103 protein-coding genes and 2 pseudogenes (2 of these 105 only partly in view) are annotated in these 113,666 nt (G+C 62.8%); 45 read left to right on the top strand and 60 right to left on the bottom strand.

The features are described from left to right. From AB5Y80_RS01375 to AB5Y80_RS01305, 15 genes are all read right to left on the bottom strand, one after another. A protein-coding gene (locus AB5Y80_RS01375; protein WP_042015020.1) for an amino acid ABC transporter substrate-binding protein crosses the window boundary here: on the bottom strand, positions 1-424 show its 5' end (the start). The gene continues 596 nt to the left of window position 1, outside the view; the window shows 424 of its 1,020 coding nt (coding positions 1-424); it begins with the start codon at positions 422-424; its stop codon lies off the left edge, out of view. A gap of 460 nt (positions 425-884) precedes the next feature. After that, positions 885-1,196 (bottom strand): DUF2845 domain-containing protein, encoded by a 312-nt coding sequence (locus AB5Y80_RS01370; RefSeq protein WP_182935988.1) that lies wholly within the window; start codon positions 1,194-1,196, stop codon positions 885-887. Continuing rightward, a complete protein-coding gene (locus AB5Y80_RS01365; RefSeq protein ID WP_104451726.1) occupies positions 1,181-2,194 on the bottom strand; it encodes an ABC transporter permease in 1,014 nt (337 codons plus the stop codon). The genes AB5Y80_RS01370 and AB5Y80_RS01365 overlap by 16 nt, the downstream gene beginning before the upstream one ends. Positions 2,195-2,273: 79 nt before the next feature. After that, positions 2,274-3,155, bottom strand: a complete 882-nt coding sequence (locus tag AB5Y80_RS01360; protein ID WP_045523520.1) for an ABC transporter ATP-binding protein — start codon at positions 3,153-3,155, stop codon at positions 2,274-2,276. A gap of 137 nt (positions 3,156-3,292) precedes the next feature. Continuing rightward, a complete protein-coding gene (locus AB5Y80_RS01355) occupies positions 3,293-3,904 on the bottom strand; it encodes an FKBP-type peptidyl-prolyl cis-trans isomerase (RefSeq protein WP_010673478.1) in 612 nt (203 codons plus the stop codon). A 191-nt stretch (positions 3,905-4,095) separates the two neighbouring features. Next, the gene (locus AB5Y80_RS01350; RefSeq protein WP_049636301.1) at positions 4,096-4,821 is read right to left on the bottom strand and encodes a copper homeostasis protein CutC; all 726 of its coding nucleotides are present in this window, start codon (positions 4,819-4,821) and stop codon (positions 4,096-4,098) included. Positions 4,822-4,862: 41 nt separating this feature from the next. Continuing rightward, the gene (locus AB5Y80_RS01345) at positions 4,863-5,765 is read right to left on the bottom strand and encodes an ROK family protein (RefSeq protein ID WP_045523530.1); all 903 of its coding nucleotides are present in this window, start codon (positions 5,763-5,765) and stop codon (positions 4,863-4,865) included. A gap of 109 nt (positions 5,766-5,874) precedes the next feature. Further along, positions 5,875-6,381: a GNAT family N-acetyltransferase gene (locus AB5Y80_RS01340; RefSeq protein ID WP_201894446.1), complete on the bottom strand. Its 507-nt coding sequence runs from the start codon at positions 6,379-6,381 to the stop codon at positions 5,875-5,877. Beyond that, positions 6,369-7,184, bottom strand: a complete 816-nt coding sequence (locus tag AB5Y80_RS01335; RefSeq protein WP_010673474.1) for a M48 family metallopeptidase — start codon at positions 7,182-7,184, stop codon at positions 6,369-6,371. The genes AB5Y80_RS01340 and AB5Y80_RS01335 overlap by 13 nt, the downstream gene beginning before the upstream one ends. Before the next feature lie 152 nt (positions 7,185-7,336). Further along, entirely contained in the window at positions 7,337-8,311 is a 975-nt protein-coding gene (locus AB5Y80_RS01330; protein ID WP_039039286.1) for a PstS family phosphate ABC transporter substrate-binding protein, read from the bottom strand. A 273-nt stretch (positions 8,312-8,584) separates the two neighbouring features. Beyond that, positions 8,585-9,880 carry a phosphate regulon sensor histidine kinase PhoR gene (phoR, locus tag AB5Y80_RS01325; RefSeq protein WP_368172433.1) on the bottom strand — a complete coding sequence of 432 codons (1,296 nt, stop codon included), beginning with the start codon at positions 9,878-9,880 and terminating at the stop codon, positions 8,585-8,587. Positions 9,881-9,952: 72 nt separating this feature from the next. Then, positions 9,953-10,642 (bottom strand): phosphate regulon transcriptional regulator PhoB, encoded by a 690-nt coding sequence (phoB, locus tag AB5Y80_RS01320; protein ID WP_010673471.1) that lies wholly within the window; start codon positions 10,640-10,642, stop codon positions 9,953-9,955. A 102-nt stretch (positions 10,643-10,744) separates the two neighbouring features. Then, positions 10,745-11,155, bottom strand: a complete 411-nt coding sequence (locus AB5Y80_RS01315) for a VOC family protein (protein WP_010673470.1) — start codon at positions 11,153-11,155, stop codon at positions 10,745-10,747. Positions 11,156-11,223: 68 nt separating this feature from the next. After that, complete coding sequence (locus tag AB5Y80_RS01310) at positions 11,224-12,510, bottom strand: diguanylate cyclase (RefSeq protein ID WP_368172432.1); 1,287 nt, start codon at positions 12,508-12,510, stop codon at positions 11,224-11,226. Positions 12,511-12,793: 283 nt separating this feature from the next. Then, positions 12,794-14,470, bottom strand: a complete 1,677-nt coding sequence (locus tag AB5Y80_RS01305) for a sigma-54-dependent Fis family transcriptional regulator (RefSeq protein ID WP_368172431.1) — start codon at positions 14,468-14,470, stop codon at positions 12,794-12,796. A gap of 290 nt (positions 14,471-14,760) precedes the next feature. On the opposite strand from AB5Y80_RS01305, the gene AB5Y80_RS01300 reads away from it, so the two are divergent. Then, positions 14,761-16,278: an aldehyde dehydrogenase family protein gene (locus AB5Y80_RS01300; RefSeq protein ID WP_368172430.1), complete on the top strand. Its 1,518-nt coding sequence runs from the start codon at positions 14,761-14,763 to the stop codon at positions 16,276-16,278. A gap of 51 nt (positions 16,279-16,329) precedes the next feature. Here AB5Y80_RS01300 and AB5Y80_RS01295 read toward each other — a convergent pair whose 3' ends face one another. Next, positions 16,330-17,124 (bottom strand): helix-turn-helix transcriptional regulator, encoded by a 795-nt coding sequence (locus AB5Y80_RS01295; protein WP_010673466.1) that lies wholly within the window; start codon positions 17,122-17,124, stop codon positions 16,330-16,332. 96 nt (positions 17,125-17,220) lie between these two features. Here AB5Y80_RS01295 and AB5Y80_RS01290 point away from each other — a divergent pair, with 96 nt between their 5' ends. Beyond that, a complete protein-coding gene (locus AB5Y80_RS01290; RefSeq protein ID WP_010673465.1) occupies positions 17,221-18,108 on the top strand; it encodes a DMT family transporter in 888 nt (295 codons plus the stop codon). A gap of 114 nt (positions 18,109-18,222) precedes the next feature. Here AB5Y80_RS01290 and AB5Y80_RS01285 read toward each other — a convergent pair whose 3' ends face one another. Next, positions 18,223-19,206 (bottom strand): aldo/keto reductase, encoded by a 984-nt coding sequence (locus tag AB5Y80_RS01285; protein WP_323880570.1) that lies wholly within the window; start codon positions 19,204-19,206, stop codon positions 18,223-18,225. A 99-nt stretch (positions 19,207-19,305) separates the two neighbouring features. Here AB5Y80_RS01285 and AB5Y80_RS01280 point away from each other — a divergent pair, with 99 nt between their 5' ends. After that, complete coding sequence (locus tag AB5Y80_RS01280; protein ID WP_041214711.1) at positions 19,306-20,214, top strand: LysR family transcriptional regulator; 909 nt, start codon at positions 19,306-19,308, stop codon at positions 20,212-20,214. 114 nt (positions 20,215-20,328) lie between these two features. On the opposite strand, the gene AB5Y80_RS01275 is transcribed toward AB5Y80_RS01280, so the two are convergent. Beyond that, positions 20,329-21,021 (bottom strand): response regulator, encoded by a 693-nt coding sequence (locus AB5Y80_RS01275; RefSeq protein ID WP_039039279.1) that lies wholly within the window; start codon positions 21,019-21,021, stop codon positions 20,329-20,331. A gap of 3 nt (positions 21,022-21,024) precedes the next feature. After that, complete coding sequence (locus tag AB5Y80_RS01270; RefSeq protein ID WP_010673460.1) at positions 21,025-22,590, bottom strand: sensor histidine kinase; 1,566 nt, start codon at positions 22,588-22,590, stop codon at positions 21,025-21,027. A gap of 258 nt (positions 22,591-22,848) precedes the next feature. On the opposite strand from AB5Y80_RS01270, the gene slyA reads away from it, so the two are divergent. The 4 genes from slyA to AB5Y80_RS01250 all read left to right on the top strand — a co-directional run bounded on the left by slyA (position 22,849) and on the right by AB5Y80_RS01250 (position 25,961). Next, positions 22,849-23,322, top strand: coding sequence for a transcriptional regulator SlyA (slyA, locus tag AB5Y80_RS01265; RefSeq protein WP_010673459.1), 474 nt, complete (start codon positions 22,849-22,851; stop codon positions 23,320-23,322). A gap of 1 nt (position 23,323) precedes the next feature. Continuing rightward, complete coding sequence (locus tag AB5Y80_RS01260; RefSeq protein WP_103260631.1) at positions 23,324-24,379, top strand: HlyD family secretion protein; 1,056 nt, start codon at positions 23,324-23,326, stop codon at positions 24,377-24,379. A 10-nt stretch (positions 24,380-24,389) separates the two neighbouring features. Further along, positions 24,390-25,418, top strand: a complete 1,029-nt coding sequence (locus tag AB5Y80_RS01255) for a DUF2955 domain-containing protein (RefSeq protein ID WP_010673457.1) — start codon at positions 24,390-24,392, stop codon at positions 25,416-25,418. Between the two features lie 183 nt (positions 25,419-25,601). After that, positions 25,602-25,961, top strand: coding sequence for an MliC family protein (locus AB5Y80_RS01250; protein WP_368172429.1), 360 nt, complete (start codon positions 25,602-25,604; stop codon positions 25,959-25,961). Between the two features lie 58 nt (positions 25,962-26,019). Here the strand turns inward: AB5Y80_RS01250 and AB5Y80_RS01245 are convergent, their stop codons facing one another. From AB5Y80_RS01245 to nrdD, 4 genes are all read right to left on the bottom strand, one after another. Next, positions 26,020-26,409, bottom strand: a complete 390-nt coding sequence (locus AB5Y80_RS01245) for an energy transducer TonB (RefSeq protein WP_202608052.1) — start codon at positions 26,407-26,409, stop codon at positions 26,020-26,022. 132 nt (positions 26,410-26,541) lie between these two features. After that, positions 26,542-26,712, bottom strand: a complete 171-nt coding sequence (locus AB5Y80_RS01240) for a YqaE/Pmp3 family membrane protein (protein ID WP_010673454.1) — start codon at positions 26,710-26,712, stop codon at positions 26,542-26,544. A 57-nt stretch (positions 26,713-26,769) separates the two neighbouring features. Beyond that, entirely contained in the window at positions 26,770-27,279 is a 510-nt protein-coding gene (gene nrdG / locus AB5Y80_RS01235; protein WP_368172428.1) for an anaerobic ribonucleoside-triphosphate reductase-activating protein, read from the bottom strand. A gap of 109 nt (positions 27,280-27,388) precedes the next feature. Beyond that, positions 27,389-29,506, bottom strand: a complete 2,118-nt coding sequence (gene nrdD / locus AB5Y80_RS01230) for an anaerobic ribonucleoside-triphosphate reductase (protein WP_042864245.1) — start codon at positions 29,504-29,506, stop codon at positions 27,389-27,391. A gap of 439 nt (positions 29,507-29,945) precedes the next feature. Between nrdD and AB5Y80_RS01225 the strand changes: the two genes are divergently transcribed. Continuing rightward, entirely contained in the window at positions 29,946-30,914 is a 969-nt protein-coding gene (locus AB5Y80_RS01225; protein WP_368172427.1) for an ABC transporter substrate-binding protein, read from the top strand. Between the two features lie 57 nt (positions 30,915-30,971). On the opposite strand, the gene ligA is transcribed toward AB5Y80_RS01225, so the two are convergent. The 3 genes from ligA to AB5Y80_RS01210 form a co-directional block, all read right to left on the bottom strand. Then, the gene (gene ligA / locus AB5Y80_RS01220; protein ID WP_368172426.1) at positions 30,972-32,978 is read right to left on the bottom strand and encodes an NAD-dependent DNA ligase LigA; all 2,007 of its coding nucleotides are present in this window, start codon (positions 32,976-32,978) and stop codon (positions 30,972-30,974) included. A gap of 99 nt (positions 32,979-33,077) precedes the next feature. After that, on the bottom strand, positions 33,078-34,208 hold the full coding sequence (gene zipA / locus AB5Y80_RS01215; RefSeq protein WP_039039273.1) for a cell division protein ZipA: 1,131 nt from the start codon (positions 34,206-34,208) through the stop codon (positions 33,078-33,080). Between the two features lie 15 nt (positions 34,209-34,223). Then, the gene (locus tag AB5Y80_RS01210) at positions 34,224-37,598 is read right to left on the bottom strand and encodes an AAA family ATPase (protein ID WP_368172425.1); all 3,375 of its coding nucleotides are present in this window, start codon (positions 37,596-37,598) and stop codon (positions 34,224-34,226) included. A 110-nt stretch (positions 37,599-37,708) separates the two neighbouring features. Between AB5Y80_RS01210 and cysZ the strand changes: the two genes are divergently transcribed. Both cysZ and AB5Y80_RS01200 read left to right on the top strand, forming a co-directional pair. Next, on the top strand, positions 37,709-38,473 hold the full coding sequence (gene cysZ, locus AB5Y80_RS01205) for a sulfate transporter CysZ (protein ID WP_010673447.1): 765 nt from the start codon (positions 37,709-37,711) through the stop codon (positions 38,471-38,473). A 134-nt stretch (positions 38,474-38,607) separates the two neighbouring features. After that, on the top strand, positions 38,608-39,222 hold the full coding sequence (locus AB5Y80_RS01200) for a trimeric intracellular cation channel family protein (RefSeq protein ID WP_010673446.1): 615 nt from the start codon (positions 38,608-38,610) through the stop codon (positions 39,220-39,222). Positions 39,223-39,316: 94 nt separating this feature from the next. Here the strand turns inward: AB5Y80_RS01200 and AB5Y80_RS01195 are convergent, their stop codons facing one another. The 4 genes from AB5Y80_RS01195 to AB5Y80_RS01180 form a co-directional block, all read right to left on the bottom strand. After that, positions 39,317-39,568, bottom strand: coding sequence for a hypothetical protein (locus tag AB5Y80_RS01195; RefSeq protein ID WP_010673445.1), 252 nt, complete (start codon positions 39,566-39,568; stop codon positions 39,317-39,319). Positions 39,569-39,671: 103 nt separating this feature from the next. Beyond that, positions 39,672-40,217: a DUF882 domain-containing protein gene (locus AB5Y80_RS01190; RefSeq protein ID WP_039039271.1), complete on the bottom strand. Its 546-nt coding sequence runs from the start codon at positions 40,215-40,217 to the stop codon at positions 39,672-39,674. A 148-nt stretch (positions 40,218-40,365) separates the two neighbouring features. Next, positions 40,366-41,847: a murein L,D-transpeptidase gene (locus AB5Y80_RS01185; RefSeq protein WP_045523555.1), complete on the bottom strand. Its 1,482-nt coding sequence runs from the start codon at positions 41,845-41,847 to the stop codon at positions 40,366-40,368. A 91-nt stretch (positions 41,848-41,938) separates the two neighbouring features. Beyond that, on the bottom strand, positions 41,939-42,706 hold the full coding sequence (locus AB5Y80_RS01180) for a transporter substrate-binding domain-containing protein (protein ID WP_319907350.1): 768 nt from the start codon (positions 42,704-42,706) through the stop codon (positions 41,939-41,941). Between the two features lie 309 nt (positions 42,707-43,015). Between AB5Y80_RS01180 and AB5Y80_RS01175 the strand changes: the two genes are divergently transcribed. From AB5Y80_RS01175 to AB5Y80_RS01155, 5 genes are all read left to right on the top strand, one after another. Next, positions 43,016-43,561 carry a hypothetical protein gene (locus AB5Y80_RS01175; protein WP_010673441.1) on the top strand — a complete coding sequence of 182 codons (546 nt, stop codon included), beginning with the start codon at positions 43,016-43,018 and terminating at the stop codon, positions 43,559-43,561. Positions 43,562-43,618: 57 nt separating this feature from the next. After that, positions 43,619-44,677 carry a glycosyltransferase family 2 protein gene (locus AB5Y80_RS01170; RefSeq protein ID WP_182935972.1) on the top strand — a complete coding sequence of 353 codons (1,059 nt, stop codon included), beginning with the start codon at positions 43,619-43,621 and terminating at the stop codon, positions 44,675-44,677. After that, on the top strand, positions 44,674-45,045 hold the full coding sequence (locus AB5Y80_RS01165; protein WP_010673439.1) for a GtrA family protein: 372 nt from the start codon (positions 44,674-44,676) through the stop codon (positions 45,043-45,045). The genes AB5Y80_RS01170 and AB5Y80_RS01165 overlap by 4 nt, the downstream gene beginning before the upstream one ends. Continuing rightward, complete coding sequence (locus AB5Y80_RS01160; protein WP_029313951.1) at positions 45,045-46,211, top strand: membrane protein; 1,167 nt, start codon at positions 45,045-45,047, stop codon at positions 46,209-46,211. The genes AB5Y80_RS01165 and AB5Y80_RS01160 overlap by 1 nt, the downstream gene beginning before the upstream one ends. 207 nt (positions 46,212-46,418) lie before the next feature. Further along, a complete protein-coding gene (locus tag AB5Y80_RS01155; protein WP_368172424.1) occupies positions 46,419-48,542 on the top strand; it encodes an alpha-amylase in 2,124 nt (707 codons plus the stop codon). 63 nt (positions 48,543-48,605) lie between these two features. Here the strand turns inward: AB5Y80_RS01155 and AB5Y80_RS01150 are convergent, their stop codons facing one another. Next, on the bottom strand, positions 48,606-49,232 hold the full coding sequence (locus AB5Y80_RS01150) for a glutathione S-transferase (protein WP_151028455.1): 627 nt from the start codon (positions 49,230-49,232) through the stop codon (positions 48,606-48,608). A 158-nt stretch (positions 49,233-49,390) separates the two neighbouring features. Here AB5Y80_RS01150 and AB5Y80_RS01145 point away from each other — a divergent pair, with 158 nt between their 5' ends. From AB5Y80_RS01145 to AB5Y80_RS01120, 6 genes and pseudogenes are all read left to right on the top strand, one after another. Next, a complete protein-coding gene (locus AB5Y80_RS01145) occupies positions 49,391-50,035 on the top strand; it encodes a response regulator transcription factor (RefSeq protein WP_010673435.1) in 645 nt (214 codons plus the stop codon). A gap of 30 nt (positions 50,036-50,065) precedes the next feature. Continuing rightward, positions 50,066-50,146, top strand: a pseudogene (locus AB5Y80_RS01140) (DNA-binding response regulator); the annotation flags it as partial. A 30-nt stretch (positions 50,147-50,176) separates the two neighbouring features. Beyond that, a pseudogene (locus AB5Y80_RS01135) lies at positions 50,177-50,257 on the top strand (DNA-binding response regulator); the annotation flags it as partial. A gap of 159 nt (positions 50,258-50,416) precedes the next feature. Continuing rightward, complete coding sequence (locus tag AB5Y80_RS01130; RefSeq protein ID WP_309563406.1) at positions 50,417-50,998, top strand: helix-turn-helix domain-containing protein; 582 nt, start codon at positions 50,417-50,419, stop codon at positions 50,996-50,998. Positions 50,999-51,070: 72 nt separating this feature from the next. After that, positions 51,071-51,928 carry an alpha/beta hydrolase gene (locus AB5Y80_RS01125; RefSeq protein ID WP_368172423.1) on the top strand — a complete coding sequence of 286 codons (858 nt, stop codon included), beginning with the start codon at positions 51,071-51,073 and terminating at the stop codon, positions 51,926-51,928. Positions 51,929-52,045: 117 nt separating this feature from the next. Continuing rightward, positions 52,046-53,206 (top strand): patatin-like phospholipase family protein, encoded by a 1,161-nt coding sequence (locus AB5Y80_RS01120; RefSeq protein ID WP_368172422.1) that lies wholly within the window; start codon positions 52,046-52,048, stop codon positions 53,204-53,206. Positions 53,207-53,233: 27 nt separating this feature from the next. Here AB5Y80_RS01120 and AB5Y80_RS01115 read toward each other — a convergent pair whose 3' ends face one another. Further along, positions 53,234-55,186, bottom strand: coding sequence for a cation:proton antiporter (locus AB5Y80_RS01115; RefSeq protein WP_368172421.1), 1,953 nt, complete (start codon positions 55,184-55,186; stop codon positions 53,234-53,236). A gap of 187 nt (positions 55,187-55,373) precedes the next feature. Between AB5Y80_RS01115 and AB5Y80_RS01110 the strand changes: the two genes are divergently transcribed. Next, complete coding sequence (locus AB5Y80_RS01110; protein WP_041214696.1) at positions 55,374-56,300, top strand: GGDEF domain-containing protein; 927 nt, start codon at positions 55,374-55,376, stop codon at positions 56,298-56,300. Between the two features lie 43 nt (positions 56,301-56,343). On the opposite strand, the gene tilS is transcribed toward AB5Y80_RS01110, so the two are convergent. After that, positions 56,344-57,678 carry a tRNA lysidine(34) synthetase TilS gene (gene tilS / locus AB5Y80_RS01105; RefSeq protein WP_223930364.1) on the bottom strand — a complete coding sequence of 445 codons (1,335 nt, stop codon included), beginning with the start codon at positions 57,676-57,678 and terminating at the stop codon, positions 56,344-56,346. 129 nt (positions 57,679-57,807) lie between these two features. Here tilS and AB5Y80_RS01100 point away from each other — a divergent pair, with 129 nt between their 5' ends. From AB5Y80_RS01100 to AB5Y80_RS01085, 4 genes are all read left to right on the top strand, one after another. Beyond that, positions 57,808-59,838 carry a M13 family metallopeptidase gene (locus tag AB5Y80_RS01100; RefSeq protein WP_368172420.1) on the top strand — a complete coding sequence of 677 codons (2,031 nt, stop codon included), beginning with the start codon at positions 57,808-57,810 and terminating at the stop codon, positions 59,836-59,838. Positions 59,839-59,950: 112 nt separating this feature from the next. Further along, entirely contained in the window at positions 59,951-60,388 is a 438-nt protein-coding gene (locus tag AB5Y80_RS01095; protein WP_010673427.1) for a PliI family lysozyme inhibitor of I-type lysozyme, read from the top strand. Between the two features lie 347 nt (positions 60,389-60,735). Beyond that, the gene (locus AB5Y80_RS01090) at positions 60,736-62,463 is read left to right on the top strand and encodes an ABC-F family ATP-binding cassette domain-containing protein (RefSeq protein WP_368172419.1); all 1,728 of its coding nucleotides are present in this window, start codon (positions 60,736-60,738) and stop codon (positions 62,461-62,463) included. 72 nt (positions 62,464-62,535) lie between these two features. Beyond that, positions 62,536-63,072: a GNAT family N-acetyltransferase gene (locus AB5Y80_RS01085; protein WP_323880175.1), complete on the top strand. Its 537-nt coding sequence runs from the start codon at positions 62,536-62,538 to the stop codon at positions 63,070-63,072. Positions 63,073-63,115: 43 nt separating this feature from the next. Here AB5Y80_RS01085 and yjeH read toward each other — a convergent pair whose 3' ends face one another. Together yjeH and AB5Y80_RS01075 are read right to left on the bottom strand one after the other, a co-directional pair. Further along, positions 63,116-64,396 (bottom strand): L-methionine/branched-chain amino acid transporter, encoded by a 1,281-nt coding sequence (yjeH, locus tag AB5Y80_RS01080; RefSeq protein WP_042015548.1) that lies wholly within the window; start codon positions 64,394-64,396, stop codon positions 63,116-63,118. Positions 64,397-64,521: 125 nt separating this feature from the next. Further along, complete coding sequence (locus tag AB5Y80_RS01075) at positions 64,522-65,814, bottom strand: HAAAP family serine/threonine permease (RefSeq protein ID WP_039039437.1); 1,293 nt, start codon at positions 65,812-65,814, stop codon at positions 64,522-64,524. Positions 65,815-66,309: 495 nt separating this feature from the next. On the opposite strand from AB5Y80_RS01075, the gene AB5Y80_RS01070 reads away from it, so the two are divergent. Then, on the top strand, positions 66,310-67,215 hold the full coding sequence (locus AB5Y80_RS01070) for a LysR family transcriptional regulator (protein ID WP_039039436.1): 906 nt from the start codon (positions 66,310-66,312) through the stop codon (positions 67,213-67,215). A gap of 106 nt (positions 67,216-67,321) precedes the next feature. Beyond that, positions 67,322-68,713, top strand: coding sequence for an MATE family efflux transporter (locus tag AB5Y80_RS01065; RefSeq protein ID WP_324051545.1), 1,392 nt, complete (start codon positions 67,322-67,324; stop codon positions 68,711-68,713). Positions 68,714-68,795: 82 nt separating this feature from the next. On the opposite strand, the gene accA is transcribed toward AB5Y80_RS01065, so the two are convergent. The 17 genes from accA to rpsB all read right to left on the bottom strand — a co-directional run bounded on the left by accA (position 68,796) and on the right by rpsB (position 88,118). After that, positions 68,796-69,746, bottom strand: coding sequence for an acetyl-CoA carboxylase carboxyl transferase subunit alpha (gene accA / locus AB5Y80_RS01060; RefSeq protein ID WP_041211295.1), 951 nt, complete (start codon positions 69,744-69,746; stop codon positions 68,796-68,798). Positions 69,747-69,762: 16 nt separating this feature from the next. Next, positions 69,763-73,242: a DNA polymerase III subunit alpha gene (gene dnaE / locus AB5Y80_RS01055; protein WP_042015569.1), complete on the bottom strand. Its 3,480-nt coding sequence runs from the start codon at positions 73,240-73,242 to the stop codon at positions 69,763-69,765. Positions 73,243-73,295: 53 nt separating this feature from the next. After that, on the bottom strand, positions 73,296-73,886 hold the full coding sequence (gene rnhB, locus AB5Y80_RS01050) for a ribonuclease HII (RefSeq protein ID WP_368172418.1): 591 nt from the start codon (positions 73,884-73,886) through the stop codon (positions 73,296-73,298). Positions 73,887-73,964: 78 nt separating this feature from the next. Next, positions 73,965-75,104, bottom strand: coding sequence for a lipid-A-disaccharide synthase (gene lpxB, locus AB5Y80_RS01045; protein ID WP_279988935.1), 1,140 nt, complete (start codon positions 75,102-75,104; stop codon positions 73,965-73,967). Next, on the bottom strand, positions 75,097-75,888 hold the full coding sequence (gene lpxA / locus AB5Y80_RS01040; protein ID WP_010673415.1) for an acyl-ACP--UDP-N-acetylglucosamine O-acyltransferase: 792 nt from the start codon (positions 75,886-75,888) through the stop codon (positions 75,097-75,099). The genes lpxB and lpxA overlap by 8 nt, the downstream gene beginning before the upstream one ends. Positions 75,889-75,890: 2 nt before the next feature. Beyond that, positions 75,891-76,352 (bottom strand): 3-hydroxyacyl-ACP dehydratase FabZ, encoded by a 462-nt coding sequence (fabZ, locus tag AB5Y80_RS01035; protein ID WP_010673414.1) that lies wholly within the window; start codon positions 76,350-76,352, stop codon positions 75,891-75,893. Positions 76,353-76,376: 24 nt separating this feature from the next. Next, a complete protein-coding gene (lpxD, locus tag AB5Y80_RS01030) occupies positions 76,377-77,396 on the bottom strand; it encodes a UDP-3-O-(3-hydroxymyristoyl)glucosamine N-acyltransferase (RefSeq protein WP_039039449.1) in 1,020 nt (339 codons plus the stop codon). 3 nt (positions 77,397-77,399) lie between these two features. Beyond that, positions 77,400-77,912 carry an OmpH family outer membrane protein gene (locus tag AB5Y80_RS01025; RefSeq protein ID WP_029313943.1) on the bottom strand — a complete coding sequence of 171 codons (513 nt, stop codon included), beginning with the start codon at positions 77,910-77,912 and terminating at the stop codon, positions 77,400-77,402. A 147-nt stretch (positions 77,913-78,059) separates the two neighbouring features. Further along, positions 78,060-80,483, bottom strand: coding sequence for an outer membrane protein assembly factor BamA (gene bamA, locus AB5Y80_RS01020; RefSeq protein WP_041214690.1), 2,424 nt, complete (start codon positions 80,481-80,483; stop codon positions 78,060-78,062). Positions 80,484-80,517: 34 nt separating this feature from the next. Next, on the bottom strand, positions 80,518-81,870 hold the full coding sequence (rseP, locus tag AB5Y80_RS01015; protein ID WP_039039430.1) for a sigma E protease regulator RseP: 1,353 nt from the start codon (positions 81,868-81,870) through the stop codon (positions 80,518-80,520). A gap of 76 nt (positions 81,871-81,946) precedes the next feature. Continuing rightward, positions 81,947-83,143: a 1-deoxy-D-xylulose-5-phosphate reductoisomerase gene (gene ispC, locus AB5Y80_RS01010; protein WP_042864260.1), complete on the bottom strand. Its 1,197-nt coding sequence runs from the start codon at positions 83,141-83,143 to the stop codon at positions 81,947-81,949. 67 nt (positions 83,144-83,210) lie between these two features. Then, positions 83,211-84,068, bottom strand: coding sequence for a phosphatidate cytidylyltransferase (locus AB5Y80_RS01005; protein WP_039039428.1), 858 nt, complete (start codon positions 84,066-84,068; stop codon positions 83,211-83,213). 27 nt (positions 84,069-84,095) lie between these two features. After that, positions 84,096-84,872, bottom strand: coding sequence for a polyprenyl diphosphate synthase (gene uppS, locus AB5Y80_RS01000; RefSeq protein WP_039039427.1), 777 nt, complete (start codon positions 84,870-84,872; stop codon positions 84,096-84,098). Positions 84,873-84,944: 72 nt separating this feature from the next. Further along, positions 84,945-85,502 carry a ribosome recycling factor gene (gene frr, locus AB5Y80_RS00995; RefSeq protein WP_010673406.1) on the bottom strand — a complete coding sequence of 186 codons (558 nt, stop codon included), beginning with the start codon at positions 85,500-85,502 and terminating at the stop codon, positions 84,945-84,947. A gap of 95 nt (positions 85,503-85,597) precedes the next feature. Further along, positions 85,598-86,332 carry a UMP kinase gene (gene pyrH / locus AB5Y80_RS00990; RefSeq protein ID WP_010673405.1) on the bottom strand — a complete coding sequence of 245 codons (735 nt, stop codon included), beginning with the start codon at positions 86,330-86,332 and terminating at the stop codon, positions 85,598-85,600. A gap of 71 nt (positions 86,333-86,403) precedes the next feature. Then, positions 86,404-87,285 carry a translation elongation factor Ts gene (gene tsf / locus AB5Y80_RS00985; protein WP_010673404.1) on the bottom strand — a complete coding sequence of 294 codons (882 nt, stop codon included), beginning with the start codon at positions 87,283-87,285 and terminating at the stop codon, positions 86,404-86,406. A 104-nt stretch (positions 87,286-87,389) separates the two neighbouring features. Continuing rightward, complete coding sequence (gene rpsB / locus AB5Y80_RS00980; RefSeq protein WP_010673403.1) at positions 87,390-88,118, bottom strand: 30S ribosomal protein S2; 729 nt, start codon at positions 88,116-88,118, stop codon at positions 87,390-87,392. Positions 88,119-88,476: 358 nt separating this feature from the next. Here rpsB and map point away from each other — a divergent pair, with 358 nt between their 5' ends. The 4 genes from map to AB5Y80_RS00960 all read left to right on the top strand — a co-directional run bounded on the left by map (position 88,477) and on the right by AB5Y80_RS00960 (position 93,638). Continuing rightward, positions 88,477-89,265, top strand: a complete 789-nt coding sequence (map, locus tag AB5Y80_RS00975) for a type I methionyl aminopeptidase (RefSeq protein ID WP_010673402.1) — start codon at positions 88,477-88,479, stop codon at positions 89,263-89,265. A 64-nt stretch (positions 89,266-89,329) separates the two neighbouring features. Next, positions 89,330-91,972, top strand: a complete 2,643-nt coding sequence (gene glnD / locus AB5Y80_RS00970; RefSeq protein WP_042015535.1) for a bifunctional uridylyltransferase/uridylyl-removing protein GlnD — start codon at positions 89,330-89,332, stop codon at positions 91,970-91,972. A 178-nt stretch (positions 91,973-92,150) separates the two neighbouring features. Then, a complete protein-coding gene (gene dapD / locus AB5Y80_RS00965; RefSeq protein WP_010673400.1) occupies positions 92,151-92,978 on the top strand; it encodes a 2,3,4,5-tetrahydropyridine-2,6-dicarboxylate N-succinyltransferase in 828 nt (275 codons plus the stop codon). Between the two features lie 276 nt (positions 92,979-93,254). Next, positions 93,255-93,638, top strand: coding sequence for a DUF3461 family protein (locus tag AB5Y80_RS00960; RefSeq protein WP_039039426.1), 384 nt, complete (start codon positions 93,255-93,257; stop codon positions 93,636-93,638). Positions 93,639-93,801: 163 nt separating this feature from the next. Here the strand turns inward: AB5Y80_RS00960 and ptsG are convergent, their stop codons facing one another. The 3 genes from ptsG to AB5Y80_RS00945 form a co-directional block, all read right to left on the bottom strand. Continuing rightward, entirely contained in the window at positions 93,802-95,235 is a 1,434-nt protein-coding gene (gene ptsG / locus AB5Y80_RS00955; RefSeq protein ID WP_010673398.1) for a PTS glucose transporter subunit IIBC, read from the bottom strand. Positions 95,236-95,664: 429 nt separating this feature from the next. Beyond that, positions 95,665-96,639, bottom strand: a complete 975-nt coding sequence (locus AB5Y80_RS00950) for a MalM family protein (RefSeq protein WP_042015533.1) — start codon at positions 96,637-96,639, stop codon at positions 95,665-95,667. A gap of 90 nt (positions 96,640-96,729) precedes the next feature. After that, on the bottom strand, positions 96,730-98,052 hold the full coding sequence (locus AB5Y80_RS00945; protein WP_041214686.1) for a maltoporin: 1,323 nt from the start codon (positions 98,050-98,052) through the stop codon (positions 96,730-96,732). Between the two features lie 315 nt (positions 98,053-98,367). Here AB5Y80_RS00945 and AB5Y80_RS00940 point away from each other — a divergent pair, with 315 nt between their 5' ends. Continuing rightward, entirely contained in the window at positions 98,368-98,508 is a 141-nt protein-coding gene (locus AB5Y80_RS00940; protein ID WP_010673395.1) for a hypothetical protein, read from the top strand. A gap of 71 nt (positions 98,509-98,579) precedes the next feature. On the opposite strand, the gene AB5Y80_RS00935 is transcribed toward AB5Y80_RS00940, so the two are convergent. The 3 genes from AB5Y80_RS00935 to AB5Y80_RS00925 form a co-directional block, all read right to left on the bottom strand. Continuing rightward, a complete protein-coding gene (locus AB5Y80_RS00935; protein WP_039039423.1) occupies positions 98,580-99,020 on the bottom strand; it encodes a flavodoxin in 441 nt (146 codons plus the stop codon). Between the two features lie 184 nt (positions 99,021-99,204). Then, positions 99,205-99,984, bottom strand: coding sequence for a tRNA pseudouridine(65) synthase TruC (truC, locus tag AB5Y80_RS00930; RefSeq protein ID WP_010673393.1), 780 nt, complete (start codon positions 99,982-99,984; stop codon positions 99,205-99,207). After that, positions 99,981-100,316: a YqcC family protein gene (locus AB5Y80_RS00925; RefSeq protein WP_010673392.1), complete on the bottom strand. Its 336-nt coding sequence runs from the start codon at positions 100,314-100,316 to the stop codon at positions 99,981-99,983. Before AB5Y80_RS00925 ends, truC begins: the two co-directional genes overlap by 4 nt. A 197-nt stretch (positions 100,317-100,513) precedes the next feature. Here AB5Y80_RS00925 and AB5Y80_RS00920 point away from each other — a divergent pair, with 197 nt between their 5' ends. The 5 genes from AB5Y80_RS00920 (at position 100,514) to AB5Y80_RS00900 (ending at position 103,462) form a co-directional block, all read left to right on the top strand. Further along, the gene (locus tag AB5Y80_RS00920) at positions 100,514-101,542 is read left to right on the top strand and encodes a DUF3549 family protein (RefSeq protein ID WP_368172417.1); all 1,029 of its coding nucleotides are present in this window, start codon (positions 100,514-100,516) and stop codon (positions 101,540-101,542) included. A gap of 68 nt (positions 101,543-101,610) precedes the next feature. Then, positions 101,611-101,907 (top strand): DUF3301 domain-containing protein, encoded by a 297-nt coding sequence (locus AB5Y80_RS00915; protein WP_039039421.1) that lies wholly within the window; start codon positions 101,611-101,613, stop codon positions 101,905-101,907. A gap of 59 nt (positions 101,908-101,966) precedes the next feature. Then, a complete protein-coding gene (locus tag AB5Y80_RS00910) occupies positions 101,967-102,203 on the top strand; it encodes a DUF2789 domain-containing protein (RefSeq protein ID WP_039039420.1) in 237 nt (78 codons plus the stop codon). 158 nt (positions 102,204-102,361) lie between these two features. Next, a complete protein-coding gene (locus AB5Y80_RS00905; protein WP_069785579.1) occupies positions 102,362-102,667 on the top strand; it encodes a DNA-binding protein in 306 nt (101 codons plus the stop codon). A gap of 9 nt (positions 102,668-102,676) precedes the next feature. Continuing rightward, positions 102,677-103,462, top strand: coding sequence for a Zn-ribbon-containing protein (locus AB5Y80_RS00900; protein ID WP_042864266.1), 786 nt, complete (start codon positions 102,677-102,679; stop codon positions 103,460-103,462). A gap of 73 nt (positions 103,463-103,535) precedes the next feature. Here the strand turns inward: AB5Y80_RS00900 and syd are convergent, their stop codons facing one another. Further along, the gene (syd, locus tag AB5Y80_RS00895; protein ID WP_010673386.1) at positions 103,536-104,084 is read right to left on the bottom strand and encodes a SecY-interacting protein; all 549 of its coding nucleotides are present in this window, start codon (positions 104,082-104,084) and stop codon (positions 103,536-103,538) included. Positions 104,085-104,189: 105 nt separating this feature from the next. Here syd and queF point away from each other — a divergent pair, with 105 nt between their 5' ends. The 7 genes from queF (at position 104,190) to AB5Y80_RS00860 (ending at position 113,265) form a co-directional block, all read left to right on the top strand. After that, entirely contained in the window at positions 104,190-105,038 is an 849-nt protein-coding gene (gene queF / locus AB5Y80_RS00890; RefSeq protein ID WP_368172416.1) for an NADPH-dependent 7-cyano-7-deazaguanine reductase QueF, read from the top strand. Positions 105,039-105,154: 116 nt separating this feature from the next. Further along, positions 105,155-107,425, top strand: a complete 2,271-nt coding sequence (locus tag AB5Y80_RS00885) for a hypothetical protein (protein WP_368172415.1) — start codon at positions 105,155-105,157, stop codon at positions 107,423-107,425. Between the two features lie 85 nt (positions 107,426-107,510). Next, positions 107,511-109,112 carry a diguanylate cyclase gene (locus AB5Y80_RS00880; RefSeq protein WP_039040701.1) on the top strand — a complete coding sequence of 534 codons (1,602 nt, stop codon included), beginning with the start codon at positions 107,511-107,513 and terminating at the stop codon, positions 109,110-109,112. Positions 109,113-109,270: 158 nt separating this feature from the next. Then, positions 109,271-110,626, top strand: a complete 1,356-nt coding sequence (gene ppnN / locus AB5Y80_RS00875) for a nucleotide 5'-monophosphate nucleosidase PpnN (RefSeq protein WP_010673382.1) — start codon at positions 109,271-109,273, stop codon at positions 110,624-110,626. 127 nt (positions 110,627-110,753) lie between these two features. Further along, entirely contained in the window at positions 110,754-111,551 is a 798-nt protein-coding gene (gene xni / locus AB5Y80_RS00870; RefSeq protein WP_368172414.1) for a flap endonuclease Xni, read from the top strand. A 142-nt stretch (positions 111,552-111,693) separates the two neighbouring features. Next, entirely contained in the window at positions 111,694-112,701 is a 1,008-nt protein-coding gene (locus AB5Y80_RS00865) for an isocitrate dehydrogenase (RefSeq protein WP_010673380.1), read from the top strand. A gap of 120 nt (positions 112,702-112,821) precedes the next feature. Then, entirely contained in the window at positions 112,822-113,265 is a 444-nt protein-coding gene (locus AB5Y80_RS00860; RefSeq protein ID WP_103260657.1) for a hypothetical protein, read from the top strand. A gap of 66 nt (positions 113,266-113,331) precedes the next feature. Here AB5Y80_RS00860 and rlmM read toward each other — a convergent pair whose 3' ends face one another. Continuing rightward, positions 113,332-113,666: the final stretch of a 23S rRNA (cytidine(2498)-2'-O)-methyltransferase RlmM gene (gene rlmM / locus AB5Y80_RS00855; protein ID WP_041211280.1), read on the bottom strand. 760 nt of this gene lie beyond the right edge of the window; only the last 335 of its 1,095 coding nucleotides appear in the window; the start codon falls outside the window, past its right edge; it ends in the stop codon at positions 113,332-113,334.

Here is a 113,666-nt window from a genome sequence, read left to right as displayed (position 1 = left end):
GCTCCTTGGCGCTCTTTACCCCGAGGGACTGCTTGACCAGGAACCCCTGCCCGTCGTAGTAGTTCACCCCGGCGAACGTGAGGCCCAGCGACCCATCCCGGGTCAGGGTCCAGGTGGTGTTGCGCGAGAGCAGATCCACCTCCCCGGACTGCAGGGCGGTAAAGCGCTCCTTGGCGGTGAGGGAGACATACTTGACCTTGCCGGCATCCCCCAGCACGGCGGCGGCCACGGCGCGGCACACGTCCACGTCGAGCCCGGTCCAGGTTCCCTTGGCATCCGGGTTGGAGAACCCGGGCAGGCCGTCACCGACCCCGCACTGCACGAATCCCTTCTTCTTGACGGCATCCAGCGTACCGTCCGCCCACGCATTGGCTGCCATCAGCGACAGCGCCATCACCATACCTGCCTTGTGTATCTGCTTCATGTCACTCTTCCCTGTGGTTTGATTCAAACAGGCATCAAAATCTAGCGAGATGCCATCGTTTCCCTGCTTTTTGGCAGCTTATCCAGCCGCAGAAAAACCTGTCAATCGGTGCAATCCGGCCCAACCATGGTGCAACAGAACAAAATATCTGAACGGGGGAATATGCACTCTCAGAATCAAAAGTAGACCCTTATTTGCAAAATAGCCTGCTGCTTAAAACCCTTCTTGGCATGAGGATTATTTTTCGAAAATAAATCGGCTGCACCGCATTGGGGCAGCCATTTCTGCTGACAACTGACTCATCAGATTCGGTTTTATACCAAAAGCACCAGAGTGAGGCAGCATGACCCCATATGGAAAAATGGCAATAACAGGCAGGGAAAAGCAAATAAACAGGAGATAAAAGGCGGGGAAATGGCGACCTCATCTCCCGCACACGGGGCTTCAGAAAACCAGGAGGTCATCCTCCCCGTGGACCATCCGCAATGTCGGTGATGACGCCGTTTTCGACGGTGACAAACTGCATGAATTCCCGCTTGCCGAAGTTGTAGGTCCAGCGCTCGGCATATTTGACCGTCACTCTCGCCCCGAAGCCGTTCTCCTCGAAGCGGGTGAGATCTTCCTTGAGCATCGGCTGGCCACAGCGAACCAGCAGCTCTGCCGTGGTGTCTCCCTCGGTCAGCAAGGCGTTCTTGCAACGCAGGGTACCTGCCTGCACAGGCAAGACCGCCACCAGCAACAACCACAGAACAGGTTTCATTTTGCACTCCATTTGAACAGCATGGCGCCCAGCGAGATGCACACCAGGGCGAACACCATGACCTGACCCAGAGGGCCTGCCACCTCCTGCCATCCCGCCCCTTCCAGCATCACGGCGCGGGCTGCTTCGATGATCTGGCTGAGGGGCAGCCTGGCCGCAAGCTGCTGCAGCCAGGCGGGCGCGCCTTCCAGCGAGAACCAGACACCGGATAAAAACATCATGGGCAAGCTGATGAGATTGAGCAAACCGCTCGCCAGCTCCTCGTTCTGCAGGCGAGCCGCGATGAGCAGGCCAAGGGAGGCCATGGCCGTTCCTCCCGCCAGGGCGATCACCAGCAGCAGCCACCCCGACCCGATGAGGGGCACATCCAGCAGCCAGTAGGCCGCGCAGAAGACCAGCAGGCTCACCACCAGGGTGATCAGCACCCGTGACAGCAACTGGGCGAAGAGAAACTCCAGCGCGCCGAGCGGCGTGGCTCGCAGCCGTTTCAGCACCCCGTTCTTGCGATAACGCACGATGACAAACCCGACCCCGAACAGGCCGGAGAACATCAGGTTCATGCCGATCACCCCGGGCAGCAGCCAGTCGCCGTAGCGGATGGCGCGCCCGCTCAGGGTCTCTCTTTGCAAGGGCACCTGCACCGCCTGGCGCAGCAGATACTCGGCCATGGCCCCCTGAGGAGCGTCCGGGTTTATCCAGTAACGCCCCCCGGCGGGTGAGAGCAGCAGGTCCAGCTGATGGTGACGGACCTTGAGCTGACCTCTCGACGCCTCGTCATAGGGGATGATCTTGAGCAGCGGCACGGCGCGCAGCGGGGCATAGGTTGCGGGCAGTTCCCCCACCACCCCGATCTGTACCAGCGGTTTTGGCGGGCCGGAGAAGATGAGGGAGAAGCCGATGACCAGCAGGAGCGGGAAAAGCAGGTTCCACACCAGGGCCGCGCGATCGCGCACGAACTCGAGGGTGCGGGCATAGAAGAGCGCCCCGATGCGCTTGAGGGATCCCTTCATCGTCCACTCCCGGGATTGGATGTCGGCAAGGCGTACCGCAGCCCGGAGGCCACGGTCAGACAGAACTCGGTCATCCCTCTCATGCGCCGCTCCGCAGGCTGTGGCCGGTCAGGTTCAGGAAGAGATCTTCCAGATTGGGGGAGCGCACCTGCATGCCGGTGAGCGGCACACCAAGATCCAGCAAGGCTGGCAGCAGGGTCGCCACGTCGGGGCAACAGAGCTCCACCTGATCGCCTACCGGACGCAGGGGATAGCCGAGCCCAGCCAGGGCCGGGTGCCCCCCAAGGCGCACCAGCACGCCGTCGAAGTGTTGCGCCAGCAAGGCCGCCGGCGTATCCAGACTGAGCAGGTGGCCGTGATCGACGATGGCAATCAAATCGCACAGTTGCTGCGCTTCGTCCATGTAGTGGGTGGTGAGCACCACCGTCTTGCCCTGGGCCTTGATCGCCTCTATTCGCTGCCAGAAGTGGTGGCGCGCCTGGGGATCCAGTCCTGTAGTGGGCTCATCCAGAAACAGCAGTTCGGGATCCCCGAGCAGGGCCAGAGCCAGCAGCAGGCGCTGACGCTGGCCCCCCGAGAGCTTGCGACTGTCCCTGTCGATGAACTCGCCCAAGGCGCACAGATCGATGAGCAGCTCCCGTGGCAAGGGATTGGGGTAGAGGCTGGCGAACAGGCGCAGGGTATCGCGCACCGTCAGGAAATCCTGTAGCGCCGTGTGCTGGAACTGGATGCCGATGCGGGAGCGATAATCCGGGCCGCGCGGGGCGCCGTGAAACAGGATCCGGCCGCTGTCCGGAGTGAGGATCCCCTCCAGCAGCTCGATGGTCGTGGTCTTGCCCGCCCCGTTCGGGCCGAGCAGGCCGAAACAACTGCCGGCGGGAATGGCAAAGCTGAGCCCGTCCACCGCCTTGACACCGGGGAAGTGCTTGACGAGATCGACGACCTCGATGATGGCTGCCATGGCGTGTCTCCCTCACATGGCCGGAATGGACGACGCTCTGACTATATCCAAATCCCCGCCGAAGGCACATGGCCCGTTTGGGCGGTCCAAAAACAAACGGCGACCTCAGGGTCGCCGTTTGCATCACGCCAGCCGGATCACAGGATGTCCAGCAGCTCCACTTCGAATACCAGAGCGGAGTACGGCGGGATGGAGCCGGCGCCACGGGCACCGTAGGCCAGATCCTGCGGAATGTAGAGCTTCCACTTGGAGCCAACCGGCATCATCTGCAGCGCTTCCACCCAACCGGCGATCACGCCGGTCACCGGGAACTCGGCCGGTTGGCCGCGCGCAACTGAGCTGTCGAACACGCCACCGTGGGTGAAGGTACCGTGGTAGTGCACGCGCACGGACTGACCGGCAACCGGCACGGCGCCATTGCCTTCGACCATGACTTCATATTGCAGACCGGAGTCGGTGGTCTTCACTTCGGCGCGCTTGGCGTTGTCGGCCAGGAAGGCTTCGCCTTCGGCGGCAGCGGCCTTGGCGGCAGCTTCCTGCTCTTCCTGCATGCGGGCGGTGATCACCTGGAAGGCATCGTTGATATCGTCACGGCTGACCGCGAACTCCAGGCCGTTCAGGGCATCTGCCAGACCTTGTTGCAGGGCCGGGATATCCAGACCGGCGAAGGCTTGCTGAGCCAGTTGGTCGCCCATGTTGCGGCCGATGCCGTAGCTGGCCTTCTGTTCGATAGAGTCGTATTGGGACATTGAGAGGTTGCTCCGGGTCCTGATGGTAAAAGAGACGGGATGATAACAGACTTTTTTGCACCGTGCTGCCAAGACGCCCCTCAATTGACCGCCGGTGGGAGAAGCCTCACATCGGCCCCCTCATCCCCGCCCCTTCTCCCGCAAGGGGAGAAGGGAGCAAAACAGAGCACCATGGCGCCGCACGGTCTGCATCAGGCCTTGTCCAGCAGTGCCCGCACCGCCGCGACCTTGGCGCCGTCGGTGATGTTGACCCGGCCATCGTCCGAGGTGCCCATGTTCACACCATGGGGCACCATGCCGCCGCGCCAACCCATGCCGGACATGTGCACTTCATTGACGCCGGTGAATTCGATGATGGTGCGCACGTTGTCGGCGTTGACCCCGGCCCCCGGCATCAGGCTGGCCCGTCCCGCCAGCGCCTGGTGCATGGCTTGCAAGGTTTCGAGCCCCGCCAGCGCGGTCGGCGCATGGCCGGAGCTCAGAATGCGCTCGCAACCCGCCGCGACGATCGTCTCGAGATCCAGCCGCCAGTCGGAGGAGAGATCGATGGCCCGGTGGAAGGTGACGCCGAGCGGCCCCGCCGCCTCGACCAGTTGCCGGAGCTTGCCTTCGGGTACCCGTCCATCTTCATCCAGCAGACCGACCACCACCCCTTGCAGGCCGGCGGCACGAGCGGCCGCGATATCCAAGAGCATCATCTCGAACTCGCCGTCGTTGAAGCAAAAATCTCCGGCGCGTGGACGGATCATGGCGTACACCGGCACAGTGGCGTGGCGGGCAGCCAGCTGCATAAAGCCATAGGAGGGAGTGAGGCCACCCAGCCCCAGCGCAGAGCAGAGCTCGATGCGATCGGCGCCGGCCGCCTGGGCGGTGAACAGGGATTCGAGGTTGTCGATACAGATTTCAAGACGGGTCATGATGACTCCTTGTTCGGGGAGATCAGACCCTCTGTCCGATCTCACAGATTGAGCAGGGCTGCACCGCGCACACCGCCGGCTCCACCGAAGCGGGCCTCGCGGATCGCCGGCAGGGCGACACCGGGCAGCAGGTGGCCGGGCAGACGTTTGGGCAACTCCTCATAGAGGGCTGGCAGGGCGCTCAGGCCGCCCCCCAGCACCACCACATCGGGATCAATCACCGAGATGGCGGTGGCGAGGCCGGCGGCGATGATCTCGAGCCAGCAGTCGATGGTCGAGAGGGCCGCCGCCTCACGGGCATCGGCACGGGCGACGATCTGGTGGCCGCTCACCCGTTCCCCATGAACATGGTGGTATAGCCGCTCCAGGCCCGTACCCGACGCATAGGTTTCGAAACAGACCAGGCGCCCGCAGCCACAGCGAGGACGGGGCAAATCCGGGTATTTCATCAGGATGGTGGCGGGCAGCGGGTAGTGACCTATCTCCCCCGCCAGCCAGTTGCGCCCCTGGATGAGCTTGCCCGCCAGATAGACGGCGCCGCCGATGCCGGTGCCTATGGTGACGCCGAGGGCGCTGCCAGCACCGTCTGCGGCCCCCTGATGCACTTCCGACCAGAGGAAACAGTTGGCGTCATTGTCGACCTTGACCGGTCGGCCCAGCAGCTCGGCCAGATCCGCCCCCAGATGGCGGCCATGGATGGCGGGCAGGTTGGCCGCCACTATGCTCCCGTCGAGGCGATTGAGGATCCCCGGAAACCCGATGCCGACGGCCCCTTTCACCCCGAAGCGCGCATCCGCCGCCTCGACCCGCTCGCGGATCAGCTGCTGCAACCCTTCGTAATCATTGCCGGGAGTGCTCATGCGCTCCTCGTGACAGAGATTCAAGGCGCCGTCATACACAGCGAACGCTATCTTGGTGCCGCCAATGTCAAATCCGTAGTACATGCCACACTCCCTTGTGGTGGACCCGGCCACCTCAGTCTGTCCAGATGGGGCACATTGTATTAATTCGCAAAAAAAATAAAGTGACCGAGGGCGAAAAACGGGAGCCAGCTCAAAGCAAACGGAACATTTGTCGCTGTTGGCAAGGTTGTCCGAGGCTCATCAGGGTGCGCTCCTGACCGTCGAACATGAAGCCGCGGCGCAGGTAGAATCCCTCGCCGATGTGATTGCCATCCAGCAGCCAGAGCCTGACGCACTCGCAACCGGCCCGGCGCATCTGCACCGCCACCGCCTGCCACAGCCGTTTGCCATGACCCTGACGCCAGTGATCGGGATGAAGGTAGAGCGCCCGGATCCGCGCCGTCATCAAGCCTTCCTCCAAAGAGGGCTGCCAGTAGAGCAGGCCGATGACCACGTCGTCCTGGCAGACCAGCATGGGAACGGGGCCGGGCTCGGCGAGGCGGTGTCGCCAGATCTGCAGGTGGTCGGTCACCGCCAGCTGGGTCAGCATGTCGGCCCCCAGCACCTCCCCGTAGGCTGCCAGCCAGCTCGCCCGCTGCATCACCGTCATGGCGGCGGCATCGGCGGGACGCGCCAGGCGCAGGCTTACGCCTTGCACTGGGGTACCAGCCCTGATGCTTTCGCCTGCTGGTACAGGGGCTGCACTTCGGCCTGCTGGGCCTGCAGGTTGGCGATCCGGCTCTGGTCGCTGGGGTGGGTGGAGAGCAGCTGGGGCGGTGCCTTGCCACCGGAGGCGGCGCTCATGTTCTGCCACAGGGTGACGGCTTCGGCAGGGTTGAACCCGGCGCGGGCCATCAGCTCGAGACCGAGCCGGTCCGCCTCGCTCTCCTGGGTTCTGCCATAAGGCAGGGCTATCCCCACCTGGACCCCGAGGCCCAGAGCGGCCATGGTGGCAGCGCCCCCGAGGCTGTCGCTGCTGCCGATGGCGGCGTCCGCCACCGCCAGCCCGATACCGGTCAGCTGATCCCGGGAGAGGCGCTCGTTGGAGTGCTGGGCCAGCACGTGGGTCAGCTCGTGACCGATGACGGTGGCGAGCTGGTCCTGATTCTTGGCGACTTTCAGCAGGCCGCTGTACACGCCTATCTTGCCGCCGGGCAGGGCGAAGGCGTTGATCTCCTTGGAGTCGAACACCACCACCTCCCAGCTGGTGATGCCATAGCTGGCAGGCACCTGGGCGGTCACCGCCTTGGCCACGCAGCCCACATAGGCATTCATCCTGGCATCCGTGCTCACCTTCTCCTGCTGCTTCATCTGGGTGAAGGAGTCGGCCCCCAGCTGGTTCATCTGCTGGGGGGAGAAGAGCAGCATCTGGTTGCGACCGGTCGGCGACTGGGCGCAGCCGGCCAGCAGGGCGCTGCACAAGGCCGTCAGGGCCAGTCTGGAGAGGGAAGATGCGCGCATGAGAGGGTCCTTTGCCGTGAAGTTGCCCTATTCTCGGAAATGCCGCCGCCCGGCGCAAGCCGGGCGCTGCGCCCTGCGACCAAAAAGATCCTGAAGCGCACCAATGAAAACGAGCCCGCATGGGGCTCGTTTTTCTGCAAGGGCATGTTCTGTTACATGATGCCCAGCTTCTTCAGGTCGGCCTGAACCACCTTGGCCGGGACCGGCACATAGCCGTCCTTGGCAACGATGGTCTGGCCCGCCTTGGAGAGCATCATCTTCACAAACTCCTGCTCCATCGGGGAGAGCGGCTTGTTCGGATGCTTGTTCACGTAGACGTACAGGAAGCGCGACAGCGGGTACTTGCCGGTGATGGCGTTGTCGGAGCTCGCCTCGATGAAGGTCTTGCCATCCTTGGAGAGCGGAACGGCGCGCACCCCGGAGGTGACGTAGCCGATACCGGAGTAGCCGATGCCGTTCAGGGAGGAGGAGACGGACTGTACCACGGAGGCGGAGCCCGGCTGCTCGTTCACGCCGCTCTTGAAGTCACCGTTGCACAGGGCGTGTTCCTTGAAGTAACCGTAGGTACCGGACACGGAGTTGCGACCGAACAGTTGCAGATCCTTGCCGGACCAGCTGCCGTCCAGACCCAGATCAGACCACTTGGTGGCCGCCTTGGCTTCGCCGCACTTGAGGGTGCTGGAGAAGATGGCGTCGATCTGCGACATGGTCAGCCCCTTGATGGGGTTGTCCTTGTTGACGAACACGGCCAGGGCATCGACGGCGACGCGGATGGCGGTCGGCTTGTAGCCGTAGCGCTTCTCGAATGCCTCCTCTTCACCGGCCTTCATGGCGCGGCTCATGGGGCCAAACTGGGCGACGCCCTCGGTCAGGGCAGTCGGTGCGGTGGAAGAACCGGCGGCCTGGATCTGCACGTTGACGTTGGGATACATGCGCTTAAATTCTTCGGCCCACAGGGTCATCATGTTGGCCAGGGTGTCCGAGCCGACAGAGGACAGGTTGCCCGAGATGCCGCTGGTCGGTGTGTATTCCGGCAGGTCTTTATCCACACCGGCAGCCAGAGCGCTGACAGAAAACAGGGTTGCTGCGGTGAATCCGATGACACCAGCCAGTTTGTTGAGTTTCATCCAATCTCTCCAAGTCCAAGGTTGCAGAAGGCAATCGTCAGGTTGACGTCTAAACGTGGTTGACACCCGATCGCAATGATCCGTGGGCCAGCACCACTCCTTCTCCAGTGTTACAGAAGGTCCGTTCTTTAAGACGGCGCCAGTATCTGGCCTGGCAGTGACAAATTTATGGAATTTATATGACACTTTGATGACATGGGCCGAGAGTGGCCCGGATGAAATAAGGGCTGCGATGCAGCCCTTCTATCGTTGCTAACACATTGACACAAAATATTATTTCACCAGCACCATACGGGCGGGAATGAGAAAGCTGAAGCGGCTGCCCGCACCGACCCGGCTCTCGATATCGAGATGGGCATCGTGATGACTCAGGGCATGCTTGACGATGGCAAGGCCGAGCCCGGACCCTCCGGTGTGGCGCGAGCGGGCCTTGTCGACCCGATAGAACCGCTCGGTGAGCCGCGCCAGATGCTCGGGAGGGATCCCCTCCCCCTCATCCTGCACCGCAAACAGCGCCATGCTCCCCTGCTTGCGCCACTCCACAGTGATCTTGCGCCCCGCCGGGGTGTAGTGGATGGCGTTGTAGACCAGGTTGGAGACGGCGCTGCGCAGTTGATCCTGATCCCCGCGCACCAGCAGATTGGGCTGAACCATGAAGACGATCTCGTGGGCCCGCTCGCCGGAGAGCGCCCGCGCTTCCTGCTCCAGCAGCCCCAACATGGCGGGCATGTCCACCAGATGGGAGAGATCCACGGTGGGCGCCGCCTCGATGCGCGACAGGGTGAGCAGCTGGTTGACCAGATTGTCCATGCGGATCGTCTGCTCCATCATCACCTTGTGCGCCTTGGCCCACATGGCGGGGGGCGGCGGCTCCTCGGTCATCTCCAGATAGCCCTTGAGCACGGTGAGGGGGGTGCGCAGCTCGTGAGAGACGTTGGAGACGAAGTGCTTGCGCGTCTTCTCCAGGCTGCGCAGCCGGGTGACGTCCCGCACCACCAGCATGGCCTGGTCCTCCGCATAGGGCATGATGCGAAATTCGAGGAACTTCTCCTCGTTGATGGGGGAGTGCATCTCGAACGGCTCGTCATACTGCCCCTTGCCCAGATAGGCGACGAAGGCGGGGTGACGGATCAGGTTGCCGATGTGCTGGCCGGCATCCTCGGGCCAGCGAAAGCCGAGCAGTTGCTCCGCCAGCCGGTTGCACCAGAGGATGCTGCCGTCGGTGCGAAACACCACGGCCGCATCGGGCAGCGCCTCCGCCCCTTCCCGAAAGCGGCGGATGAGGCCCGCCAGCTCCCGGCGCCGGGCCCGGTGACGCTGCTGCAACTTGTAGATGCCGTTGAAGATGTGCTCCCAACTGCCGCTGCCGTGGGGCGGCACCAGGCTGCGATCGTGCCACAGCCAGTCCGACAGCCGCTTCTGGAAGCGGTAGTGCCAGACCAGGTGCACCAGAGTGGCCACCAGCAGGCAGAGAACGAGATGATCGATTAACCAACCTACCAAGACGAAGGGGCTGTAGAAGAACGCCATTCGCCACAACTGTCGCCGCCAGGCGTAAGGTTGCAACATTAAGATCTCCTAGAGACAGCAAAGAGCCGGGTCCAATGCCCGCCGGCAGGGGCTGGCGGCACTGGCCCTGACCTAGAGACGGGTCGAGAAGCGGTAGCCGGCCCCGCGCACCGTCTGGATCAATCTGTCGTGCCCCGTCTCTTCGATGGCCTTGCGCAGGCGGCGAATGTGCACGTCCACGGTTCTGTCCTCGACATACACGTTGGTACCCCAGACGTTGTTGAGCAACTGCTCGCGGCTGTAGACCCGCTCGGGGTGGGTCATGAAGAAGTGCAGCAGCTTGAATTCGGTCGGCCCCATGTCGAGGGCCTTCTCCTCGGCACTGACCCGGTGGGAAACAGGATCCAGCTTGAGCCCCTGCACCTCGATCACCTCGTCCACCGAGGTGGGAGAGACGCGGCGCATCACGGCGTGCAGGCGGGCGGTGAGCTCCTTGGGGGAGAAGGGTTTGGTGATGTAGTCGTCGGCACCGGCCTCGAGCCCGCGCACCTTGTCCTCTTCCTCGCCCCGGGCGGTCAGCATCACCACCGGGATCTGGCGAGTCATCTCATCCTGCTTGAGCTGCTTGAGGAACTGGATACCGCTGCCACCTGGCATCATCCAGTCCAGCACGATGAGTTCGGGGTAGGGTTCGCGCACCTTTGCCAGTCCATCGGCGTAATCTTCTGCTTCTACTGTTTCATATCCCTTCTGCTCAAGCACGAAGCAGAGCATTTCGCGGATCGGTGCCTCGTCCTCGACCACCAGAATTCGCTTAGCCATATCCCTTCTCTCTCCTCTGTGAAGATGGGTGCGCCAATTATTAGAACTTTCTGTGACACTTTTATGACTTTATGACGGGCGGGATGATAAACGTTTTCAGATTCAGTTGGCAGCAGCGAGTTGCAGCAGGTCCCAGCGATTGCCACTGATGTCCTCGAACACCACCACGGTACCGTAAGGTTCGAGGCGCGGCTGTTCACAAAAATGAACGCCATAGGCCTGCATCCGCTCGTAATCGCCCCAGAAGTCGTCTGTCTCGAGGAACAGGAAAACCCGACCGCCCCCCTGGCGACCGATGGCGGCGCGCTGCTCCTCGTTGGCCGCGCGAGCCAGCAGCAGGGCGGAGCCGGGAGCCCCCTTGGGAGCGACCCGCACCCAGCGTTTGCCCGGTTTGCCGGGCTCGTCGAGGGGGGTGTCTTCCAATAGCTCGAAGCCCATTCCCCGGGTGAAGAAGGCGATGGCCTCGTCGTAATCCGCCACCAGCAGCGTCAGGGCGCCAATGTGTTGTGCCATGGCATCTCTCCTCGGATAAATGATGGGGCGCATGATAGCCCCGCCCGGCCATGGGCTCCAGCGCCGGATCAGTCGGGCGCCACCTCCACCCGGTTGCGACCATTCTGCTTGGCCTGATAGAGCGCCTCGTCGGCCCGCTTGAGGGCCTGCTCCAGGCTATCCTTGCGCCGCTCGGCCACCCCGAAGGAGGCGGTGATCCTGAGCCCCAGCGGCCAGTGCCTGTACCCCTCCAGCGCCCCTCTCAGCCGCTCCGCCAGGGCGGCGGCCCGTCCCTCGTCGTAATGGAGGCAGACCAGCACGAACTCCTCCCCGCCCCAGCGCACCAGTCGGCACAGGCTGTCGCAATGGCGCAGCAGCTCGCTCACCATGTGCTTGAGCACCTCGTCCCCCACCGGGTGGCCGTGACCGTCGTTGACCCCCTTGAAGTGATCGATGTCGATATAGATGAAGGAGAGCGGCATCTCGCCGAGCTCCCCGAGCAGCTTTTCGCCGCCGAGCCGATTGAGGGCCCCGGTCAGGGGATCGTAACGGGCCTCCTCCTCGGTACGCCGGTTCTGCTCGCACAGGCTCGCACTCAGGGCTTCAGCCGCGAGGCGCGCCTCCCTGGCCTTGCGCAGCCGATCACCGAACATCAGATTCTGGACCAGGAAGAGCAGCACGCCGTAGACAAGCCACCCCAGCAGCAGATAGCGATAGAAGTCCCCCGGCTTGCACCAGCGGCCATAGAACTCCAGCCGCTCGAGCCGCAACCGGTACTCCCCCGGCAACATCTTGTCATCGGAGGCGATCTCGATGGCGTAGACATGGTGCAGATCCGGCCCCTGCTGGACCAGCGGAATGTCGTACTGCTGCACCCACCAGGAGCTGGGGGCGAAGACGTTCAGGGGGACATCCTGCTCACGACCAAAATCCCTGGCGGTGAAGAGCACTTCGTTGAACTTGTGGGAACTCTCGTCTTCCCGCGTCGAGTAGACGGGATCGTAGTTGCGCAGATAAAGGCGCCAGGCCTGTACCCCCTGCCCTTCTACATCCAGCCTCACCCGCACCCCGGTGAAGCCGGAGAGATCCAGCCCCCGCTCGGGGTCGGTAAGGGTCAAAACCAGCTCGCAGAAAGGATAGGCATATTGGCTTCGCAGGGCGCACTGGATGGCGGGTCTGTCGCCCCCCTGACTCAGGGTGGCGACGGAGGAGCCCTTGTGGGCCCTGTCATCCTGGGCACGCACGGACAAACCGGCCTGGCTCAGGATGTCGAGCCGCCGCTCGGGTCCGAATTCGAATAACACCATGGCCAGCAGGCTCGCCGCCAGCAGGCACCAGAACAACAGCGTCGTCATGCGGGAATAGGAAGGGATCATCGGCATCACACCTGAAAAAGGGCTTTTACCCTACACCTTGAAGCGCCGGACCGCGCTGATCCAGATCCAAGGTTATTACACGCGCCGCACCGGGCGCAGACGGGTGCCGACTAGCCGGCACGGGCCCCATGGGGCGCAAGCGGCATCGGCCAGCAGCCGGGAGAGAGGCGGGGAGCCTCGTCGGTCGTAAGATGGATCATTGCGCACTCCCTGCGATGGAAACATAACGAAAAAACGTCCTTGCCACCGCAGTCTACACAAGCGCTGGACGGCGCGACACCCGTTACCCCTCCTCCCGCAGCGCCCGATAGAGGGTGGTGCGACTGATGCCAAGACGGCGCGCCGCCTCGCTCACGTTGCCGCCGCACTCCGTCAGGGTCTGCTGCACCCGCTGCCGGCTCTGCTCGCGCAGGGTATTCCCTCCCAAAGGTGAGCTCGCTCCCCCCGCCACGGCGGGCAGATGCAGATGGGCAGGTTCAATCCAGCCCTGCCCCTCTGCCAGTACACAGGCCACCTCCAGCGCCTGTTTGAGCTGGCGCACGTTGCCGGGCAGAGGGTGGGCCAGCAACCGCTGCTCCGCCTCCCGGCTCAGTTGCAGTGCCGGGTCCATCTGGGCGAGCAGGTTCAGGATCAGCCCCTGACGCTCGGGCACCGACCAGGCCCGCAGGGGTGCCAGTTGCTGGCGCCAGCCGCAGATGCGGTAGTAGAGATCTTCGCGAAAGGTGCCGGCCGCCACCATGGCCGCCAGATCCCGATGGCTGGCGCTGACCAGCCAGAAGTCCACCGCCTCGGGTCTGTGGCTGCCTACCGGGGTGACAACGCGCTCCTGCAACACCCGCAGCAGCCGGGTCTGGGCCTGGAGCGGCAGCTCGCCAATTTCATCCAGCATCAGGATGCCGCCGTGGGCGGCGCGCAGATAGCCTTGGCTGCCCTGGCTGCGGGCACCGCTGAAGGCCCCCCCCACATAGCCGAACAGCTCGGCCTCCACCAGCTCCGCCGGCAAGGCGCCGCAGTTGACGCACACCAGAGGCCGCTCCCGACGGCTCGATCTGGCGTGCAGGGTGCGCACCAGGTGCTCCTTGCCGCTGCCGGTCTCCCCCTCGATGAGCAATGAGATGCCCCGCTCCAGCATCTTGAGTGGCACCTGCTGCGCCTGCGATCCCCCCTCCTCAACCGCGCTCGGCAGGGGGAGCCTGGCGGCGCGCTCCCCCGCCTCCGGCACCAGCCGCAGGCCGCGGCGCTCGCGCAGCAACTGCTGACCGTCGAAGGGGTGCTGGCCGAGCCAGAGCCGACCGGCCCGGTTGGCCCCGAGCAGCTCGCCCCCCTCCCCCAGCAGCAGGCGGGCAGACCAGAGGCTCTGGGGATCGAGATCCACCAGCCAGCCCGGCTGGCGGGCCAGCAGGGCGTTTTCCAGGGTCATGGCCAGGAGACGCACCGTGCCCAGCATGTCGCCGCTGTGGTGGGCCGCATCGGTGGAGATGTCGAGCACGCCGAGCAGTTGCCCGTCCGGCCCGAGCAGGGGACAGGCGCTGCAACTGAGAAAGCTGTGCTGGGCGAAGAAGTGCTGCGCCCCCAGCACCTGCACCTCGCTCTGCTCGGCCAGCGCGGTGCCGATGGCGTTGGTGCCCTTGCTCGCCTCCCCCCAGCGGGCGCCGCTGCGCAAAAAAATGCGCTCGGCATGGCGGGCAAACCGGTCGTCTCCGCTCACCGCGAGGATGGCCCCCTCGCCGTCACACAACAGCAGACGACAGGGTCTGCCCGCCAGCAACTGGCCAAAGAGCGGCAGCACGAAGCGCTGGAAGCAGGCGATGAGCGTCCTGTGCTGCTCCTGGCGAGCCGACAGCTCCCCCTGGGGCAGCAAATCCAGCTCGGCGCTCTGCTGGCGGCTCAGCCCCTGATGCAGGCAGCGCTCCCAGGAGCGCTGGATTGGGCTGGCACCGGATTGAGGCAACTCGCTCATCACACCTCCTTCTACACACTCGCGAATAGGGCCGCCTTGGGGGAGCGCCTTCATCACGTCTCCTGTTCACAAACGGCACAGTGTCACACCCGATGTTCAGAAACGGCACAGTTCGGGGGCCGTCCTGGGGGGCACTGGTTAACCAAGATACCCCTTGGCACCCCGTTTGATAACGTTTTTGCAACCTTTTTGTGTAGAGCGCCACCCGCTGGCACGCCCCTTGCGATGACAGGAAGCAACCGGACTGCCCGCCAGGCCGGTCAGGACCACACACACATAAGGATGATGAGATGATTTATACCGCTCCCGGTCAGGCAGGTGCCCTGGTCAGCTTCAAATCCCGTTATGACAACTTCATCGGTGGCGATTGGGTGGCGCCGCGCGCCGGCCGCTATTTCGAGAACATCTCGCCGGTGGATGGCCGGGTGTTCTGCGAGGTGGCCCGCTCCGACGCCGCCGACATCGAGCTCGCCCTGGACGCGGCCCACAAGGCGTTCGCCAGCTGGAGCAAGACCAGCGTCACCGAGCGCAGCAATCTGCTGCTGCGCATCGCCGATCGCATCGAACAGAACATCGAGCGGCTTGCCGTCGCCGAGACCTGGGAGAACGGCAAGGCGGTGCGCGAGACCCTGGCCGCCGACCTGCCCCTGGTGGTGGATCACTTCCGCTACTTCGCCGGCTGCATCCGCGCCCAGGAGGGCTCCGCCGCCGAGCTGGACCAGAATACCGTCAGCTACCACTTCAAGGAGCCCATCGGGGTGGTCGGCCAGATCATCCCGTGGAACTTCCCCCTGCTGATGGCCGCCTGGAAGCTGGCCCCGGTACTGGCGGCCGGCTGTTGCAGCGTGCTCAAGCCCGCCGAGCAGACCCCGGTCACCATCATGCTGATGATGGATCTCATCAAGGACATCCTGCCCCCTGGCGTAGTCAACGTGGTCAACGGCTTCGGCGCCGAGGCGGGCCAGGCGCTCGCCACCAGCAACCGGATCCAGAAGCTCGCCTTCACCGGTTCAACTGAAGTGGGCGCCCATATCCTGCGCTGCGCCGCCGACAAGCTGATCCCCTCCACCGTGGAGCTCGGTGGCAAGTCCCCCAACATCTACTTCGCCGACGTGATGCAGCACGAGAGCAGCTACATCGACAAGGCGGTGGAAGGGATGCTGATGACCTTCTTCAACCAGGGCGAGGTGTGCACCTGCCCCTCCCGCGCCCTGGTGCAGGCCAACATCTATGACGACTTCATGGACCGGGTGCTGGCCCGCGCCCGCACCATAGTGCAGGGCAACCCCCTCGACACCACGACCCAGGTGGGGGCCCAGGCGTCCCGCGAGCAGTTCGACAAGATCCTGAGCTACATGGAGATCGGCCGCGGCGAAGGGGCCAAGATGCTGCTGGGCGGCGGCCCGGCCAAGGTGAGCGGGCTGGAGGGGGGCTTCTACATCCAGCCCACCATCTTCTCGGGCCAGAACAAGATGCGGGTGTTCCAGGAGGAGATCTTCGGGCCGGCGCTCGGGGTCACCACCTTCAAGGACGAGGCGGATGCGCTGGCCATTGCCAACGACACCCAGTACGGGCTGGGGGCCGGCCTGTGGACCCGGGACAGCAACCTGGCCTGGCGCATGGGGCGCGGCATCCAGGCCGGCCGGGTCTGGGTCAACTGCTACCACGCCTACCCGGCCCATGCGGCCTTTGGCGGCTACAAGAAGTCGGGGATCGGTCGCGAGACCCACAAGATGATGCTGGACCACTACCAGAACACCAAGAACCTGCTGGTGAGCCACGACATCAACCCCCTCGGCTTCTTCTAAGCCCATCCCCTGATCCACAAGGGCGCCTGCGGGCGCCCTTTTTCATGCGGTTCAGGCCACGGGTTGGCCCAGTTGCTGGCGATAGCGCTGGGGGGCGCAGCCCTGTTCCCGCTGGAACATGGCGATGAAGGCCGAGGTGGAGGCGTAACCGAGGCGCCAGGCGATCTCCTGCACCGGCATCTCGCCCCGCAGCCAGTCCAGCGCCTTCACCAGCCGCAGCCGGGTGCGCCACTGGCCCAGGCTCATGCCAAGCTCCTTCTGGCAGCGCCGCGCCAGGGTGCGCTCCGTGGTGTGCAGCGCCCTGGCCCACTCCACCAGCGTGCGGTTGTCCTCCGGCGCCGCCTGCAATGCCGCCAGCAAGGGTGCCAGCAGGCGATCCCGGCTCTGGGGCAGGTAGCTCGGCTGGCAACGGGTGCGGGCCAGCTTCTCGATGAAGAGCTCACCCTGACGGGCATCCCACTCATCCTCCATGTGGCCGACCCGGCGCTGGGTGAAGTCCTCCAGCAGGGCCCGCAGCAAGGGGGTGAGCGCCAGCAGCTGGGGTTCCCGTGGCAGGCGCGGTGCCAGGGCGTGGCTCACGTAGATGGAGGTGTAATCCAGGGTCTGCTCGTTGAAGGCGGTGTGGGGCAGGTCCGCCGGCACCCAGATGAGGTAGTCCGGAGGCGCCACCAGCCGCTCTCCCCCCACCTCCACCACCATGACCCCCAGGCTGATGAGGCTGAGCTGACCCCAGGGGTGGGCGTGCTCGGCGCAGGCGTTGCCCCCCTGGATCTGGCTGTAGCGAAAGTAGAGGGGGTTGGGGTCGGCCAGCAGGCGATCCTGCTCGGCCAGGGTGAGGGTGCCCATGCAGATTGTCCCAAAGCGGTTATGACATGTCTTATTTACGCTACTTACCTCGTTCAAGACAAGGCTAGACTCTCCCCATCGTACCAAGGAGTGCCTATGCCTTTTCTCTTCCCCCTGCTCGCCATCCTGATCTGGGCCGCCAATACCGTGGTCTCCAAGGCCGCCGCCGGCGTGCTGGATCCCGCCGCCATCTCCTTCTATCGCTGGGTGATCGCCGCCCTCGCGCTCTCCCCCTTCTGTCTGCCGCAGCTCTGGCGCCGCCGGGCCGACATCCGCCCCTGGCTCGGCAAGCTGCTGGTGCTCTCCCTGCTCGGCATGGTGCTCTACCAGTGCCTCGCCTACTACGCCGCCCACAGCACCTCGGCCACCAACATGGGGGTCATCGGCTCCCTGCTGCCCCTGCTCACCCTGCTCATCGGGGCCTGCTGCTTTGGCCAGAAGCCGGGCAAGCAGGCGCTGCTCGGCATGAGCCTCTCCCTGTTCGGGGTGCTCTGGCTGCTGGGTCAGGGCAATCCCCTGGCACTGCTGCACAGCGGCATCAACCCCGGCGACGGCATGATGCTGCTGGGGGCGGCCAGCTATGCCCTCTATGGCCTGCTGATCCGCCGCTGGCAACTGCCGTTCGGCCCCTGGCTCAACCTCTACCTGCAGATCCTGCTGGCAGTGCTGCTGCTCATCCCGGTGGCCCTCTCTGCCGACTCCCTGGCCATTCCCGCCCAGGGCTGGAGCATGGTGCTGTTCGCCGGCCTCGCCTCCTCCATCTTCGCCGCCTACTGCTGGATGCGCGGCCTCGCCACCCTGGGGGCGGAGCGCACTTCGGTCTTCATGAACCTGATGCCCCTGTGCACGGCCCTCATCGCTGTCATCACCCTGGGGGAACCCATCCACGGCTATCACCTGCTGGGGGGCGGCCTCATCCTGACCGGGGTCATGCTCTCCCAGCTCAAGCCGAGGGTACGCCGTCCTCTGCCGGAAGGGGCTTGAGCCGGCCAGCACCATGAAAGAAGGGAGCCTCGGCTCCCTTTGTCATTTTCTCGCCCAGGTGGTGCCCTCAACGGAGCGAGCAGGCCAACCCGGGGCGGGCTGAGTGCGAGCCGCTCATGCGTTCACCCCCTTCATCCCCTCTGCGGTATAGCGCTCCCCCGCCACCGGCAGGGTCCGGATGGCCTGTCCCAGGGCCCCGAGTTCTGCTGGGGAGAGGCGCACCGAGAGGGCGCCGAGGTTATCCGCCAGGTGGGTCAGGCGCCGGGTGCCGGGGATGGGCACTATCCCCTCCCATTGCGCCAGCAGCCAGGCCAGGGCTATCTGCGCCGCCGAGCATCCCTTCTGCTGCGCCAGGGCCATGACCGCCTGCACCAGGGTGCGGTTGGTGGCGAGGTTCTCCCCCTGAAACCGCGGCAGACCGGCCCGAAAATCCCCTTCCTCGAACACCGCCTCCTGCTGGTAACGCCCGGTCAGAAACCCGCGCCCCAGGGGGGAGTAGGCCACCAGACCAATCCCCAGCTCCCGGCAGGCGGGCAGCACCGCCGCCTCCACCTCCCTCGTCCAGAGGGAGTATTCGGTCTGCACCGCCGCCACCGGGTGCACGGCATGGGCGCGCCTCAGGGTGGCCTCGCTCACCTCGCACAGACCGATGCGGGCTATCTTGCCCTCCTGCACCAGCTGCGCCAGCCCGGCCATGGTCTCCTCGACGGGATGGGCCGGATCGAGGCGGTGCACATAGTAGAGATCGATCTGCTCGATGCCGAGGCGGCGCAGGGAGCCCTCGCAGCTCTGGCGCGCATAGCGGGCACTGTTGTCGAGGGTACGCCTGTACTCCCCGTGCTGGCGCACGATGCCAAACTTGGTGGCGACCTTCACCTGCCCCCGCCGGGCCGCGAGAAAACGCCCGATCAGCGCCTCGTTGTGGTGGGGGCCGTACATGTCGGCGGTGTCGAGCAGGTCGATGCCCCGCTCCACCGCCTCCGCCAGCACCCGCAAGGACGTCTCATCGTCCCGCGGCCCGTAGAATTCGCTCATCCCCATGCAGCCCAACCCCAGTGCAGAGACCTGCAGATTGGCTCCCAGTGTTCGTCGTTGCATCGCATTTTCTCCCTGACAAGTTGCAGGGGAGTATGGTCTTCCGAAAATGAATGAGATATAGAGGTAACTGGCAACCTATCTTCCGATTATGGAAAAACCATGCACGATCCCCTGCTCTGGGACGACGCCCGCGTCTTCCTGGCCATCGCCCGCAGCGGCACCCTGAGCGGTGCCGCCCACGCCCTGCGCATGGGGGTGGCCACCGTCTCCCGGCGCCTGGACAGGCTGGAGGCGGCCCTCGGCCTGCCCCTGTTCAGCCGCCACCAGCAGGGCTATCGCCTGACCGACGACGGTGAGGCCCTGCTGGAGCGGGCCGAGGCGCTGGAACATGCGGGGCTGGCCTTTGGCGAGGCGGGACAGCAGCAGGGGCAGGTGGCCGGCACAGTGCGCCTCGCCACCGCCGAGAACCTGGCCAATCCCCTCATCATCCCCTCCCTGCCGACGCTCTTTGCCCAGCACCCCGAGCTGAGGGTGGAGCTGGTCACCGGGGTGCAGACGGTGAACCTGCACCGGCGCGATGCCGATCTCGCGGTGCGCATGGTCAAGCCCGATGCCGGCCACCTCACCCTGCGGCGCCTGGGCACCCTGGGCTTTGGCCTCTACGGGACCGGCGCCTACCTGGATGCCCGCAGCCCCGGGGTGGATGCCGCCAGCTTCGATCAGGATGACTTCATCGGCTGGAACGAAACCCAGAGCCACCTGCCCGCCGCCAGATGGATGACCCGCATGCTGCGCGGCCGCCCCTGCCGGGTGGAGACCGGCACCCTGGCGGCCCAGCTCGCCGCCGCCCAGGCCGGCCTCGGGCTCGCGGTACTGCCCCACTACCTCGCCCGCCAGACGGATCTGGTCTGCCTGCTGCCGGAGCTCGGGGTGGATCAGCCCATCTGGCTGGTGCTCCACAGCGATCTCGCCCACTCCCGGCGGGTGAGAGCCGTGGCGGATCACCTCATCGCCCTGTTCGAGCGCGCCCGCACCGCCCTGCACCCCTTCTCGGGCGACCCCAGATAGAGGGGCCGGGTCGCATCGGGGCGAAACAAAAGGGAGCTCAAAGGCTCCCTTTTATCTGCGCGGCCTGCGCAGCATGGTGTGCGCGGCCTCTTCGGCGTTGTGCCTGCGGCGGGGTCACGACTCCCGGCGCCAGTGGTAGCGCCGCTCCGGGCGGCCACGCTGGCCGTAGTTGAGCTCCACGTCCAGCCGATCTTCTGACTCCAGAAACTCCAGATAGCGGCGGGCCGTAGTGCGACTCAGGGAGAGGCGCAGGGCCACGGTGTCGGTGGAGAAGGTGTTGTCCGGCTCCCCCGCCAGCAGGTCCAGCACCTGGCGCAGGGTGATGGCGTCGATCCCCTTGGGGGTTTCCCGCGCCTCCCGCCCCTGGTTGCGCGCCTTGCCCATCAGGCGGTCCAGATCGCTCTGGGCCAACTCCCCCGGCTCGCACAGGCGGCGATGGAGGACCAGGATCTCCTCCAGGCTCTGCTGGATGCGAAACAGCCGCAGCGGCTTGATGACGTAATCCTGGACTCCCAGGTTGAGGGCCTGCTGTATGGTCTCCACGTCGCAGGAGGCGGTCACCATCATCACCATCACCTCCCGGTTGTGGCTGCGCAGCCGGCTCACCCACTCCAGGCCCGAGCCATCGGGCAGGGAGATGTCGACCATCAGCAAGCGGGGCTCGCTCCCCGCCATCAGGCGATCCGCCTCGGCCAGGGTGCCGGCCCGCCCCATCAGGGAGAACCCGGCCGTGGAGGAGACCAGCTCCCCCAACATGGCGCCTATCCGCTCGTCATCCTCGATAATCAGCGTGAAGATTGGCTTCATGACTTACACCAATTGGTTTTTATTCAAATAGATACCGAACAGGGTCGTCTGCTCGGCGGTGCGGCGCCATTCTATCACGCCCCCCCGCCTGGCCACCGTCTTCTTGACCAGGAAGAGGCCGACCCCGTGATCCCCGGTCTGGCGGCTGACACCGTAGTCGAACAGGTGATCCGCCAGCGCCTCGTCCACCCCCTCGCCACTGTCCTCCACCTCGATCACCAGCCGCCGCCCCAGATCATCGAGGGAGAGCAGCACCCTGGGCGCGGCGTGCTCGCGGTTCCCCCAGGCGGCGCGAATGCCGTTGTCCAGCAGGTTGCCGATGCAGGTGATGAGATCCGCCGACACCTCGGCCGGATACTCCCCGAGGGCCGACCCCGCATCCAGCACCAGCTCCACCCCCAGCTCCCGCGCCCGGCTGAACTTGCCGAGGATAAGCCCGGCCACCGGCTTGTTCTCGATGACCCGCAGTAGATCCTGCAACATGTTCTGGCAGGCTTCGTTCTCCTGCTGGATGAGGTCTACCGCCTGATCCACGTGGCCGAGCTGGAGCAGGCCGGAGAGGCTGCTGAGCTTGTTGGCGAATTCATGGGTCTGGATGCGCAGCATCTCGCCGTACTGGCGCAGGTGGGTCACCTGCATGCCCAGGCTGCCGGTGCCGTCTGGCCGGCTGAAGATGAGCATGCGCCCCGGCTCGCGACCGCTGAGCTCCTGCCAGTGGCCGACGAAGTCATCCCCCTGCACGGTGAACCTGACCGCCCCCCCTTGCTGCAACGTGGGCACGAGGCCGGGGGCCAGCTCCGCCAGGGAGCGGCCCAGCAGGGCGTGGCGCCCGGTGCCGGGCAGTCGCAACTGATAGAAGGCGGCGCTGTTGAGCATGGTGATCCTGTGCTGGTTGTCCAGGGCCACTATCCCCTCCGAGATCCCCTCCAGCACCAGATCCTGCTGGGCGAAGCGATTGGCGATGGTCTCCGGCTCCAGATCCAGCAGGGTGCGGCGCAGCAGGTGCTGCACCCAGAGCGCCAGCAGCAGGCCGCACCCCAGCACCGCCGCGATGGCGCCGACCAGCAGGGCGATCCGCTCCTGATAGGTGCCCTCCACGGTGCGCATCAGATAACCCACCGCCACCGCGCCGATGGCCTGGCCATCGGGCCCCACCACGGGAGCGAAGCAGCGGATGGCGGGGCCCAGGGTGCCCACGTCCCGGGAGCAGTAGCTCTCGCGCGACTGGAGTGCAGGCCAGATGTCCTCCCCCCGGAAGGTCTGGCCCACCAGCTCGGGGGAGGGGTGGCTCAGGCGCCTGGCATGTTCGTCGGTCACCACCATGTAGGCGGCGTCGGTGCGGCTGCAGATCCCCTGCACATAATCCCGCAGCCCGGGATCGCTCCCCTTCTCCAGGGCCCGGACCACCCGGCTGTCCGCCGCCAGCACCCGGGCCAGATCGCTCCCCTTCTCCTTCAGGTTGTTCTCCAGCAGGTGGCGCATGAAGAGGGCGAGCAGACAGCCCAGGATCAGGATCAGCAGCAGTGACAAGCCAAGCGAGAGGGTGACTAGCTGGTGGCGCAGTTTCATCGTTCAACCTTGCAGCGGACAGGAAAGCCCAGGGTGAGGGTGTCCCCCGGCCGGGTCAATGGCCAGCCTGGCGCACCTCAAAGGTGGCCACTCTAGCGCCTCCCCCGGCCGTTGTCGGTTAGCTGGCCCGCAAAGCCATATAAAAACTTAAACACCACGGCCCGGGCAAAAAACCTGAACGTGAGCTATATCACACTATTTACTTAGCCTGCGAAATAAATATAATGCTTCGCAAGCTAAGTAATTGAGGTGCCCGTCATGAAAAAGGATCTGGAGATGTTGCGAGAACTCTCCCTCGCCGAGCAGCTGGGGCGACTGCACCGGCTCTGGCGCACCGTGGCCGATCTCGAGCTGGCACCTCTGGGGCTCACCCATCCCCGCTGGACCGCCCTGTGGAAACTCAGCCGCCTCGGCGGCCACCTCAGCCAGAAGACCCTGGCCGAGGCCCTGGAGATAGAGCTCCCCTCCCTGATGCGGACCCTGGGTCAGCTCGAGGAGCAGGGGCTGATCGAGCGCCACTGCTGCAGCCAGGACAAGCGGGCCCGCATCGTCACCCTGACCCCGGCGGGCAAGGCGCTGCTCGATCAGATCGAGGGCCGCATCATCGCCGTGCGCCGGGAACTGCTCACCGGCATCAGCCAGCAGGAGCTGGCCCAGTTTGAAGACATTGTGCACCGCATCTCCGCCAACGCCCTCGGCAAGATAGCCGCACAGCATGAAGAGAGAGAATAAGATGACACCGGATCAACAATTCAAGCGCTGGATAAAGTGGGCCATCGCCTGCTTCGTCCTGGTGTTTGGCTACTTTCTGCTGGCCGACATCAAGATGCCCCTGACCCCCCAGGCCATGGCAACCCGGGTCGTCACCCGGATGGCCCCCCAGGTCAGCGGCAAGGTGGTCGAGGTCGCCGTCGCCAACAACCAGCACGTCAAGCAGGGGGATCTGCTGTTCGCCCTCGACCCGGAACCCTTCCAGCTCGCCGTGGATCAGGCCAGGCTCGCCCTGGATCAGGCCAGGCAGCAGAACCGCCAGCTGGACGCGACCCTGACCGCCTATGAGGCGGAGTACAGCTCGCTGCGCACCCAGGCCGACCAGAAGCAGCGGGAAGCGGCGCGCATCGACGCCCTCTACCGCCGTCACATGGTCTCTGAACAGCAGAAAGATGACGCCGACAGCGCCGCCCGCACCGCCCGTGCCAACCTGCTCGGCAGCCAGGCCCGGGTAGAGCAGGCCCGCGTCAACCGCGGCTTGCCAGGGGAAGACAACCTGCTGCTGCGCCAGGCCCGCAACCGCCTCGCCCAGGCCGAGCTCAACCTCGCCTACAGCCGGGTTCATGCGAGCCAGGACGGCATCATCACCAACCTGCAGCTCAAGCCTGGCAGCGTGGCCAATGCGGGCTCCCCCCTGCTGGCCCTGGTCTCCGAGCAGGTGGACGTGATCGCCGATTTTCGCGAGAAGAGCCTGCGCCACGTCAGCGCCGGCAGTCAGGCCCTCGTCGCCTTCGACGGCGAGCCCGGTCGTCTCTATCCGGCTCGCGTCGCCAGCCTGGATGCCGGGGTCAGTGCCGGCCAGTTTGACGCCAACGGCCAGCTTGCGAACCCCGTCGAGTCCGATCGCTGGGTGCGCGATGCCCAGCGCCTGCGCCTGCACCTGACCCTGGAGCAACTGCCCGCCCACCTGCCGGCCGGGGCCCGCGCCACGGTGCAGTTGCTGCCGGACAACACCCTGACCGGGCTGCTGGCCCGCGGCCAGATCCGTCTGCTCAGCCTGCTGCACTACATCTATTGAGATGACGACCATGAACCTGTGGCACAGACCCCTCACCCCCAACGAACTGCGCCAGTGTCTGCGCATCGCCTTTGGCTGTACCCTGGGGTTTGTGCTGTGCAAGATCTTCGGCTGGAGCAACGGGGTCTTCTTCACCGTCACCCCGGTGCTGCTGCTCGGCCTGGTGCCGGTGATGAACGGTCACGCCGCCCGCCAGCTCATCGCCTCCGCCGCCATGTGCGGTCTGGAAGTGGGGCTGCTCGGCGGCCTGTTTGGCGGCCACCCGGGGCTCATGACTCCCCTGGTCTTTTTGCTCTTCCTCTACCGTTTCGCCGCCATGTCCCGGGGCAGCCTGTTCCTGTTCGGTGCCAACGGGGTGCTCAGCCTCAGCATCATGCTGCACTTTGCCAGCTACCCCGGGATTGATCTGAACGACCTCATCTTCAGCAATCTCTGGGCCAGCGTCCTGTCGGTGCTCATCGCCTATCTGATGACGGCCCTCATTCCGGACGTGGAGGAGCGCCCCAGGCCGGCCCCCTCCCCCAAGGCGCCGCACCGGATGCGCCACGAAGCCCTGCTGGGGGCGTCCATCGCGACCCTCTCGTTCCTGGTGTTCCAGATCTTCGATCTGCGCGACTCCATGTCTGCCCAGGCCACCACCCTGCTGCTGCTCTTCCCCATGCACTGGAACGGCGCCCTGGACTATGCCCGCAAGCGGGCCATGGGCACCCTGCTGGGGGTGAGTTTCGGCATCCTGGGGCAGCTGGTGCTCTATGACTGGTCCGGCTTGCTGCTGCTGGTGACCCCGGTGCTCTGGCTCGGCGCCATGCTGTTCAGCTATGCCCATGTGAAGGAGGCAAGCGGCTCCGGAGTCGGCTTCGGTGCCCTCACCACCCTCGGCATCCTGTTCGGCCAGTACCTGACCCCGGGCAACGACCTGGTGTTCAGCGCCCTCTATCGGGTGAGCAGCATCCTCTTTGCCATCGTGGTCACCCTGCTCGCCTGCTACCTCATCCACCGGCTGCTCAATCGCTTCGAGGCGACACGGTTCGGCCACTGACCCTTTTCTGCAGCCATTGGATGGCTCCCTTTCGCCCCGCTTGCCTGCCGGGGCGTTTTTTTGCCTGCCCCACGGACCAGAGGGAGACGGACGCATCCCGACGCAGGGCTCCTGCCACGAGGTTGCAGTTGTGCCTCATCCTGTTAGGCTCAAGGCCATATGACACCGTTGTGAGGATCAAACATGAAACACGCCAAGCTCTTTCTACTGGGGGCGGGCGCCATCACCCTGCTCGGCGGCTGCGATCTGGGCAGCGGCAAGCTGGGAGTGACCGGCGGCGATCCCGTCACCTATCTGTGTGAACAGAACCAGAAAGTGCAGGTTCGCTACTTCTCCCTCTCGGACGAGAGCCTGAACTTCGTCAAGCTCTCCCTCCCCGATGGCAAGGATTACACCCTGCCCCAGGCGGTTTCCGCCTCCGGCGCCCGCTATACCGACGATCACGAGGTGGTCTGGTGGAACAAGGGCAAGGAGGGGTTCATCGAGATGCGTGATGACGCCGGGGAGTGGCAGAGCCGCTACAACGACTGCAAGGAGCAGTGATCCGCGCCGTCATGGCACACAGCCCACACGAAACACCCCGGCCTGGCCGGGGTGTTTGTCATTTCACTTCCACTTCAAATCGGGCCACAACCCGAGCCGGAATGGCTTGCTGATTCTGCTCCGATGGCCGGTAGCGCAGCTGCGCCAGCCCGGAGATGGCGATGAGATCCAGCACGCCGGGAGGCTGGGACTCCAGTACCTCTGGGCTGAACAGCGTGCCATTGGAATCGATGAGGTAGCGAAGGGTCACATACCCCTTGACCGGCCTCTTCGCCGGCAGCCCCCCGACCGGGTTAAAAGTGATGGCATCCCCCACCAACACCCAGTATTCGGGCAGCGTTTCCCAGGTGACATCCACCGGAGGCCGATTCAGCTTGGCGGTGGTGGCACAGCCCCCGAGCAGGGCCAGGGCGGCCCACAGCAACAACCCTTTCACACGCACTGACATTCCCTCTTCGTTGTATCGCTCGACTCCATGAGCGACGCGCCAGTGTCAGGCAAAGGGGCTCATCCGGGAAGCCCCCATCTGGCAGGCAAAAAAAGCCAACCCCGGAGGGTTGGCCTTGTGATCTCTCACGGCTCAGGCGCGCTTGTCGCTTACCACCAGCCAGAGGGCATGGACCATGCCGGGCAGACCGCCCAGCAGGGTCAGCACTATGTTGATGAGGAAATGGAGGCTGAAGCCCACCTGGATAAAGGCGCAGACCGGGGGGAGAAAGATGGCCAGCAGGATCTTGAGCAGATTGTTCATCGGGATTCCTCGTGTAAACAGCGCTTGGGGTTGGCCTAACCATAAACACCCAAGGCCTCAACTGCAAACCAGACAGGGGATCCGCTCTCCTCCTTTCCGCCAGGCGTTGAGGTCGTGAACCATCTGGTTGCTGCTGCCGCGCCAGAGCAGACCGGGATCCACCAGGGCCTTCTCGAACCTGCCATCCACCAGCACGTCCAGCAAGGCCACCAGCTCCCGCTGGGCCGGGCTGAGATCGGCCAGCAGATAGCCGGTCCAGCACCAGATGTCCTTGCCGGGGCACTCGGCCCGCACCCGCTTCACCAGCGCCTGCACATGCGGCACGTTGGCGGGGTGGAGCGGATCGCCGCCGGAGAGCGACAGTCCGCGCCGCTTGATGCGGCTGTCGTTGAGATCGTGAATGATGCGATCGCTCATCGCCTCATCGAACGGCTTGCCCCCATCGAGCCGCCAGGTGCTCTGGTTGTAGCAGCCGGGGCACTGGTGCTCGCAACCCGACACGAACAGGGTGGCGCGGGTGCCTGGGCCGTTGATCACATCGACCGGGTAGTACTGGTGGTAGTGCATTCGAGTTCTCTGGGTTAACGGCCAACCCCCTCCCAACCTCCCCCTTCGAAAGGGGGAGGAGCTTCTTTGCCCCCCTGCCAAGGGGAGGGCTGGGGTGGGGTCTGCTCGCTTACATATGCTTGACGCGGCGTTTGACCTCTTCCTGCTTGCCCGCGTTGAAGGGGCGCGCATCCGGGCTGCCGAGATAGCCGCACACCCGGCGGGTCACCGACACCTTGGCGGGGTCATGGTTGCCGCAGCGCGGGCAGGTGAAGCCCTTGGAGGTGCACTCGAACTCGCCGGTGAAGCCGCAGTCGTAGCACTCGTCGATGGGGGTGTTGGTGCCGTAGTAGGGCACCTTGTCATAGCTGTAGTCCCAGACGTTCTCCAACGCCTCCAGGTTGTGCTGGATGTTGGGGTACTCGCCGTAGCAGATGAAGCCGCCGCTGGCGATGGGCGGATAGGGCGCCTCGAAGTCCAGCTTGTCGTAGGGGTTCACCTGCTTCTCCACGTCCAGGTGGAAGCTGTTGGTGTAGTAGCCCTTGTCGGTCACCCCGGCCACCACGCCAAACTCCTTGGCGTCGATGCGGCAGAAACGGGTGCAGAGGTTCTCGCTCGGGGTGGAGTAGAGGCTGAAGCCGTAGCCGGTCTCCTCCTTCCACTCGTCGGTGGCCGCCTTGAGCCGCGCGATGATGGCGATGGCCTTCTGGCGCAGGGTCTCGCTGTCGAACAGGTGGACGTCGGTGCCATAGAGGGCGTTGATGGTCTCGTGTACCCCGATGTAACCCAGCGAAATGGAGGCGCGGCCATGTTTGAAGATCTCGCTGATGTTGTCATCGGCCTTGAGGCGCACCCCGCAGGCCCCCTCCATGTAGAGGATGGGGGCGACCCGGGCCTTGACCCCGTCGAGGCGCTTGATGCGGTACATGAGCGCTGTCTTGGCCACCCGCAGGGCGGCGTCCAGCTTGTCCCAGAAGTCCGCTTCATCGCGGGATTTCAGGGCAATGCGCGGCAGGTTGAGGCTCACGACCCCCAAGTTGTTGCGCCCTTCGTGGACCAGCTCGCCATTCTCTTCGTAGGCACCGAGGAAGGAGCGGCACCCCATGGGGGTCTTGAAGGAGCCGGTCACCTTGACCACCTGGTCGTGGTTGAGGATGTCCGGGTACATCCGCTTGGAGGCGCACTCCAGCGCCAGCTGCTTGATGTCGTAGTTGGGATCCCCCTGCTTGTGGTTCAGGCCATCCTTGATGGCGAACACCAGTTTCGGGAAGACGGCGGTCTTCCTGTTCTTGCCAAGGCCGGCGATGCGGTTGCCAAGGATGGCGCGCTGGATGAGGCGCGATTCCCAACTGTCCCCCAGGCCAAAGCCGAAGGTGACGAAGGGCGTCTGACCGTTGGCGGTGTGCAGGGTATTGACCTCGTATTCGAGGGACTGGAAGGCGTCGTGGCACTCCTTCTCGGTGCGGGCCATGGCATAGGCATCCACGTCCCTGATCCCCCACTCCTCGGCCACCTCCCGATGCTTGTGCCAGCTGATGGTCACATAGGGTGCCAGCACCTCGTCGATGCGGTTGATGGTGGTGCCGCCATAGATATGGCTCGCCACCTGGGCGATGATCTGGGCGGTCACCGCGGTGGCGGTGCTGATGGATTTTGGGGTGTCTATCTCCGCGTTGCCCATCTTGAAGCCGTGGGTCAGCATCCCCTGCAGATCGATCAGCATGCAGTTGAACATGGGGAAGAAGGGGGAGTAGTCGAGATCGTGGAAGTGCAGGTCGCCGCTCTCGTGGGCCTGCACCACGTCACGGGGCAGCATGTGACTGATGGCGTAATGCTTGGCGACAATGCCCGCCAGCAGGTCACGCTGGGTCGGGATCACCTTGGAGTCCTTGTTGGCGTTCTCGTTGAGCAGGGCCGCGTTGGTCTGCTCCACCAGGCCGCGGATCTCCTGGGCCAGACGACCCCGGGCCTCTCGGGCCTGATCCCGGTCGTGACGGTATTCGATGTAGGCACGGGCGATGGCCTTGTCGTCGGAGGCCATCAGGTGGTTCTCGACCCGGTTCTGGATCTCGTGGATGTCTACCTCCCCTCGTCCCTCCAGCTCCTGGCTGACAGCGGCGGCAATGCGCTCTGCCAGCGCCGGACTGGCCTGATTGACCGCTGCCGCCGCCCGGCTGACCGCATCGCGGATCAGTTGGCCATTGAATGGTGCACGACATCCATCGCGTTTGATCACTACCGGTTTCATCGATTTTCCCCGTATTGAAAGACCTGGTGGCCACCCTCGGCTCACCCTCGTTGAGTCCCCTTCTCCACGCCCGTCCCCGGCGCAAACAAGGTCCGCCAAGGCTTGAAACACCTGGGCTGACACTGAGAGGGCGACCACTTATGCACAGCTTTATGACACTATATATGGGTGTTTTTTTTATGCTTACCCCTATATGTGGGGTCTATTAGGCACCAAAGCGGTACCCTGTTTCTTGATCCAGAACAGGTTTTGGAAGGAGTGGGGCAGTTCACGACCAGCGCCAAAAGGCGCTCTTTTTGCTCACCCCAGACGGGATGCGGGCTCCCGCCCGGCAAGGGATAAAAAGAGAGGGGCACGCTTTCCGACAACAATTGACCGAGGCGCCAGAGAGCGGGAGAGCACATACTGGGGAACAGTCTCTCCCTTGCGGAAAACACACGTGACCAAGGTCTTGCTCCTGCTCTCCCTCCTCCCCCTCCCGCTGCTGGCCGCTGATATCCTGGTGATCAGCAGCTATCACCAGAGCAACCAGTGGGATCAGAGCTACAGTGCCGGCCTCGAGCAGCACCTCAAGCAGGCGCATCACCTCGGCTATCTCTATCTGGACACCAAGCGCCAGCCCGGCCAGACCCGTGACGAACTGCTCGCCAAGGGAATGGCCGCCTACCGGACGCACCAGCCGGCGCTGGTGATCCTGGGGGATGACAACGCCATCAACGCCCTCGCCCGACCCATCGCCGCCCGGGGAACGCCCGTGGTGTTTCTCGGGATGAACGAGAATCCGCGCCCCAAGGGTCTGGTCGGCCACCCCCTGATCACCGGCGTACTGGAACGCCCCCTGCTCAAGCGCAGCATCAGCGAGATGAGTCAGTTGATGGGAGGACTGGAGCGCGCCCTGGTGCTGTTTGACGAAAGCGAGGTGTCCCGCACCGCCGTCGCCCACGAGTTCAAGGGGCGAGGCGAGCTGACGATAGGCCAGACCCGGATCAGCAGCCGCCAGTTCACCGACTACGGACGCTGGCAGGAGGCAGTGCTCGCCAGCCGGGAAAATGGCTATCAGGCGCTCTTCCTCGGCCTCTACCACACTCTCACCGACGCGCAGGGCCAGCATGTGAGCGAGCAACAGGTGCTGGCATGGACCAGCGCCAACAGCCCGGTGCCACTGTTCTGCTTCTGGGCCTTTGCGGTGGGCAGGGGAGCCGCCATCGGCGGCCTGGTGCTCGACGGCCACAGTCAGGGAGAAAGAGCCGCCGAACTGGCCAATGCCATCCTCTCGGGCACGGCGCCCGGCGCCCTCTCCCCCCGCGCCGCATCCCGCGGGGAATATCTGTTCAGCAAGAGCGAACTGGCACGCTGGCACCTGACGGCTCCCGATGCCTGGCAGGACAAGGTGAGTTACGTCGAGTGAGCCCACCAACGACAAACCCGGCCAATGGGCCGGGTTTGTCTGCTCAAACGTGCATCCTCAGGGCTGAATGGCCGCCTGCAACTCGGCTTCGGTCCAGATGGTGATCCCCAGCTCCTGGGCCTTGGCGAGCTTGGAGCCTGCCGCCTCCCCCGCCACCAGCACGTCGGTCTTGGCCGACACGGAGCCCGCCACCTTGGCCCCCAGGGCCTGCAGCGCCGCCTTGGCGTCGTTGCGCGACAAGGCGGTGAGGGTGCCGGTCAGCACGAAGGTCTTGCCGGCAAAGGGCTGATCGCTTATCTCTTTCTTCTCGATGGCCGGCCAGTGGATACCGGCGGCCAGCAGGGCGTCGAGCACCTCGATGTTGTGGGGCTGGCGCAGGAAGTAGTAGACGTGCTTGGCCACTATGTCTCCCACGTCAGGCACCTCCAGCAACTGCTCCACCGAGGCGGCGCGCAGGGCATCCAGGGTGAGGAAGTGGTTGGCGAGGTTCAAGGCGGTCGCCTCTCCTACTTCGCGGATCCCCAGGGCAAATAGGAAGCGGGGCAGGGTGGTGCTGCGGGCGGCATCGATGGCGGCCACCAGGTTGAGGGCCGATTTTTGCCCCATCCGCTCAAGCCCGGCCAGCTGGATGGCGTTGAGGCTGAACAAGTCTGCCGGGGTCTTCACCAGCCCCTTGTCCACCAGTTGCTCCACTATCTTGTCGCCAAGGCCATCCACATCCATGGCGCGACGCGCCGCGAAGTGCTTGATGGCGGCCGCCCGCTGGGCCTCGCAGAAGAGACCGCCGGAACAGCGGGCCACGGCCTCCCCTTCCAGCCGCTCCACCGCCGAGCCGCACACCGGGCACTGGGTGGGGAAGAGGATCGCGCGGGCATCGGCCGGGCGCTGCGCCTCCACCACGGCGACGATCTGCGGGATAACGTCCCCCGCCCGGCGCACTATCACGGTGTCGCCAATCATCACGCCGAGCCGCTCAATCTCGTCGGCATTGTGCAAGGTGGCGTTGGAGACGGTGACGCCACCGACGAACACGGGTTTGAGCTTGGCCACCGGGGTGATGGCACCGGTGCGGCCCACCTGGAACTCAACATTCTCCAGCAGGGTCATCTCCTCTTCTGCCGGGAACTTGTGGGCGGTGGCCCAGCGCGGCGCGCGGGCCACGAAACCGAGCTCCCCTTGCAGGGCGATGTCGTCCACCTTGTAGACCACGCCGTCGATCTCGTAGGGGAGCTCGCTACGGCGCGCCAGAATGTCGTCGTGAAACGCCTGGCAGCCGGCGGCACCCTCTTTGAGCTTCACCTCGGGGCTGAGCGGCAGACCCCAGGCCTTGAGCTGATTGAGGCGAGCGAAGTGAGACTCCCCCAGCTCGTCGCCGCCTACCCCCACGCCGTAGGCATAGAAGCTGAGGGGGCGGCTGGCGGTGATGCGTGAATCGAGCTGGCGCAGGCTGCCGGCAGCGGCGTTGCGCGGGTTGACGAACACCTTCTCCCCCGCCGCCAGCGCATCGCGGTTCATCGCCTCGAACCCCGCCTTGGGCATGAAGACCTCCCCACGCACCTCCAGCCGCGCAGGCCACCCCTGGCCGCGCAGGGTCAGGGGAATGGCCTTGATGGTGCGCACGTTCTCGGTGATCTCCTCCCCCGTGGTACCGTCCCCGCGAGTGGCGGCCTGTACCAGCTGGCCATCCACGTAGAGCAGGCTCACCGCCAGACCGTCGAGCTTGGGTTCGCAACAGAAGGTGAAAGTCACCTCCCGCTTGAGGCGATCACTCATGCGTTGCTCGAACGCCTGCAACTCCTCGCTGCTGAAGACGTTGTCCAGACTCAGCATGGGGATCTCGTGGCGTACCTGCTTGAAGGCGGTCAGCGGCTGGCCCCCCACCCGCACGCTCGGCGAGGCCGGGGTTTTGAGCTCGGGATGCTCGGCCTCCAGCGCGATCAGCTCGCGCATCAGGCGATCGTATTCGGCGTCCGGCACCGTGGGGTTGTCCAGCACATAGTACTGATGGCCGTACTCGGTCAGCAGCTCACACAGTTGACGGTGGCGGGAGAGGATATCGCTCATGAAAAAGTCTCGAAGTGTGATGGAACATTCAGTCTGGGGCAGAAACAAAAATGCGGCACCGGGGTACCGCACTTTTCATTGTTCAAACCCCATGGCGCTTCAGTCGCGGCTGGCCTCGTAGGCCGCCAGTTCGTGACGGTAGCGGGCGATGTCGTCGTCGCTGAGGGGACTGCGCGAGGCGTCGGTCAGCATGGCATCGAGATCGCTCGCCAGCTGATCCGCGGCCTGCAACATGTGCTCGAAGGCGAAGGCGGCATTGCTGCGAAGGGGCAGTTGCATGAAGAGGGACACACCCGGGGTGCTGAACTGCTCCATGCGATAGGGGTTGAAGGTACCCGGCTTGACCATGTTGATCATGGAGAAGAGCACTTCCCCCTTGCCGCCCAGATCTTCGTGACGGTGGAAGATGTCCATCTCGCCAAACTTGAAGCCCAACGCCAGCAGGGAAGATAGCAGGGTCGCACCTTGCAGATCGTGGCCGGGACGGGCCATCAGGTTGATAACATAGACATCCTGCCAGATCTTCTCGACCGGGGCCGGGGCGGGTTCTGGCTCGGCTGCGTGAACCGGCTCTTCATAGGCTGGCTCGTCATCGTAAGCGGGCTCTTCATAAGCCGGCTGGGCGTAGCGGGGAGCCTGCTGGGCAACCGGTGCCGGCTCGCGTGCACCGAAGGTCGGCGCCTGGGCATAGGCCGGCTCCACCAGCGGCTCTTCGTCCAGCGGCTGCATCATGGGCTCGCGCTGCGGACGGGAACGGTGTACCGGGGTACGGCGGATCACCTGTGCAGGTTTGCGCACCGGCGCGGCAGGGGCCTCTTCAACAGGGGCGGCAACCGGCTCGTCATAGTCCTCTTCTTCCTCATACACAGGCTGAGGGGGGACAGGGCGAGCGGCAGGCTTGCGCACCACGGGAGGCGGCAGATCGGCGTCGTCATCTTCATCATCGAAGGCGGGAACGGGGGCGACACGGCGGGGTTCGGGCTGACGGGCCTCGTCGCTGCGCAGTTTGGGCTCGGCACGACGGCCACCGCTCACCACACGCACCTGACCGATGCCATCGCTGTCGAAGGCGTCGTTGTCACGCTCACGGGACTTGGACTCCATCCGACCCAGGGGTTTCTCCTTGATCGGTGCCTGACGATTCTTTCTGTTGCTCCACAACCCGTGAATGAGCAATGCCGCGATGGCAATACCGCCCAGGGCAACCAAGATGTAACGCAATTCCTGCATTAGCTGCTTCTCTTTCTAGTTTTGCTCAGCCAAAGCGACGGCTTCACCGATATCGACCGACACTATGCGCGAAACCCCGGGCTCTTGCATCGTGACGCCAACCAGCTGCTCGGCCATCTCCATGGAGACCTTATTATGACTGATGTAAACGAACTGTACTGTGCTCGACATCTCTTTGACAAGAGAACAGAAGCGACCGACGTTCACTTCATCGAGCGGTGCATCCACCTCATCCAGCAGACAAAATGGTGCTGGATTGAGTCTGAAGATGGCAAAAACCAGCGCAAGGGCGGTTAGCGCCTTCTCCCCCCCGGAAAGCAGGGCAATGGTAGCATTCTTCTTGCCCGGAGGTCTTGCCATGATGCTCACTCCGGCCTCCAAAAGATCATCCGAAGTCAGCTCAAGCCAGGCACTGCCCCCCCCGAACACTTTTGGGAACAGGGATTTTAAATCTTCATTGACCTTATCGAAAGTGTCGCGGAAGCGTATTTGTGTTTCTTTATCAATTCTTTTAATGGCTTGGCTCAAGGTGTCGAGGGCCTGCTCCAGATCCTGGCACTGATTTTCCAAGTAGCTTGCGCGGGTTTTCGCCTCCTCATACTCCTCCAGTGCCGCCAGGTTGATGGCGCCAAGCGCCTCCACCTGCGCCTCCAGCGTCTGGATCTCCTGGCGCAGCTTGCCGCGATCAGCGGCAATCAGCACAGCCTGATCGAGGTCCACCAGGCGCACGCCCAGCTCTTCGAACTGCTCGTGCAGTCCCTGCCGGCGCGTCAGGTTGCGCTCGCGCTCGAGCCGCAGGGTCGCCAGCTTCTCCTGAATTTTCACCAGTTGCTTGTGATCGGTGCTTCTGGCCTGCTCCAGCTCGGTCAGCTGACGATCCAGCTCTGCGAGCCGTTGGTGACAGGCCAGTTGCTGCGCCTCAAGATTGCGCTGCTCGACCAGCAGGGGCGACAGATCCTGACTCGGAGCGGCCCCTGGCTCCTTGAGTTCCGCCAGCTCCAGGCCGAGACGGGCCAGCTCCTGCTCGCGCAGCGTGATGAGCTGGCGCTGGTTCTGCTGCTCCAGTTGCAACCGCTGGCAGGCCGCCTGCTGCTGCTCCCGGCGAAGGCGCGCCTCTTCCAGCGCCCGCTCCGCCCCGCTTACCTGCTCCTGGGCAAGCAGCAGCGCCTCGGCGAGTACCTCCCCCTGCTCCTGCAGCTCGCCAAGGGCCGCTTCATCCTGCTCAAGCCGCTCCCCGGCCGACGCCAGCCGCTGCGCCTCCTCAGCCTGCTCTTTATCGAGCCGGGCCAGCTCTTCCCCCAGCTGGCCCAGGCGCTGCAAGCGCTCCTGGCGCTGCCCCTCGCGCAGACTCCAGGCTTCGCGCAGTTGTTGCCACCGCTGCTCCTGCTCGCGCAGGGTGCGCTGAGCCAGCTCATGCGCTCCATGCTGCTGGGCCCGCGCTGCATCGGCGGCGACAAGCTGCTCGTCGAGTCTGTGCAGCGCCTCCCGGCCCGCGGCTAGCTCGGTGTGCAGCCGCTCACGCTCACCGAGCAGCGCCAGGGTACCGAGGGCCATGCCCTCCCCCAGATCCGCCCAGTTGGGGCCAAACCAGTCGCCGGCGGGAGTGAGCAGCGACTCACCGGCAGAGAGGCTGTGCAGGCGGGACAGCGCCTCCTCCCTGCTCTCTGCCAGCCAGATGGCATTGAGGAAAGCCGGAATGTGCTCGCCCCCCAGTTGCGCCGCCAGGGTACCGGCCCTGGCTGGCTGGGCCGGGCCAATCCAGAGTCCAGGTTGCGCCAGGTTGCACTCGTCCGCCGGGATTGCGGTGAGCCAGCGGCCGAGCACCTTGTCCAGCCCCCGGGCCCACTCGGGGGGAACCTGCAACCGATCCGCCAGGGTCGCACCCGCCATCTGCTCCCCCAGGATCTGATCCAGGGTGGCGAGGCGCGCCTCCAGCTCGCGCAGCAGGCCCTGCTGGCGACCCTGCTCTGCCTTGAGTGCTTCATGGCACGACACGCCGGCCTGCCACGCCGCATCGGCTTCCTCATGGCGGGCGCGGGAGAGCGAGAGTTCCGCCGCCAGGGCATCGAGGGCCGGTTGCAGGTTCTCCCCCTCCCCGCCAAGGGGCCCGGCCTGTTCGTCTTCCAGCTTGAGGCGGGCAAGCCGGGTCTTGGCCTGCAGCTCCTGCAGACCGTTCATCTCGGCGCGGGTCTGGTTGAGCCGCCCCTGCAACTGGCCCAGCTGCTGCTGCCACTGCTGCTGACGCTGGCGCGTCTGCTCGAGCCGATCGCCCGCCGCCGCCCGCACGCTCTGCTGGTCGGTAAGCAACTGCTCACACTGATCCAGACGCGCCGACGCTACCTCCCCCTGCAACGTGCTCTCGCCCAGTTGCTCTAGCTGGCCGGCCAGCTGGGCCTTGAGCCCCTCGATGCGCTCGCCGAGGGCTTGTCGCCTCGCCTGCCAGTCGCGGCCCAGCTCGCTCTGGTGCAGTTGCTGCTGCTCGAGGCGGGCGATGGCTTGCCCGCCGAGGAAAATCTGCTGCTGGCGGCTCGCCTGCTCGGCCTGCGCCTCCTGGCGGGCCACCGACAGGGTGACGTGACGCCCCTCGTCGGCGGTGCGCTTGGCATCGAGTGCTGCCAGCGCCTGCTCGGTCTGGGCCAGTTCGGTCTTGGCTTCGCCAAGACGTGTCTCCAGCGCCCACAGTTCCGAGCCGATCAGCTCCGCACGAGCGGCACGTGATCGACTCTTGAGCTGCTTGTAGCGCTCGGCGGTCTCGGCCTGGGCCTTGAGATGCTCGAGGCGTGAGCCCAGTTCGCCACGGATATCGCCAAGGCGTTCCAGGTTCTCCTGGGTATGGCGGATGCGCTGCTCGGTCTCGCGGCGCCGCTCCTTGTAGCGGGAGACCCCGGCGGCCTCTTCCATGAACAGCTTGAGATCGGCGGGGCGGGACTCCACCAGCCGGCTGACGGTGCCCTGTTCGATGATGGCGTAACTGCGGGGCCCAAGGCCGGTGCCGAGGAAGAGGTCGGTCACGTCCTTGCGGCGGCACTTCTGGCCGTTGATCTGGTAGTGATTGGAGCCGTCGCGCAGCACTTCGCGGCGCACCGAGATCTCGGTAAAGCGGCCGAACTCGCCGGGTACCCGGTTGTGGGGATTGTCGAACACCAGCTCCACCGAGGCGCGGCCATGGGCGCTGCGGTTGATGGAGCCGTTGAAGATGACGTCGGTCATGTTCTCGCCGCGCAGATGGCGGGCGGAGCTCTCCCCCAGCACCCAGCGCACGGCGTCGATGACGTTGGATTTTCCGCAGCCGTTGGGGCCCACCACGGCGGTCATGTCGGCGTTGAGTTCGATGCGGGTCGGCTCGACAAACGACTTGAAACCGGCGAGTTTGATCAATTTCAGACGCATGGCGGCCTATGTGGGTAACGAAATAAAGAGGAGGCGGGCAGGCGACTTTACCAAATCAAAGGCTTGTTTGTAATATGCTGGCACTTTCCCCATTCACTGATGGAGCTCACATGAGCCAATCACCCCACATGGTCAAAGATTCGGTCAGCGGTGCAGACTACTTCCTGCGCGGCTTCTCGCTCATTCGCCAGCCCGGCATCCGCACCTTCGTGCTGATCCCCCTGCTGGTCAACTTCGTGCTCTTTGCCGGTGCCTTCTACGCCCTGTTGCTACAACTGGACGGCCTGTTCGCCTGGCTGCACCAGCAGATCCCGAGCTGGCTCTCCTGGCTTGATTACCTGCTCTGGCCCATCGCCCTCATCACCATACTGGTGGTCTTCTCCTTCATCTTCAGCTCGGTGGCCAACTGGATAGCTGCCCCTTTCAACGGCCTGCTGGCAGAGAAGGTGGAACAGATCCTCACCGGTGAAGCCATGAATGACACCGGCATGCTGGATGTGGTGAAAGATGTGCCCCGTACCTTCGGCCGCGAATGGACCAAGCTGAAATACTATCTGCCCAAGGCCATCGGCTGCCTGATCCTCTTCCTGATCCCGGTAGTGGGCCAGACCCTGGCACCCGTGCTCTGGTTCCTGCTCAGCGCCTGGATGATGGCGATCCAGTATGTCGATTATCCGTTCGACAACCACAAGATCGGCTTCATCACCATGCGCGACGCCCTCAAGCAGCGGCGTGGAAAGTGCCTGAGCTTCGGCGCCCTGGTGACCCTCTTCTCCGCCATCCCGGTGGTGAATCTCTTCGTGATGCCGGTGGCCATCTGTGGCGCCACCGCCATGTGGGTAGACCAATACCGCAGCGAGCAACTTGGACGCTGAACCGCGTCATCATGATCAAAAGAGGGGGCGAAAGCCCCCTTTTCATTACTTAATCTAATGCATAACCAAGATAGCTTGTCGCCCCAGCGCAGGGTTGTTAGGATGCGGGCCTTTCTCGCACCCTGGGATATCTCATGTTACATGCACTCTTCTTGCTCGGCCTGGTGGCCGAAGGGATGACTGGCGCGCTGGCAGCGGGTCGGCGACGGATGGATCTGTTTGGCGTCGTGATCATCGCCTCGGCGACGGCCATCGGTGGCGGTACCATTCGGGATGTGCTGCTGGGCCACTATCCCCTGCTCTGGGTCGAGCACCCCGAATACGTGCTGCTGGTGGCGGGCGCCGCCATGGCCGGGGTCATCTCGGCCCCGCTGATGCGCTACCTTGGCAAGCTGTTCCTGGCGCTCGATGCCCTGGGGCTCGTGGTCTTCTCCATCTTCGGGGCTGCCCGGGCGCTCGAGATGGGCCACGGGGCCGGCATCGCCTGCATCATGGCCGTGGTGACCGGCGTGTTCGGGGGGGTGCTGCGGGACTTGCTGTGCCAGCGTATCCCGCTGGTGTTCAAGCGCGAGCTCTATGCCGCCGTCTCGCTGATCACCGCCGCGCTCTACTGCTTTGCGCTGCACCATGGGCTGCCCAACGACTGGGCCGCTTTCGGTGCCATCGGCATCGGCTTCGTGCTGCGGCTCCTGGCGGTACGCTTCAAGTGGGGACTGCCCACCTTCAACTATCAGTATGCCACCCATTGAACACGCCAGTTCCTGGCCATATCGCACGGATAACGAGCAACAAAAAAGCGCCATACGGCGCTTTTTTGTTGGGCATCGGCAAGAGAGGAAAGGGTCAGTTGATCCCTTCCGAGCTGAAGAAGGTCGCCTTGTCGGCGATGAAACGCACCTTGATATTCTTGCCTTCCCCTCCCCAGACACAGCTCGTGGTGCCGAGAGCATCGTCGCAACGCTCGGCCTTGCCGAGGATGGCACTCGCTTCGGCATAGCTCATCCCGACTTTCAGCTTGTCGTAGCTCTCGCGGTTGAGCTTGCCGCAACCAGTCAACAACAGGGCGATGAGCCCCCCGATCACAATCTGCTTCATCTTTCTCTCCTCTGGCTGGAGTCCAGAGCCTAGCAGCTTGGTTCCCCTCAATGCCAGCGGCAAAAAGACACAATCGGCACTCAACCCTTGAGGAAATCCCGACTCACCAGCTGCGAACGGGGCCTGTGTCCAGGTGCACGAAGTTGTCGGAAGGGTAATAACCCACACCGCCCACCTTGAGGTTCAGGGCGGCCTTGCGCAGGTGTGCCAGCTGCACGCCGGGGATGCGCACGTCAACCGCCTGCCCCAGGGTGTGGTAGCTGTGCTTGGCGACGCCGCGACTCTTGCGCCGCTTCTGCTGATTGGTGGCCGGGGAGCGATAACCCGAGATGAGCTGTATTTCGCCGTGGCGTCCCAACTTGTGTTGCAGCAGAAAGAGCTGATCGAACAGCTTTCTGTCGATGTTGAACACTTCGTTGCGACGGTAGTCACGGAAAATATGGTTGAGCTCCGCCAGCCCGTCGCTCAAATAGTGGCCATCTTCCCAATAACTGGCGCGTACCCGCTCGCCGGTATTGAGGTTGAAGAAACTCAGTTCCCGTCCCGAAGTGCTGCGGCTCGCCAGCGCAGGGAACGACAGCAAGCTGGTCCCCATCAGGCAACCCGCCCCCAGCAGCAGACGGCGTCGGCTTATCTCTTGTCCCAGCATCCGTTGTCCGTCCATCTCATGGTGAAGTCACACAGGTGAATGAATTTGATACAAGGGCCGAAACTACCTGCCAGAAAAAGCGCTGTCAAACCCCATTCACCCATGAAAAAGCCCGGCACGGGCCGGGCTTTTCACTCTGTGGCGAGGATCACAGCAAGCGGCTTTGATAGCTGACTCTGTCGAATCCGTAGATATCGTTGCGCAGTTGCTGACGTCCCTCTTCATCAATCCAGCTGCTCCAGTAGACGGTAAACACCGGGATAGGGTTGCTCAGGGGCAGCCACTTGGTCTGGGTCTCTTTCAGGATGCTGGCCACCTTGTCCGGCTGATAGCGGGAGTCCGCCAGCAGCAACTCTGCCAGATCGTCGGCGTGTTCCACCCGGATGCAACCCGAGCTGAAGGCACGGGCCCCCTGCTCGAACAGCGCCTTGCGCGGGGTGGAGTGGAGATAGATGGCATCGTTGTTGGGCAGATAGAACTTGTAGCGACCCAGGGCATTGTGATCCCCCGGCTTTTGCCGCAACCGGTAAGGGAAACCCGAGGCCAGCGCATGGTGCCAGCCATCTTCGCTGAACTGCACCGGATTGCCCTCGCCGTCGATCACCTCGAACTGTTCGCGATCCAGGTAGGCAGGATCGCGCCCGAGCTTGGGCAGAATGTCCTTGCTCAGGATGGAGCGCGGCACGTGCCAGGCCGGGTTCAGCACGATGGAGCGGATCTCGCTGGCGAGGATGGGGGTGGCCCGCTGCTCCTTGCCGACGATGACCCGACTGGTGAAGACCTCGCTGCCAGACTCCACCACGCTCAGGCGGTAGTCCGGGATGTTGACCAGCACATAGCGACCGGCAAGGTGATCCACCAGATCACGGCGCCACAGGTTGCGAACCAGCAGGCTGGCGCGCACCTCGGGGCCGGTATTGAGCCAGCTGCGGGTCTGACGGCCGATGATGCCGTCGGCGGTCAGGCCGTGGCGGCGCTGGAACTGCTTGATGGCCTGTTCGGTCTCGGGATCGTAGAGGCTGTCCTGGTGAGTCGGGGCACTGTCCCCCAGTTCGTTCAGGATGGAGCGGATCTGGCCGAGCTCGGTCGAGCTCTCCCCGGCCCGCAGGGTCGGCATGGAGAGGGTGGGCCAGTGCTTGGCCATGGGCATGGCCAGCAGCTTGCGCACTTCTTCGCGCACGGCGTCGTATTCCGCCACCTGTGGCCTGAGTTGCCTGACCTGCTCCAGCAGATTGTCTCCCTGGGGGGCATGGGCCAGGGGGCGGTTCAGATCCAGCTTGAGGGTCTGCATCTGTTCGCGCGCGACCAGATCCATCCCTCGCCAGGCCTGCTGGAACCGGGCCAGCTTGCCAAAGGCCTCATCGTAGAGGGCACCGCGCCGATCCGCCGGGGTCTTTTGCAACTGCTGCCAGAGGCGGTAGAAATCCGGATGCAGCTGGGCCAGCACCGCTTCCTGCAACTGCTGTTCAAGCTCATGACGAGCCTGCTCGGCCACCTCGTTCTGATACCAGTCATGCTGGATGCTGGGACTGGCCACTACCGCCTGTTCCGTGCTGGCATGAACCATGCTGGCCGGCCAGCAGCCCAGCCAGATGAGATTCGCCAATGCCAACCAATACTTCTTACCCATGCTTCTTACCACGCTTGCCTCAAATCGGTTCATTTCGGCCTGTCAGGCGCGACGGTCAGGTCCCCATGATGCGTGAATGCTGGCGACTTTGCTAGCGGACGGAGGTGTAACGACGCCAGATGAGTTCCTGCTCCCCGCTGTCACCGACGGCCACTATCGCCTCGTTGAACCGCGCTACGAATTCCCCGGACAGGGTCTTCTTGCTCAACATGAAAAAGGTGGGCGTCTCATGGATCGCCATGGTGTGGGGGACGACCGCATCCGACAGCCCCTCTCTTTTCAGACCCCAGGGCGTGGCCAGACTATCCCCGAGAAAACCGTCTATCCGCCCAAGCAGCAGCTTGCGATAGTTTTGCACATCGTTGACCTCGCTCACCTGGTTGCGGTATCGCTGCAGAACCTTGGTGATTTCCGGGCCGTAATAGTAGTCCCTGGTCACACCGAGGCGATGCCCGTGGGCCAGCCAGCTCGCCAGATCCGACTCCTCACCGGTACCGGATTTGCGTACCCAGAGCGATGTCCGGCCCGGGTTGTAGGGGATGGAGAACCAGGCATAACGCGCCCTCTCATCGGCAAAATACGCCTCCATCACGATGTCCAGCCGACCCCGCTCAAGATCGTGCAACCCCCGCTTCCAGGGACGCTCCACATAGACCAGACGACAACCCAGCCGAATCGACACGGCATTGAGGTAGTCGACCGCAAATCCACGCAGTTCCCGACGTGCTCCCTCTTGCTGGTAATAGTGGTATGGGGGCCAGTCATCGAAACCGACGCGAAGGGGGGAGGAGCAGAACGATTGCGCCCACAACGGTTGGAGGGGCAGACAGCAGAGCACACACAGAGAGAAGAGTCTCATGGGTCATCCTTGACGACGGGACAAGCCATCTTAATTCTGCCCGGGTGAAATGGCGACAGATCCTGCCACAACAAAGCACAATATCAGCCGTTTGCCTGATGCGCCCCAGGTGGCGGCAGACAGGTTGGCGCCGAAAAAGCCACAATCAAGAAGAGGAAGCAAACGACCCCAAAGCCCCTTGGTAAGCAGGGTGATTGAGGGTTAATATGTGAGCAAATATATTTTTGTGATCCACTATGCTTTTTTTGCAATTGGATTAGCATATGCGCGAAATCTGCCTATCAATCTGTCGGGCGTCGAGTGAGTAATATGACCTACAAAAAGTTCGGTTTTCTGGCTGCCATCCTGGCACTGAGCGGTTTCTACCTTTATACCCTCTATCTGGCCGCTCACCCCAACGTGAGCCTGGCTTACAAGCTCTATTACCTGGAAGGCAAGACCCGTTTCTGGGAGCACAACTCCAGCATGACCTACCAGCCCGGCAACGAACTCAACCTGACCAAGCCGAGCCGCTTCCTCTCAAGCGAAGGCTGGGCCAAGAAGCCCAGCGAGCAAGGCACCGAGCTGAGCGGTCAGGGCGGTCTCTATTTCGTGCTGCCCAAGCAGCAGGCCCAGCCGGAGCAGCTCACCATCCAGGCCAGGATCAACAGCCCCCAGGCTGGCGCCCTGCTCAAGGTGGCGCTGGGTCATGATTTCACCACCACGGTCAAGCTGGCCAAGGCGGGCATCAACGAGATCCGCCTCAGCCTGCCGGGCGACTCCCTGACCGCCGATCCCAAGCGTCCCAACTTCCTGGCGCTCTCCGCCCCGACACCGCTCAACGTCCAGTCCGTGCGACTGACCGTGGCTCAGTGAAGCGGAATGCCCCAAGTATCTGTTCCGTAAAATAATTCTTTCAATAAGGAAGTTCCCATGTCCCGTGCCGATTTTCGACTCTCTCTGGTCGTTCCCGTTTACAACGAGGAAGAGAGCATAGACGCCTTCATCAGCGCGATAGATACCGAACTGGCCCCGCTCAAAGACCAGCTTGAAATCGTGTTCGTCAACGATGGCAGCCGTGACCGCACCCGTGAGGTGGTCGAGCAGGCCATCGCCCGGGATCCCCGTGTGACCCTGGTCAACCTGGCCCGCAACTTCGGCAAGGAAGCGGCCATGACCGCCGGCCTGCACCAGGCCAAGGGCGACGCCATCGTCCCCATGGACGTGGACCTGCAGGATCCCCCCTCTCTCATTCTGGAGTTCGTCAAGCTGTGGCAGACCGGCGACTATGACACCGTCTACGGCATCCGGGTGGATCGCAGCGCCGATACCCCGATGAAACGCCTGACCGCCGGTGGCTTCTACCGCTTCTTCAACGCCCTCTCCACCAGCACCAAGCTGCCGGAGAACGCCGGTGACTTCCGCCTCATCGATCGCAAGGTGGTCGAGGCCATCAAGCAGTTGCCGGAGCGCAACCGCTTCATGAAGGGGCTGTTCGCCTGGGCCGGTTTTCGCGCCGTCGGCGTTCCCTACGAGCGCCCGGCCCGCCACGCCGGCGAAACCAAGTTCAACTACTGGAAGCTGTGGAACTTCGCCCTTGACGGCCTGATGAGCTTCTCCAGCTGGCCGCTGCGGGTGTGGAGCTACATCGGGGTCGGTGTCTCCTTCATCGCCTTCCTCTATATCCTCAAGATCATCACCCAGGTGCTCTTCTTTGGCATCGACGTGCCCGGTTACGCCTCCCTGATGTCGGTCATGCTGTTCCTCGGCGGCATCCAGCTGCTGTCGCTGGGCATCATCGGCGAGTACATCGGCCGCATGTTCGTGGAGGTGAAACAGCGCCCCGTCTACCTCATCGAAGGGGTCTACGGCCAGTACGCCAAGCAGGATGAAGAGCAGAAGCAGGAAGTGCCCAGCACCAGCAAGAAGAGCGCTGGCAAGAAGGCAGCCGCGAAACCCGCTGATGATCAGCAGGAGCAGGCGTCTCAATGATCTCCCGCGAGGAATTCTGGCGGCTGGTTCGCTTCGGTTTTGTCGGCGGGGGGGCCACCCTCGTCGATCTGGGCACCTCCATCGCCCTGTTTCATACCTGGCCGGCCATCTCCGAGCACCTGGTCACGACCCTGGCCTTTGCCGTGGCGTTCTGGTTCTCGTTCTTCGGCCATCGCTATATCACCTTCCAGAAACAAGGTGCCGCCAGCAAGTTCCTGCTGGTTGCCCTCTTCTCTCTGGCGGTGCGTAACCTCATCCTGAGCGGTTTGCTGTTTGCCGGTCTCTCCGGCCTGTTGCCGGTGGTGATCGCCACCCTGACCGTCACCGTGCTCACCTACGTTCTCTCCCGTATCTGGGTTTTTGCCTGATGAATGATATGACCAATACCGCCCCGTCAACCGGGGCTGCACTCCCCTATCGCCCGTCACTGCGCATCAGCGGCCGCGACTGGCTGATGATCGTCGCCGCCTTCGTACTGAGCCGGGTGGCGCTCTATGGCATGGGCTATTTCGGCGTCCAGCTCTATGGCGCCACCGACATCGGGCCGCTGCAAGCCTACTGCCAGTTCGACTGCGTCTGGTTCCAGCGCATCATCGAGAATGGTTACGACCTCTATCCACGCTGGTTGAGCAAGGGCAATGCGGCGAACTGGGCCTTCATGCCCCTCTATCCCATGCTGGCCGGCGGTCTCTCCAGCCTGTTTGACATGGAGAGCCTCATCGGCCTGATGCTGGTGGCCAACATCGCCTTCTTCATCAGCCTGCCCCTGATGCTGCTGGTGCTGCGCCAGCTCAAGCTGGGGGACGACACCGCCCGCTTCGGGGTCTGGCTGCTGGCCTTCTCCCCCTTCTCCGCCTATTTCGTCTCTGGCTATACCGAGCCCATGTTCATGGCCTTGATGCTGGGAATGTTCCTGTTCGCCTACCGCGAACAGTGGCTCATGGTCGCCTTCCTCGGCATTTTCATCTCCGCCACCCGCAACCTGGGGGTGATGATGGTGTTTCCGGTGCTGATCCTGGCCCTGCAGGCCTACGGCTGGCGCGAGTTCTTCCGCTTCACCGAGCGGGCCTTCAAGGTGGTGTTCACCCTCTGGCTCATTCCCCTCGGCCTCTTTTCCTACATGGTCTATCTCTATCACCTCACCGGGGATGCCCTTGCCTTCAAGCACATCCAGGTGGCCTGGGGCCGCTATATGGACAGCCCCCTGGACTGGTGGCTGAGCGGCTTCGAGCTGGGGGGGCGCAAGGCCTATCTCTCCATCATGGTGATCTTCGGCTGGTGCCTGAATGGCTACCTGTTCAGCCAGAAACGCTGGGCCGAAGCGACCCTGATGTTCATCTGCTGCACCATCCCCCTGATGACCGGTCTCAACGCCATGCCCCGCTACATGTTTGGCCTCTATCCGACCCTGCTGGCCATCGTGCTGCTGGCCCATCGCTGGCCTGCCATCCGCCCTGCGGTGCTCTGCATCAGCGGCATGGTTGCCTCCTTCATCGCGGTGGCCTTCGTCAACTTCAAGTTCTTCACCGTGTGACGCCACCCCGAATGCCTACAAGCCGGTCAACTGACCGGCTTTTTTCATGGCCGCGACACCCGGTTCACACTTTTCCATTCTTGAAAACGTAACCATTTGAACTGACGTCACAAATCGGTATTTTACCGGTCCAAGCCTGCCCCATCGCGCCCTAGAATGAGTGCCTCAACGGACCCTGCTCCTCACACTCTGCTCAAGGAATGGCTTATGCGTCTCTCTTCGCGCCCCGCTCTTCGCCCATCCCCCCTGTGGCTGGCCGTGCTCGCCACACCGCTGTTCATCGGTCAGGCGATGGCGGCCCCCGAGGTCTATCTCCATGTGGATGGCAAACCGGTGGCCGAGGCGCTGACGCTGGACAAGGGCACCGTCACCCTGACCCACAGACTGGACAAGGGGAGCCACCAGATCCGCATCAGCGATGCGGGCAACAGCTGCGGCACCAGCTTCGGGCCAACCGAGGCCAGGCCCCTTCCCTTCGGCACCGCCCAGCCCATGGACAAGTGCAGCAAGGGGACAGACTTCAATCTGAGGGTGATGCTGGCGGGGGACTACGAGTTCACCTTCAACCCCGATACCCCCAGCCTCAAGGTGTTGCGGGCAACCAAAAAGAGCGAGTTCAAACGCCAGCCTCCGGAAGAGCCCTGCATCAGCTGGGATGGCGGCCCGGTCACGACATCACTCAAGGGAGTCTGGCCCGACGGCACCCGGTTGCGGGATGCCTACTCGGGACAGGAAGCCGTGGTCAAAGGCGGCAAAATCACCCTGACACCGAGCAAGGAGAGCGGCGGCCTGCTGCTGCTCGAGCCGGTCAAGACCGCCAAGCCTGCTCCCTTCAGCTGGGATCAGGCGAGCGTCTATTTTCTGCTGACCGACCGCTTCCACAACGGCGATCCTGCCAATGATCACAGCTTCGGTCGTCAGAAGGATGGTCAGGACGAAGTGGCCACCTGGCATGGCGGTGACTTCAAGGGGCTGACCGAGAAGCTCGACTACATCAAGCAACTCGGCATCAACGCCATCTGGATCACCCCCATGGTGGAACAGGTCCACGGCTTCATCGGCGGTGGCGAGCAGGGGAACTTCCCCTTCTACGCCTACCACGGCTACTGGGCGCTCGACTTCACCAAAATCGACCCCAACTACGGCGACGAAGAGAGCCTGAAAACCCTGGTGGACGAGGCCCACAAGCGCGGCATGCGGATCATCCTCGACGTGGTGATGAACCACGCAGGCTACGCCACCCTCGCCGACTTGCAGGATCTGGGGCTCACCGATCTCACCCAGAACACCGGCAAGCTGCCGAGTCGCTGGAACGAATGGCGCCCGAGCGGCGGCCTCAACTGGCATGGCTACAACCAGTTCATCGACTACCAGTCATCCCACTGGGACAAGTGGTGGGGCCCTGACTGGGTGCGGGCCGGCCTGCCCGGCTACCCGCAACCCGGCACCGACGACGTCACCGGCTCGGTGGCGGGACTGCCGGACTTCCTGACCGAATCCACCAGATCGGTGGGGCTGCCACCGCTGCTCGCTGCCAAAAAAGACACCAGGGCCAAGGCCCTGCCCAACGCCACCGTGACCGATTACCTCATTGCCTGGCACACCGACTGGGTGCGCCGCTTCGGCATCGACGGCTTCCGTGCCGACACCGTCAAGCACCTGGAGCCCGCGGTCTGGGCCAGGCTCAAGCAGGCGGGCACCGACGCGCTCAAGGAGTGGAAGGCCGCCAACCCGGGCAAGGCCCTCGATGACCTTCCCTTCTACATGGTGGGCGAGGTGTGGGATCACGGGGTCGCCAAGGACTTCTGGTACCAGCACGGCTTCGATTCCCTGATCAACTTCGACTACCAGCGTGAATTCGCCCTGCCCCAGGCCCAGTGCATGGCGGGGGCAGAGCCCACCTATGCGAGCTACGCCAGCCGCATCAACCAGGATCCCGAGTTCAACGTGCTGAGCTACATCAGCTCCCACGACACCAAGCTCTTCTTCGGCGACTACCAGGACGTGGCGCTGCAACGGCGGGTGGCCAACAGCTTCATGCTGCTGCCGGGGGGCATCCAGATCTACTATGGCGACGAGTCCGGCCGGGGACTGGCCAAGGATGGCGGCGTGTTCGATCAGAGCGTGCGCTCGGACATGAACTGGCAGGAGCTGGCGAGTGGCGAGAAGGCGGAGCTGGTCAAGCACTGGCAACGGCTCGGCCAGTTCCGTGCCGCCCACCCTGCCATCGCGGCGGGCAGCCACAAGAAGATTTCCGATGCCCCCTACGGCTTCGTGCGGGAAAAAGGAGAAGACAAAGTGGTCGTGGTCTTCGCAGGTCGGCAGAAATAGCGACCTGGCCTGAATAAAAAGGGGAGCCGATGGCTCCCCTTTTTTGTCTTGCCGACGCCCGCATCAATCAGACTGGCGGGCCGCCTTTGGCCACTGCAACCTCGCCTTGAGCAGGGTTTCCTGCCACAGGGGCCAGGCCAGCAAGGCCTGCTGATAGGCGCCAGCCTGACCGGGCAGCGAAATGCCATAGCTTGCCAGTCGATAGGCCATCACCGCATAGAAGGCATCCAGAATGCTCGCCTCGTCGAAATAGAAGGGCCCCCGCGCCTGGGACCAGAGGGTCTGCAACCGGGCCAGCTCGTCGATGACCTCCACCGGCGGTTCACTCTGGGTGGGCGCCCCCAGGAAGAAGGGCAGCAGGGTGCGGATCTGGCGAAAACCGGCGTGCAGCTCGGCGCACAGGCTGCGGGCCAGTGCCCGTTCGGCCTTGTCCACCGGATAAAGGTGGCGCTCCGGGCAGCACTCGTGGAGATATTCGGCGATGGCCAGAGAGTCGTGAATACGCAGCTCACCGTCGTCGAGCCAGGGCACCAGGCCGGCGGGGGCCGTGCGCTTGAGCCGTTGCAGCTCCTTGGCATCTTCCAGATCGAAGACCTGCTCCTGCCACTTGAGCCCGCTCATGGCCAGCACCAGCGCCGTTCTCATTGCCCAGGTGGAGCCCGTGCCCACCGTCAAAACCAGGGATCCCATCGATTGCCTCCTGCATGGGTTGTTTACTGGCCATCCCGCCGGCCCCGTGGCACGACATCCGATGACCACCTCACATTTGCGTACTGGCGGGTTTGACCCACTTGGGTAGCAGTGCTAGTTTGATTTTTCAAAACAATCGGTTAGCAACAATGTGAGCTATGGACAGCCAATTTACCATCGTCATCGCAGATGACCACCCCCTGTTTCGGGGCGCCCTCTATCAAGCGGTGCACATGGCCATCGACGACGCCAGATTGCTGGAGGCTGACTCCATCGACAGCCTTAGCCACCTGCTCGATGAACATCCCGACGTCGACCTGCTGCTGCTGGATCTCAAGATGCCGGGGGCCAACGGCTTCGAGGGGTTGGCCTATCTGCGCGGACATCACCCGGATCTCCCCATCGTCGTGGTCTCGGCCTCCGAGGATCCCGCCATCATCCAGCAGGTGCTGCGCCTGGGCGCGCTCGGCTTCATTCCCAAGTCCGTCCCCATGAAAGAGCTGGTCAGCGCCCTCAATACGGTGATCGGGGGGGACAACTGGGTGCCCGAGGGGATCTCCCTCCATCCCGAGCCCAGCGAAGGGCCCGATTTCGCCACCAAGCTGGCCAGCCTCACCCCCCAGCAATACAAGGTGCTCATCATGTTGCGGGATGGCAGCCTCAACAAACAGATCGCCTGGGAGCTCAACGTTTCCGAGGCAACCATCAAGGCCCATATCACCGCGATTTTCCGCAAACTTGGGGTCAAGAATCGCACCCAGGCGGTCATCGCCCTCCAGCAGATGGATATCAAGGACAGTTGAGCCCCTTGCCACCATCAGAGCCCATATCACTCCGCCTTCCGCAAACTCGGGGTCAAGCACCGCACCCAGGCGGTCATCGCCCTCCAGCAGATGGATATCAAGGACAGTTGAGCACCTTGTCACCATCAGAGCCCATATCACTCCGCCTTCCGCAAACTCGGGGTCAAGAACCGCACCCAGGCGGTCATCGCCCTGCAGCAAATGGGCATCAAGGACGACTGAGCTCGTCCCCGGCTGGCTCGTAACAAGCCAGCCACACCCGCCTCCCAGAAGACTCTCTGGCACCCCGCGGCAGCCGGAAACGGCCTCCCTGCACCATTTGCGGCTCGACAATTAGCACGGTCGTACTTTATGCTGCCAGCCCAGAGAGAGGAGAGCCGGATGAGCAAGGGACGTCTGACCCGCGACACCATTTTGCAGACTGCATTCGAGCAGGCGAGCCAGCAGGGGCTGGAGAGCCTCACCATAGGCTCCCTCGCAACGGCCTGCGAGATGTCAAAAAGCGGTCTGTTCGCCCACTTCCAGTCCCGCGACAACCTCCAAATCGCCGTGCTCACCCATTCCGCAGAGGTATTTCGGGAGCGGGTGATCCAGCCGGTGCGCCAACAGGGACACGCCACCCAGCAGGAGAAACTGCTCGCCCTGTTGCAGGCCTGGCTGGCCTGGAACCAGAGTTTTGCCGGCCGCTGCATGTTCCTCGATGCCTGGACCTCCGCCCAGGAGGGTGAGGTCCAGCAGGCGGCACGCGAGCTGGTCCGTTTCTGGCTCGACTACCTGGCACGCCAGGTAGTGCAGGGGCAGGCCAGAGGGGAGTGGCGCAGCGATCTCGATCCCTGGCGCGCCGTCTATCGCCTCTATGGCCTCTATCTCGGGGATCAGGTGTTCCATGCCCTGGGGCTCAGCGAGGATCCGGCCCGCCACTTCTGGCCGGAGGTCACCGCTCTGCTGGCCAGCTGGCGCTGACCCGACGGGCTCTTCTTTTTAAAAAGTCGCAAAAAAGCACGACCGTTCGCACACAAAAGACACAGGATGACCATGAGCAGCAAGATCTACTTCAACACACGCCGCTTCAGCCCGAGCAAGTTGCTGCTGGGCCTCGGCACCCGCCTGCATCACGTGCTCGCGCCCACCCACGCCAAGCGCACCGCCAGCAAGCTGCTGCTCACCCCGCAGCGGGCGACCCGGGACGTCGCAGCCCCGGCCGGCGTGGTCGAGCAGGCCATCCACACCAGTGAAGGGACCCTGATGAGCTACCGGCTCGGCCAGGGGCCGGTCTGGCTGCTGATGCACGGCTGGTCAGGCAGTGCCAGCCAGTTCTATCCGCTGATGAGTCACATCGCCGCCCAGGGCTATACGGCCCTCGCCTACGATCACCCTGCCCACGGCCGGAGCGAAGGGAACAGGGGTCACCTGCCCCGCTTCGTGCGCGCTTTCGACGAGATCCTCGAGCGGGTCGGCCCCGTCCAGGGCGTCATCACCCACAGCATGGGGGGCGCCGTCACCCTCAGCAGCCGTCACCCGGCAATCGATGCGCTGCCGCTGCTGCTCATCTCCCCGGTGCTCGACTACGTGCCCCAGCTCTACGGCATGGTGGCGCGCTCCGGCTACTCCATCCGGCTGTTCGATGCGGTGGTCAAGGAGATAGAACACGAATACCAGCACCCGCTCAGCACGGTTGACCCCCTTGGCCGGCTCGCCCGGCGCAGCGGCGCCGCCCTCATCGTGCACGATGAGGAAGACCGCTTCGCCCCCCACCGGGACTCCCTGCGCGCAACCCAGGATGGCCGCACCCGGCTGGTGAGCACCCGGGGGCTCGGCCATGGCCGTATTCTGGCAAGCCCTCCAGCCTTCGCCGCCTTCGATCAACTGAGCCAGACGCCCTTGGCAAACTGAAAATGAAACGGGCCGCAAAAATTGAGCGTGCGGCCCATTTTTATCCGGTATACAACGTCTTATAGTTGAATTGTGCGGTGGCAACCCGCCCTGGCGATCACGATAAGGCGCACCCTCATGGCCAGACCCAATACTGCTCTTCTGCTGACTGGTGGTGGTGCCCGCGCCGCCTATCAGGTCGGCGCACTCAAGGCGGTGGCCGAACTCTACCCCCGCAACATCGGCATCCCCTTCCCCATTTTGTGCGGCACCTCGGCGGGGGCTCTCAACATCACGGCGCTGGCGTGCTACGCCTCCTGTTTCCATCTGGGGGTGCGCAAGCTGGAGTGGGTCTGGCGACGTTTCGAGACCCACCACATCTTCGACTTCCACCCCTGTCAACTGCTGTGGCGCACCCTCTATCAGGGCTCGGCCGGCCTCATCACCCCCCAGAGCAACCGCGCCTTTCACCTGTTTGACAACGCCCCCCTGCGCCGTCTGCTGGATCAGCTCATCGACTATCACCGCATTGATGACAACATCCTCTACGGCAGCCTGGAGGCCATCGCCATCACGGCCTCCGACTACGATGACGGCCTCTCCACCACCTTCTTCCAGGGGCGGGCCGAACATCAGCCCTGGGAGCGCGCCAGACGACGTGGCCTGCGTACCCTGCTCACCTCGGATCATCTGCTGGCCTCGTCGGCGCTGCCCTTTGTCTTTCCCGCCACCCCCATCGGCGATCGCGTCTACGGGGATGGCTCCATCCACCAGCTGAGTCCGCTCAGCCCCGCCATCCATCTGGGGGCGGAGCGGATACTGATGGTGACCCTGGACTCCCCTCACAGGGAGAACCCGACTCCCCGCCAGGGGCACCTGACCAGCTCCAACATCGCGAGCCATCTGCTCAACACCGTCTTCTCCGACACCCTCAATTCGGATCTGGAGCGGCTCGGGCGCATCAACCAGACCCTTTCCCTCATTCCGGCACGGGAGCGCAGTCGGCTGAAACTGCGCCAGGTGGAGACCTGCGTGATCCGCCCCAGCCAGGATCTCGACCTCATCGCCCTCGAATACCTCCCACGGTTGCCGACCCAGCTGCGCCGTCTGCTGCGAGTGCTCGGGGTCAACGGCGAAGAGAGCAGCAGCCTGGCCAGCTTCCTGATGTTTGACCCCGGCTATTGCCAGCGGCTCATCAAGCTGGGATACCAGGACGCGCTGGATCACCGCCAGCGCATCGAGGCCTTCCTCGACCTGCCGGGCAGCGGGAGGCAGCAGCAGTTTCGCGAAGAGGCCTGAGGGGCCTTATCCCATGGCAAGGAGATCCTAGCGTCCCTCCAGCAGGCGCTGCTCGGCCTGTTCCATGGCCACGGCCGTGCCGAAGAGCACCAGGGTATCTCCCGCCGCCAGCACCAGCTCGCGCCTAGGATCCAGGCTGCGCTCCCCGCGATGAATCGCCTTGATGCGCACCTCTCCCAGGGCGAGATCCCGTACCCTGTGTCCCACCGCCCAGGCCTGGTCGTGCAGCAGCACGGGATGCAGCCGCTCGAGCAGTTGATCCGTCTCCAGATTGCCCGCACTCTTGCCGCCCCAGTAGAAACCGTGCAGAAAGCGATACTGGCTGCTGCGCTCGTGCTCCATGCGCCGGATCACCCGGCCGATGGGAATGTCGCAGTTGAGCAGCAGGTGGGAGACCAGCATCAGGGCTCCCTCCTGGGATTCGGGGATCACCTCGAAGGCGCCGGCCTGCTTGTAGTGTTCGAGGAAGCTGTCATCCCGGGTACGCACCAGCACCTTGATCTCCCCCGCCAGCTCCCGGATCAGCGTCAGCATGGCATCGACCCGCTTGCGATCGTCGAAGGTGATGATCACCAGCCGCGCCCGCAGCAGACCGGCCGCCAGCAGGATGTCGCGCCGGCTGGCATCGCCGAACGCCACCTGCTCCCCCGCCAGCTTGGCCTCGCTCACCCGCTCGGGATCGAGATCCAGGGCCAGGAAGGGGATCTCTTCGAGCTTGAGAAAGCGGGCACAGGTTTGGCCGGTGCGTCCGAACCCGGCGATGATGACGTGCTGGTGTTTGCTCAGGCCCGACTGGGCCACCTCGGCGCGAGAGAGCAGGGCACTGTCGGTGAGGGAGTGGGCAAGCCCCAGCGCCCGCAACACCAGCCAGGGGGTGAGGGCGATGGAGATGACACCGATGCCGATGAGCAGAGAGACCAGCTGGTGATCCAGCAAGCCGTGATGACTCGCCAGCGCCAGCAGCACAAAACCGAACTCCCCGACCTGGCTCAACATGATGCCGGCGGCCATGGCGTCGCGCTTGCGCTCCCCCATCAGGCGGCCCGCCAGCAATATCAGCAGCGACTTGCACAGAATGAGCCCCGTCACACAGGCCAGCACCTGCCACCAGGCGTCCGCCACCAGCGCCCAGTCCATGGTCATGCCGATGGTAATGAAGAAGAGCCCCATCAACACGTCGCGAAACGGCTTGATGTCCACCTCGAGCTGATGACGATAGTGGGACTCCCCCAGCATCATGCCCGCCAGAAAGGCACCGAGCGCCATGGAGAGCCCCATCCACTGGGTCAGGGAGGCCGCCAGCAATGCCACCAGCAGGGCACTCAGTACGAAGAGTTCGTCTGAACGTGCGCGCGCCACCTCGAAAAACAGCATGGGCAGCAGCCACTTCCCCACCGCCAGCAGCACGGAGAGCGCAAACAACCCCTTGAGGGAGGCCCAGGCGACCTCCGCCAGCAGGGCGCTGCCCTGCACCTCGGGCTGGGCCAGGATGGGGATCATCACCAGCAGGGGCACCACGGCAAGATCCTGGAACAGCAGCACGCTCACCCCGAGCTGGGCTCGCCGGGTATGGAGCTGCTTGAGCTCGCCGAGCTGCTTGATCACCACGGCGGTGGAGGAGAGCGCCAGGGTGCCTGACACCACCAGCGCCTGGACCAGGCTCAGCCCCCACCACCAGCCGAGCCCGAAAAACAGCAGTGAGGTGAGCAGCACCTGCAGGCTGCCGACCCCCAGCACCAGCTTGCGCATGGCGAGCAGACGCGGCAGGGAGAACTCGAGCCCGAGGGAGAACATCAGAAACACGATGCCAAGCTCCCCTATGGTCTGCATCATGGCCTGACCCGTGACGATGGCCACGCCATGGGGGCCGAGCAGCATGCCGGCAAACAGATAGGCAAGGATCACCGGCTGGCCGAGGCGCCGGAAAATGGCCACCAGCACAACGGCGAAGATCAGCAGGATCAACACATCGGCGTACACCCATCCCTCTCCTTCATCTGCCCGGCACTCTCTTCCCTGCAAGCACAGCGCCCGCTCCCCATATGGCACGCCACTCGCTCAGCGGCAGGGATTTCCCCTCCCGTTTCATCCCGTTAAGCCTAGCCAGCCCCCTTGTTTTTCATCGGACATATTTTAGGCACAGGGCTTGCAAGAGCCTGCGCAATGAATGGAGAGGTGTAAGGGCTGTAACGTGGAAAACACATCGTCATTGAACGGCTTCGGACATGGCATAGAGCAGTGGGTACAGCAGATGGAGCGGCTTGCGCCGTTGACCGGGCAGGACCGCTATCAGCAGATAGAGCAGTTGCTGGGGCAACGGGATCTTGACGCCCTGCTGGCAATCTTTGCCGAGCGGGTGGCAAACATTGTCCGGATCCACTCGCTCCAGTTCGACTGTGGCCAGCCCCATCCCCTCATCTCGCACCCGCCCCAGGCCAGGCTGACCCTGCATGCCTATCGCTTCGAGCTGCGGGGACGACACGAGCAGTTGCTCGGCCAGTTGCACTACGAGCTGGAGCACCCCCTGAGCGACGGCCAGAGGCGGTTGCTTGAGCAATATCATCAGCTGTTCAGTCTCACCCTGCCCCTCTATCTGCGGCTGGATCGGCTGGAACAGCAGGTGCGGCTCGACCACCTGACCGGGCTTGGCAATCGCGCCTACTTCGATGAGGCCATCGGCCGGGCGGTGGAGCAACACAGCCGGGAACCCCACGGCCTGGTGCTGGTGCTGCTGGATCTCGACAGATTCAAGCAGGTCAATGACACCTGGGGCCACCCGGTGGGCGACCTGGTGCTAAGCCGCTTCGCCCAGTTGCTGCAGGGGTGCATTCGCGGGACGGATCAGGCGTTTCGCCTCGGCGGGGACGAGTTTGCCCTGCTGCTGCAACCCGCGGACCCCGAGGCCTGGCGCCCGGTCTGGCTGCGGTTGCAACATGTGCTCCACAGCCACAAGGAGCTCAGCGCCTTCTCGGTGGGGTGCAGCCTGGGAGCCGCCAGCTGGCAGTCTGGCATGGATGTGCAGCGCCTCTACGAGACGGCCGATACCCATCTCTACGCCCGCAAGAAAGCCGGGGGCTCCGGCCTGCCCGAATAGGGCATCACCCTTTCGCCTCCCGGCCCCCTGTCACTCTGCGATGTCAATCCGCATCCTGGGGGACGGGGGGCCGCCACTCCCACGCCACCCCCTCTTCTGGCGCCAGAAATCCGTCGCAGACAAAGAGCCCGGCCACCAGTGCCACCTGTTCACCGTAGTAGAGGATGGGAATGCGCCCCCGCTGCCAGGAGGGCACCCCGTACTCTTGCAGCAGCTTCTTGAGCCGCCGGCTGCCCACCCGCCCCACCGGTTTCAGCATGACGCCGGGGGCGACCTGAAAACGCACCGAGAGCGGCTCGTCCCCCCTCGGTGTCCGCAACCCTTCGCCATCCGTTCTCCAGAGCCTGAACTGCCCGAGCCCGTCCGGCAGGGTGAGCGTCTCTTCCATCCGGATGGGCAGCACCTCCTCGCGGGGGGCGAGATCCGGCGCCACCAGGTACAGACGCCCCTGATAGCGGCGACACGCCAGCCCTTGCAGGCTCAGCCTGGGGTTGGCGTCATCACGCGCCAGCGCCACCTCCTGCCACAGCAGGCCCAGCAGCTCGCGGGAGGGCATCTCTCCCCCCTGACGGCGGATCCAGTGGCGCAGCAGGTTGTTGCGCCGCACGGGGGAGAGGGAGAGGAGTCCGTCAATGCGCAGCCCTTCTCCCTCACCCACCGCCTGCCAGTCCGCCTCGGCCAGCTCGCTGATAAGCGCCTCCTGCTCGGCGCACAGGGCCATGGTGCGCGCCGTCGTCCGGGCCATGGCGGGCCAGCGGTCCTTGAGCAGGGGGATGATCTGCTGGCGCAGGAAGTTGCGGTCATAGCTCGGGTCCTCGTTGCTCTCATCCTCTACCCAGCCATAAGGAAGTGACTGCGCGGCTTCCGCCAGCTCGGCCCGGCTCATGTCGAGCAAGGGGCGCAACAGATGGCCTGCGGCAAAAGGCTGGCTCGCCACCATGCCCGCCAGCCCGCGCAGACCGGCACCCCGCTTGAGCGCCAGCAGCAGGGTCTCCAGCTGATCGTCCTGATGGTGAGCGGTGAGCAGCCACTCCCCTTCCCCCAGGTGGGCGGCGAGTCGCTCATAACGCGCCGCCCGCGCCTGGGCCTCCAGGCTCTCCCCGTTGCCCCGGCAGAGCTGCACCCGCTCCACGATGAGGGGCACCGCCAATTGCCGGCACACCCCTTCGCAGTGAGCCACCCAGTCGTCGGCATGTGGGCTCAGGCCGTGATGAACGTGCAGGGCGTTCAGGGCGAGGCCGTGGGCGCGTGCAAAACGGGCAGCCAGCACCAGCAAGACGGTGGAGTCGAGCCCGCCGCTGAAAGCCACCAGCAGACCGCGGGAACCTTCCGGCGCGGGCAGGGTCTGACAAAAACGAGAATAAATACGAGAAATCATAGGCTTCCCCAATACGACCAGGCCGATCTTAGCAGAGTCGGGCTTATCAAGCGCTAACCCGGCTGCTAGAGTGAATCGCTCCCTGCGTGGGCAAGGAAGCCATATAACCCGAATTGGAATAAAACCATAATGAACAACAAGAAACACATCCTGGCCACCCTCGTCGGGCTGGCCCTGCTGGCCGGTTGCAGTCAGGCACCGAGCCAACCGGACAAACACTCCGGCCTTGCGCTGGCCAACATGGACACCAGCGTCAAGCCTGGTGACGACTTCTTCCGCTACGTGAACGGCCACTGGCTCGCCACGGCCAAGATCCCCGATGACAGGCCCGCCGACGGCGCCTTCTACCTGCTGCGGGACAAATCCCTGGCGGACGTGCGGGTGCTGGTGGAGGGGCTGGATGGCAAAGCCGCCGCCGGTACCCCGGCCCAGCAGATCCACGACCTCTACCAGAGCTATCTGGATCAGGCCGCCCGCAACGCCAAGGGCACCACGCCCCTGCTGCCAATGCTGAGCGAGATAGAGCAGATCAGCACGCCGCAGGATCTCGCCCGGGCCTTCGCCCAGAGCGCCCGCACCGGTGGCGGCTCCCCCTTCGGTTTCTGGATTGACGCCGACGCCAAGGCCCCTGACAGCTATGCCGTCTACCTCTACCAGGCCGGCCTCGGCCTGCCGGATCGGGACTACTACCTCAAGCGCGACCCCAACAGCCAGGCGCTGCTGCACAAGTACGAGCAGCACATCGCCGCCATGCTGGCCCGCTTCGGTGAGACGGATGCCCAGGGCAAGGCGAAACGCATCCTGGCCCTCGAGACCAGGCTCGCCCAGATCCAGTGGGACAACGTGGCCCTGCGAGACAGAGAGAAGAACTACAACAAGGGACCGGTGAGCGAGCTGGGGCGCCTCGCCCCCGCCATCGACTGGGACGCCTACCTGGCCCAGGCTGGCCTTGCGGGGCAGCAGAGCCTGGTCATCGGCCAGCCCACCTATCTCTCGGCCCTGAACGAGGTGATGCAGCAGACCCCGGTCGCTGACTGGCAGGCCTACCTCAAGTGGCAGCTCATCACCGATTACGCCCCCTACCTCGACAGCCAGACCGATGCCCAGAATTTTGCCTTCTTCGGCACCGCTCTTAGCGGCACGCCCAAGCAGCGCGCCCCCTGGGAGCGGGCCCTCGGGGTACTGGACAACAACCTGGGGGAGGCGGTGGGCAAGCTCTATGTCGAGCGCTACTTCCCGCCAGCGGCCAAGGCCCGTATGGAGCAGCTGGTGGAGAACCTGCGCACCGCCTACGGCCAGAGCATCCAGGAGCTGGACTGGATGTCCCCGGCCACCAAGACACAGGCCCTCGAGAAGCTCGCCAAGTTCAGACCCAAGATCGGCTACCCGGACAAGTGGAAGGACTACAGCGCCATCACCATTCGCCCCGACGATCTGGTGGGCAACCTGCAGCGGGCCCGCGCCTTCGAATACGCCGACAACCTGGCGCGCCTCGGCAAGCCGGTCGATCGGGACGAGTGGCACATGTCCCCCCAGACGGTGAACGCCTACTACAACCCGAGCAACAACGAGATCGTCTTCCCGGCCGCCATTTTGCAGCCCCCCTTCTTCGACATGACGGCGGACGATGCGGTCAACTACGGCGCCATCGGCGGGGTGATCGGCCACGAGATGGGCCACGGTTTTGATGATCAGGGGGCCAAATCCGACGGTGACGGCGTGATGCGCGACTGGTGGACGCCGGCGGATCTCAAGGAGTTTCGCTTCCGCACCAGCCGGCTGGTGGCCCAGTACAACCGCTTCGAGCCCATCAAGGGCCAGTACGTCAACGGCCAGTTTACCCTGGGGGAGAACATCGGCGATCTCGGCGGCCTCACCATCGCCCACAAGGCCTACCTGCTCTCCCTGGATGGCAAGGAGGCCCCGGTGCTGGACGGTTTTACCGGCGAGCAACGCTTCTTCCTCGGCTGGGCCCAGGTGTGGAAGGGCATGTATCGCCCCGAGCTGATGCAGATGCTGCTCGCCTCGGATCCCCACTCGCCGCCGGAATACCGGGTCAACGGCGTGGTACCGAACATCCCCGCCTTCTACGAGGCGTTCAAGATCCAGCCCGGCGACAAGCTCTATCTGGACCCGGCCAAACGGGTCAAGATATGGTGATGACAACCCGGGCAGGGGGCGGCCGACCAGCGGCCCCCTGCCCGCTTCCGACGTGGCAGGGAAGCGTCCCCTGCCCGTCACAGACACACAAGCAGCAACAAGGGTCCTCTCCATGAAAGCCTTATTCCTTACTCTCGGCCTGCTCACCCTGCCCCTCGCCAGCCAGGCGGCGGACGGCTTCTTCAAGCAGCTGACGCTCCCCTCCGGCCAGGTGGTGACCGTCAGCGAAGGGCGCGGCGAGCCCGCCTCCACCGGCAGCTACGACGTGCGCCTCTACTCCGGCGCCAACCCCCAGTTTCCGCTGGATCAGTTCATCGACGGCAAGGTGCTGCCGCGCGATGGCAGTATCAAGGAGATCAAGTTGCTGGATCTCAACGGCGACAAGCAGCCTGAAGTCATCGTCGTGGTGGAGAGCGCCGGCAGCGGCAGCTACCTGAGCGCCGACGCCCTCACCATCAATCCCCAGGAGGGGCTGGAGAGCTTCAACCACGTGGAGGGGCTGGCCCCCAGTGACGATGTGATTGAGGCCCTCAAGACTCCCCGCGACTGACCCCCCACGCCCCGTATCACGGGGCGTTTTTTACCCCGCACCTCCCGATGCGGTGCCCACGGCCCCCACAGGGCGGATGGACGACTGTTTTTTCTGTGCCTATAATCGCCGCACCCTGCCATAACGAAACACAAGGAGGTAAAAAATGGTTATCCAAGCGTGTCCGATGTTCTCGGCTCGCCTGTTCGGCACATTCAAGTGCTCTTGCCTGCATACCATCGCGCTGCGATAGCGGGTTCGAGCAAAGCCGACTCCCTTCCATACCGAGACCTTTCTCGACTCTGCCGTTGTCGCCAGCGCTCCTGATGACAGGGATCTTCGATCCCGCGATTTAAGAGAGCAAGAGCATGACAACCCTGATGAGTACCCATTCCCTGCAGATGAGTGCGGGGCACCTTCCCTTATTTGATCACCTCGAACTCGGCATTCGCGCAGGCGACCGACTCGGCCTGATTGGCGCCAACGGCTGCGGCAAGAGCACATTGCTCGCGCTGCTGGCGGGCGAGCGCACGCCCCAGGCCGGCCGGGTCGTGCAGGCCGCCGCCTGCCGCTGCGAGTTCGTGGCCCAGCAACTGCCCGCCGGGCTTTCCACCCTCAGCACCCGCGCCGTGCTGCTGGATGCACTGGGCAACGACCCCGCCGCCGAATGGCAGGTGGACAAGCTGCTGGCCGAACTGCAGCTGGAGGCCCAGGCCGCGCTGCCGGTCAGTGCACTGAGCGGTGGCCAGCACAGCCGGCTGCAGATAGGGCGCGCCCTGCTGCGTCAACCCAACCTGCTGCTGCTCGATGAGCCCAGCAACCACCTGGACTTGCCCGCCTTGCTCTGGCTCGAGCAGTTTCTGCTGGGCTGGCGCGGCGCCTTCGTGCTGGTCTCCCACGACGGTCGCCTGCTGGACAGCGTCACGGATCAGACCCTGATCCTGCGAGACGGCCAGTTGCACCGCTTCGCCCTGCCCTGCAGCCAGGCCAGGGCGGCACTGGCTGCCGAGGATGAGCAGGCCCGCCTGCGCCGGGCAGATGAGCAAAAGGAGATAGACCGCCTGAGCGCCAGCAGCAAGCGCCTCGCCATCTGGGGGCGGGAGCATGACAACGAGAAGCTGGTGCGCCAGGCCAAGTCCATGGAAAAGCGCATCGCCCGCCTGCAGGAGGAGCAGAGCCAGGTGGCGGCGCTGGCCCCCTGGCGGCTCGAGCTGCGCGGAGTGAGCCTGCCCGCCGACACCCTGCTGCGACTGGAGGCCCTCGACGTATCGCCGGCACCGGCACTGCCGCCGCTGCTGCGTGCCGAGGGACTCTGGCTGCGGGCAGGGGACAGGGTCGCCCTGCTCGGTGCCAACGGCACCGGCAAGTCCTCCCTGCTGCGCCAGTGCTGGCGCGAACTGACCATGCAGAGTCCGCAGGCAGGCTGGTACTGCCACCCCGGCGCCAGCATCGCCTATTACGATCAGTCCCTGCAGCAGCTGGCTGACGACGCCACCCTGAGCGATGCCCTCTACCCGCTGGCCCCCCTTCCTGAAGGGGCTCGGCGTCAGGCGCTGATCCGGGCGGGCTTCCCCTATGTCCGCCACGGCCAGCAGGTGCGCACCCTGAGCGGGGGGGAGCGGGCACGGCTGCTGTTCCTCGCCTTGTCCCTCGGCAGCCACCACATGCTCTGGCTCGACGAGCCCACCAACCACCTGGATCTGGCGGGCAAGGAGGAGCTGGCTGACGCCATTGCCGCCTTCCCGGGGGGCGTGCTGCTGGTCTCCCACGACCGGGAGCTGATCGAGCGCAGTTGCAACCGCTTCTGGCTGATACAGGACGGGCGCATCCAGGAGGCTCACAGTGCCGAGCGGGCCTATGCCGAGCTGCTGGGCGATGCCCCCTTGCCGCAGGCGGGCAGCCCGGCTCGATCAGGTGACCCGCAGACCGCGGCCGCCACGGGGGATGACGAAGAGGCGCTGCTGGCGCGCTGGTATGAGCTCGATGCCCTGCTCGCCGCCGATCTGGCCCGCAAGCCCAGGCACCAGACCCCGCGCCTGCAGCAGCAGTGGCGTGACGAGCTGGCGCGCCTTGCCGAGCGGCTCGGGTTTGCCTGACGCCAGCCCGGATCATCCATCTCTTGTTACGCAACACACGCGGCCAGCCACGGCTGGCCGCAAGGAGTCATCATGACATCAGCACCACCCCACATCAGGCTGGATCCCGTCACCGACACCGACCTGCCCCATATCTTCCGCGGCCTCTCCGATCCCCGGGTCGTCGCCTACTACGGCGTCAGCTACGACAGCCTGGCGGCATGCCGGGCACAGATGGATTGGTATGCCGAGCTGACCCGCACCGGCCGTGGCGCCTGGCATCTCATTCGCGACCGACTCTCGGGCGAGCCGCTGGGGGCCATCGGCTACAACGATGCCGACCCGACTCACCGGTGTGCCGAGCTGGGCTACTGGCTCTATCCCGAACACTGGGGCAAGGGGGTGATGAGCGCGGCGCTGCAACTCTGGCTACCGCTCACTTACCGCACCACCGACCTGCACCGGCTGCTGGCAGTGGTGGAGGAGCCCAACCTCCCCTCCGCCCGCCTGCTGGAGCGGGCCGGTTTTCACTACGAGGGCACGGCGCGGGAGTGCGAGCGCAAGGGGGATGGCTTCATCTCCCTGCGCCACTACGCCATCTTGCGCAGCGACCTGCCCGCCAGCCTGTGACCCGCAACAACAAGCCCCGCACTGCGGGGCTTTTTTTCGGGAGTTACTTGATGGCGCAGACACCCTCATCGGACGCCGAGCGGCGGCGTCTGCGCCGCCACAGGGAGAAGCCGCCATACCCCAGGCTCAGCACGACGGCATAGAGCACCTGGGTGGCGAGGGCCAGCAGCACCAGGGCACAGAGCAGCACGCTGAGGCCCGCCAGCCCCTTGCCGGTCCCCGACAACAAGCGCCAGCCGGCCGCCATGCAGAGCAGATAGACCAGCACGAAGTTGCCATTGGCGTAGCGGATCAACGCATCGAGGGGCAGACGCAGCCAGAGGATCAGGGTGATGGAGACGAAACAGATGGCGAGCACCCAGGCAAGGGCATGCAGGGGAGCGCCCCGGGCCGAGAGGCGAGAGAGGGAGACCGGCAGTTTGCCCTCCCGCGCCATGCTCCAGATAAGGCGCGCAAAACCTTGCAGGTAGATGTTGATGCTGGCGAAGCAGGAGAGATAGCCCAGCACCGCCACCAGCCACTTGGCGGTGGGGCCGAACAACAGGGAGAGCAGGGCCGGAATGGCGGTGGCATTGGTCGCCTCGTCCCCGTAGAGGTCATATTTGAGCACCACCAGCGAGTGCACCCAGTAGATGAGCCCCGCCAGCAGCACGCCCCCCAGCAGGGCAAGGGGGTAGTCCCGCTCTGGCCGCTTGAACTCCTCCCCCATGTGAGCGAAGGCCTCGAGCCCCACGAAACACCAGAACATCACCGCCAGCGCCGAGCCCATGGCGGGCCATTCGCTCGCCGTTGGCAGAGGCTGGGCGGCATCGCGCCAGCTGAGATCCCCCTTGACCCAGATAAGCAGGGTGAGCCCCAGGATGGCCAGGGCGATCAGCAGTTGCAGGTTGCCGGAGGAGCGCGCTCCCCGCAGCCCCAGCAGAAAGACCCCGAGCAGGGTGAGCAGCTGGATGCCCCAGAGGGTCCACTCCCCCATGTCGAACAGGGCGTGCCAGAAACCGGCGGCGATGGTGAGGGCGGCAGGCAGGCCCACCGGCAGCACCGCCAGAAAGAGGAAAGCAGAGAAGCGCTCGGCGCCGTTGCCAAAGGCGAGGCCAATCAGATGGGGGGCGCCCCCCGCGTGGGGATAACGCCGCCCGAGGCGGGCGAAGGTAAAGGCGATGGGCAGCACCAGAGCAATCAGCAGCAGCCAGGCCCACAGCGACGCCCCTCCCGCCAGCGAGGCAGCGGTGGCCGGTACCACGAAGATCCCGGTACCGAGCAGGGAGGTGGCGAGCAGCCCCATCCCCTGCCAGAGCCCGAGATCCTTTTTCAACCCAGACATATCCTGTTGTCCCGTCTAGAAAAACATCCCGCCATGTTAGGCCGCCACCACCGCTTTGTTAAGCATTTGTGCCCATAAAAAAACCGCCCCGGGGGGCGGCTTTCTCACTGGGATGAACGCTGTCATCAGGCAATCAGCTTGTAGATGATGCCGGACATGGCGATGAGGCCGATGAGGGTGACGAAGCCGTTGCTGAGGTTGCCGGCATATTTGCGCATGGCCGGTACCTTGGCGATGGCGTACATCGGCATCAGGAAGAGCAGCATGGCGATGATGGGGCCGCCCAGATCTTCAATCATGCCGAGGATGCTCGGGTTGATGGTGGCCACGGCCCAGGTGGTCAGGATCATGAAGACCGCGGTCACCTTGTTCAGCTGCTTGACGTCGACGTTCTTGCCCTTCTCGCGCAGGGACTTGGCCATCAGGCCGTTCATGCCCTCTTGCGCACCCAGGTAGTGACCCAGGAAGGACTTGCTGATGGCAACCATGGCGATGAGCGGTGCCACGGTGGCGATCACCGGGTTGTCGAAGTGGTTGGCCAGGTAGGAGAGGATGGAGATGTTCTGCTCCTTGGCCGCCGCCAGGTCAGCCGGGGAGAGGCTCAGCACGCAGCTGAACACGAAGAACATCACTGTCATCACCATCATGACGTGGGCGCCCAGCAGGATATTGCTGCACTTCTTCTCGGCGTTGGCGCCGTAGCGGCCTTTGTTGTCCACCGCGAAGGAGGAGATGATCGGGGAGTGGTTGAAGGAGAACACCATCACCGGGATGGCCAGCCACAGGGTCTTGATGAAGTCGCCGTTGAAGGCCTCACCCAGCGCAGGGGCTTCGGTGATGATGGCACCGTTCCAGTGCGGGATCAGGTAGACCGCCAGGCCCATCAGGGTGACCACGAACGGGAAGACCAGCACGCTCATCGCCTTGACGATGACCTGGCCGCCCAGGCGAACGATCGCCATCAGACCCAGGATCAGCACCAGGGAGAGGATGGCACGGGGAGGTGCCGTCATGCCCAGCTGGTGCACCATCAGGCTCTCGACGGTGTTGGTGATGGCCACGGAGTACATCAGCAGGATGGGGTAGATGGCGAAGAAGTAGAGCAGGGTGATGAACTTGCCTGCGGTCTTGCCGAAGTGCTCTTCCACCACCTCGGTGATGTCGCCGTCACGGGTGGAGCCGGACAGCACGAAGCGGGTCAGGCCACGGTGGGCGAAGAAGGTCAGCGGCAGGGCCAGGATCAGCATGGCGACCAGCGGCCACAGGCCACCGACACCGGCATTGATCGGCAGGAAGAGGACACCGGCGCCGATGGCGGTACCGTACAGACCCAGCATCCAGACCACGTCGGCCTTGTTGATGCCACGGGAGGAGGCTTTGCTCAAGCTGCCTTCAACTGCAATGTTCATGTCAGACATAGGGGTGTTCCTGTCATCAAGGAAAGTGGGATCTTAACTTGTCAGTGGGCCTGGGCCCGGTTCCTTTCCCTGGAACTCCAGCTATTCGTCCTGTTTGTTCCTCCGCCCCGGCCATCCGGCCGCCACTCCCTGTGGCAACCTGATTGCAACAAACACGGGCGGGGAGTCGTAATACAGAGGGGATCGTGCTCGCTCGTTAACAACGGGATAACGCTCACCTCATCCGATGAGATGACTCTAGTTAAAAGGCACTATTAATCACAGCGTTTTTTTGAATTAATCAACCAAAGTTTGATTGGAATCGCCTTTCCGTCGCTTCAGATCACACTTGAATCGCCATATTGCGATTTTTTTTTAACATATAAACTTTTTGGTGTGATCCACCTCACCTTGAGGCGCGCAACAATTTTGTCACAACCCCCTCATTGCCCCCCGATTGTCTCCCGTCGCCCCATGGCGTACCCTTTGTGTCCGCCCCTTTTCTGCGTACCGACCATGACCCTCTCCCGCACCGATCTCGCCGAGCTGGCCGTGTTTGCCGCCGTCGCCCGTCACCGCAGTTTCAGCAAGGCCGCCCTCGAGCTCGGGGTCTCCGCCTCGGCCCTGAGTCATGCCCTCAAAGGGCTGGAGAGTCGCCTGGCCGTCAGGCTGCTCAATCGCAGCACCCGGGCCGTGGTGCCGACCGAGGCAGGAGAACGGCTGCTGGCCCAGGTACTGCCGACCCTGGGGCAACTGGAGGCGGCACTGGCGGAGCTGACGCGCCACGCGGGCGAACCCGTGGGCAGGCTCAGGCTCTGTGCCCCCCGAGCCGCCATCCAGGAAGTGCTGGCCCCGGTGCTCATCGACTATCTGGTGCGCTACCCGCGCATGCAGGTGGAGGTGGAGGAGCTGGAGCTGATGCCCCGCCTCATCGAGGATGGCTACGACGCCGCCCTCTTTTACGGCGACCTGCTGCCCCAGGAGATGATCTCGGTTCCCCTGGGCCCGCAGCAGCGCTATCTGGTGGTGGGCTCCCCCGACTATCTGGCACGGCGTGGCACCCCTCGCCACCCCTCGGATCTGCGCCAGCACGACTGCATCGGCTACCGGCTCACGCCCCATCACCACTATCGCTGGGCCTTTGCCGCCGAGGGGGAACTGCTGGAGATCGAAGTGACGGGCCCGCTCACCACCAGCACGCCCGCGCTCTACCTGGGGGCGGCCGAGGCGGGGCTCGGGCTCGCCTACTGCCATGAAGGGGAGGTGTTCGACGCCCTGGCATCGGGGCGGCTGGTGAGCGTGCTGGATGACTGGAGCCCCAGCTTTGCCGGGTTCAACCTCTTCTATCCGGGCCGGCACCAGCTGGGGCAAGGGCTGCGAGCCCTGATCGACATGCTGAAGGAGTATCACAGGATCCGTTAATTGATGAGCCGCATTCAGTAATCCATCAAATGAAAGCCTGATTATCAATTAATCCATAAGAAACTAGACTGTCTGCTCGATTCCGGCCCTTTTCCCGAGTACAGATATGTCCGCCTACTTCCGCCTGCGTCAACGGGCCATGGCCCGCCGTTTCTGGGGCTATGCCCTCCCCTCCGTCATGGCCATGCTGGTCTCCGGCGCCTACTACCTGGTGGACGGCATCTTCGTCGGCCACTATGTGGGGGCCGCCGGCCTTGCCGGCATCAACCTGGTCTATCCGGTCATCATGGTGCTCATCGGCCTCGCCGCCATGATCGCCATGGGGGCCGCCACCGCCATCTCCTTCCAGCAGGGCGCCAGGAACCTCGCTCTGGCCCGCCAGGCTCTGGTCAGCGCCCTCTGGCTGCTGCTGATCCTGGGCACGGTAGCGCCGCTGCTGCTGCACCACTGGCACACCGATATCCTGCAGGCCCTGGGAATGACCCCCGGCACCGACACCTGGCAGCAGGCCAGCGACTACCTCACCTGGATTGGCGGTGGCACCCTGCTGCTCGCCAGCAACCTGGCGGTGCCCTACCTGCTTCGCAACGACGGCCGCCCTCGCCTCGCCATGGTACTGGTGAGCGGCGGCGCCCTCCTCAACATCCTGCTCAACTACATCATGGTGGGCCGGCTCGGGCTCGGCCTCACCGGCACGGCCCAGGCCACCCTCCTCTCGGAGGCCATGGTCAGCCTGCTCGGCCTGGGGTACTTCTTCACCCGCCACGCCCGGTTGCGGCTGACCTGGCGCCAGCTGGTACCCCGCTTCCCGGCCATGCCCGGCCTGCTCTTCACCGGGCTGCCGAGCCTCATCGCCCAGTTCAATCTGGGGCTGCTGTTGCTGCTGCACAACAGCCAGCTGATGGTGCACGGCACGGTCAAGGATCTGGCGGGCTTCACCGTGGCGGGATACACGGAGGCGGTCTTCATCGTCATCCTGCAGGGACTGGCGTTTGGCATCCAGCCCCTGGTGAGCCAGGCAGCCGGGGCCGGGCGCCATCGCGACCTCCAGTTCCTGATGGCGATGGGGCTCAAGATCACCCTGGTCTATGGCCTGGGGGTCTGGCTGATTGTCCAGCTGCTGCCGCAGCCGGTCGCCATGCTCTACACCGGGGATCAGGACGCAGAGCTGCTCGCCGCCGCCATCAGCAGCCTGACCCTCAACCTCGCTGCCCTGCCCCTGGAGGGGATCGTCATGTTCGGCATCGTGCTGTTGCAGGCCATGGCCCGCACCCGCCAGGCCCTCGTCATCTCCGTGGCCAAGACGGTGCTGCTGCTGCCCCTCATCTTCCTGCTGCCCCTCTGGTGGGGGCGCGACGGGGTCTTGATGGCCCAGCCCGCCACCGTGCTGCTGCTGACGCCCCCCCTGTGCTGGCTGCTGTGGCGGGAGTGGCGGGCCCTGAGCCCTGCCGGAGGGCGTGCTTCCGCCCCCATGCACCGGGCGCTGACCGCCCCCTGAGACCCGCCCCCGGCGTCCCCCCACAAAGGTCGCCCATAAAAAAAGTCCCCGCATGCGGGGACTTTTTATTGGAAGCGGCAGATCAGCAGTAGCCGTAACCCAGCAGACGCTGGTAGCGCTGCTCCAGCAGTTGCTCGCTGTCGAGGGGGCGCAGGGCATCCAGATCCTGCTTGATGCGTGCTTTCAGGTGCTTGGCCATCTTCTCCACGTCGCGGTGGGCACCGCCGAGGGGCTCCTCGACGATGTTGTCGATGAGCTTCAGCTCCTTCAGGCGCTGGGCGGTGATGCCCATGGCATCCGCCGCCACCGAGGCCTTCTCGGCGCTCTTCCACAGGATGGAGGCGCACCCTTCCGGCGAGATGACGGAGTAGGTGGAGTACTGCAGCATGTTGACCCGATCGCCCACGCCGATGGCGAGAGCGCCGCCGGAGCCGCCTTCACCGATCACGGTGCAGACCACCGGCACGGTCAGGCCGGCCATGACTTTCAGGTTGCGGGCGATGGCTTCGGACTGGCCACGCTCCTCGGCACCGACACCGGGGTAGGCACCCGGGGTGTCGATGAAGGTGATGATCGGCATCTTGAAGCGCTCGGCCATCTCCATCAGGCGCAGGGCCTTGCGGTACCCTTCCGGACGCGGCATGCCGAAGTTGCGCTTGATCTTCTCCTTGGTCTCGCGCCCCTTCTGGTGACCGATGACCATCACTGGCTCGCCGTCGAGACGGGCGATGCCGCCGACGATGGCCTTGTCATCGGCATAGGCGCGATCCCCGGCCAGCTCGTCGAAATCGGTGAAGATCTGCTCGATGTAGTCGAGGGTGTAGGGGCGCTGGGGATGACGTGCCATCTGGGATACCTGCCAGGCACCCAGATCGCCGAAGATCTTCTTGGTCAGCTCTTCGTTTTTCTTCTCCAGCCGGCGAATGTCTTCGCTGAGATCCACGGCACTGTTGTGCTCGCTCACATGGCGCAGTTCATCGATCTGTGCCTGCAACTCGGCGATCGGCTGTTCAAAATCCAGAAAAAGACTCATAGGGACAATAGATCCTCTAATCAAAAACCAATTCAACCCGCTCTCGTCCAAGCAGGACTCGCAAGTCATCTATCAGTTGATCGGTGGGCGTCACCCGCCACTCGGTACCGAGCGTCAATCGCACCCGGGAACCGGGGCGACGATAGTTTACCTGAACCGGACAGACTCCGGCACGGGCGGGCTCCAAAATCTCGCACAAACGCGGGAAAAAGCGCTCGTCAATGCGTTGTTCATCGAGGGAGATGCGGATTGCCCTGGCAAAACGCTCCCTCGCATCGTTGATATCCAGCAACTCGCGGGCCGACATTTTAAGGCCACCGGAGAAGTCATCAAAGCTGACCTGTCCAGAAACCACTAAAATACGGTCTTTTTGCATCAATTCTTCGTATTTTTCCAGCGCTTCACTGAAAAGGGTCACATCCAGACGGCCGGATCTGTCGTCCAGGGTGAAGATCCCCATCTTGTTGCCGCGCTTGGTCACCATGCTGCGCGCCGCGATCACCAACCCCGCCGCCGTGGTCACCGTATCCCGGGAGGTGGGATGCAGATCGCACAGTCGACCCGAGGTGTAGCGCCGCAGCTCGCTGCTGTACTGGTTGATGGGGTGACCGGTGAGGTAGAGCCCGAGGGTCTCACGTTCCCCTTCCAGCCACACCTTGTCGGGCCAGTGCGGCACGTTGGCGAACGCCTTCTTGACGTCGTCGATCTCCTCCGTGAGCACGCCGAACATGTCGACCTGCCCCACCGCCTGGGCCTTGGCGTGCTGCTCGGCGGCGCGCATCGCCTCCTCCAGGGTCGCCATCAGGGCGGCGCGGTGGGGGCCGAGCCTGTCCATGGCGCCGGAGAGGATGAGCTTCTCCATCACCCGTTTGTTGAGCTTCTTGATGTCGACCCGGTTGCAGAAGTCGAACAGGTCGCGGAACGGACCGTCCCGATCCCGCGCGTCCAGAATCGCCTCGATGGGCCCTTCCCCTACTCCCTTCACCGCGCCGATGCCGTAGACGATGTGGCCGTCCTCGTTGACGCTGAAGCGGTAGCGACCGGTGTTGACGTCCGGCGGGATCACGGTCAGCCCCATGCGCTGACACTCGTCCACCAGGGTCACTATCTTGTCGGTGTTGTCCATGTCCGCGGTCATCACCGCCGCCATGAACTCCGCCGGGAAATGGGTCTTGAGCCAGAGGGTCTGGTAAGAGACCAGCGCATAGGCAGCGGAGTGGGACTTGTTGAAGCCGTAGCCCGCAAACTTCTCCACCAGATCGAAGATCTTCATCGCCAGTTCGCCGTCGACGCCGTTCTTGACCGCCCCCTCCTCGAAGCCGGCCCGCTGCTTGGCCATCTCTTCGGGTTTTTTCTTGCCCATGGCCCGACGCAGCATGTCCGCGCCACCCAGCGTATACCCCGCCAGGGTCTGGGCGATCTGCATCACCTGCTCCTGGTAGAGGATGATGCCGTAGGTGGGCTCGAGTATGGGTTTGAGGCTCTCGTGCTGCCACTTCTCGTCCGGGTAGGAGATGGCCTCCTTGCCGTGCTTGCGCTCGATGAAGTTGTCCACCATGCCCGACTGGAGCGGGCCCGGGCGGAACAGGGCCACCAGCGCGATCATGTCTTCGAAGCAGTCGGGCTGCAGCCGCTTGATGAGGTCCTTCATGCCGCGGGATTCGAGCTGGAACACCGCCGTGGTCTCGAAACGCTGCAAGAGGGCGAACGACTTCTTGTCGTCGATGGGGATGGCGGCGATGTCCACCGGCGGCTTGCCCTCTTTGGCAAGACGGGGGTTTATCATGCCAAGGGCCCAATCGATAATGGTGAGGGTGCGCAGCCCCAGGAAGTCGAACTTCACCAGGCCCGCGTACTCCACGTCGTTCTTGTCGAACTGGGTGACCGGGTGATGCCCCTCGTCGTCGCAATAGAGCGGCGCGAAGTCGGTGATCTTGGTAGGCGCGATCACCACGCCACCGGCGTGCTTGCCGGCGTTGCGCACCACCCCTTCCAGGCGGCGGGCCATGTCGATGAGGTCCTTGACCTCCTCGTCTTGCTCGTAGAGCTCCGGCAACTTGGGCTCGGCTTCGAACGCCTTGGCGAGGGTCATGCCGGGGTCGGGCGGGATCAGCTTGGAGATGCGATCGACAAAGCCGTAGGCATGGCCCAGCACCCGGCCCACGTCCCGCACCACCGCCTTGGCCGCCATGCTGCCGAAGGTGATGATCTGGGACACCGCCTCCCGGCCGTACATCTCGGAGACGTGATCGATCACCTCGTCGCGCCGGTCCATGCAGAAGTCGACGTCGAAGTCAGGCATGGAGACCCGCTCGGGGTTCAGGAAACGTTCGAACAGCAGGTCAAATTCCAGCGGATCCAGATCGGTGATCTTGAGGGCATAGGCCACCAGCGACCCCGCCCCCGAGCCCCGGCCCGGACCGACGGGGATGCCGTTGTCCTTGGACCACTGGATAAACTCCATCACGATGAGGAAGTAACCCGGGAAGCCCATCTGGTTGATCACTTTGAGCTCGATGTCGAGACGCTCGTCATACTCGGGACGGCGCTCGGCCCGCACCGCCGGATCCGGGAACAGGAAGGCCAGCCGCTCCTCCAGCCCTTCCTTCGACTTCATGACCAGGAAGTCTTCGGTGGTCATGTCGCCGGTGGGGAAATTGGGCAGGAAATACTCGCCAAGGCGCACCGTCACGTTGCAGCGCTTGGCGATCTCCACCGTGTTTTCCAGGGCTTCCGGGATGTCGGCAAACAGCTCCGCCATCTCCTCCTGACTGCGCAGGTACTGCTGGGGGCTGTAGCGGCGCGGTCGGCGCTTGTCCATCAGGGTGTAGCCGTCGTGGATGGCGACCCGGATCTCGTGGGCATCGAAGTCATCGGCAGTGAGGAACACCACCTCGTTGGTGGCCACCACCGGCAGTTCGAACTCGGTGGCAATGGCCACCGCCATGTGCAGGTAGACCTCCTCGTCAGGGCGGCCGGTACGCAGCAGCTCCAGGTAGTAGGCATCCGGGAAGTGGGTCTGGTAGAAGGCGAGGCAATGCTCCACCATCTGGCGGTTGCCCTTGAGCAGGAACTTGCCCACATCCCCCTCGCGCCCGCCGGAGAGGACGATCACCCCCTTGGCATGTTCGCCAAGCCAGGCCTTGTCGATGACGGGGCGCCCCTGCACATGACCGCGCTGATAGCCGCGGGAGATGAGCAGGGTGATGTTCTGGTAGCCGTCGTTGTCCATGGCGAGCAGGGTGAGGCGGAACTGCTCGTCCCCAAGCTCGTCGCTCTGCACCCAGAAATCCGCCCCGACCAGGGGCTTGATCCCCTTGCCGTGGGCAGAGCCGTAGAAGCGCACCAGGCCGCACATGTTCATCTGGTCCGTCAGGGCCAGGGCCGGCATGTTGTTGGCGGCGGCAGCGGAGACGATGGGACCGATCTTCTGCAGGCCGTCGACCATGGAGAAGTCGGAGTGCACCCTCAGGTGGATGAAACGGGGATCAGCCATGGTCACGCCCTCTCATTGCGCAAGCAGAAATCGTTCAGACAGATCGGCATCGGTTATTCGATCCCCAGAGCGCGGCGCACCGGCTTGAAGCTTTGACGGTATTCGGGCAGCGGACCCCGTTCGGCCAGAATGGCGAGGTGCTCCACCGTCGGATAGCCCTTGTGGCGGGCGAAACCGTACTCGGGATGGCGACAGTCCAGCTCGGTCATCTCGGCGTCCCGGGTCACCTTGGCGAGGATGGAGGCGGCGCTGATGGCGGCCACCAGGCTGTCCCCCTTGACCACGGCGCGGGCCTCCATCGGCAATCTGGGGCAGCGGTTGCCGTCGATGAAGACCAGCTCGGGCGTCACCTTGAGCCCCGCCACGGCGCGCTGCATCGCCAGCATGGTGGCGTGCAGGATGTTGAGCTCGTCGATTTCCGCCGGGCTGGCGCGGCCGATGGCATAGGCCAGCGCCTTCTCTTTGATCTCGCCAAACAGGGCGAGCCGCTTCTTCTCGGAGAGCTTCTTGGAATCGGCGAGGCCAAGGATGGGATTGGCAGGATCCAGGATCACCGCGGCGGTGACCACGTCACCCACCAGGGGGCCGCGACCCACCTCGTCCACCCCGGCAATCAGCTTGTCTTCGGGAATATCGATCGTCATCTCATAGCCTTGAATCAAAACCGGCCCCGCAGGGCCAGTATCAGCACAACATCACGCCTGACACACAGGCAGAGCCCACTAGCGTTCCAGCAGCGCGGCAACCGCTTCCGCTGCCTGCACATCCGCATTGCAGCGGATCTTCTCGTGCAACCGGGTGAAGGTGGCGATGAGCTCGCTGTTGTCATGGTCCAGCAGCTTGCTCACCTCTTCCACCAGGTTGGCCGGGGTGCACTCGTGCTGGATGAGCTCGGGCACCAGCATCTTGTCCGCCAGCAGGTTCGGCAGGGAGACATAATCCGTCTTCACCAGCCACTGGGCCAGCAAGTAGCTGAACGGTTTGAGCTTGTAACCCACCACCATGGGCTTTTTCACCAGCATGGCCTCGAGGGCCGCGGTGCCGGAGGCGAGCATCACCACGTCGGCGGCAATCATGGCCTCGCGGCCCTGGCCGTCCAGCAGCACCATGTCGAGCTCCGGGGCCACCTCGGCCTTGATGGCGAGGAACTGCTCGCGCCGTTTCTGGTTGACCAGAGGCACGATGAAACCGAGATCCGGGTTGTGCACCGTCAGGTGCTTGCACGCCTCGAGGAAGACCGGCGCCATGAAGCCCACTTCCGCCGTGCGACTCCCCGGCAGCACCGCCAGCCAGCGACGGGCGGGATCGATGCCGAGGGCCTCGCGCACCGCCCCTTGATCCGGGATCAGGGGAATGTCGTCCGCCATGGTGTGGCCGACGAAGCGACAGGGTGCATCGAAACGGTCGTAGAAGGCTTTCTCGAATGGCAGGAAGGCGAGCACCATGTCGGTGGCGGCCTTGATCTTGTGAATGCGGCCCTGACGCCAGGCCCAGACGGAGGGGCTGACATAGTGGACCGTCTTGATACCGGCGCGGCGCAGTTTCAGCTCCACCCCGATATTGAAATCCGGTGCATCCACACCGACGAAGATGTCGGGGGGATTGGCGATGAAGTGGCGCAGCAGTTCGCGGCGCACCTGGAGGATGCGGGGCAGACGGCCCAGCACCTCGGTGATGCCCATGACGGAAAGCTCCTCCATCTCGAACAGCGCCTTCACGCCGAGAGCCTGCATCCGCGGCCCGGCGATCCCTTCGAACTGCGCATCCGGGTAGCGGGCTTGCAGTTCGCGCACCAGCCCTGCGGCCAGGATGTCGCCGGAGGTCTCTCCGGCGACGATGCCGATGCGAATGGGATCAGGCACGGATGATCCCGCGCTCGTTGTCCTTGAGGAAATCCACATAGAGCTGGATGGCCGGTTCGCTCTGGGCCATCTCGCTCAGCACGGGCAACACCTCTTCAATGGTCTTGCCGGAGCGGAAGATCTCCTTGTAGGCGCGCTTGACGGCGGAGATCGCCTCGGCGCTGAAGCCACGACGACGCAGGCCTTCGGAGTTGACCCCGAACGGCTTGGCGTAGTTGCCGGCGGCCATCACGTAGGGCGGCACGTCCTTGTTCAGGGCAGCGCAGCCGCCGACGAAGGCGTGGGAGCCGACGCGGCCGAACTGGTGTATGGCAGACAGACCGCCGAAGATCACGAAGTCACCGATGTGCACATGGCCCGCCAGGGTGGCGTTGTTGGCGAAGATGCAGTTGTCACCGATGATGCAGTCGTGGGCCACGTGAACGTTGACCATGAACAGGTTGCCGCTACCCACCTTGGTCAGGCTCTGGTCCTGGGTGGTGCCGCGGTGCACGGTGCAGTTCTCGCGAAACACGTTGTTGTCGCCGATCTCGAGGAAGGTGCGCTCGCCGGCGTACTTCTTGTCCTGGCAATCCTCACCGATGGAGGTGTGCTGGAAGATCTTGTTGCCGCGACCGATCTTGGTCGGGCCCTTGATCACCACGTGGGAGCTCACCCAGGTGTTGTCACCGATTTCCACCTCGGCGCCGATGACGGTGAAGGGGCCGATTTCAACCCCTTTGCCGATGACGGCAGACTCATGGACGATGGCGGTGTCGTGGATGATGGCAGTCTGATCGATCACGGTTATACCTCGCGCTTGGCGCACATCAGTTCGGCAGTACAGACCACTTCACCGTCGACGGTGGCGACACCGGTGAACTTGGCGATGCCGCGACGCTCCTTCAGGAACTCCACATCCAGCACCAGCTGATCGCCGGGGCCCACCGGGCGCTTGAAGCGGGCATTGTCGATGGAGGCAAAGTAATAGAGCTCGTTGGGGGACGGCTTGCCCACCATGGTGAAGGCCAGGATACCGGTGGCCTGGGCCATGGCTTCCAGGATCAGCACGCCGGGGAAGACCGGCTTGGCCGGGAAGTGGCCCTGGAAGATCGGCTCGTTGAACGAGACGTTCTTGATGGCGCGCAGGGTCTTGCGCTCATCGCTGATCTCGTAGTTTTCCACCTTGTCCACCATCAGGAACGGATAACGGTGGGGCAGCAGATCCATGATTTCCTGGATGCCCAGGCTCTTCTTTTCAGTAGTCAAAACAGTACCCTATACCAATCGTGATTATTCTTGATCCAGCTTTTTCTCAAGCTTGCTCAACCGCTTGTGCATCTCTTCGATACGCATCACCCGGGCGGCGGTCTTGCGCCACTCTTTATTGGTTTGCAGGGGGATGCCGGAAGAGTAGATACCGGGCTCGGTGATGGGACGCATCACCATGGCCATGCCGGTGACGGTGGCCTGGTCGCAGATCTCCATGTGCCCGTTAAAGACGGAGGCACCACCAATGATACAGTATTTGCCGACCTTGAGACTACCGGCCATCACGGTGGAGCCCGCCACGGCAGTGCCGTAGCCGATCTCGACGTTGTGGGCGATCTGGCACTGGTTGTCGATGATGACGTTGTCAGCGATGCGGGTATCTTCCAGCGCACCGCGGTCGATGGTGGTGCAGGCACCGATCTCGACCCGGTTGCCGATGGTCACGCCACCGAGCTGGGGGATCTTGATCCACTCGCCGCGCTCGTTGGCATAACCGAAACCGTCTGCCCCGATCACGGTGCCGGCCTGTACCAGACAGTCCGTGCCCAGGGTCACGTTGTGATAGAGGGTAACGTTGGCCCACAACCGGGAGCGCGCTCCCAGTCGGGTATCCTTGCCAACGAAACAGCCCGGGCCGATACGCACATCGTCACCCAGCACGACGCCGGATTCGATCACCGCATTGGCACCGATGGCCACTCTCTCGCCCAGTTGCACGTCCGCCGCGATGACGGCGCTCGGATGGATATCCATGGCCGGCTGCGGGGTGGTGTCCAGCAGTTGGGCAACCCGTGCAAAGCCCACGTAGGGGTCCTTGAGCACCAGGGCGTTGGTGGGGCAAAACGGCAGGTCTGCCTCGGTGATGAGCACGGCAGTGGCCTTGCTCTGCTCCAGAAAATGCCGGTACTTCTTGTTGGACAGAAAGGCTATCTCCCCCTCCCCGGCTTTTTCCAGTGTCGCGACCTTGCGAATTTCCCGGGTCCCATCCCCATGGACCTCGGCCCCCAGTTGCTGGGCCAGCTGTGCGAGAGTGAATGCCATCAATTAGTTGCTCTTGCTAACCTGAGAAATAACCTGGCCGGAGATGTCCAGCTTGCTGGCTGCATACGGGGCGGCGTTGCGCTCCAGCACCAGATCGTAGCCATTGCTCTTGGCGATGGCGTCGATGGCAGCCTGCACCTTGGTCAGGATCTTGTTGCGCTCTTCGGACTGACGGCGACCGTTGTCCTGTTCAAACGCCTGACGCTTCTGGTTGAACTCCATCTGCAGCTTGGCCAGCTTCTCCTGGCTCTGCTTCTTCTGTTCGGCGCTCATGAAGGCTTCGTCCTTCTTGAACTTCTCGACCAGTGCCTGACCGTCGGACTCCAGCTTCTGCAGTTCACGCATGCGCGGTTCGAACTCGCCCTTCAGCTTCTTGGCAACGGCTTCACGCTGGGGCAGCTTTTGGAAGACTTCGCCCATGTCGACCACGGCAATCTTGGTCTCAGCGAAGGCAGAACCCATGCCGGCAGCCATCAGTGCAAAGCTCAAACCAGCTACTTTCAACGCTTTATTCACACTTACTCCTTGGTCCCTCGGTCGAGGGCTACCTGATTTACCTGATTGTGCAAGCGATCCACGAGATCGTCTTGTTACCTGGTGAGGCACGCAAACGCGCGACCCATCATGCTTCCCCCCGCCATGGCGGGGGGGCGTCCGCTCCCCTTAGAAGGTACGGCCGATGTTGAAGGAGAAGACTTCGGTGTCGTCCCCTTCGTATTTCTTGATTGGTCTTGCCAACACGAACACCAGCGGGCCCATGGGAGAGAGCCACTGCAGCGACAGGCCGGTCGACATCCGGATGTTGCTCGGGTCGGAGTAGTCCATCAGATAGTTGCAACCACTGAAGCAACGGTTCTGATACTGGCTGTAGTCGAAGTGGGTATCCCACACGGAACCGGCGTCGATGAAGAAGCTGGTCCGCAGCTGGGGCTGATAGGTCTCGGAGGCAAAGGGCGTCGGCACGATCATTTCCAGCGAGGCCACCGCCAGGGCGTTGCCCCCGACCGAGCTGTCAGTGCCCTGGATGACGTCGTTGCCACCCAGGTTGTAGTAGTAGAGCGCCTTCGGACCCACGGTGTTGCTCTTGAAACCACGCAGGGTGTCGAAGCCACCGGCGTAGTAGTTCTCGAAGAACGGCAGGACGTGCTCGTAGTCGCCATTGCTGCCATAGCCGTCGCCGTAGGAGGCACGGGCCTTGGCCAGCATGACCCACTTGTGGTCGGCATCAAACGGGAAGTAGTGGGCATCTTCGGCGTTGAGCTTGAAGTACTGCAGATCCATGCCGGGCACCGTCACCTTGGCGTTCACCCGCTGGCGGTCACCCGCGGTCGGGAACTGACCCTTGTTGAGGGTGGAGCGGGTCCAGCCGGCGGTGACGTCCACGGTGTTGAACACCATGCGGTTGTCGCCATCCAGATTGCCGCTGTAGACCTTCCAGAACTCGTCCACCTGTACATAGGGGTTGGGCTGGGAGAGTTTGTTGTTCTCGTAGCCCAGGCTGAAGTCGAGACGGTTGTTCTCGTTGACCGGGAAGCCGCTGGAGAGACGGAAACCGACGGTGGTGTTCTCGTAGTCCACGATGTTGGCGTCGGCCGCACTGAACTTGTTGTAGTAGAGACGGCCGCCCAGGCTCACCCCGTCCACGGTGAAGTAGGGGTCGTTATAGCTCAGGTCGACGCTCTTGGAGTAGTCGTTGGTGCTGGCGTTGATGCCGATCTTCTTGCCGGTCCCCATGAAGTTGTCCTGCTGCAGACCCGCCTGCAGGCTCAGACCCGACTCGGTGCCGTAGCCGATACCGGCGTTGATGGACCCCGCCGGCTGCTCCTTGACCTTGAAGTCCAGATCGACCTGGTCATCGCTGCCCGGCACCCGCTTGGTGTCCACTTCCGCGGTCTCGAAGAAGCCGAGGCGGTTGAGACGGGTCTTGGACTGCTCGACGTTGTCGGAGGAGAGCCAGGTGCCCTCCATCTGGCGCATCTCGCGACGCAGCACTTCGTCCTTGGTGGTGACGTTGCCGCTGAAGTTGATGTTGCGCACATAGACCCGGGGACCCGGCTCAACGTTGACGATGAGCTCCACTTCCTTGGTCTGGTCGTTGATCTGGGGGAAGGTGACCACTTTCGGATAGGCGTAGCCGTAACGGCCGAGGAACTTGGAGAGCACCTCTTCGGTATGGGTCACCTGACTGGCGGAGTAGACGCTGCCCGCCTCGATGGGGATGAGGCCCTTCATCTCGCCGCCGCGGTCGATGAGGTCGCCCTTGAGCTGGATGCCGGAAACCTTGTACTGCTCCCCTTCCTTGACGTTGAGGGTGACATAGACCCCCTTCTTGTCCGGGGTCATGGAGACCTGGGTGGACTCCTGGGTGAAGCGGATGTAGCCGCGGTCCATGTAGTAGGAGCGCAGCACTTCGATGTCACCGGCCAGCTTCTGCTTCTGGTAGCGCTGATCGCCGGTGAAGTTCCACCAGGGCACGTCGTCCTTGAGGGAGAGCTGGGCCAGCAGCTTCTCTTCCGGGAAGACGTTGTTGCCGACGATGTTGATCTGCTGGATCTTGGCCGCTTCCCCTTCCACGAAGGTGAACTTGAGGTCGACCCGGTTGCGCGGCAGCGGGGTGACGATGGCCTTGACCTTGGCGGAGTACTTGCCCACGCCGTAGTAGAAATCTTCCAGCCCTTTCTCGAGGGAGCTCAGCACGGTGCGATCCAGCGGATCACCTACGCGGATCCCGGAGGATTCCAGGCTCTGGGTCAGTTGCTCTTCCTTGATGTCCTTGTTGCCGGAGAACTCGATGCTGGAGATGGTCGGGCGCTCCTTGACCACCACTTGCAGCACCTGACCGTCGCGATAGACCTTGACGTCCTCGAAGTTCCCGGAGGCATAGAGCTTCTTGATGGCGTTCGCCAGGGACACGGAGTCGACGGAATCACCGACCCGCACCGGCAGATTCAACAGGGCGGCACCCAGGGTCACCCGCTGCAGGCCCTCGACCTGAATGTCTTGCACCACAAAAGAGGCCGGGGCAGCCTGAGCCAGGAAGCTGGCCCCCAGCAGGCAACTCAACACCAATGCTTTTTTAACAGCCATTTTGTTCTTATGTGTCCTTGTTGATGCTCTGGCCTCAGAGGCGAGCGAAATCATTAAACAGCGCAATGCCCATCAGTAACATCAGAATGGCGGCGCCTATCCTGAACCCAACTTCCTGAATTTTTTCCGATACCGGCTTGCCGGTGATCGCCTCGATGAGGAAATAGACCAGATGGCCACCATCGAGCACCGGCAGGGGGAACAGGTTGATGATCCCCAGGTTGACGCTGATGAGCGCCAGGAATCCGAGGAAATAGACCAACCCGTAATCGGCGCTGCTGCCGGCCCCCTTGGCGATGGAGATGGGGCCGCTCAGGTTGTCCAAAGAGACGATGCCACCGATCAGCTTGCCTATCATGTCGAAGGTCAGGGTGATCAGGCTCCAGGTCTTCTGGACCCCATGCCACAGGGCTTGCAAAGGCCCATACTGTAACAGAGTTCGATACTCATCCGGTAATGGAACCAGTTGCGGCGACAAGCCCACAAAACCGACCAGCTGGCCCTTCACTTTCTTTCCGTCCGGGGTCAGGGTCAGGGTCATCTCGCTGCCCCCGCGCTCCACCGTCACCTGCAGCGGCTGCGCCGGTGACTGCTGGACACGCTCGACAAACTGGGCCCATTCGGTGATGGCCTCTCCATCGACCCCCTTGATGCGATCCCCTATCTGAAGGCCAGCCTTCTCGCTGGCGCTCGACGGCACCACGGCCTCCACCACGGGCAGCACCTTGCCACCGAGGGGCACTATCCCGAGGCTGCCAATGGGAGACTCCTTGTCGGGGTCAAACTTCCAGCCTGCCAGCTGCAGGGTCTTGTCCACTGCATAGCTGGTGTTGGCCGCCTTGAGCTTGAGCTGGACCGAGTCATCGCCAAGGTGGCTGATGAGGGCGTAGGTGACGCTCTCCCAGTCACCGGTCTCCTCGCCGCCGACGCCGACGATCTCCATGCCTGGCAGGATGCCGGCCTCTGCCACGATGGAGGCGGGACGCACCTCGCCCACCACGGGTTTGACGCTCGGCACCCCTATCATGAACATCAGCCAGAAGGCGAACAGGGCGAACACGAAGTTTGCCATGGGGCCGGCCGCGACGATGGCCATCCGGGCCCAGACGCTCTTGTGGTTGAAGGCCTGCGCCTCCTCCCCGGGTTTGAGTTCGTCGACCCGGCCATCCAGCATCTTGACGTAACCGCCAAGGGGGATCAGGGCCAGCACGTATTCGGTGCCATCCTTGCCAAGGCGACGCCAGATGGCCTTGCCAAAGCCGATGGAGAAGCGCTCCACCTTGACGCCGCAACGACGAGCCACCCAGAAGTGGCCAAATTCATGCACCGCCACCAGCAGCCCGAGGGCCACGATGAAGGCGCCGATATTCCACAGAAGCCCGCCCATCAGCCGCGTACCTCGCGGTCATGTCCAGTCCTGCGCTCGAGAGCATGGAGAGGGGCTGGCTGCCACCACAGTCCGTTCATACGGCAAGCTCCTTTATCAGTTGCTGGGCACGGGCTCGGGCCGTACCGTCCAGGGCGATGAGATCCGCCAGAGAGCCGGCAGCACTGCTGCCCAGCTCGGCCATGACGGATTCGTTGACTCTGGCAATATCCATAAATCCGATCCGCTCTGCAAGAAAAGCCGCGACGGCCTCCTCGTTGGCGGCATTGAGGGAGGTGGTCGCCCCCTGCCCCTGCTGGCACGCCCTCATGGCCAGCGCCAGACAGGGATAGCGCTCATAGTCGGGCCGGATAAAGCTGAACTCTCCGACACTGAAGAAATCCAAAGGTTCCACACCGGACTCGATCCGTTCCGGATAGGCCAGAGCGTGGGCAATGGGAGTACACATGTCCGGGTTGCCGAGCTGGGCCAGCACGGAGCCATCCTTGTACTGCACCATGGAGTGAATGACGGACTGGGGGTGGATCACCACCTGGATCTGCTCGGGGGCCGCATTGAACAGCCAGCGCGCCTCGATGTACTCCAGCCCCTTGTTCATCATGGTGGCGGAGTCCACCGAGATCTTGGCCCCCATGGACCAGTTGGGATGGGCAATGGCTTGCGCCGGGGTGACATGGTGCAGTTCGCCCACATCAGCATAGCGGAAAGGTCCACCGGAGCCGGTCAGCAGGATCTTGCTGATCCCCGCCCCGGCCAGATCGCAGAAACCGGGCTGGCGCTGCACGTCGACCGGCAGGCACTGGAAGATGGCGTTGTGTTCGCTGTCGATGGGGAGCAGCTCGGCGCCGTGCTCGCGCACCGCCTCCATGAAGAAGGCTCCGGACATCACCAGCGCCTCCTTGTTGGCCAGCAGAATGCGCTTGCCGGCGCGCACGGCAGCCATGGTGGGTGCCAGACCCGCCGCACCGACGATGGCCGCCATCACGCTGTGGGCATCGGGGTGAGCAGCCACGTCGCACAGGGCTGCCTGACCGGACAACACCCGGGTGGTGCTGCCGTGAGCCTTGAGCCGACCCGCCAGATCACTGGCGGCGCCTTCGTCCACCATGACGGCGAACCGGGGGGAGAATTCGAGACAGTCGCGCAGCATGGCGTCCACGCTGCGGGCAGCGGTCAGCGCCAGCACCTGCCAGCGCCCGGGGTTGTGGCGCAGTACCTTGAGGGTGCTCTGACCGATGGAGCCTGACGCTCCCAGGATCACCAGGTTTTGCATCAAGACTCCTGATTGGGTAACAGACTGATGGAGCGGGACGCTCCCGGGATCATCAGTGCGCGAAACATCAAAACTCCGGACCGAGCAACAGGTAGCTGAGCAGGAAGACGGGCAGCGCCGCCGTCAGGCTGTCGATGCGATCGAGAATGCCCCCATGGCCCGGCAACAGGGTGCCGGAATCCTTGATGCCGGCTTCCCGCTTGAACATGCTCTCGGCCAGATCGCCGAGCACGGAGGCCAGCACCGCCAGCAGGGAACAGAGCAGCACGGTGCCCATCTTGGCAGGCACGAAGCCCATGAACCAGGTCACGCCGATGGCCAGCAGGCTGGCGGTAAACAGCCCACCCAGCATGCCTTCGATGGTTTTACCCGGGCTCACGGCCGGTGCCAGCTTGTGTTTGCCGAACGCCTTGCCGAAAAAATACGCGCCAGAATCTGCCGCCCAGACCAGTCCCATCACGAACAGCAGGATCCAGGCCCCCATCATGGGGTCGTGGTAGAAGTTGTAACCGCGAATGGCCACCAGGGACCAGAAGAAGGGAACCAGGGTCACCAGACCGAACAGGGATTTGAGCCAGATGGATTCACGCCACAGCCTGGCGCTTTGCGGGTAGCGCAGCACCAGCAGCAGCCCCAGCAGCCACCAGCTGACGGCGGTCCAGAGCACGCCCATCACCAGCGGATGCAGTTGGGGGATCCAGAGTTGCTCCACGGGCACCCAGAACAGGCTGGCCCCCAGCAGCAGACAGAACACCAGCGGCAACCACTGTTGCGGCTGGGCAGTGACGAAGGCACTCCACTCACGGCTGGCCAGCAGAAAGACCAGGGCGGCGAGCAGGGCAAAGAATTTCAACGGCAGAAAAAACAGCGCCCCCAACACCAGGGGTACTAACAGTAATGCGGTAATAATTCGTTGTTTTAGCAAAAGAAACCTCTCTCTTGGGAGCGGGGTTTAGCCGGTCTGTTGCGCGGCGATCAATTCCCGGATCTGTTCACCCGTACACCCGAAGCGACGCTCGCGAGCAACGAAGGAGGCAACTGCCCCACTGAACTCGGCCTCGTCAAAATCGGGCCACAGGACCGGGGTAAAATAGAGTTCGGCATAGGCGAGCTGCCAAAGGACAAAGTTGCTGATGCGATGATCCCCGCCGGTGCGGATCAGCAGATCCACGGGGGGAAGATCAGCCATGCAGACATGACGACCCAATGCCGCCTCATCGACCGCCTCGGCATCCAGTTCACCCGCCGCCACGGCCCGTGCCAGGGTCCGGGCCGCCTGGGCGATGTCCCACTGACCGCCATAGTTGGCGGCGATATTGAGGGTCAATCCCTGATTGTTGGCGGTCAGGGCCTCGGCCTTGGCGATCTTGGCCTGCAGCCGCTCGCTGAAGCGGGCAGTGTCGCCAATCACCCGAAGGCGAATGCCGTTGCTGTGCAACTTGCTCACCTCGCGACCCAGCACCGTCATGAACAACTCCATCAGGGCGTTTACTTCCCCTTCCGGACGGCGCCAGTTCTCGCTGGAAAACGCAAACAGGGTCAGCGCCTCCATCTTGGCGCGGGCGGCAAAGGCCACGGCCTCACGCACGGATTTCACGCCCGCCTTGTGCCCGGAAACCCGCATCTTGCCGCGGTTCTGGGCCCAGCGACCATTGCCATCCATGATGATGGCGACGTGACGAGGCAAGGACGAGCTGGCGCTATCGCCTAGCGCTGCCAAAAGCGACATTCATTTCTCCCACAAAGACAAAAGCGCCGTGCAGGGGCACTACACGGCGCTCGTAATATACCTGTCGGAGGCTTAGATTTCCATTAGCTCCTTTTCCTTCACAACCAGGGCGTCATCCACCAGCTTGATGAAGGTATCGGTCAGCTTCTGGATCTCTTCCTGGGCGCGACGGTCGTCGTCTTCGGAGATCTCTTTCTCTTTCAGCAGGGCTTTCAGATCGGCGTTGGCATCGCGACGGATGTTGCGAATGGCAACCCGGGCACCTTCGGCTTCGGCACGGACGATCTTGGTCAGATCACGGCGACGCTCTTCGGTCAGCGGCGGCAGCGGCACGCGCAGAGTCTGGCCGTTGCTGGACGGGTTCAGGCCCAGATCGGAGGTCAGGATGGCTTTTTCCACCGCCTGGATCATGGAGCGATCGAAGATGGAGATGGAGAGAGTACGGGCATCTTCTGCCACCACGTTGGCCAACTGCTTCAGAGGAGTGGCAGCACCGTAATACTCCACCTGGATGCCGTCGAGCAGGCTCGGGTGAGCACGGCCGGTACGGATCTTGGACATCTGGGTCTTCAGCGACTCTACGCTTTTGCCCATGCGGTCCTTGGCGTCGTTTTTAATCTCGTTGATCACAGTGGTTTTCCTTTTGGCGAACGAGCCGACAGGCGGCTCGTATCTATCTTGTTGACTGGCGTAATGGACAAGCGAGCCTGGGGCTCACACTTGCCTTACTTGCTGGCCTGGTGGATCAGGGTACCTTCCGGCTCACCCATGATCACGCGGCGCAGCGCGCCCGGTTTGTTCATGTTGAACACCCGGATCGGCAGATCGTGGTCGCGGGCCAGGGTAAAAGCAGCAAGATCCATCACTTTGAGTTCTTTTTCAAGAACTTCATCATAACTCAGTTCCTGATAGAGCACGGCATCCGGGTTCTTGACCGGGTCATCGGTGAACACGCCATCGACCTTGGTGGCTTTCAGCACGACGTCGGCTTCGATCTCGATACCGCGCAGGCAGGCTGCCGAGTCGGTGGTAAAGAAGGGGTTGCCGGTACCGGCAGAGAAGATCACCACCTTGCCGGCGCGCAGCTGGCTGATGGCTTCGGCCCAGCTGTAGGAGTCGCAGACCCCTTGCAGGGAGATGGCCGACATCAGGCGGGCATTCACATAAGCACGATGCAGGGCATCACGCATGGCCAGGCCGTTCATGACGGTCGCCAGCATGCCCATGTGGTCACCCACCACGCGATTCATGCCTGCCTTGGCAAGGCCGGCACCACGGAACAGGTTGCCGCCACCGATGACCAGACCGACCTGAACACCCAGCTCAACCAGCTCTTTGATCTCTTGGGCCATCCGTTCCAGCACCGCCGGATCAATGCCGAAACCCTCGGATCCTTGCAGGGCTTCACCACTCAACTTCAGAAGAACACGTCTGTATGCAGGCTTGGGATTGGTACTCATGTCACTGATTCCTGGTCATATAAAGACCGCGACATAAGTCGCGGTCTGGGGAAACGGAAAAACCGGTTCGATTAGGCCTTCTGAGCGGCCGCGATCTGGGCTGCTACTTCAGCAGCGAAGTCGGTCTCTTGCTTCTCGATGCCTTCGCCCACTTCGAAACGGGTGAAGGAAACAACGTCAGCGCCTTCTTTCTTCAGCAGCTCGGCAACGGTCATGGAAGGATCTTTCACGAACGGTTGACCAGTCAGGGAAACCTCACCGGTGAACTTCTTCATGCGGCCTTCAACCATCTTCTCGGCGATCTCTTTCGGCTTGCCGGAGTTGATGGCGATGTCGATCTGGATTTCGCGCTCTTTGGCAACGACTTCAGCAGACACGTCTTCCGGTTTGACGAATTGCGGGCTGTTGGCAGCAACGTGCATGGCCAGATCTTTGGCCAGCTCGTCGGTACCGCCAACCAGCTTGGTGATAACACCGATGCGGGAGCCGTGAACGTAGGTGCCCAGGTTGTCACCTTCAACCAGCATCACGCGACGCAGGTTCATGTTCTCACCGATCTTGGCGATCAGGTTGGTGATGGTCAGCTCGACGGACTCGCCGTTGCCGAAATCGGCGGCTTTCAGCGCGTCAACGTCAGCGATTTTCTGGGTAGCAGCGATCTCGACGATCTTCTGACCCATGGCCAGGAAACCGGCATCCTTGGAAACGAAGTCAGTCTCGCAGTTCAGCTCGATCATGACGGCAACGTTGCCTTCGGTACGGGCGAAGATCACACCTTCAGCGGCGATACGGCCAGCTTTCTTGGCGGCCTTGGCCTGACCGGATTTACGCATGTTCTCGATAGCCAGCTCGATATCACCGTTGGCTTCTTCCAGCGCTTTTTTGCAATCCATCATGCCAGCGGCGGTGCGCTCGCGCAGTTCTTTTACCAGGGCGGCAGAAATGTTTGCCATGTCCAGTATCCTCGGTCTTGAATTGACAAGAAACAGGGGCCACAAGGGCCCCTGCTAACCAATTACATCAGCTTGGTTAATAAGGGCTTTTCAGTCCTTATCAATTACTCAGCTTCAACGAAGCCATCTTGTTCGGCTTGAACAACGATGTCCTGCTCGCGGGCTTCCAGAACGGTGTCAGCAGCAGCGTTCAGGTACAGCTGTACGGCACGGATAGCGTCGTCGTTACCCGGGATGACATAGTCAACGCCGTCCGGGTTGGAGTTGGTATCAACGATGGAAACTACCGGGATACCCAGGTTGTTGGCTTCTTTGATAGCGATGTGCTCGTGGTCGGCATCGACAACGAACAGAACGTCAGGCAGGCCGCCCATGTTCTTGATACCACCCAGGCTCTTCTCCAGCTTTTCCATTTCGCGAGTACGCATCAGCGCCTCTTTCTTGGTCAGCTTGTCGAAGGTACCGTCTTCGCTCTGGGTTTCCAGATCTTTCAGGCGCTTGATGGACTGACGAACGGTTTTCCAGTTGGTCAGCATGCCGCCCAGCCAGCGGTGGTTAACATAGAACTGGTCGCAACGCTCAGCGGCTTCTTTGACGGCTTCAGACGCGGCACGCTTGGTACCTACGAACAGTACCTTGCCTTTCTTGGCAGCTACGGAGCTGATGAAGTTCATGGCATCGTCAAACATCGGAACGGTTTTTTCCAGGTTGATGATGTGAACTTTGCTGCGGGCGCCGAAGATGTAGGACTTCATTTTCGGGTTCCAGTAACGAGTCTGGTGACCGAAGTGAACGCCGGCTTGCAGCATGTCGCGCATAGAAACTTTAGCCATTTTATACCTCTGTATTGGGGTTAGGCCTCCACACATCCCATATAACCGACCCGTTAAGGCACCCCGGCATATGTGTCGATGTGTGTGTGTTGTTGAGTAAGGGTGATGGCATGAGGACACGAGTTCCCCATTCCGGCGCGCTTTATACCATAACTTTGGTCATGACACCACCAGCCCGGGTGCTAAAAATGGATCCCGGACCATGGTGCGACCGCCTGATGACGTTGCGATGACGATCACACTGGAAGTAAACGGGGGTTGGGGATAAAATTTCGCCCTGATTGCAAACGCATCTATTTTTCATTACCTGGTTGTTGGGCATCGGCAGGATGCGCAATCAGGCCCCAAGAGAGATCCCATGTCCATTAAAATCAAGACACCGGAAGAGATTGAGAAAATGCGTGTCGCCGGCCAGCTGGCCGCCGACGTGCTGGTCATGATCGCCCCCCACGTCAAGGCGGGCGTCACCACAGACGAACTGAATACCCTCTGCCACGATTACATCGTCGACGTGCAACAGGCCATCCCCGCGCCGCTCAATTACCACGGCTTCCCCAAGTCCATCTGTACTTCAGTGAACGATGTCATCTGCCATGGCATCCCGAACCACAAGAAGCTGCGGGAAGGGGACATCATCAATCTGGATATCACCGTCATCAAGGATGGTTATCACGGCGATACCTCCGCCATGTTCATCGTGGGCCAGACCACCCCCCTGCGTCGCCAGCTCTGCAAGGTGGCCCAGGATAGCCTCTATGCCGCCATCAAGCGGGTGCGCCCGGGCATGTGCATCACCGAGATCGGCGCCGTCATCCAGCCCATCGTCGAGCAGGCAGGCTTCTCCGTGGTACGCGACTACTGCGGCCATGGCATCGGTGCCGAGTTCCACGAAGAGCCGCAGATCCTCCACTACCGCAACGGCGGCAAGCTGGAGCTGAAAGCGGGCATGTGCTTCACCATCGAACCCATGGTCAACAGCAAGAAGTACCACTGCAAGGTCAATCCGAAGGATGGCTGGACCGTGACCACCAAGGACGGCGGCGACTCCGCCCAGTGGGAGCACACCCTGCTGGTGACCGAGGATGGCTGCGAGGTCCTGACCCTGCGTCCCGACGACACTATCGAGCGTTTTATCCGCCACGTTTGACATTCAACCCCGGCCGCGCGCCGGGGTTGCTCTTTACCCGGCCCGACCGAGAGTGTGACATGCCATGGATGCCAGCCTGCTTTCTCCCCATCTGCTCCCAGACGATCAGCTCACCCGTGACAACTGCAAGGAGTACCTGAGCCGCTTTCTCGCCTGGCTGCACGAGCGCTTCGACGCCGGTGACAACATCATCGAACTGGTCGCCACCCGCTCCGAATACATGGACGCGCTGCTGACCAGGCTCTGGCACAAGTTCGGCTTCGACAGGACCGAGCTCACCCTGATCGCGGTAGGCGGCTATGGCCGCGGCGAACTCCATCCCCACTCCGATATCGACCTGCTGATCCTCTACGAAGGAGATGAACTGGACGAGGTGCTGGGGCTTCGCATCGGCGAGTTCATCACCCTCTTGTGGGATCTCAAGCTGGAAGTGGGGCAGTCGGTGCGCAACGTGGCCGAGTGCATCGAGCAGGGCCGCAACGACATCACGGTTGCCACCAACCTCATCGAGGCCCGTTACATCACGGGTCGCCTGGCGGGATTCGAGCAGTTGCAGGCGGCCACCCAGCCCCAGCACTTCTGGCCGAGCGAAGCCTTTTTTCGTGCCAAACGCGAAGAGCAGGCTCTGCGCCACCAGCAGTTTCTCGGCACCGCCTACAAGCTGGAGCCGGATCTCAAGAACAATCCCGGGGGGCTTCGCGACATCCAGACCCTGGCCTGGGTCGCCCGCCGCCACTTCGGCGCCACCACCCTGTTCGAGATGACCAGCCACGGTTTTCTCAACCGGGCCGAGTACCGGGAATTGCTCGACTGCCAGAACTTCCTGTGGAAGGTGCGCTTCGCCCTGCACATGGCCATCAACAAGGGGGATAACCGCCTCTTGTTCGACCGCCAGCGTACCGTGGCCCAGATGCTGGGGTTCGAGGGGGAAGGAAACGGCCCGGTCGAGCAGATGATGAAGCGCTTCTACCAGACGGTGCGGCGGGTGGCCGAGCTCAACGAGATGCTGCTGCAACTCTTTGACGAGGCCATTCTCGGCAACACCGCCATGGACGTGCGCCGCATCAGCGACGAATTCCAGCTGCGCGGCCGCCTCATCGATGCGGTGGACTCCGAGCTGTTCGGCCGGGATCCTGCCGCCATCCTGCGACTCTTCTACCAGATAGCCCAGCACCCGGAGATTGCCGGCATCCACTCCGCCACCTTGCGCCAGTTGCGCGAGGCCAGACGCACCCTCAACTGCTGGCTGCAAGATCTACCCGAGTGCCGCCGTCTCTTCATGGCGCTCCTGCGCCACCCCAACGGCATCGGCCAGCCCCTTACTTTGATGCACAAGTACGGGATCCTCGCGGCCTACCTGCCCCAGTGGAACCTCATCGTCGGTCAGATGCAGTTCGACATGTTCCACGCCTACACGGTGGACGAGCACACCCATCGGCTGCTGCAGAACATCCATCGCTTCCCGAATCCGGCCAGCCGCCAGACTCACCCGCTCTGCCACGAGGTGTTCACCCAGTTGCGCAAGCCCGAGCTGCTCAGCATCGCCGCCCTCTTCCACGACATCGCCAAGGGCAGGCGCGGCGATCATTCCGAACTCGGGGCCGTGGATGCGCTGGAGTTCTGCCAGTTGCACGGGCTGGATCGCTATGAGAGCCGACTGGTCGCCTGGCTGGTGCGCCACCATCTGCTGATGTCGGTCACCGCCCAGCGCCGCGACATCTACGACCCGGATGTGGTCACCGACTTCGCCCAGAAGGTGCGGGATGAATTGCACCTCGACCTACTCTATTGCCTGACCGTGGCCGACATCTGTGCCACGAACGACAGTCTGTGGAACGACTGGAAGGGCACCCTGCTGCGCGAACTCTACTTCGCCACCCAGAAGGCCCTGCGCCAGGGGTTGGAAAACCCGCCGGACATGCGCCTCAAGATCCGTGAAAACCAGCGCCAGGCCAGGCAGATCCTGACCCAGCGCGAGGTGCCACAGGAGGCGGTCACCGCCCTCTGGAACGACTTCAAGGCCGATTACTTCCTGCGCCACAGCCCGGAGCAGATCGCCTGGCACTGCCGCAAGATCATCGCCCACGGTGACAACCCGGCCCCCCTGGTGCTCATCGGCAAGCATCCCATACGGGGCGGTAGCGAGGTGTTCATCTATTGCCGCGATACCCCCAACCTCTTTGCCACCGTGGCCTCGGCACTTGATCAGAAGAACCTCAGCATCCACGACGCCCAGATCATGAATTCGCGCAACGACTACGTGCTCGACACCTTCATCGTGCTGGAGCCAAACGGCGAGCCAATCAGCCCCAACCGTACCGCCACCATCAAGAAGGCGCTGGAGAAAGCCCTTCAGGAGCCGGGCAAGCTGGTGCTGCGCAGCAAGCCCCTGTCCAGACGCCACCGCCAGTTCAGCGTGCCGACCAGGGTGGTCTTCCTGCCTCACAAGGGGGAAAACCGCCACACCCTGCTGGAGCTGACAGCCCTGGACACTCCGGGCCTGCTGGCCCGTATCGGTGCCGTGTTCCAGCAGTGCGGCCTCTCCCTCCATGCCGCCAAGATCACCACCATCGGTGAGCGGGTGGAGGACTTCTTCAGCCTCACCACCCTGGCCGGAGAGCCGCTGAACCCGGAGGAGCAGCAAGCCCTCGAGGAGAGGCTGGTCAATCAGCTCAACCCCCAGGAACCGGTTGGCGAGAGTGCCTGACACGCTCGGATGAAGCCTCGAAAGAGGCTTTTTGACGTATTGATTCCTCAATCAGAACAAATGGTTGGACCACTCAAGTACAATAAATCGCCCTGATTCTGAAGAAATCGGCGAGAGCCCTTAAAAACGATTGGAAAAGTGTGATACAACAAACAGAATTTTATAAAGGAAACCTGTCATGACCCAGTTGCAACAGACCATCGAAGCGGCCTTCGAGCGCCGTGACTCCATCACCCCCGGCTCCGTCGATGCCGCCACCAAGGCAGCCATTCTGGAAGCCATCGACCTGCTGGACTCCGGCAAAGCCCGGGTTGCCGAGAAGATTGCCGGCGAGTGGGTCGTCCACCAGTGGCTGAAGAAGGCCGTGCTGCTCTCCTTCCGCATCAACGACAACGGCATCATCAAGGGCGACGATGCCCAGTACTACGACAAGGTTCCCCTGAAGTTCTCCAACTACACCGAAGAGCAGTTCAAAGCTGCCGGTGTACGCGTCGTGCCGCCCGCGACTGCGCGCAAAGGCTCCTTCATCGCCCCTAACACCGTGCTGATGCCCTCCTACGTCAACATCGGCGCCTTCGTCGATGAAGGCACCATGGTCGACACCTGGGCCACCGTGGGCTCCTGCGCCCAGATCGGCAAGAATGTGCACCTCTCCGGCGGCGTCGGCATCGGCGGCGTACTGGAGCCACTGCAGGCCAACCCGACCATCATCGAAGACAACTGCTTCATCGGTGCCCGTTCCGAGGTGGTTGAAGGGGTGATCGTCGAGGAGGGCTCCGTCATCTCCATGGGGGTCTTCATCGGCCAGTCCACCCGCATCTATGACCGCGAAACCGGTGAAATCCACTACGGCCGCGTCCCGGCCGGCTCTGTGGTCGTTTCCGGCTCCCTGCCCTCCAAGTGCGGCAAGTACAGCCTCTACGCCGCCGTCATCGTCAAGAAGGTGGATGCCAAGACCCGCGCCAAGGTCGGCATCAACGCCCTGCTGCGTTCCATCGACGAGTAATCCACGCCGATGTCATCAAGGGCACCTCTGGTGCCCTTTTTCATGCCCGCTCTCATGGGTGGGCGCCAACTCCCCCCTGCCCCACCAGCACTGCACACCCCCATGAGACGATACCGCTTATGGCAGTGCTGGCAAGGCGTTCACCCCTCCCCTTGGCTCATTGATTAAAGAAGACCTTTTTGACACCAATTTGAATTTGGCGCGCCTGTCACAGGCAAGGCGTCCGGACTCGGGTAAGATAGAGGGGTCAGGATCGTTTCAAACCAAGGAAGCCCGATGTACGAGAATCTCAAGAGCCTGGGGATCCAGGAACCCACCTCGGTGGACAGCTACACCCTGCGCCAGGAAGCCAACCACGACATCCTCAAGATCTATTTCAAGAAGCAGAAGGGTGAATTCTTCGCCAAGAGCGTCAAATTCAAATACCCCCGCCAGCGCAAGACCATGCTGGTCGACTCGGGGACCCATGAGTACAAGGATGTCACCGAGATCAACGCCAACCTCAAATACGTGGTGGATGAGCTGGACAATCTGACCCAGGGCGGCCAGCCTTCCGCCGATCCGGACATCAAGCAGAAAATACTGCGCGACTTGCGTCATCTGGAAAAAGTGGTGCAGAACAAGATCAGCGAGATAGAACGGGATCTCGAAAAGCTTTAAGCCGGTCTGATGCAGCAAAGGCGCCCAAGGGCGCCTTTTTCATTGGATCACACCATACTGGCGCCGTCAGGAAAGTCCCCGCACATGTCCCGCCACCAAACGCAACCCAGCAAAAAGGGAGGCTTGCGCCTCCCTTTTCGGAACTCAGATATCGGAGCGACAATCAGTTGCTCTTCATCCAGATGTCCATTTCAGTTTTCAGGTTATCGGACTTGGTGCCGAAGATGGCTTGTACACCGGAACCCGCCACCACCACACCGGCGGCACCCAGCTTCTTCAGACCAGCCTGGTCAACCTTGGCCACATCCTTCACACCGACACGCAGACGGGTGATGCAGGCGTCCAGAGAGGCGATGTTCTCTTTGCCACCGAAGGCGGAGACCAGTGCAGCAGACATCTCGTCCTTGCTTTGACCGGCAGAGGACTCTTGGGCAGCTTCGTCTTCACGACCCGGGGTTTTCAGGTTCATGGCACGGATGACCACGGTGAAGACCACGTAGTAGATGACTGCGTAGACCAGACCCAGACCCACCAGCAGCAGCATGTTGTCGGCACGCGGAGATTGCACCACGAAGTCGATGAAGCCGTTGGAGAAGGTGTGACCGTGAACGACACCCAGCATGTTGGTCAGCACGTATGCCAGACCGGCCAGCAGGGCGTGGATGGCGTACAGAACCGGGGCCACGAACAGGAAGGAGAATTCGATAGGCTCAGTGATACCGGTCAGAAAGGAGGTCAGGGCAGCAGAAGCCATGATACCTACGATCTTGGCGCGGTTTTCCGGCTTGGCGGAGTGCGCAATGGCGAATGCAGCAGCAGGCAGACCGAACATCTTGAACAGGTAGCCACCCGCCAGCTGACCGAAGCCGTTGCCGGCAGCACGGGAAGCGTCATCAGCAGTCAGGAAGCAGGTCATGATGCCGTGTACGGTTTCACCGGCGGCGTTGACGCAGGTACCAGCCTGATAGAAGAACGGCACGTTCCAGATGTGGTGCAGACCGAACGGGATCAGGGAGCGCTCAACCACGCCGTAGATGCCGAAGGCCAGGACCGGGTTCTGGTTGGCAGCCCAGTCGGAGAAGGCACCGATGGCACCACCAATCGGCGGCCAGATGAAGGAGAGCACGACACCCAGACCGATTGAAACGAAACCGGTGATGATGGGCACGGCGCGCTTGCCGGCGAAGAAGCCAAGGTACTCTGGCAGCTGGATCTTGTAGAAGCGGTTGAACGCCCAGGCAGCCACGCCACCGGCGAGGATACCACCCAGCACACCGGTATCGATCTTCTCGACACCCATCACAGGCGCCATCACAGTCAGGGTGGCGGTCATGATGCCGTAGCCGACGATGGCGGACAGGCCGGACACACCGTCGTTATTGGTGAAGCCAAGGGCGACGCCCACGGCGAACAGCAGAGCCATCTGGCCGAATACGGAACCACCGGCCTGCTCCATCAGTTGGGAGACGATTTCCGGCAACCAGCTGAAGTGGGCAGCCCCCACCCCCAGCAGAATACCTGCAACGGGCAAGACCGATACGGGCAGCATCAGCGCCTTACCGACCTTTTGCAGATTAGAGAAAGCATTTTTTAACATGTGTGCGCTCCTGAATGGATTTTTTTCCGACAACGACTCAGGGCAGTTTATTGATGACGATGTGCTTCATTCGTCACTGCGCCAAGTGCGTTTTCCGGGTTGCTTATTTTGACCAGCAGAATATAACCCAGCGGGGGTGGAAATGCCTCTGTCGGAAACAAGGGAATAATAAATTTGGAGGAGAGATCACAAGATAATAAATAAGCAGAGAGGGGACTGTCTTGAATATTATTTCGTATTGTTATAGCTTCACCGCAAAAAGAAATAAACCACTTCAAAATAAATCACAAAGAAACCAAATAATACTTAGCGATACTTACTGTAACCAAATGTAACTTATTGCGGATTTATATTATCCAGTCTACCGATTAAAAAGGCCTCCAACAAGGGAGGCCTCCAATAAATATCGATTTTAATAAACCGAGATATTTAGTTCTTCTGTGAACGTTTCACTGCATCAATAAAGACCGATTTCGCCTTGGTTGAACCGGCACGCTCGGCTTCATTCACGAGTTGCATCGCCTTGTCGATGTCACCGGCCTTCACCGCTTTCTCGATCTGGGCGTTGTAGAAGCTCTCGGTCTCGCTCAGCATGGCGGGAGCCGGTTTGCTCGGCGCTGCGGCAACGGCTGCCGTGGTGGCCGCCGTCGCAGCCACGGCAGTGGTAGCAGGCTTGGCCTGGCTCATCGCCACTTTGTCGGCGTATTCAGGCTTGAACACGGCTTCCAGGCCTTGTCCCTTGGCCATGTCCGTGACCTTTATCTGTACCAGACCCCAGGGCGAATGCGGGATCACGGGGTCCTTGATATCCGGCTCGACCGTGCCGTTGGCACGGGCAAAGGCCTTGGCGGGGTGCAAGATGGTGGTGCTGCCCGCCGTCTCGTTGGCCGGCGCATAGACCACCATATAGGTTTCAGTGGCGGGATTGCCCGGCATGCTGCGGTCCACGAACACACGCCCCTCAATCCTGTCGTTGTCGAGCAGGTGGGCTGGTTGATAGGCAAAGACCGACTCACCCAGCACGCGAGTCACCTTGAACTGGGCATCCAGCATGATCACCTTGGGAACCAGGACCGTCTTGCTGACCTGGGAGGCCAGGGTGATGGCCAGATTGCCGGTATTGGCCGGCAGACGATAAGCGGCAAAATAGCTCATGCCCTCGTCAAACTGATAACTGGGCTGCTTGCCGTCGATGGCCAGCAGCGTCTCGCCTTCCGGCAGGGAGACATAATTGAATTCGTTGAACCCTGTGCAACAACTGGTTGCCTGGGAGAGCGCCTGCTTGGCCTGATCGGCATTACTCAGAATGGAGGCGTGCTCCTGCACGGGCACCACCATGCTACCGGAACAACCGGCCAGCAGCGCGGTAACCATGGCCGCGATAGACATCTTTACCAGTTTCATTCTTCTTATCTCCATAACCCGGTTGCCACATCATGCGAAACAAAACTGCCCCCATAAGGGGGCAGTGACTAACTTAACTGAAGATATTGCTTACCACCAGGCTTCTGCTTGTACGCCAACCTGATAGGTGTCTTTGGAGGTGTTGCCTTCAAAGGCGTTCTGGTCTTCGGTGTTCTTCAGGTAGGTGGCGAACACGCGGATTTCCGGACGGGCCCAGAAGCTGGAGCCGGCAGACCAGGCCTGAGCCAGGGTCAGCTTGTAAGCGCCATCTTTGTCGGTGGTACCGGAAGTGGACTTGTTCTTGTCCTGGAAGTAGCCGCCTTCGAAGATGGTCTTGTTGAAGTCATCCCACTTGTACATCGGGCGAGCGACGACAGACATGGTTTCGTACTTGTCGTTACCGTTCCACATCTCGTTGCCTACACCGTAGACCAGCTGGTGACCCATCTCCCAGGAGTTGCCCATCGGGATGACGCCCCAGTTGATGATACGGTAGCCATCGGCACCGGCTTTGGCTTCGGCACCGTACCAGGAGCCGTCACCGTAGAAGGCCATGGTCTTGGAGTAGCCTTCGGTACCGTACTGCAGCACGGTCTTGTTGAAGCCACCGAAGATGCCTTGAGTCAGTTCGGCAGTCAGCATGACGCCGTTCTTCATGTTGTCGTTCTTCAGATCTTTCTGGGCGTCGGTCTCATTGACCAGGGCATACATGGCGCCCACTTCCAGAGAGCCGTCCTGCCACAGCGGGATGCCGGCATAACGCACGTCCAGGGTGTTGACGTTCAGATCTTCGTTCTTCTGGTAAACCGGATCACCGTTGCCATCTACACCGGTCTGGGTGTACTGACCGAAGACATCACCCGCGCTGCGGTCGTTGCGGACCCAGGCCAGGGAGAGCTTGCCAGGACCAGCCTGGATGCCTTCGATACCGGCACCGGCACCGGAGATGTTCCAGTAGTAGAAGTCAGAGATGTGGATGTCGTGACGTTGGTAGTAACGCTTACCGGCCCACAGAGTGGCTTCCGGCGCGAAGCCCAGCAGCCCCTTGGCTTGCACGTTGAACTGACGCAGGGCGAAGTCGGAGTCACCGTTGCACTGCTTGGCATCGAAGTTACAGACGGTGCCGGTACCTTCCCAGTCGTTGGAGCCGTTGGACGCCATGGCGAACATGGAGTCTACGTAGAAAGTCTTGCCATCTTTGTTGAAGACTTCCTGACCCAGCTGGACTTCGCCGTAGGTATCATTTTCGTTACCCAGACGACCAACCTTGTTGACGTTGTATTTGACCATGTCCCCGTCACCGGAAACACCGACACCTGAACGGAAGTAGCCGTGGAAATCAACGGCGAAGGCGGCTTGGGAAGCCAGGGCTGCGGTTACTGCTGCAGCGATCGGGAGCCACTTTGCTTTCATTTTCATTTTCCTTATTCCCGCTGAGAGGAGTGTGATCCTGATATTCAAGTTCTTATCACCGGAAAAACGTTTTGGTGATAACCGAGGTCGATTATATGTACCCAAATTCCCTGCAAACATGAGCTGATTCACAAAACGATGACAAATCGCACGCCACCCGCAACCGCAGCAACAACAACCCAATAAACTTTCACTTTATGGCATTAAAAACCCCATGAACAACAAAAAGAGGAGCAACAACACCAAAGAAAGCGCTTTCAAATATTAATTCGCGACGAGAGTTAAGTGATAAATCCGTGTCGCAGTAGCAAAAACATGACTGAAATCGCTTTCAATGCGGAACTTTTAATTTTTCAATTTGTCGTGGGTGATGATGAATATGGCCAACCGGTTATCATCATTGGCGAGAAAAATAACCGGACGAAAGAGAGGATATATTTGGGGGCTGAGGCGTGACGCCCCAAAAATAAAACACCCCCGTCAGCACACTCACGGAGGTGAATTTATTCTCGGGGAGAAGGGTCTGGCTACAGTCTATTTTCCCAGGTTTTCAACCAGGCCAGCGCTGCCACTTCAGGCTCATCTTCTACCGTCGCATCGATTTCCAGGCGCACAACCAGTGGCTCGGCAGCCAGCTCCTGCAACAGAGCATCCAGCGTTCGCCCCGCTCCGCAGAAGTGTTCATAGCTGCTGTCTCCCATGGCGATGAGGGCATAGCGCCATCCCTTCATATAAGGAGCACGATCGGCCAGGGCACTGGCAAAGGGCTGCAAATTGGGCGGTATATCCCCCTGCCCCGTGGTGGCGGTCACGATGAGCAGAAAGCGGGAGGCATCGATGTCGGTCAGCGCCGCGTCATCGAAGATCTGGCAGACATGGCCATTGGCTTGCAGGTGGTCACAGAGGGTCTCGGCCACCAGCATGGCAGAGCCGTAGACGGTGCCGACCAGGATGTCGATCTCGGCCATCAGCGACTCCTCAGGGACAGATATTGGACCCGGCAAGACCGGGATGGGTAGGAAGAGCCCCCCTGAACAGGCGGGGGGCACGCGATTGGGCAGGCGATATCTCGTTGAGCCATAAGTCATTCCTCTGACGTACCTGGGCTACAGCATGCCACAGCCCGGTCAGAGGCAACAGATGGAAAGAGGCTCAGGCGCCGTAGTCTTGCTCGCTGGCAGGCCAGCCCAGACGGGCGAACAGACCCAGCACCTCGGGGCCCAGGGGCGCCTGGATCCGCATCGGCACCTTGAGCACCGGATGCTCGAAGCTCAGACGGTGCGCGATCAGCAGCAGGCGGTCGCACCCGTAATGCTCGCGAAAGAAGCGGTTGTGCCGGCCATCCCCGTGGGTGGTATCACCAACGATGGGGTGGAACAGGTGATCCAGATGGCGGCGCAGCTGGTGCTTGCGCCCCGTCTTGGGAAAGAGGCGGACCAGGCTGTAGCGACTGGTGGGATGCTTCTTGGAGACGGCGAAGGGCAACTCGACCTGATGCAGACGACGAAACGCGGTCACCGCCTCCTGGGCGGGGCGATCCGGGTCGCTGAAGGCATCGGCAATCTTGTCCAGCTGCTCCTTGAGCGGATAGTCGATGAGCCCCTCTTCGGGGGCCCATCCCCGCACCAGTGCCAGGTACTCCTTGTGGACCTGACGGGCAGCAAAGGCCTCGGTCAGGGTACGGGCCACGGCAGGATCGAGAGCAAACAGCAGCACACCCGAAGTGGGCCTGTCCAGTCGGTGCACGGGGTAGACATGACGACCCCCGATCAGATCCCGGGTCATCTGCATGGCGAAACGGGTCTCGGCCTTGTCGAGCCAACTGCGGTGCACCAGGAGACCGGACGGTTTGTTCACCGCCACCAGCCAGTCATCCTGATAAAGCAGTGTCGGCTGCAAGGCATCCGCTGTCCGGGTCTGCTCGTCCATCATTGTTCGACCACTTTGCCGGAGAGCAGCAGATCGAAACGGGCGATCAGACGAAGCAGGGCCTCGACCTCCGCCAGCTCCTCTTTATAGACCTCACTCGCCATGGGATAGAGGGAGACGCTGGTCGGCAGCGGAGCCTGCAGCAGCACCAGCTGCTCCATGCGCGGGATCAGCACGAACTGCAGCCATTGATCGAAACTCAGGGTATCGACACAAAACGGCAGCTCGCTTGCCAGCGCCTCGCTCCCCGGATGGTCGGCTTGCCAGCGTTCCAGACGTTGCAACTCGGCAGTCAGCTCTCCCAGCAGACCGGCAACCAGCAGATATTGATTCATCTCGCTCACTTCCTCATCGCGGGCCCGGTCTGCGACGGGGCCCCACTCAATACGGCCATCAAAAAGGGGCGCTACTATACACCGACCCCGCAATGGCTGCCATGTTGCCGTCACCTTAATCCCCTGCATCACCGCCTCTGGCTATCTGGTGCAGCCCCCTTATAATCGCCCGCATTATCTTCAAGCGGGATCTCTTCATGTCTTCCATCAACACCCTGACCGAGTTTCTGACCCAGGCCGATACCCAGTTCCAGCTGTTCGATCTGGGCCGCCAGGTGCGCCCGCTCCCCAGCGACCTCTTCGTGCGCATCGAGCAGCAGCAGGAGCCCTACCCCTGGCCGTTGCAGCAGCACGCCTGGCTCGGCGTGCACTTCTTCCAGCCGACCGAATCCAGACACTACCTCTGGTTCCTCAAGTTCGCCCTTGATGAGCGCGGCCTGCTCATCTCCAGCGGCCCTAAGCATTTCATGGATCAGGTGGTAGAGACTCTGGGCTACAAGCTCACCGGTGAACTGGACGAAGAGAAGGCCCAGCGTCTGGCGGACAACCCCTACACCTTCCGTCCGGCCGAGGCCAAGATGGCCAGTGTGCACGCCAAACTGGCCCGCCAGCTGAAACAAGCCCCTTCCGCTTACTACGAGGCCCTCTGCCACTATCTGGCGGCACCGGGGGAAGAGGGGTGGCAGGCCCTGGGACTGCAAGGGTTTGCAGATCTCGCGGAGCGGCTGCAGGTTGAACGCAACCTGGCACTGGTCTGCAAGGCCTTGCCCGTACTGCCGCAGGCCCCCCTCTACGCCCTGTGCCAGAGCCTGGAGAACGCCCCCCTGCCTCCTGCCCTGCAAGGCGCATTGCTGGAGCGCATCGGCAAGGAGCAGGAGTGCGCCGAGCCTGACCCCGAAACCCTGGCCTATCTGTGCCGGGCACTGGCCTCCTGCCCGGGCAACGGACTGCGCACCAACAAGCTGCTGACCCTGCTGCAAACCCGGCCAAGCCCCTCCCTGCTCCTCGCCATCGCTGGCCGCCTCTGGCCCGATCTGAAACACCCCGAACTGCTCGGCCTGTTTCTGGAGCAGCTCGCCCTGCAACCCACCCAGTTCTTCAACCAGGTATTTGCCGAGCTCGTCACGCTACCGGCCTTGCGCAATGATATGCTGGCAAAACTGCGTGACCCCGAACGCAGCGAGGCCCTGGGTCTGGCCATCGGTCGCCTGTTCGCTGCCACCTAGGCCCGACACAACGGCCCTGTTGCCTGAGGTGAACAGGGCCCAACACACATCACAGAAGGAACCCGCTGATGGGAGAAATGCTTGGGATCTTGCTGCTCGGCCTCGTTGGCTGGGCCTTCTGGCAACAGCGCCGCCAAGCGGAGCTGGCCTGGCAATACATGCGCCGCTACTGCCAGCACCACGACCTGCAACTGCTGTCGCTGGCGCGGACACACCGTGCCCTGGGGCACAAGCCCCTGCGCCTGCTCACCTACTACCAATTCGAGTTCTCCAGCGACGGAGAGAGCCATTATCAGGGACAGCTCTGCATGCAGGGGCTGCATGTCGCCGGTGTCGAGCTGCCACCCCATCGTCTCCCCTCCTAGATTTGAGAGCACGGGGGCTGGCTATACTCTTCCACAACCCCCTTCCAAGGAGTACCGACATGGAATTGCTCACCCATGACATGGCCGCCCTGTTTGCCCAGCTGGGGCTGGCCAGTGACGACATCAGCCAGCAGCGTTTTATCCGCGACCATCCCATCGATCGCCATACCCAGTTGCCCGACGCGCCGTTCTGGACTCCTTCCCAGGCAGGCTTTCTGCGCGATGCCCTCAGCCACGACGCCGACTGGGCGGAAGCCATCGACCAGCTGGATGTGATGCTGCGCCAGGGGACCTGATCCCCGCACTCCCGGCGGCCAGCGTTGGGTAGACGCGGAGCCGCCAATCCCCTCCCTCTCGCCACCCACGCCCTTCGCTCCGCTTTCCTGATGGACAGGCTTTGATTAAGCTCTGTGCCACTATCCACCCGCAGCAAGACGGCCGTGCAGGAGCCAAGATGTCAGCCCAAGAGATCATCCAGATAGCCAACGAACTCAGTGCCAGGGGGATCACCCCCTCTACCGCCATGGTCAAGGCCCGCCTCAGCCATCCCGTGCCCATGGCCGAGCTGCTCAAGGTGCTGAGCCAGTGGAAGCAGCAACCCCAGCCCGCGTCGACAGCGCCCGCCCCCGCCATTGTCCCCGAGGCGTCCCCCTTGGCCACGGAAAGCGTCACTCTTCAGCAACTGAGCGAGCAGCTCGCCCGGCTGGAGCAGAAGGTCGATCGCCTCACCGATCTGCTGCTCAACCAGAAGCCGGATTGACCCATCGCCATGTATATCCTCGAACTCACCTTTGAGTGCTACCGCGATACCTCCCTCGGGGAGGCCGAACGGGCCATCGTCCACTACCTCGACATGCTGCGCTATCAGGGGCAGATCCTGGGGCGGGAGTTTCCCACCAGCATGCACGAAGGCTATTTCGTCAGCCGGGTGGTCTGCCCGGAGCAGGACAGCCTGCACCCTGACAACCAGAGCGAGCTGGTCGCCCTTGCCGAGCAAGGTCTGCACCAGGCGGGCCTGCTCGCCCCCAAACTCCACCTGCAAGGGGCGGATCTGCTCTCGGACAGCACGGACCCGTGCGCAGAGCAGGGGGAGCGTCCCAGTTGGATGCTGCTCTACACCAGCTTCCTGCACAGTTGCTCTCCCCTGCGCTGCGGCGACCACTTCGCCCCCATCCCGCTCTATCGGCTGCCCGCCGTCGCCAACGGTGACCACAAGCAGATCATCAAGTGGCAGGAAGATTGGGAAGCCTGCGATCAGTTGCAGATGAACGGCTCCATCGCCGAACACGCCGCCCTGCACGAAATCGGCGAGGTGGGCAGCCGCCTTCATCGCCGGGGCAGCGATCTCGCCAGACGGCTGGAGGTCCTGAGCGGCATCCCCACCTATTACTATCTCTACCGGGTAGGTGGCCTGAGCGCTACCGAAGAGCGGGCTCGCCCCTGCCCTGGCTGTGGTGGCCCATGGGCGCTGGCCGCCCCCCTGCACGAGATCTTCGACTTCAGGTGCGAGCCTTGCAGGCTGGTGTCCAACCTCTCCTGGGACTTCAAGGAGTAGGTGCCCACCGCGCACAATGGCGCATTAAAAAGAGAGGGCCTTGCCAGGTGGCAAGGCCCTCTCTTTTGGGGCATCACTGGGGCAAGGTTTCCAGTCGCGCCAGAAAGGCCGGCAACGAGGGAGCCAGCGTCAGGCGCCGCCCGGAGTCCAGCCACTCCAGCCACACCTGGCCGCTCTCGTTATCGAGGGACACCAGCGTCATCTCGTTGCGGGTCGTGGCAATGAAGAGTGAAGGGGATCGCTTCAACTTGCGCAGCATCAGCAGGTGGCCGATGAGGTTCTCCTTGAGCAGATCCAGATCGGCGTCGTTCCACGGCAGGATGAGTTCGATGCGCAGCCCCTTGAAAGAGCAGGGCAGAGGGCGGCTGAACCAGTGGCCAAACAGGGCGATGGCGCTGGGATGCAGGGTCAGCTCCAGGGCGTTCGCCATGGCCGTGAAGTCGGCTGCCTGCTCCCGCTGGAACGGACGCCAGGCGACCCGCCCCTCCCTGGGTTCATCCAGCTCGCAAGGAGAGCGCCAGTCGGCCTCCCAGTCACACAGGGGCAGCCCCCGCCTTCCTTCGCCATCGCGCTGCCAGCGTAAAAAGAACTGCTCCAGGGCAGACAGGACTTGATCCGACATCGATATTCCCCACAATAGCGGCCTCTGATGGCCGCAAGTACCTGATCGAAAAATCGGGCCATTGCACCATCAAACCCTTTATCAGACAAGCGTGAGCAAACCAGCATGAGCAAACAAGAGAGATACGCCGGCGCCAGTGCGCTGCAAGGCCTGAGCCTGGGGCAGCAGTCAGCCTACATCAGCCAGTACACCCCGAGTCTGCTGCAGCCCGTGCCACGCAGCCTGAACCGCGACGATCTTGGCCTGAGAGGTGAACTGCCGTTCCAGGGTTGCGACGTCTGGACCCTGTATGAACTCTCCTGGCTCAATGCCAAAGGCAAGCCCGTGGTTGCCATCGGGGAGGTCTTTGTGCCTGCTACCAGCCCGAATCTCATCGAGTCCAAGTCGTTCAAGCTTTACCTGAACTCCTTCAACCAGACCCGCTGCGACTCCCTGGAGGCAGTGCAAGCGCTGTTGGTTCAGGATCTGAGTGGCTGCGCTGGTGCCCCGGTGAGCGTCACCCTCTTCACCCTCGACCAGGCCCCCCACCAGATAGCCCAGCTGCCCGGTGAGTGCATCGACAGCCTGGATATCGAGGTGGATGGCTACGAGTTTGACGCGACCCTGCTGCAAGGGGCCGCCGGTCGCGAGATCGTGGAGGAGACCCTGCACAGCCACCTGCTCAAGTCCAACTGCCTGGTGACCAGCCAGCCGGACTGGGGATCCGTGGTGATCCACTATCGCGGCCCGCGTCTCGACTGGGAGAAGCTGTTGCGCTACCTCATCTCGTTCCGCCAGCACAACGAGTTCCACGAGCAGTGCATCGAGCGCATCTTTACCGATCTCAAGCACTTCTGCGCCCCGGAACAACTGACCGTCCATGCCCGTTACACCCGCCGCGGCGGCCTGGACATCAACCCCTTCCGCAGCGACTGGGAGCCAGTTCCGGCGAACCTGCGCCTCATTCGCCAGTAATCACCGGCGCCGCCATCCTGCGGGCTGCGGCCCGCTGCGCATCACCTCAGTAAACTCTGGACGGGCGGGGGTGGGCTTGGATAACATGCCTGCACCTCCGTGCCGTTCTTAATCCAATGAATCAACTGTTTTTTCTGGCAATGATGATGTCCTCCCTGTCGGCTCCTGATCTGGATCTGGCCAAGGAGCAGTTGTCCATCGACCTGCAGCAGGCCCAGACCCTGGTGCTGACCGATCCCGCCAGATGTGCCCAGATTGCCACCTCCTTCCTCGAACGCACGGCCAACAATCCCAAGCAGATCATCAGCAACCGTCAGGAGTACGGCTATCGCGAGCCGATGCTGAACTACGGTACCGCCACCCAGACCACGGGCGCCTATCTGCTCAAGGGGGAGTGTCTGCAGCAGCTAGGGCAGTTCGCACCGGCACAGGAGTCCTTTGAGCAGGGCATCGCCATGGCCGAGAAAGAGCAGCAGTTCGAGCTGCAGGCCCATGGGCTCTATCTGCTGGTTCGAAGCCGCAACCTGCAACAGCATACCCATGGCGCCGCGGCCCCCCTGCTCGACAAACTCGACAAACTGCTGGCCAATCCCGACCTCAAGGAGAGCCAGTTGCAGGTCTACAGCCGCTTGCTGCGCGTCAACGCCAGCATAGAGGAGCGGCAATTCGATCTCGCCAAACAGCAGCTGGCCGATACCCGCAAATGGGCGGATCACGCCAAACAGCCTCTGGCCAGGGCCTGGACCAGCGCCGTGGGCGGGGATCTCTATCAGGCTCTGGGTCAGCCCCAGCTTGCACTGGGGGAGTACATCGAAGCACAACAGCAAGCCAAGCCCCTGCAGGATCCCCTCTTCCTCGGCCTGCTCTCGAACCAGATGGTCAGCCTCTATCAGGAAGAGCAGGAGCCACAAAAAGCGCTGCAATACGCCAGCGAGGCGGCCAACTATTTTCATGCTCTCGGCAATCCTTCCATGCTGAGCGACGCCCTGATCGTGCTCGCCCGCCTCAACCGCGATCAGGGCGAGATGAACATGGCGCTGGTCTATTTCTTCAATGCCCTCGACCTGCTGGATGAGAGCAGCAACCGCACCCGCATCGCCCACCTCAAGTTCGAGATAGGCAAGACCTACCTGCAGACCGGCAATCTCAACCTGGCGCGAAACTACCTGAACGCCGCACGCCAGTCCCATGAGCTGGGGGATGACAAGGAGTCGCTCATCGACACCCTGCTGTTGCTGGGAGAGCTGCACCTCAAGCAGCAGGAGGCGGGCATCGCCATCCTGCAGTTGGAGAACGCTCTCACCCTGGCCAACCGGATTGGGGACATCCGGCGCCAATTCGAGATCTTCCGCCTGCTCTCCGTCGCCTATGAGCAGAAGGGTTACCTCCAGCAGGCCCTGGAGAGCTACAAGAATTACCACCAGCGCAGCGAACTGGTTCGCCAGCAACAACTAGCGCTGGAGCAGGAGGCAGTGCGCGACAACTACGCCCAGGTGGAGCGGGTGCAACAGGTCAAGGAGCTGGAACAGCAACTCGACGCCAGCCAGCACCAGCAGGAGCGATACCTCTGGACCAGCGTCAGCACCGGGCTGCTGCTGGCACTCTTCATCTATCTGTTCTTCACCCTCTGGCTGAAACTGCGGGTCGCACGCCTTCATGCCAAACAGCTGGGAGAGGCCCTGCTGGTAGAGCCGCGCAGCGGCCTAGCCAACTGGCAGCGACTGATGAGCCGCTGGCCACGGGAGATGGCCAAGCGCCAGCAGAAATCCGAGCGCTGGTACCTGAGCGAACGCCCCACCAGCGAATTTGACGACAAGCTGCACTACCTGCTGTTCCGGGTTCCCTTCCTGATCAACAGCCTGGAGCAACACGGCTATCAGGTCAGCCGCGAGATAGAGCAGGCCTTCGGCCGCTACGTCAACGAACTGACCCCGCAGGATGGCCGCATCTACGACCTGCGCGAAGGCCACCTGCTCTATGTGGTGCCCCAGCGTCACGTGGCCCAGTTACATCAGCTGGCCCAGACCCTGCTCGACACCCTGGCAGCCTTCCCCTGCGAGCACCCGCTGGACAGGCGCATCAGCCTCGGCATCGTCAGTCATCCCTTCCTGCCCAAGGCGGCCATGGCCCTCGATCACCACGGCCTGTTCGATCTCTGCTACCTGGCCCTCTCGGGTGCCATTCAGCTCAGCGAAAAATGCCAGCAGAGCGTCTGGCTTGAGCTGGCTGCCATCGATTGCCAGCAGGCCGCATTTTTTAACGGAGATGTGTGGCAATGCTGCTTGATGGCAATTGACAAGGGACTGGTAAAAGTAAATTCTTCTCATGAAAAGCAATGGGTTAACTGGCTTGCGCTTTCACGGACGAAGGTTGCGGACAATCCGTGACAAAAAGGTACTCAACGGGGTCTTTGATTGGCTTTCTGTTGCTGGACGAAACAAAAACGATAATGACAACAGGGCGACCTGAAGAATGAATGATATGGCTGCCGTAACAGGACAACTGGCAAGACTCAGGGAATCCCTCCAGCAGAAACAGCAGGAGCTTGACGGCATGGCGAGCTTCTCCGATGCCGAACGCACCCGCAGTATCCAGTTCATCGGCAAGCTGATGCAAGCCTGTCGTGGCCACGATCGCGAGCTCGACAACCGGCTCGCCAAGCTCAAGCAGAAACTTGAAGGCAACCCTCCGCTCACCTCCATCGATGCCGATCTGATCGCCATCGAGAAGCTGTTGCAGCAGCACAGCCACACCATGGAAGAGTCCATCAGCCTGACCCGGGCAGCCATTGATCTCGGCAGCAAACAGCTCAAAACCATCAAAGGGTTTCCGGAAGATACCCGCCGCGCCCTCAAGGAGTTTCTCGCCAGCCCGGAGAGTTACGGCATCGGCGATCACCAGAAGAAGGTGATCCGGCTGCTGGAGTTCTACCAGCAGGCGATCAAGATCCAGCTGCTGCCGCGCAAGCCGCTGATCCCCCCTTCGGCGGAGATCCCCACCGAGCTCTCCAGCCCGGCCCCTACCGACTCCTTTGACGTCAAGGCACATGCCCAAATTTCAGACGAGTTGCAGCGTCTCATCACCGAGCTCGACTTTGCCGGCGCCGTGGGCGAGAGCCTCGCAGACATCCGCCGCCAGTTGCTCGGGGGCATCACCCCTGCCCTGCTGGCCGAAGTCTGCCTGCAGATCATCGAACTCATCATCGAGGGTACCCGGGAAGAGCGCAAAGCCTCCCAGGCGTTTCTCAGCACCCTGAACGAGAGCCTCTCCTCGGTCCATTACAGCTTTACCGAATCCCTGGATGAAGGGCGGGCGCTGCAAAATGCCGCCCATCTCAGCGGACAGGCGCTGGAGCGGGAACTCGCCGCCATCGATCGCGCCATGGCAGCCCATGACTCGCCACAAATACTCAGGGGCGCCATTTCTGGGCATCTGGACACCATCCGCCGGCTGCAGCAGGAGCGGGAGGAGATGGCCAACCGCGAGCGCCACCTGCTCACCCACCTCTCCAACATGGAAGCCAAGCTCAGGTTGATGAAGGACGAGACCGCCGAGTACAAGAAGCGGCTCACCATCCAGAAACACAAGCTCTTCCTCGACAGCCTGACCCAGGTACACAACCGGGCGGCCCTGGACGAGCGGCTCGAGCTCGAATACAAACGCTGGCTACGCTATGGCACCCCCCTGTGCCTGGCCATCATCGACATCGACCACTTCAAGCACATCAATGACAACTACGGCCACATGGCCGGCGACAAGGCATTGAAGGTGGTTGCCAAGGCCCTGCAGAACGCCTTGCGCGACACCGACTTCATCGCCCGCTTTGGCGGTGAGGAGTTCGTGGTCCTGCTGCCGAACATCAATCCGGACAAGTACCAGAAGCCGCTGGAGAACCTGCGTCAGACCATCAAGAGCATCCCGTTCCGCTTTCGCGATGCCAGGGTCGAGATCACCATCTCCATCGGTGCCACTCTGTTTCGGACCGGCGACCATACCACGGATGCGTTCGAGCGCGCCGACAAGGCGCTCTACAGTTCCAAGCACTCCGGCCGGGATCAGGTCAATCTCGCCTGAATCCGCTTTGAGGGGCGGCTAAAAAAGCGGCAAACGCACAGTCCCCCTATTCCCCTGCCCACCCCCTTGCCTCTACTATCGAACCCGAGGGATGCCAAAGCATCCCGTTTTCTCCCCAGGGAAAGCACAACGATAACAAGCGAGTGAAAGGGGAAATTATGATTACACACATCAATCCCGTGGGCAGCATGGACCTGCTGTCCCAGCTCGAGGTGGATCGCCTCAAGCAGACGGCCTCCAGCGATATCTATCAACTGTTTCGCAACTGCTCGCTGGCGGTCCTCAACTCCGGCAGCCATACCGACAGTTCCAAAGAGATACTGGAACGTTTCAAATCCTTCGATATTCACGTGATCCGGCGCGAGCGCGGGGTCAAGCTCGAGCTGTTCAACGCCCCCGAGCACGCCTTCGTCGACGGCGAGATCATCCGCGGCATCCAGGAGCACCTGTTCTCCGTGCTGCGGGACATTCTCTATGTGTCGACCCAGCTCGAGTCCAATCGTCTGGTCAACCTGACCAGCTCCACCCATATCTCCAATGTGGTGTTCGCCATCCTGCGCAACGCCAAGGCGATCCTGCCCGGCGCCGATCCCAACCTGGTGGTCTGCTGGGGCGGCCACTCCATCAACGAGGTGGAATACCAGTACACCCGGGCGGTGGGTAGCGAGCTGGGTCTGCGCGAGCTCAACATCTGTACCGGCTGCGGTCCGGGTGCCATGGAGGGCCCCATGAAAGGGGCCGCCGTCGGCCACGCCAAGCAGCGGGTGCGCAACGGCCGTTACATCGGTCTCACCGAGCCTTCCATCATCGCCGCCGAACCGCCGAACCCCATCGTCAACGAGCTGGTGATCCTGCCGGACATCGAGAAGCGGCTGGAAGCCTTCGTGCGTCTGGGTCACGGCATCATCATCTTCCCGGGCGGGGTCGGCACTGCCGAGGAGCTGCTCTACCTGCTCGGCATCATGATGCACCCGGCCAACGATCGCCAACCCATCCCCATCGTGCTGACCGGCCCGAAAGAGAGCGCCGACTACTTCCGCGCCATCGACGACTTCGTCAAGGCGACCCTGGGGGAAGCCGCCACCAGTCTCTACCGGATCATCATCGGCGATGCGCCCGAGGTGGCCCGCGTGATGAAGGAGGCGATGCCGAAGATCCGCGAATACCGCAAGTCGGTGGGAGATGCCTACTCCTTCAACTGGTCCCTGCGGATCGAGCCCGAGTTCCAGCTGCCGTTCGAGCCGGATCACGCCAGCATGGCCAGCCTGGATCTGCATCGCAACCAGCCGCCCCAGCTGCTGGCAGCCAACCTGCGCCGCGCCTTCTCAGGCATCGTCGCAGGCAACGTCAAGGAAGGGGGCATCAGGGCCATCGAGAAGAAGGGTCCCTTCAAGCTGCACGGCGACAAGGAGCTGATGCACCTGATGGACAGGTTGCTGGAAAGCTTCGTCAAGCAGCAGCGCATGAAGCTGCCGGGCAGCCAGTACGTTCCCTGCTACGAGATAGTCAAATAGTCGGGACATCACAATGCACCGCACCGGAGGGGCCCATGGGCCCCTCTTTCATTGACTGGTCTTCTACGGGGTTAGCAGGAGACGCCACCATTGTTACAATGGCAATCCCCGACGCCCGGAGTGCCCCATGCCACACCTGCTCATCATCGATGCCCTCAACCTCATCCGCCGACTGCACGCGGTGCAGAGCCAGCAGGGACTGACCCCGGCTCAGGCCCTGCTCGCCACCCGTGCCAACCTCATCAACACCTGCAAGAAGCTCCTGGCGGCCAGCGAGCCGACCCACGCCATCGCGGTCTTTGACGGTGAGGTCCACAGCTGGCGCAAGACGCTCTATCCCCCCTACAAGGAGGGCCGCACCCCCATGCCGGATGAGCTGAGAGAAGGGCTTGCCGACCTGCAGGACGCCTTCTGGGAGTGCGGTGTGGATGCCCTGCTCTCCCAGACCGACGAGGCGGACGATCTCATCGCCACCCTGGCAAGCGGCATTGCCCAGCACGGCGCCAGCGCCACCATCATCTCCACCGACAAGGGGTTCTGCCAGCTCATCTGCCCGCAGATCCGGGTGCGGGATTACTTCAACAAACGCTGGCTGGATGCCGCCTTCGTCCAGCAGCAGTACGGCGTTACACCGACCCAGCTTGTGGACTTCTGGGCCCTGACCGGTATCGGCGGCTCCAACATCAAGGGGGTGCCCGGCATCGGCCCCAAGACCGCCACCCAGTTGCTGCAGCAATACGGGGACCTGGCTGCCATGCTGGAGGCCTGTGAGCGGGAGGATGCCACCAGACCCCTGCTCAAGCTGCGCCAGCACCGGGAAGAGGCCCTGCTGGCCCAACGCCTGGTCCGGCTGCAGCACGATATCCCGCTCGGGTTCAACCTGCGGGAGATCCGCTACCCTCCCGTCCCTGATGCCGGGGCGTGATCCCCAGCACACCATTTCCCAGGACAGGCCGTACCTGTTGACATAAATGGGTAAAATGTAAAGAAACATGGAGGATGTGGTGCAAAAATGGTATAAAGCCGACGAATCCTCCCCCTCTGTTCCCTAGAAGTGGATACGCCTCATGTCAAAAAGAAAGATTACCGTCATCCCGGGCGACGGCATCGGCCCCAGCATCATCGAATCCGCCATCCAGATCCTGACCCACGCGGGTTGTGACTTCGACTACGAATACGCAGACGCCGGTCTGGTAGCCCTGGAAAAACATGGCGAACTGCTGCCCCAGGCCACCCTCGACCTGATCGAGAAGAACAAGGTCAGCCTGAAAGGCCCGCTCACCACTCCGGTCGGCGGCGGCTTCACCTCCATCAACGTCTCCCTGCGCAAGAAGTTCAATCTCTACGCCAACGTGCGCCCCGTCCTCTCCTTCAAGGGCACCAAGAGCCGTTACGACAACATCGACATCATCACGGTGCGCGAGAACACCGAAGGCATGTACTCCGGTGCCGGCCAGAAGCGCAGCGATGACAACCAGAGCGCCGAGGCGATGAGCATCATCACCCGGGAAGGGGCCGAGCGCATCGTCACCTTCGCCTTCGAGCTGGCGCGCCAGGAAGGACGCAAGAAGGTCACCATCATCCACAAGGCCAACATCCTCAAGTCCACCTCCGGCCTGTTCCTGGAAGTGGCCCGTCAGGTCGCGGCCCGCTACCCGGACATCCAGAACGAGGAGATGATCGTCGACGCCGCCTGCATGAACCTGGTGATGTACCCGGAGCGCTTCGATGTGATGGTCACCACCAACCTGTTCGGCGACATTCTCTCGGATCTCTGTGCCGGTCTGGTGGGGGGGCTGGGCATGGCGCCGGGCGCCAACATCGGTGAAGGGGCCGCCATCTTCGAAGCGGTGCACGGCTCTGCGCCGGACATCGCCGGCAAGAACATCGCCAACCCCACCTCGGTGATCCTCGCCTCCATCCAGATGCTGGAGTATCTCGGCATGCAGGACAAGGCGGAGCGCATTCGCGAGGCCGTGCGGGCGACCATCGAGTCCGGTGATCGGGTGACCCGTGACCTGGGGGGCACAGCGTCCACCAGCGAATTCACCCAGGCCATCATCGACCGTCTATAAATAGAATCCAACCATATGATTTTAAAAGGGAGCTTCGGCTCCCTTTGTTTTATGCCAACGCCTCCCTACCTCCCTCGCCAGATGAATACTATGTTGATATGAGGGATAAGGAGATCCACCATGCGTGCTACTTTCATCTTGCTGATTGTCAGCAGCAGTGCCCCGGCATTAGACAGGCCAGTCGACAATGCCTGGTTGACGCCGCCTCCCCAGCACGAGGCGCCAGCCAAGCAGACCTGGCAATCCACCCTGGATACCAACGATCTGCTCAAACAGCCCAAGCCGCTCTCTCTGGGGGTGGATATCACCACCGACAGCAACGGCAATCGGCAGGTCACCCCCTATCAGAAGCTGAACCTCACGGCAGAGAAGAGCGTCAGCCTCTCCTTCGAAAAGCAAAAGCCCAGGATCAAGTTCAACGCTGGCGGCATCAACACCTCGGTCAAGCTTCGCGGGGATGGCGTCAAGATGCAGTTCAACCCCAGTGACAAGACCATTCCCCTGCAAATTGAGCTGAAGATCACCGACGACGAGTCCATGATGCGTCTGGACTACCGATTCTGATGACCCAGACACAAAAAAACCGGACGTCGCCGTCCGGTTTTTTCATGCCCTGTTCCCGATGCTGCTTCAGGACTTGGGTGCCAGCTTGGAGACCCAGAACTTGTTGTAGACGTGCACCGTGATCTCTTCGCGATCGTGATAGAGCTGTTTGGCCTGAATGATGAAGCCGCTGTCGATCTCGGCCAGCAGTCCGCGCAGCACCTCGATGTTGTGCACCGCCTCGGCGTAGCGCTTCTTCATCGGCAGCTTGAGGTTGAACATGGCTTCCTGACAGTCGTTCTCCCTGAACCAGTCGGCCACCATGTGTGTCACTCGCGCCGGCTTGTCCACCATGTCGCACACCAGCCAGTAGGTATTCTTCTTGCTCGGCCGCCACACGAAACCATCGTCACGGATGTGCT

Source organism: Aeromonas sp. R2-1 (assembly GCF_040908425.1).
GTDB lineage: Bacteria > Pseudomonadota > Gammaproteobacteria > Enterobacterales > Aeromonadaceae > Aeromonas > Aeromonas caviae.
Note: the sequence above shows the minus strand (reverse complement) of the source record. Positions and strands in the feature narration are given on the sequence as shown.

Excerpts from the sequence above, each read along its gene's own strand:
- AB5Y80_RS01290 (WP_010673465.1), top strand. The coding sequence starts at position 17,221 with ATGCCTTTTCTCTTCCCCCTGCTCGCCATCCTGATCTGGGCCGCCAAT.
- AB5Y80_RS01305 (WP_368172431.1), bottom strand. The coding sequence starts at position 14,470 with ATGAGCGAGTTGCCTCAATCCGGTGCCAGCCCAATCCAGCGCTCCTGG.
- AB5Y80_RS01355 (WP_010673478.1), bottom strand. The coding sequence starts at position 3,904 with ATGTCCCAATACGACTCTATCGAACAGAAGGCCAGCTACGGCATCGGC.
- lpxD (WP_039039449.1), bottom strand. The coding sequence starts at position 77,396 with ATGGCATTCACTCTCGCACAGCTGGCCCAGCAACTGGGGGCCGAGGTC.
- AB5Y80_RS01275 (WP_039039279.1), bottom strand. The coding sequence starts at position 21,021 with ATGAAGCCAATCTTCACGCTGATTATCGAGGATGACGAGCGGATAGGC.
- rnhB (WP_368172418.1), bottom strand. The coding sequence starts at position 73,886 with ATGACGATCGATATTCCCGAAGACAAGCTGATTGCCGGGGTGGACGAG.
- accA (WP_041211295.1), bottom strand. The coding sequence starts at position 69,746 with ATGAGTCTTTTTCTGGATTTTGAACAGCCGATCGCCGAGTTGCAGGCA.
- AB5Y80_RS01365 (WP_104451726.1), bottom strand. The coding sequence starts at position 2,194 with ATGAAGGGATCCCTCAAGCGCATCGGGGCGCTCTTCTATGCCCGCACC.
- AB5Y80_RS01240 (WP_010673454.1), bottom strand. The coding sequence starts at position 26,712 with ATGAACAATCTGCTCAAGATCCTGCTGGCCATCTTTCTCCCCCCGGTC.
- AB5Y80_RS01170 (WP_182935972.1), top strand. The coding sequence starts at position 43,619 with ATGTCCCGTGCCGATTTTCGACTCTCTCTGGTCGTTCCCGTTTACAAC.
- AB5Y80_RS01185 (WP_045523555.1), bottom strand. The coding sequence starts at position 41,847 with ATGGGTAAGAAGTATTGGTTGGCATTGGCGAATCTCATCTGGCTGGGC.
- AB5Y80_RS01125 (WP_368172423.1), top strand. The coding sequence starts at position 51,071 with ATGAGCAGCAAGATCTACTTCAACACACGCCGCTTCAGCCCGAGCAAG.
- queF (WP_368172416.1), top strand. The coding sequence starts at position 104,190 with ATGAGCAAACAAGAGAGATACGCCGGCGCCAGTGCGCTGCAAGGCCTG.
- AB5Y80_RS01110 (WP_041214696.1), top strand. The coding sequence starts at position 55,374 with ATGGAGAGGTGTAAGGGCTGTAACGTGGAAAACACATCGTCATTGAAC.
- nrdG (WP_368172428.1), bottom strand. The coding sequence starts at position 27,279 with ATGCACTACCACCAGTACTACCCGGTCGATGTGATCAACGGCCCAGGC.
- AB5Y80_RS01190 (WP_039039271.1), bottom strand. The coding sequence starts at position 40,217 with ATGCTGGGACAAGAGATAAGCCGACGCCGTCTGCTGCTGGGGGCGGGT.
- AB5Y80_RS01270 (WP_010673460.1), bottom strand. The coding sequence starts at position 22,590 with ATGAAACTGCGCCACCAGCTAGTCACCCTCTCGCTTGGCTTGTCACTG.
- AB5Y80_RS01155 (WP_368172424.1), top strand. The coding sequence starts at position 46,419 with ATGCGTCTCTCTTCGCGCCCCGCTCTTCGCCCATCCCCCCTGTGGCTG.
- AB5Y80_RS01160 (WP_029313951.1), top strand. The coding sequence starts at position 45,045 with ATGAATGATATGACCAATACCGCCCCGTCAACCGGGGCTGCACTCCCC.
- uppS (WP_039039427.1), bottom strand. The coding sequence starts at position 84,872 with ATGTCGCTTTTGGCAGCGCTAGGCGATAGCGCCAGCTCGTCCTTGCCT.
- dnaE (WP_042015569.1), bottom strand. The coding sequence starts at position 73,242 with ATGGCTGATCCCCGTTTCATCCACCTGAGGGTGCACTCCGACTTCTCC.
- tilS (WP_223930364.1), bottom strand. The coding sequence starts at position 57,678 with ATGATTTCTCGTATTTATTCTCGTTTTTGTCAGACCCTGCCCGCGCCG.
- AB5Y80_RS00905 (WP_069785579.1), top strand. The coding sequence starts at position 102,362 with ATGTCAGCCCAAGAGATCATCCAGATAGCCAACGAACTCAGTGCCAGG.
- ptsG (WP_010673398.1), bottom strand. The coding sequence starts at position 95,235 with ATGTTAAAAAATGCTTTCTCTAATCTGCAAAAGGTCGGTAAGGCGCTG.
- AB5Y80_RS00900 (WP_042864266.1), top strand. The coding sequence starts at position 102,677 with ATGTATATCCTCGAACTCACCTTTGAGTGCTACCGCGATACCTCCCTC.
- AB5Y80_RS01095 (WP_010673427.1), top strand. The coding sequence starts at position 59,951 with ATGAAAGCCTTATTCCTTACTCTCGGCCTGCTCACCCTGCCCCTCGCC.
- bamA (WP_041214690.1), bottom strand. The coding sequence starts at position 80,483 with ATGGCTGTTAAAAAAGCATTGGTGTTGAGTTGCCTGCTGGGGGCCAGC.
- AB5Y80_RS00935 (WP_039039423.1), bottom strand. The coding sequence starts at position 99,020 with ATGGCCGAGATCGACATCCTGGTCGGCACCGTCTACGGCTCTGCCATG.
- AB5Y80_RS00880 (WP_039040701.1), top strand. The coding sequence starts at position 107,511 with ATGAATGATATGGCTGCCGTAACAGGACAACTGGCAAGACTCAGGGAA.
- AB5Y80_RS01350 (WP_049636301.1), bottom strand. The coding sequence starts at position 4,821 with ATGACCCGTCTTGAAATCTGTATCGACAACCTCGAATCCCTGTTCACC.
- AB5Y80_RS01295 (WP_010673466.1), bottom strand. The coding sequence starts at position 17,124 with ATGGGCACCCTCACCCTGGCCGAGCAGGATCGCCTGCTGGCCGACCCC.
- AB5Y80_RS01245 (WP_202608052.1), bottom strand. The coding sequence starts at position 26,409 with ATGTCAGTGCGTGTGAAAGGGTTGTTGCTGTGGGCCGCCCTGGCCCTG.
- AB5Y80_RS00940 (WP_010673395.1), top strand. The coding sequence starts at position 98,368 with ATGACTGAAATCGCTTTCAATGCGGAACTTTTAATTTTTCAATTTGTC.
- AB5Y80_RS00915 (WP_039039421.1), top strand. The coding sequence starts at position 101,611 with ATGGGAGAAATGCTTGGGATCTTGCTGCTCGGCCTCGTTGGCTGGGCC.
- glnD (WP_042015535.1), top strand. The coding sequence starts at position 89,330 with ATGGATGCCAGCCTGCTTTCTCCCCATCTGCTCCCAGACGATCAGCTC.
- AB5Y80_RS01175 (WP_010673441.1), top strand. The coding sequence starts at position 43,016 with ATGACCTACAAAAAGTTCGGTTTTCTGGCTGCCATCCTGGCACTGAGC.
- cysZ (WP_010673447.1), top strand. The coding sequence starts at position 37,709 with ATGAGCCAATCACCCCACATGGTCAAAGATTCGGTCAGCGGTGCAGAC.
- AB5Y80_RS01345 (WP_045523530.1), bottom strand. The coding sequence starts at position 5,765 with ATGTACTACGGATTTGACATTGGCGGCACCAAGATAGCGTTCGCTGTG.
- AB5Y80_RS01100 (WP_368172420.1), top strand. The coding sequence starts at position 57,808 with ATGAACAACAAGAAACACATCCTGGCCACCCTCGTCGGGCTGGCCCTG.
- AB5Y80_RS00885 (WP_368172415.1), top strand. The coding sequence starts at position 105,155 with ATGAATCAACTGTTTTTTCTGGCAATGATGATGTCCTCCCTGTCGGCT.
- AB5Y80_RS01370 (WP_182935988.1), bottom strand. The coding sequence starts at position 1,196 with ATGGAGTGCAAAATGAAACCTGTTCTGTGGTTGTTGCTGGTGGCGGTC.
- truC (WP_010673393.1), bottom strand. The coding sequence starts at position 99,984 with ATGATGGACGAGCAGACCCGGACAGCGGATGCCTTGCAGCCGACACTG.
- dapD (WP_010673400.1), top strand. The coding sequence starts at position 92,151 with ATGACCCAGTTGCAACAGACCATCGAAGCGGCCTTCGAGCGCCGTGAC.
- AB5Y80_RS01255 (WP_010673457.1), top strand. The coding sequence starts at position 24,390 with ATGAACCTGTGGCACAGACCCCTCACCCCCAACGAACTGCGCCAGTGT.
- map (WP_010673402.1), top strand. The coding sequence starts at position 88,477 with ATGTCCATTAAAATCAAGACACCGGAAGAGATTGAGAAAATGCGTGTC.
- AB5Y80_RS00920 (WP_368172417.1), top strand. The coding sequence starts at position 100,514 with ATGTCTTCCATCAACACCCTGACCGAGTTTCTGACCCAGGCCGATACC.
- ispC (WP_042864260.1), bottom strand. The coding sequence starts at position 83,143 with ATGCAAAACCTGGTGATCCTGGGAGCGTCAGGCTCCATCGGTCAGAGC.
- AB5Y80_RS01360 (WP_045523520.1), bottom strand. The coding sequence starts at position 3,155 with ATGGCAGCCATCATCGAGGTCGTCGATCTCGTCAAGCACTTCCCCGGT.
- ligA (WP_368172426.1), bottom strand. The coding sequence starts at position 32,978 with ATGAGCGATATCCTCTCCCGCCACCGTCAACTGTGTGAGCTGCTGACC.
- AB5Y80_RS01085 (WP_323880175.1), top strand. The coding sequence starts at position 62,536 with ATGACATCAGCACCACCCCACATCAGGCTGGATCCCGTCACCGACACC.
- AB5Y80_RS00925 (WP_010673392.1), bottom strand. The coding sequence starts at position 100,316 with ATGAATCAATATCTGCTGGTTGCCGGTCTGCTGGGAGAGCTGACTGCC.
- rseP (WP_039039430.1), bottom strand. The coding sequence starts at position 81,870 with ATGGGCGGGCTTCTGTGGAATATCGGCGCCTTCATCGTGGCCCTCGGG.
- AB5Y80_RS01285 (WP_323880570.1), bottom strand. The coding sequence starts at position 19,206 with ATGCAACGACGAACACTGGGAGCCAATCTGCAGGTCTCTGCACTGGGG.
- AB5Y80_RS01180 (WP_319907350.1), bottom strand. The coding sequence starts at position 42,706 with ATGAGACTCTTCTCTCTGTGTGTGCTCTGCTGTCTGCCCCTCCAACCG.
- AB5Y80_RS01150 (WP_151028455.1), bottom strand. The coding sequence starts at position 49,232 with ATGGGATCCCTGGTTTTGACGGTGGGCACGGGCTCCACCTGGGCAATG.
- AB5Y80_RS01315 (WP_010673470.1), bottom strand. The coding sequence starts at position 11,155 with ATGGCACAACACATTGGCGCCCTGACGCTGCTGGTGGCGGATTACGAC.
- AB5Y80_RS01260 (WP_103260631.1), top strand. The coding sequence starts at position 23,324 with ATGACACCGGATCAACAATTCAAGCGCTGGATAAAGTGGGCCATCGCC.
- phoR (WP_368172433.1), bottom strand. The coding sequence starts at position 9,880 with ATGTTGCAACCTTACGCCTGGCGGCGACAGTTGTGGCGAATGGCGTTC.
- slyA (WP_010673459.1), top strand. The coding sequence starts at position 22,849 with ATGAAAAAGGATCTGGAGATGTTGCGAGAACTCTCCCTCGCCGAGCAG.
- AB5Y80_RS01310 (WP_368172432.1), bottom strand. The coding sequence starts at position 12,510 with ATGATCCCTTCCTATTCCCGCATGACGACGCTGTTGTTCTGGTGCCTG.
- pyrH (WP_010673405.1), bottom strand. The coding sequence starts at position 86,332 with ATGAGTACCAATCCCAAGCCTGCATACAGACGTGTTCTTCTGAAGTTG.
- AB5Y80_RS01300 (WP_368172430.1), top strand. The coding sequence starts at position 14,761 with ATGATTTATACCGCTCCCGGTCAGGCAGGTGCCCTGGTCAGCTTCAAA.
- AB5Y80_RS01145 (WP_010673435.1), top strand. The coding sequence starts at position 49,391 with ATGGACAGCCAATTTACCATCGTCATCGCAGATGACCACCCCCTGTTT.
- AB5Y80_RS00950 (WP_042015533.1), bottom strand. The coding sequence starts at position 96,639 with ATGAAACTGGTAAAGATGTCTATCGCGGCCATGGTTACCGCGCTGCTG.
- AB5Y80_RS01065 (WP_324051545.1), top strand. The coding sequence starts at position 67,322 with ATGTCCGCCTACTTCCGCCTGCGTCAACGGGCCATGGCCCGCCGTTTC.
- AB5Y80_RS01070 (WP_039039436.1), top strand. The coding sequence starts at position 66,310 with ATGACCCTCTCCCGCACCGATCTCGCCGAGCTGGCCGTGTTTGCCGCC.
- AB5Y80_RS01200 (WP_010673446.1), top strand. The coding sequence starts at position 38,608 with ATGTTACATGCACTCTTCTTGCTCGGCCTGGTGGCCGAAGGGATGACT.
- AB5Y80_RS00860 (WP_103260657.1), top strand. The coding sequence starts at position 112,822 with ATGCGTGCTACTTTCATCTTGCTGATTGTCAGCAGCAGTGCCCCGGCA.
- AB5Y80_RS01090 (WP_368172419.1), top strand. The coding sequence starts at position 60,736 with ATGACAACCCTGATGAGTACCCATTCCCTGCAGATGAGTGCGGGGCAC.
- AB5Y80_RS00945 (WP_041214686.1), bottom strand. The coding sequence starts at position 98,052 with ATGAAAGCAAAGTGGCTCCCGATCGCTGCAGCAGTAACCGCAGCCCTG.
- rpsB (WP_010673403.1), bottom strand. The coding sequence starts at position 88,118 with ATGGCTAAAGTTTCTATGCGCGACATGCTGCAAGCCGGCGTTCACTTC.
- AB5Y80_RS01195 (WP_010673445.1), bottom strand. The coding sequence starts at position 39,568 with ATGAAGCAGATTGTGATCGGGGGGCTCATCGCCCTGTTGTTGACTGGT.
- AB5Y80_RS00960 (WP_039039426.1), top strand. The coding sequence starts at position 93,255 with ATGTACGAGAATCTCAAGAGCCTGGGGATCCAGGAACCCACCTCGGTG.
- AB5Y80_RS01075 (WP_039039437.1), bottom strand. The coding sequence starts at position 65,814 with ATGTCTGACATGAACATTGCAGTTGAAGGCAGCTTGAGCAAAGCCTCC.
- AB5Y80_RS00865 (WP_010673380.1), top strand. The coding sequence starts at position 111,694 with ATGTCAAAAAGAAAGATTACCGTCATCCCGGGCGACGGCATCGGCCCC.
- zipA (WP_039039273.1), bottom strand. The coding sequence starts at position 34,208 with ATGCAGGAATTGCGTTACATCTTGGTTGCCCTGGGCGGTATTGCCATC.
- AB5Y80_RS01210 (WP_368172425.1), bottom strand. The coding sequence starts at position 37,598 with ATGCGTCTGAAATTGATCAAACTCGCCGGTTTCAAGTCGTTTGTCGAG.
- ppnN (WP_010673382.1), top strand. The coding sequence starts at position 109,271 with ATGATTACACACATCAATCCCGTGGGCAGCATGGACCTGCTGTCCCAG.
- AB5Y80_RS01280 (WP_041214711.1), top strand. The coding sequence starts at position 19,306 with ATGCACGATCCCCTGCTCTGGGACGACGCCCGCGTCTTCCTGGCCATC.
- nrdD (WP_042864245.1), bottom strand. The coding sequence starts at position 29,506 with ATGAAACCGGTAGTGATCAAACGCGATGGATGTCGTGCACCATTCAAT.
- AB5Y80_RS00910 (WP_039039420.1), top strand. The coding sequence starts at position 101,967 with ATGGAATTGCTCACCCATGACATGGCCGCCCTGTTTGCCCAGCTGGGG.
- AB5Y80_RS01165 (WP_010673439.1), top strand. The coding sequence starts at position 44,674 with ATGATCTCCCGCGAGGAATTCTGGCGGCTGGTTCGCTTCGGTTTTGTC.
- tsf (WP_010673404.1), bottom strand. The coding sequence starts at position 87,285 with ATGGCAAACATTTCTGCCGCCCTGGTAAAAGAACTGCGCGAGCGCACC.
- xni (WP_368172414.1), top strand. The coding sequence starts at position 110,754 with ATGCCACACCTGCTCATCATCGATGCCCTCAACCTCATCCGCCGACTG.
- AB5Y80_RS01120 (WP_368172422.1), top strand. The coding sequence starts at position 52,046 with ATGGCCAGACCCAATACTGCTCTTCTGCTGACTGGTGGTGGTGCCCGC.
- AB5Y80_RS01250 (WP_368172429.1), top strand. The coding sequence starts at position 25,602 with ATGAAACACGCCAAGCTCTTTCTACTGGGGGCGGGCGCCATCACCCTG.
- AB5Y80_RS01335 (WP_010673474.1), bottom strand. The coding sequence starts at position 7,184 with ATGCGCGCATCTTCCCTCTCCAGACTGGCCCTGACGGCCTTGTGCAGC.
- phoB (WP_010673471.1), bottom strand. The coding sequence starts at position 10,642 with ATGGCTAAGCGAATTCTGGTGGTCGAGGACGAGGCACCGATCCGCGAA.
- syd (WP_010673386.1), bottom strand. The coding sequence starts at position 104,084 with ATGTCGGATCAAGTCCTGTCTGCCCTGGAGCAGTTCTTTTTACGCTGG.
- yjeH (WP_042015548.1), bottom strand. The coding sequence starts at position 64,396 with ATGTCTGGGTTGAAAAAGGATCTCGGGCTCTGGCAGGGGATGGGGCTG.
- AB5Y80_RS01130 (WP_309563406.1), top strand. The coding sequence starts at position 50,417 with ATGAGCAAGGGACGTCTGACCCGCGACACCATTTTGCAGACTGCATTC.
- AB5Y80_RS01330 (WP_039039286.1), bottom strand. The coding sequence starts at position 8,311 with ATGAAACTCAACAAACTGGCTGGTGTCATCGGATTCACCGCAGCAACC.